This window comes from Streptomyces sp. NPDC006259, from assembly GCF_042870975.1.
Lineage (GTDB): Bacteria > Actinomycetota > Actinomycetes > Streptomycetales > Streptomycetaceae > Streptomyces.
Window position 1 is genome coordinate 171,226 of record NZ_JBIAHY010000003.1, and the last position, 113,882, is coordinate 285,107.

Annotated in this window: 100 protein-coding genes and 1 pseudogene (2 of these 101 only partly in view); 62 read left to right on the forward strand and 39 right to left on the reverse strand. The window is 72.7% G+C overall.

The window, feature by feature from the left end:
• From ACFYO5_RS12205 to ACFYO5_RS12220, 4 genes are all read left to right on the forward strand, one after another.
• Positions 1-1,202, forward strand: the 3' portion of a protein-coding gene (locus ACFYO5_RS12205; RefSeq protein WP_388707506.1) for a ketosynthase chain-length factor. The gene continues 22 nt to the left of window position 1, outside the view; only the last 1,202 of its 1,224 coding nucleotides appear in the window; the start codon falls outside the window, past its left edge; the stop codon is at positions 1,200-1,202.
• A 104-nt stretch (positions 1,203-1,306) separates the two neighbouring features.
• Positions 1,307-1,582 (forward strand): acyl carrier protein, encoded by a 276-nt coding sequence (locus ACFYO5_RS12210; protein ID WP_356562637.1) that lies wholly within the window; start codon positions 1,307-1,309, stop codon positions 1,580-1,582.
• Positions 1,579-2,688 (forward strand): ketoacyl-ACP synthase III family protein, encoded by a 1,110-nt coding sequence (locus ACFYO5_RS12215; RefSeq protein ID WP_388707508.1) that lies wholly within the window; start codon positions 1,579-1,581, stop codon positions 2,686-2,688. Before ACFYO5_RS12210 ends, ACFYO5_RS12215 begins: the two co-directional genes overlap by 4 nt.
• Complete coding sequence (locus ACFYO5_RS12220) at positions 2,685-3,740, forward strand: acyltransferase domain-containing protein (protein WP_388707511.1); 1,056 nt, start codon at positions 2,685-2,687, stop codon at positions 3,738-3,740. The genes ACFYO5_RS12215 and ACFYO5_RS12220 overlap by 4 nt, the downstream gene beginning before the upstream one ends.
• Before the next feature lie 46 nt (positions 3,741-3,786).
• Here ACFYO5_RS12220 and ACFYO5_RS12225 read toward each other — a convergent pair whose 3' ends face one another.
• Positions 3,787-4,647 (reverse strand): class I SAM-dependent methyltransferase, encoded by an 861-nt coding sequence (locus ACFYO5_RS12225; protein ID WP_388707514.1) that lies wholly within the window; start codon positions 4,645-4,647, stop codon positions 3,787-3,789.
• A gap of 201 nt (positions 4,648-4,848) precedes the next feature.
• Between ACFYO5_RS12225 and ACFYO5_RS12230 the strand changes: the two genes are divergently transcribed.
• From ACFYO5_RS12230 to ACFYO5_RS12245, 4 genes are all read left to right on the forward strand, one after another.
• A complete protein-coding gene (locus ACFYO5_RS12230; protein WP_388707516.1) occupies positions 4,849-5,283 on the forward strand; it encodes a SnoaL/DnrD family polyketide biosynthesis methyl ester cyclase in 435 nt (144 codons plus the stop codon).
• A 54-nt stretch (positions 5,284-5,337) separates the two neighbouring features.
• Positions 5,338-6,180, forward strand: coding sequence for an AfsR/SARP family transcriptional regulator (locus ACFYO5_RS12235; RefSeq protein ID WP_356562646.1), 843 nt, complete (start codon positions 5,338-5,340; stop codon positions 6,178-6,180).
• A gap of 85 nt (positions 6,181-6,265) precedes the next feature.
• A complete protein-coding gene (locus tag ACFYO5_RS12240) occupies positions 6,266-6,736 on the forward strand; it encodes a nitroreductase family deazaflavin-dependent oxidoreductase (protein ID WP_388707520.1) in 471 nt (156 codons plus the stop codon).
• A 75-nt stretch (positions 6,737-6,811) separates the two neighbouring features.
• Positions 6,812-8,440, forward strand: coding sequence for an FAD-binding protein (locus ACFYO5_RS12245; protein WP_356562650.1), 1,629 nt, complete (start codon positions 6,812-6,814; stop codon positions 8,438-8,440).
• 310 nt (positions 8,441-8,750) lie between these two features.
• On the opposite strand, the gene ACFYO5_RS12250 is transcribed toward ACFYO5_RS12245, so the two are convergent.
• Both ACFYO5_RS12250 and ACFYO5_RS12255 read right to left on the reverse strand, forming a co-directional pair.
• On the reverse strand, positions 8,751-9,482 hold the full coding sequence (locus tag ACFYO5_RS12250) for a class I SAM-dependent DNA methyltransferase (RefSeq protein WP_388707523.1): 732 nt from the start codon (positions 9,480-9,482) through the stop codon (positions 8,751-8,753).
• 15 nt (positions 9,483-9,497) lie between these two features.
• Positions 9,498-10,343, reverse strand: a complete 846-nt coding sequence (locus ACFYO5_RS12255) for an NAD(P)H-binding protein (protein WP_388707526.1) — start codon at positions 10,341-10,343, stop codon at positions 9,498-9,500.
• A 196-nt stretch (positions 10,344-10,539) separates the two neighbouring features.
• On the opposite strand from ACFYO5_RS12255, the gene ACFYO5_RS12260 reads away from it, so the two are divergent.
• The 5 genes from ACFYO5_RS12260 to ACFYO5_RS12280 all read left to right on the forward strand — a co-directional run bounded on the left by ACFYO5_RS12260 (position 10,540) and on the right by ACFYO5_RS12280 (position 15,037).
• A complete protein-coding gene (locus ACFYO5_RS12260; protein WP_356562655.1) occupies positions 10,540-10,977 on the forward strand; it encodes an ester cyclase in 438 nt (145 codons plus the stop codon).
• A gap of 174 nt (positions 10,978-11,151) precedes the next feature.
• On the forward strand, positions 11,152-11,784 hold the full coding sequence (locus ACFYO5_RS12265; protein ID WP_388707529.1) for a PadR family transcriptional regulator: 633 nt from the start codon (positions 11,152-11,154) through the stop codon (positions 11,782-11,784).
• 168 nt (positions 11,785-11,952) lie between these two features.
• Complete coding sequence (locus tag ACFYO5_RS12270) at positions 11,953-12,933, forward strand: ATP-binding cassette domain-containing protein (RefSeq protein ID WP_356561221.1); 981 nt, start codon at positions 11,953-11,955, stop codon at positions 12,931-12,933.
• A complete protein-coding gene (locus ACFYO5_RS12275) occupies positions 12,930-13,784 on the forward strand; it encodes an ABC transporter permease (protein WP_356561223.1) in 855 nt (284 codons plus the stop codon). The genes ACFYO5_RS12270 and ACFYO5_RS12275 overlap by 4 nt, the downstream gene beginning before the upstream one ends.
• A gap of 140 nt (positions 13,785-13,924) precedes the next feature.
• On the forward strand, positions 13,925-15,037 hold the full coding sequence (locus ACFYO5_RS12280; RefSeq protein WP_388707533.1) for a winged helix DNA-binding domain-containing protein: 1,113 nt from the start codon (positions 13,925-13,927) through the stop codon (positions 15,035-15,037).
• A 125-nt stretch (positions 15,038-15,162) separates the two neighbouring features.
• On the opposite strand, the gene ACFYO5_RS12285 is transcribed toward ACFYO5_RS12280, so the two are convergent.
• From ACFYO5_RS12285 to ACFYO5_RS12295, 3 genes are all read right to left on the reverse strand, one after another.
• Complete coding sequence (locus ACFYO5_RS12285; protein ID WP_388707536.1) at positions 15,163-15,954, reverse strand: S1 family peptidase; 792 nt, start codon at positions 15,952-15,954, stop codon at positions 15,163-15,165.
• Positions 15,955-16,947: 993 nt separating this feature from the next.
• On the reverse strand, positions 16,948-19,767 hold the full coding sequence (locus ACFYO5_RS12290) for an AAA family ATPase (protein WP_388707539.1): 2,820 nt from the start codon (positions 19,765-19,767) through the stop codon (positions 16,948-16,950).
• Between the two features lie 482 nt (positions 19,768-20,249).
• Positions 20,250-21,053, reverse strand: coding sequence for a response regulator transcription factor (locus tag ACFYO5_RS12295; protein ID WP_388709193.1), 804 nt, complete (start codon positions 21,051-21,053; stop codon positions 20,250-20,252).
• Between the two features lie 150 nt (positions 21,054-21,203).
• Here ACFYO5_RS12295 and ACFYO5_RS12300 point away from each other — a divergent pair, with 150 nt between their 5' ends.
• Positions 21,204-22,874, forward strand: a complete 1,671-nt coding sequence (locus ACFYO5_RS12300) for an AMP-binding protein (RefSeq protein ID WP_388707542.1) — start codon at positions 21,204-21,206, stop codon at positions 22,872-22,874.
• On the forward strand, positions 22,871-24,493 hold the full coding sequence (locus ACFYO5_RS12305) for an AMP-binding protein (protein ID WP_388707544.1): 1,623 nt from the start codon (positions 22,871-22,873) through the stop codon (positions 24,491-24,493). Before ACFYO5_RS12300 ends, ACFYO5_RS12305 begins: the two co-directional genes overlap by 4 nt.
• Positions 24,494-24,522: 29 nt before the next feature.
• Here ACFYO5_RS12305 and ACFYO5_RS12310 read toward each other — a convergent pair whose 3' ends face one another.
• Positions 24,523-25,521 (reverse strand): hypothetical protein, encoded by a 999-nt coding sequence (locus ACFYO5_RS12310; RefSeq protein WP_388707546.1) that lies wholly within the window; start codon positions 25,519-25,521, stop codon positions 24,523-24,525.
• Positions 25,522-25,731: 210 nt separating this feature from the next.
• Between ACFYO5_RS12310 and gcl the strand changes: the two genes are divergently transcribed.
• Positions 25,732-27,516 (forward strand): glyoxylate carboligase, encoded by a 1,785-nt coding sequence (gcl, locus tag ACFYO5_RS12315; protein ID WP_388707549.1) that lies wholly within the window; start codon positions 25,732-25,734, stop codon positions 27,514-27,516.
• A gap of 1,787 nt (positions 27,517-29,303) precedes the next feature.
• Here gcl and ACFYO5_RS12320 read toward each other — a convergent pair.
• Together ACFYO5_RS12320 and ACFYO5_RS12325 are read right to left on the reverse strand one after the other, a co-directional pair.
• Entirely contained in the window at positions 29,304-30,194 is an 891-nt protein-coding gene (locus ACFYO5_RS12320; protein WP_388707551.1) for a 2-hydroxy-3-oxopropionate reductase, read from the reverse strand.
• Between the two features lie 29 nt (positions 30,195-30,223).
• A complete protein-coding gene (locus ACFYO5_RS12325) occupies positions 30,224-31,072 on the reverse strand; it encodes a TIM barrel protein (RefSeq protein ID WP_388707554.1) in 849 nt (282 codons plus the stop codon).
• A 284-nt stretch (positions 31,073-31,356) separates the two neighbouring features.
• On the opposite strand from ACFYO5_RS12325, the gene ACFYO5_RS12330 reads away from it, so the two are divergent.
• From ACFYO5_RS12330 to ACFYO5_RS12360, 7 genes are all read left to right on the forward strand, one after another.
• Positions 31,357-31,605, forward strand: a complete 249-nt coding sequence (locus ACFYO5_RS12330; protein WP_356561238.1) for a hypothetical protein — start codon at positions 31,357-31,359, stop codon at positions 31,603-31,605.
• On the forward strand, positions 31,602-31,970 hold the full coding sequence (locus ACFYO5_RS12335; protein WP_356561240.1) for a helix-turn-helix domain-containing protein: 369 nt from the start codon (positions 31,602-31,604) through the stop codon (positions 31,968-31,970). Before ACFYO5_RS12330 ends, ACFYO5_RS12335 begins: the two co-directional genes overlap by 4 nt.
• A gap of 141 nt (positions 31,971-32,111) precedes the next feature.
• Positions 32,112-32,669 (forward strand): 2-oxo-4-hydroxy-4-carboxy-5-ureidoimidazoline decarboxylase, encoded by a 558-nt coding sequence (gene uraD, locus ACFYO5_RS12340; RefSeq protein WP_388707557.1) that lies wholly within the window; start codon positions 32,112-32,114, stop codon positions 32,667-32,669.
• Positions 32,666-33,100 (forward strand): hydroxyisourate hydrolase, encoded by a 435-nt coding sequence (gene uraH / locus ACFYO5_RS12345; protein WP_388707559.1) that lies wholly within the window; start codon positions 32,666-32,668, stop codon positions 33,098-33,100. The genes uraD and uraH overlap by 4 nt, the downstream gene beginning before the upstream one ends.
• Before the next feature lie 4 nt (positions 33,101-33,104).
• The gene (gene pucL / locus ACFYO5_RS12350) at positions 33,105-34,007 is read left to right on the forward strand and encodes a factor-independent urate hydroxylase (RefSeq protein WP_388707562.1); all 903 of its coding nucleotides are present in this window, start codon (positions 33,105-33,107) and stop codon (positions 34,005-34,007) included.
• A gap of 150 nt (positions 34,008-34,157) precedes the next feature.
• Positions 34,158-35,537 carry an 8-oxoguanine deaminase gene (locus ACFYO5_RS12355; protein WP_388707565.1) on the forward strand — a complete coding sequence of 460 codons (1,380 nt, stop codon included), beginning with the start codon at positions 34,158-34,160 and terminating at the stop codon, positions 35,535-35,537.
• 166 nt (positions 35,538-35,703) lie between these two features.
• Positions 35,704-37,167 (forward strand): nucleobase:cation symporter-2 family protein, encoded by a 1,464-nt coding sequence (locus tag ACFYO5_RS12360; protein WP_388707567.1) that lies wholly within the window; start codon positions 35,704-35,706, stop codon positions 37,165-37,167.
• Here ACFYO5_RS12360 and ACFYO5_RS12365 read toward each other — a convergent pair.
• From ACFYO5_RS12365 to ACFYO5_RS12375, 3 genes are all read right to left on the reverse strand, one after another.
• Positions 37,133-37,408: a hypothetical protein gene (locus ACFYO5_RS12365; protein WP_388707570.1), complete on the reverse strand. Its 276-nt coding sequence runs from the start codon at positions 37,406-37,408 to the stop codon at positions 37,133-37,135. The genes ACFYO5_RS12360 and ACFYO5_RS12365 overlap by 35 nt on opposite strands.
• Positions 37,360-37,692, reverse strand: a complete 333-nt coding sequence (locus tag ACFYO5_RS12370) for a hypothetical protein (protein WP_388707573.1) — start codon at positions 37,690-37,692, stop codon at positions 37,360-37,362. Before ACFYO5_RS12370 ends, ACFYO5_RS12365 begins: the two co-directional genes overlap by 49 nt.
• 217 nt (positions 37,693-37,909) lie before the next feature.
• Positions 37,910-38,701, reverse strand: a complete 792-nt coding sequence (locus ACFYO5_RS12375) for a helix-turn-helix domain-containing protein (protein WP_388707575.1) — start codon at positions 38,699-38,701, stop codon at positions 37,910-37,912.
• A 96-nt stretch (positions 38,702-38,797) separates the two neighbouring features.
• Here ACFYO5_RS12375 and ACFYO5_RS12380 point away from each other — a divergent pair, with 96 nt between their 5' ends.
• Positions 38,798-39,670: an NAD(P)H-binding protein gene (locus ACFYO5_RS12380; RefSeq protein WP_388707578.1), complete on the forward strand. Its 873-nt coding sequence runs from the start codon at positions 38,798-38,800 to the stop codon at positions 39,668-39,670.
• A 270-nt stretch (positions 39,671-39,940) separates the two neighbouring features.
• On the opposite strand, the gene ACFYO5_RS12385 is transcribed toward ACFYO5_RS12380, so the two are convergent.
• The 5 genes from ACFYO5_RS12385 to ACFYO5_RS12405 all read right to left on the reverse strand — a co-directional run bounded on the left by ACFYO5_RS12385 (position 39,941) and on the right by ACFYO5_RS12405 (position 42,910).
• Entirely contained in the window at positions 39,941-40,363 is a 423-nt protein-coding gene (locus ACFYO5_RS12385; RefSeq protein ID WP_388707581.1) for an acyl-CoA thioesterase, read from the reverse strand.
• 61 nt (positions 40,364-40,424) lie between these two features.
• Entirely contained in the window at positions 40,425-41,075 is a 651-nt protein-coding gene (locus tag ACFYO5_RS12390) for a hypothetical protein (RefSeq protein ID WP_388707583.1), read from the reverse strand.
• A 111-nt stretch (positions 41,076-41,186) separates the two neighbouring features.
• A complete protein-coding gene (locus ACFYO5_RS12395) occupies positions 41,187-41,786 on the reverse strand; it encodes a histidine phosphatase family protein (RefSeq protein WP_388707586.1) in 600 nt (199 codons plus the stop codon).
• A gap of 63 nt (positions 41,787-41,849) precedes the next feature.
• Entirely contained in the window at positions 41,850-42,047 is a 198-nt protein-coding gene (locus tag ACFYO5_RS12400; RefSeq protein ID WP_388707589.1) for a DUF397 domain-containing protein, read from the reverse strand.
• Complete coding sequence (locus tag ACFYO5_RS12405) at positions 42,044-42,910, reverse strand: helix-turn-helix transcriptional regulator (protein WP_388707593.1); 867 nt, start codon at positions 42,908-42,910, stop codon at positions 42,044-42,046. Before ACFYO5_RS12405 ends, ACFYO5_RS12400 begins: the two co-directional genes overlap by 4 nt.
• 157 nt (positions 42,911-43,067) lie before the next feature.
• On the opposite strand from ACFYO5_RS12405, the gene ACFYO5_RS12410 reads away from it, so the two are divergent.
• Complete coding sequence (locus ACFYO5_RS12410; protein ID WP_388707595.1) at positions 43,068-43,568, forward strand: ATP-binding protein; 501 nt, start codon at positions 43,068-43,070, stop codon at positions 43,566-43,568.
• Between the two features lie 21 nt (positions 43,569-43,589).
• Here ACFYO5_RS12410 and ACFYO5_RS12415 read toward each other — a convergent pair whose 3' ends face one another.
• Positions 43,590-44,798: a pyridoxal phosphate-dependent aminotransferase gene (locus tag ACFYO5_RS12415; protein ID WP_388707598.1), complete on the reverse strand. Its 1,209-nt coding sequence runs from the start codon at positions 44,796-44,798 to the stop codon at positions 43,590-43,592.
• 81 nt (positions 44,799-44,879) lie between these two features.
• On the opposite strand from ACFYO5_RS12415, the gene ACFYO5_RS12420 reads away from it, so the two are divergent.
• Positions 44,880-45,506, forward strand: coding sequence for a winged helix-turn-helix transcriptional regulator (locus ACFYO5_RS12420; RefSeq protein WP_388707601.1), 627 nt, complete (start codon positions 44,880-44,882; stop codon positions 45,504-45,506).
• A 42-nt stretch (positions 45,507-45,548) separates the two neighbouring features.
• Here ACFYO5_RS12420 and ACFYO5_RS12425 read toward each other — a convergent pair whose 3' ends face one another.
• From ACFYO5_RS12425 to ACFYO5_RS12435, 3 genes are read right to left on the reverse strand one after another with little or no spacing between them, the layout of a single operon-like run.
• On the reverse strand, positions 45,549-46,355 hold the full coding sequence (locus tag ACFYO5_RS12425; RefSeq protein ID WP_388707604.1) for a hypothetical protein: 807 nt from the start codon (positions 46,353-46,355) through the stop codon (positions 45,549-45,551).
• Positions 46,355-47,614 carry a VWA domain-containing protein gene (locus ACFYO5_RS12430; protein ID WP_388707607.1) on the reverse strand — a complete coding sequence of 420 codons (1,260 nt, stop codon included), beginning with the start codon at positions 47,612-47,614 and terminating at the stop codon, positions 46,355-46,357. The genes ACFYO5_RS12425 and ACFYO5_RS12430 overlap by 1 nt, the downstream gene beginning before the upstream one ends.
• A gap of 43 nt (positions 47,615-47,657) precedes the next feature.
• Positions 47,658-49,187, reverse strand: coding sequence for an IucA/IucC family protein (locus ACFYO5_RS12435; RefSeq protein ID WP_388707609.1), 1,530 nt, complete (start codon positions 49,185-49,187; stop codon positions 47,658-47,660).
• 338 nt (positions 49,188-49,525) lie between these two features.
• Here ACFYO5_RS12435 and ACFYO5_RS12440 point away from each other — a divergent pair, with 338 nt between their 5' ends.
• The 3 genes from ACFYO5_RS12440 to ACFYO5_RS12450 all read left to right on the forward strand — a co-directional run bounded on the left by ACFYO5_RS12440 (position 49,526) and on the right by ACFYO5_RS12450 (position 52,543).
• A complete protein-coding gene (locus tag ACFYO5_RS12440) occupies positions 49,526-50,974 on the forward strand; it encodes an IucA/IucC family protein (RefSeq protein ID WP_388709195.1) in 1,449 nt (482 codons plus the stop codon).
• A 352-nt stretch (positions 50,975-51,326) separates the two neighbouring features.
• On the forward strand, positions 51,327-52,241 hold the full coding sequence (locus ACFYO5_RS12445; protein WP_388707612.1) for a HipA family kinase: 915 nt from the start codon (positions 51,327-51,329) through the stop codon (positions 52,239-52,241).
• Complete coding sequence (locus tag ACFYO5_RS12450; RefSeq protein WP_388707614.1) at positions 52,238-52,543, forward strand: SelT/SelW/SelH family protein; 306 nt, start codon at positions 52,238-52,240, stop codon at positions 52,541-52,543. Before ACFYO5_RS12445 ends, ACFYO5_RS12450 begins: the two co-directional genes overlap by 4 nt.
• 147 nt (positions 52,544-52,690) lie before the next feature.
• Here the strand turns inward: ACFYO5_RS12450 and aceB are convergent, their stop codons facing one another.
• Positions 52,691-54,322 (reverse strand): malate synthase A, encoded by a 1,632-nt coding sequence (gene aceB, locus ACFYO5_RS12455; protein ID WP_388707617.1) that lies wholly within the window; start codon positions 54,320-54,322, stop codon positions 52,691-52,693.
• Between the two features lie 110 nt (positions 54,323-54,432).
• On the reverse strand, positions 54,433-55,125 hold the full coding sequence (locus ACFYO5_RS12460; protein WP_388707619.1) for an NTP transferase domain-containing protein: 693 nt from the start codon (positions 55,123-55,125) through the stop codon (positions 54,433-54,435).
• 178 nt (positions 55,126-55,303) lie between these two features.
• Here ACFYO5_RS12460 and ACFYO5_RS12465 point away from each other — a divergent pair, with 178 nt between their 5' ends.
• Positions 55,304-55,618 carry a DUF5955 family protein gene (locus tag ACFYO5_RS12465; protein ID WP_356561278.1) on the forward strand — a complete coding sequence of 105 codons (315 nt, stop codon included), beginning with the start codon at positions 55,304-55,306 and terminating at the stop codon, positions 55,616-55,618.
• Positions 55,619-55,661: 43 nt separating this feature from the next.
• Here the strand turns inward: ACFYO5_RS12465 and ACFYO5_RS12470 are convergent, their stop codons facing one another.
• Positions 55,662-56,462, reverse strand: a complete 801-nt coding sequence (locus tag ACFYO5_RS12470; RefSeq protein ID WP_388707620.1) for an IclR family transcriptional regulator — start codon at positions 56,460-56,462, stop codon at positions 55,662-55,664.
• Positions 56,463-56,773: 311 nt separating this feature from the next.
• On the opposite strand from ACFYO5_RS12470, the gene allB reads away from it, so the two are divergent.
• The gene (allB, locus tag ACFYO5_RS12475; protein WP_388707622.1) at positions 56,774-58,156 is read left to right on the forward strand and encodes an allantoinase AllB; all 1,383 of its coding nucleotides are present in this window, start codon (positions 56,774-56,776) and stop codon (positions 58,154-58,156) included.
• Positions 58,153-59,319, forward strand: coding sequence for an allantoicase (gene alc / locus ACFYO5_RS12480; RefSeq protein ID WP_388709197.1), 1,167 nt, complete (start codon positions 58,153-58,155; stop codon positions 59,317-59,319). The genes allB and alc overlap by 4 nt, the downstream gene beginning before the upstream one ends.
• Before the next feature lie 316 nt (positions 59,320-59,635).
• Here alc and ACFYO5_RS12485 read toward each other — a convergent pair whose 3' ends face one another.
• The gene (locus tag ACFYO5_RS12485) at positions 59,636-60,382 is read right to left on the reverse strand and encodes an SDR family oxidoreductase (protein ID WP_388707626.1); all 747 of its coding nucleotides are present in this window, start codon (positions 60,380-60,382) and stop codon (positions 59,636-59,638) included.
• Positions 60,383-60,547: 165 nt separating this feature from the next.
• On the opposite strand from ACFYO5_RS12485, the gene ACFYO5_RS12490 reads away from it, so the two are divergent.
• A complete protein-coding gene (locus ACFYO5_RS12490) occupies positions 60,548-61,177 on the forward strand; it encodes a dihydrofolate reductase family protein (protein WP_388707629.1) in 630 nt (209 codons plus the stop codon).
• Between the two features lie 128 nt (positions 61,178-61,305).
• Here ACFYO5_RS12490 and ACFYO5_RS12495 read toward each other — a convergent pair whose 3' ends face one another.
• Positions 61,306-61,506 carry a hypothetical protein gene (locus ACFYO5_RS12495; protein WP_388707631.1) on the reverse strand — a complete coding sequence of 67 codons (201 nt, stop codon included), beginning with the start codon at positions 61,504-61,506 and terminating at the stop codon, positions 61,306-61,308.
• 199 nt (positions 61,507-61,705) lie between these two features.
• On the opposite strand from ACFYO5_RS12495, the gene ACFYO5_RS12500 reads away from it, so the two are divergent.
• From ACFYO5_RS12500 to ACFYO5_RS12510, 3 genes are all read left to right on the forward strand, one after another.
• On the forward strand, positions 61,706-62,989 hold the full coding sequence (locus ACFYO5_RS12500) for a histidine kinase (protein WP_388707633.1): 1,284 nt from the start codon (positions 61,706-61,708) through the stop codon (positions 62,987-62,989).
• 89 nt (positions 62,990-63,078) lie between these two features.
• A complete protein-coding gene (locus tag ACFYO5_RS12505) occupies positions 63,079-63,747 on the forward strand; it encodes a response regulator transcription factor (RefSeq protein WP_356561294.1) in 669 nt (222 codons plus the stop codon).
• A 74-nt stretch (positions 63,748-63,821) separates the two neighbouring features.
• Positions 63,822-65,009, forward strand: coding sequence for a cytochrome P450 (locus tag ACFYO5_RS12510; RefSeq protein WP_388707635.1), 1,188 nt, complete (start codon positions 63,822-63,824; stop codon positions 65,007-65,009).
• Between the two features lie 328 nt (positions 65,010-65,337).
• Here ACFYO5_RS12510 and ACFYO5_RS12515 read toward each other — a convergent pair whose 3' ends face one another.
• Positions 65,338-66,420 (reverse strand): Gfo/Idh/MocA family oxidoreductase, encoded by a 1,083-nt coding sequence (locus ACFYO5_RS12515; protein WP_388707638.1) that lies wholly within the window; start codon positions 66,418-66,420, stop codon positions 65,338-65,340.
• Positions 66,421-66,550: 130 nt separating this feature from the next.
• Between ACFYO5_RS12515 and ACFYO5_RS12520 the strand changes: the two genes are divergently transcribed.
• The 6 genes from ACFYO5_RS12520 to ACFYO5_RS12545 all read left to right on the forward strand — a co-directional run bounded on the left by ACFYO5_RS12520 (position 66,551) and on the right by ACFYO5_RS12545 (position 72,540).
• The gene (locus ACFYO5_RS12520) at positions 66,551-67,288 is read left to right on the forward strand and encodes a GntR family transcriptional regulator (protein ID WP_388709199.1); all 738 of its coding nucleotides are present in this window, start codon (positions 66,551-66,553) and stop codon (positions 67,286-67,288) included.
• A 195-nt stretch (positions 67,289-67,483) separates the two neighbouring features.
• Entirely contained in the window at positions 67,484-68,488 is a 1,005-nt protein-coding gene (locus tag ACFYO5_RS12525; RefSeq protein ID WP_388707640.1) for a sugar ABC transporter substrate-binding protein, read from the forward strand.
• The gene (locus tag ACFYO5_RS12530) at positions 68,485-69,516 is read left to right on the forward strand and encodes an ABC transporter permease (RefSeq protein ID WP_388707642.1); all 1,032 of its coding nucleotides are present in this window, start codon (positions 68,485-68,487) and stop codon (positions 69,514-69,516) included. Before ACFYO5_RS12525 ends, ACFYO5_RS12530 begins: the two co-directional genes overlap by 4 nt.
• An 8-nt stretch (positions 69,517-69,524) precedes the next feature.
• Positions 69,525-70,316 carry an ATP-binding cassette domain-containing protein gene (locus ACFYO5_RS12535; protein WP_388707645.1) on the forward strand — a complete coding sequence of 264 codons (792 nt, stop codon included), beginning with the start codon at positions 69,525-69,527 and terminating at the stop codon, positions 70,314-70,316.
• A 482-nt stretch (positions 70,317-70,798) separates the two neighbouring features.
• The gene (locus ACFYO5_RS12540; RefSeq protein WP_356561305.1) at positions 70,799-71,950 is read left to right on the forward strand and encodes an ROK family glucokinase; all 1,152 of its coding nucleotides are present in this window, start codon (positions 70,799-70,801) and stop codon (positions 71,948-71,950) included.
• Complete coding sequence (locus tag ACFYO5_RS12545) at positions 71,947-72,540, forward strand: sugar kinase (RefSeq protein ID WP_356561307.1); 594 nt, start codon at positions 71,947-71,949, stop codon at positions 72,538-72,540. The genes ACFYO5_RS12540 and ACFYO5_RS12545 overlap by 4 nt, the downstream gene beginning before the upstream one ends.
• A gap of 235 nt (positions 72,541-72,775) precedes the next feature.
• Here the strand turns inward: ACFYO5_RS12545 and ACFYO5_RS12550 are convergent, their stop codons facing one another.
• Positions 72,776-74,002, reverse strand: a complete 1,227-nt coding sequence (locus tag ACFYO5_RS12550; RefSeq protein ID WP_388707649.1) for an amidohydrolase family protein — start codon at positions 74,000-74,002, stop codon at positions 72,776-72,778.
• Positions 74,003-74,105: 103 nt separating this feature from the next.
• Here ACFYO5_RS12550 and ACFYO5_RS12555 point away from each other — a divergent pair, with 103 nt between their 5' ends.
• From ACFYO5_RS12555 to ACFYO5_RS12575, 5 genes are all read left to right on the forward strand, one after another.
• Complete coding sequence (locus tag ACFYO5_RS12555; RefSeq protein ID WP_388707652.1) at positions 74,106-74,594, forward strand: MarR family winged helix-turn-helix transcriptional regulator; 489 nt, start codon at positions 74,106-74,108, stop codon at positions 74,592-74,594.
• A 389-nt stretch (positions 74,595-74,983) separates the two neighbouring features.
• Positions 74,984-77,815, forward strand: a complete 2,832-nt coding sequence (locus ACFYO5_RS12560; protein ID WP_388707654.1) for a DEAD/DEAH box helicase — start codon at positions 74,984-74,986, stop codon at positions 77,813-77,815.
• Positions 77,815-80,058, forward strand: coding sequence for an SWIM zinc finger family protein (locus ACFYO5_RS12565; RefSeq protein WP_388707657.1), 2,244 nt, complete (start codon positions 77,815-77,817; stop codon positions 80,056-80,058). The genes ACFYO5_RS12560 and ACFYO5_RS12565 overlap by 1 nt, the downstream gene beginning before the upstream one ends.
• Positions 80,059-81,303: 1,245 nt before the next feature.
• Positions 81,304-82,038, forward strand: a complete 735-nt coding sequence (locus tag ACFYO5_RS12570; RefSeq protein ID WP_388707660.1) for a hypothetical protein — start codon at positions 81,304-81,306, stop codon at positions 82,036-82,038.
• Between the two features lie 179 nt (positions 82,039-82,217).
• Positions 82,218-82,823 carry a sigma-70 family RNA polymerase sigma factor gene (locus tag ACFYO5_RS12575; RefSeq protein ID WP_388707663.1) on the forward strand — a complete coding sequence of 202 codons (606 nt, stop codon included), beginning with the start codon at positions 82,218-82,220 and terminating at the stop codon, positions 82,821-82,823.
• A gap of 137 nt (positions 82,824-82,960) precedes the next feature.
• On the opposite strand, the gene ACFYO5_RS12580 is transcribed toward ACFYO5_RS12575, so the two are convergent.
• The 6 genes from ACFYO5_RS12580 to ACFYO5_RS12605 all read right to left on the reverse strand — a co-directional run bounded on the left by ACFYO5_RS12580 (position 82,961) and on the right by ACFYO5_RS12605 (position 88,921).
• Positions 82,961-83,635: an ATP-binding cassette domain-containing protein gene (locus tag ACFYO5_RS12580; protein WP_356561321.1), complete on the reverse strand. Its 675-nt coding sequence runs from the start codon at positions 83,633-83,635 to the stop codon at positions 82,961-82,963.
• Entirely contained in the window at positions 83,628-84,611 is a 984-nt protein-coding gene (locus tag ACFYO5_RS12585) for an ABC transporter ATP-binding protein (RefSeq protein ID WP_388707666.1), read from the reverse strand. The genes ACFYO5_RS12580 and ACFYO5_RS12585 overlap by 8 nt, the downstream gene beginning before the upstream one ends.
• Positions 84,608-85,504: an ABC transporter permease gene (locus ACFYO5_RS12590; RefSeq protein WP_388707669.1), complete on the reverse strand. Its 897-nt coding sequence runs from the start codon at positions 85,502-85,504 to the stop codon at positions 84,608-84,610. Before ACFYO5_RS12590 ends, ACFYO5_RS12585 begins: the two co-directional genes overlap by 4 nt.
• Before the next feature lie 5 nt (positions 85,505-85,509).
• Entirely contained in the window at positions 85,510-86,478 is a 969-nt protein-coding gene (locus ACFYO5_RS12595; RefSeq protein WP_388709201.1) for an ABC transporter permease, read from the reverse strand.
• Between the two features lie 26 nt (positions 86,479-86,504).
• The gene (locus tag ACFYO5_RS12600; protein ID WP_388707671.1) at positions 86,505-88,094 is read right to left on the reverse strand and encodes an ABC transporter substrate-binding protein; all 1,590 of its coding nucleotides are present in this window, start codon (positions 88,092-88,094) and stop codon (positions 86,505-86,507) included.
• Positions 88,095-88,351: 257 nt separating this feature from the next.
• Complete coding sequence (locus ACFYO5_RS12605) at positions 88,352-88,921, reverse strand: GNAT family N-acetyltransferase (RefSeq protein WP_388707674.1); 570 nt, start codon at positions 88,919-88,921, stop codon at positions 88,352-88,354.
• Positions 88,922-89,626: 705 nt separating this feature from the next.
• Here ACFYO5_RS12605 and ACFYO5_RS12610 point away from each other — a divergent pair.
• From ACFYO5_RS12610 to ACFYO5_RS12635, 6 genes are all read left to right on the forward strand, one after another.
• The gene (locus tag ACFYO5_RS12610) at positions 89,627-90,268 is read left to right on the forward strand and encodes a superoxide dismutase (protein ID WP_334556124.1); all 642 of its coding nucleotides are present in this window, start codon (positions 89,627-89,629) and stop codon (positions 90,266-90,268) included.
• Between the two features lie 596 nt (positions 90,269-90,864).
• Positions 90,865-92,166 carry a 4-carboxymuconolactone decarboxylase gene (gene pcaC / locus ACFYO5_RS12615; RefSeq protein ID WP_356561416.1) on the forward strand — a complete coding sequence of 434 codons (1,302 nt, stop codon included), beginning with the start codon at positions 90,865-90,867 and terminating at the stop codon, positions 92,164-92,166.
• Between the two features lie 67 nt (positions 92,167-92,233).
• Entirely contained in the window at positions 92,234-92,869 is a 636-nt protein-coding gene (locus ACFYO5_RS12620; protein ID WP_388709203.1) for an MBL fold metallo-hydrolase, read from the forward strand.
• 38 nt (positions 92,870-92,907) lie between these two features.
• Entirely contained in the window at positions 92,908-93,687 is a 780-nt protein-coding gene (locus ACFYO5_RS12625; RefSeq protein WP_356561418.1) for an exodeoxyribonuclease III, read from the forward strand.
• Positions 93,688-93,878: 191 nt separating this feature from the next.
• Positions 93,879-94,301, forward strand: a complete 423-nt coding sequence (locus ACFYO5_RS12630; protein ID WP_388707679.1) for a DUF6278 family protein — start codon at positions 93,879-93,881, stop codon at positions 94,299-94,301.
• Positions 94,302-94,436: 135 nt separating this feature from the next.
• Positions 94,437-95,180 (forward strand): amino acid ABC transporter ATP-binding protein, encoded by a 744-nt coding sequence (locus tag ACFYO5_RS12635; protein ID WP_388707683.1) that lies wholly within the window; start codon positions 94,437-94,439, stop codon positions 95,178-95,180.
• Positions 95,181-95,294: 114 nt separating this feature from the next.
• Here ACFYO5_RS12635 and ACFYO5_RS12640 read toward each other — a convergent pair.
• Positions 95,295-95,549 (reverse strand): annotated as a pseudogene (locus ACFYO5_RS12640) (hypothetical protein); the annotation flags it as partial.
• Positions 95,550-95,589: 40 nt separating this feature from the next.
• On the reverse strand, positions 95,590-96,351 hold the full coding sequence (locus tag ACFYO5_RS12645) for a hypothetical protein (RefSeq protein WP_356561423.1): 762 nt from the start codon (positions 96,349-96,351) through the stop codon (positions 95,590-95,592).
• 143 nt (positions 96,352-96,494) lie between these two features.
• Here ACFYO5_RS12645 and ggt point away from each other — a divergent pair, with 143 nt between their 5' ends.
• A complete protein-coding gene (ggt, locus tag ACFYO5_RS12650) occupies positions 96,495-98,297 on the forward strand; it encodes a gamma-glutamyltransferase (protein ID WP_388707686.1) in 1,803 nt (600 codons plus the stop codon).
• Positions 98,298-98,320: 23 nt separating this feature from the next.
• Here ggt and ACFYO5_RS12655 read toward each other — a convergent pair whose 3' ends face one another.
• Positions 98,321-100,867 carry an ATP-dependent Clp protease ATP-binding subunit gene (locus ACFYO5_RS12655; RefSeq protein WP_388707689.1) on the reverse strand — a complete coding sequence of 849 codons (2,547 nt, stop codon included), beginning with the start codon at positions 100,865-100,867 and terminating at the stop codon, positions 98,321-98,323.
• 910 nt (positions 100,868-101,777) lie between these two features.
• On the opposite strand from ACFYO5_RS12655, the gene ACFYO5_RS12660 reads away from it, so the two are divergent.
• The 8 genes from ACFYO5_RS12660 (at position 101,778) to ACFYO5_RS12695 (ending at position 112,759) form a co-directional block, all read left to right on the forward strand.
• Complete coding sequence (locus ACFYO5_RS12660) at positions 101,778-103,322, forward strand: hypothetical protein (RefSeq protein WP_388707691.1); 1,545 nt, start codon at positions 101,778-101,780, stop codon at positions 103,320-103,322.
• A gap of 174 nt (positions 103,323-103,496) precedes the next feature.
• Positions 103,497-104,339, forward strand: coding sequence for a nitrilase-related carbon-nitrogen hydrolase (locus ACFYO5_RS12665; protein WP_356561429.1), 843 nt, complete (start codon positions 103,497-103,499; stop codon positions 104,337-104,339).
• A complete protein-coding gene (locus tag ACFYO5_RS12670; protein WP_388707695.1) occupies positions 104,336-105,619 on the forward strand; it encodes an aspartate aminotransferase family protein in 1,284 nt (427 codons plus the stop codon). The genes ACFYO5_RS12665 and ACFYO5_RS12670 overlap by 4 nt, the downstream gene beginning before the upstream one ends.
• A 151-nt stretch (positions 105,620-105,770) precedes the next feature.
• A complete protein-coding gene (locus ACFYO5_RS12675) occupies positions 105,771-107,357 on the forward strand; it encodes a PucR family transcriptional regulator (protein ID WP_388707698.1) in 1,587 nt (528 codons plus the stop codon).
• Between the two features lie 259 nt (positions 107,358-107,616).
• Entirely contained in the window at positions 107,617-108,459 is an 843-nt protein-coding gene (locus ACFYO5_RS12680; protein WP_388707700.1) for a nitrilase-related carbon-nitrogen hydrolase, read from the forward strand.
• A 145-nt stretch (positions 108,460-108,604) separates the two neighbouring features.
• Positions 108,605-110,044 (forward strand): dihydropyrimidinase, encoded by a 1,440-nt coding sequence (hydA, locus tag ACFYO5_RS12685; protein ID WP_388707703.1) that lies wholly within the window; start codon positions 108,605-108,607, stop codon positions 110,042-110,044.
• 10 nt (positions 110,045-110,054) lie between these two features.
• Positions 110,055-111,074, forward strand: a complete 1,020-nt coding sequence (locus ACFYO5_RS12690) for a TIGR03842 family LLM class F420-dependent oxidoreductase (RefSeq protein WP_388707706.1) — start codon at positions 110,055-110,057, stop codon at positions 111,072-111,074.
• Between the two features lie 158 nt (positions 111,075-111,232).
• Entirely contained in the window at positions 111,233-112,759 is a 1,527-nt protein-coding gene (locus tag ACFYO5_RS12695; protein WP_388707709.1) for an NCS1 family nucleobase:cation symporter-1, read from the forward strand.
• Between the two features lie 115 nt (positions 112,760-112,874).
• Here ACFYO5_RS12695 and ACFYO5_RS12700 read toward each other — a convergent pair whose 3' ends face one another.
• Entirely contained in the window at positions 112,875-113,540 is a 666-nt protein-coding gene (locus tag ACFYO5_RS12700) for a hypothetical protein (RefSeq protein ID WP_388707711.1), read from the reverse strand.
• A 200-nt stretch (positions 113,541-113,740) separates the two neighbouring features.
• Positions 113,741-113,882: the end of an SRPBCC family protein gene (locus tag ACFYO5_RS12705; RefSeq protein WP_388707713.1), read on the reverse strand. 272 nt of this gene lie beyond the right edge of the window; 142 of the gene's 414 nt are visible here — the last part of the coding sequence; the start codon falls outside the window, past its right edge; the stop codon is at positions 113,741-113,743.

A 113,882-nucleotide genomic window follows, 5' to 3' on the forward strand; every position in this document is an offset into this window, starting at 1 on the left:
CCGGAATCGGCGTGCTCGCGCCCAACGGGATCGGGGCGCGGGAGTTCTGGGCGGCGACCCTGCGCGCCGAGAGCGGCATCGGCCGCATCACCCGCTTCGACCCCTCCTCGTACCCCTCCCGACTGGCCGGCGAGGTCACCGGATTCGAGGTGCGCGACCACGTTCCCAGCCGTCTCGTCCCGCAGACCGACCGCACCACGCAGTTCGCCCTGGCGGGCTCCGACTGGGCGCTCGAGGACTCCGGACTGTCCGCCGACAGCCTGCCGGCGGACGGGCGCGGGGTAGTCACCGCCAGCGCCTCCGGCGGATTCGAGTTCGGCCAGCGCGAGCTGGGCCACCTGTGGGGCGAGGGCCCCCGGCACGTGAGCGCGTACATGTCGTTCGCCTGGTTCTACGCGGTCAACTCCGGTCAGGTCTCCATCCGGCACGATCTGCGCGGCCCCACCGGAGTCCTCGTCGCCGACCAGGCGGGCGGTCTGGACGCGGTGGCACAGGCCCGGCGCCGGATCCGCGGGGGCACCCCGGTCATGCTGACCGGCGGCATGGACGCCTCGCTGTGTCCCTACGGGCTCGCCGCGCAGATCTCCGCCGGAATGCTCAGCGACAGCGACGACCCCACCCGCGCCTACCTGCCGTTCGACCCGGCCGCCGACGGCCACGTGCCGGGGGAGGGCGGGGCGATCCTCACCCTGGAGGACGGGGAACGGGCGCGGGCGCGCGGGGCCCGCAGCCACGGCGAGATCAGCGGGTACGCCGCCACCTTCGATCCCCGCCCCGGCTCCGGCCGCCCCTCCAACCTGGACCGGGCGATCCGCGGCGCACTGGCCGACGCCCGGCTGAGCCCGCGCTCCATCGCCTTCGTCCTCGCGGACGGCGCGGGCGAACCGGAGTCCGACCGGGCCGAGGCGCAGGCGCTGGCCGAGGTCTTCGGCCCCCGCGGCGTGCCCGTCACGGTCCCCAAGAGCATGACGGGGCGCCTCTACGCGGGCGCCGCCCCGCTCGATCTCGTCACCGCCCTGTTCGCGCTGCGCGACGGCGTCGTGCCGCCGACGGTCCACGTCGACGGACCGGCCCCCGGTTACGACATCGACCTCGTGACCGGCTCCCCCCGGCCCGTCGACGGGGACGCGGCGCTGGTCCTGGCCCGGGGCCGCGGCGGATTCAACAGCGCCATGGTCGTCCGCCGTCCGTCGGCGGTCTGAGCCCCCACCCCTGGCGGCCCGGGGCCGCCCGCCATCCGTTCACCCGGCCGGCCCGTATCCGGCCGGCCCGACCCGCGGCCCGAGCGGCCGCTCCTGGAGACGTCATGTCGGCATTCACCGTGGAAGAACTGTTCCAGATCATGCGCGAGTGCGCGGGCGAGGAGGAGACCGTCGAGCTGTCCGACGCCGCCGAGCAGGAGTTCGCCCTGCTCGGCTACGACTCGCTGGCGCTGATGGAGGCGATCAGCAGGGTGGAGCGCGGCCTCGGCATCGACCTGCCCGAGGAGGCGATGGGCGAGGCGCTGACCCCCGCCGCGTTCGTCGAGGCCGTCAACGCCGAACTCGCCCGCAGCGCGCCCGTGGCGGAGGCCGCCGGATGAGTGGGGCGTACCTCGACGACGCGGTGCCCGCTCCCACCGCGGAGGGAGCGGGCGACGACATCCGGATCGCGGGGTGCGGCGCGTGGCTGCCGCCCCGGACGCCGGTCGCGGACGCGGTGGCGGCCGGGCTGTGCGACGAGGCCCTGGCCGCGACCACCGCCATGCTGTCGGTGGCCGTGGCGTGGGACGAGCCGGCACCGGAGATGGCGGCGCGGGCGGCCCGGACCGCCCTCGGGCGCTGCGGCGCCGACGACGTGTCGCTGATCCTGCACGCCAGCTTCTTCTACCAAGGGCACGACCTGTGGGCGCCCGCCTCCTACGTCCAGCGCGTCGCCGTCGGCAACCAGTGCCCCGCGATCGAGGTGGGCCAGGTCTCCAACGGCGGGATGGCCGCGCTCGGGCTCGCGGTCGACCACCTGAGCGTGGCACCGCGGGCCGGGGAGGCGCGCAGGCGCGTCCTGGTGACGACCGGTGACGCCTTCCGCCCGCCCGGCTTCGACCGCTGGCGCAGCGATCCCGGCACCTTCTACGGCGACGGGGGCACCGCGTTGGTGCTGTCCTCGGGAGAGGGCTTCGCCCGGATCCGCGGACTGGCCACCGTCTCCGCTCCCGACCTGGAGGGGATGCACCGCGGTGACGACCCCTTCGGGAACGCCCCGTTCGGTCACCGCCCGGTCGTCGACCTGGAGGCCTGCAAGAAGGACTTCCTCGCCACCCGCCGGGTGACCCAGGTGATCGCCACCAGCGCGGCGGCGCGGGACGCCGCCGTCGAGCGGGCCCTCGCGGCGGCCGGGGCCGACCTCGCCGACATCGACCGATTCGTCCTGCCCCACATGGGCCGCAAGCGGTTGCGGGCGGGATTCCTCAAGCGCTTCGGGATCGCGGAGGACCGCACCACCTGGGAGTGGAGCCGCGCGGTCGGGCACCTCGGCGCCGGTGACCAGATCGCCGGTTTCGACCACCTGGTCGGCTCCGGCGCCGTCGGCGCGGGGGACCTGGTCCTGTGGGTGAGCGTGGGCGCCGGGTTCACCTACTCCTGCGCGGTCGTCGAGATGCTGGAACGGCCCGGCTGGGCCGGAACCCCGCGCACGGGAGGCGCCGAATGACCGGCACGGGGGCCCTGCCGGTCGCCCTGCTGCTGCCGGGCCAGGGCTCCCAGCACCAGCGGATGGCCGCGGGGCTCTACGGGCACGAGCCGGTGTTCACGGCCGCGATGGACGAGTTCTTCGACGCGGCCGGCCCCGAGGGCGCTCCGCTGCGCGAGGACTGGCTGGCCGAACGGCCCGCCACGGAGATCGACCACGTCACCCGCTCGCAGCCGCTGCTCTTCGCCGTGGACCACGCGCTGGGGCGGCTGGTGCTCAGCTGGGGAGTGCGGCCGGCGGCCCTCCTGGGGCACAGCATCGGGGAGTTGGCCGCGGCGGCGTTGGCCGGGGTGTTCAGCCCGCGGGACGCCGCCGCTCTGGTCCTCGACCGGATACGGCGGCTGGCCGGGGCTCCGCCGGGCGGCATGCTCGCGGTGGCCGCGTCCACGGCGGAGGTGGCACCGTACCTGAGCGGTGACGTCGTGGTGGGCGCGGTCAACGCCCCCCGTCAGACCGTGCTGGCCGGGCCGGACGGCCCGCTGGAGGAGATCGGCCGCGCCTTGCGGGAAGCCGGGTTCGTCTGCCGTCCGGTGCCGTCGCTGAGTGCCTTCCACAGCCCGGTCCTCGAACCCGCCTGCCGGGGGGCCGCCGCACGTTTCGCCGCGGTGCGCAAGCACCCGCCGGCGATGCCGGTCCACTCCGCCTACACCGCCGCCCCGTTGACCGGGTCCGACATCCAGGACCCCGCCTTCTGGGCGCGGCAGCCGGTGGCGCCGGTGCTGTTCTGGCCCGCCCTGGAGGGGCTGCTGGCCACCGGGGACCACCTGCTGGTGGAGGTGGGGCCGGGCCAGGGGCTGTCCCAGCTGGCCCGCCGCCACCCGGCCGTCCGCCGGGGCAGCAGCGTCGTGGTGTCACTGCTCCCGGCCCGGCCGGGGCCCCCGGAGGCGGACCGGACCGCGGTGGCCGCCGCCGCGGCGCTCATCACGGCGGCGGGGACCGCGACGGCGGGCCGTCCGGCCGACCCCGCAAGCGAGGACCGCGGCACACCGTCACGGCCGGCCGCGGCCCGCTGACCGTACGACCCGGCGCCCCGTCCCGCGAACCGGCCGGGGCGGGGCGTCAGTCGCGTACGGTCGCGGTGACGTAGCGCACCGGGGTGTCGATGGTGAGCGGGCCGTTGCCGTCCCGCATCGCGTCGAGCGAGGTGATCAGCCGCTCCCGCAGTTGCCGGCGCTTGTCCTCCGCGAGGTGGTTCCAGAGCAGGCGCATGCCCTGGGTGTGCGACCAGTCCACCCACGCCAGGCCCGACTCGGCCACCAGCCGGACGGGTTCGTCGACCACCGTCACGTCCTGGAAGCCGCACCGCTCCAGCGTGCGGGTGAGGTCGTCGGGGTCCGCGAGCCAGCTGTTGAAGCGCTGCTGGAGCTGGTCGGGCTGCCACTGCGGCGGCAGGTCGAGCAGCAGCTCGCGCGGGATGAGTTCGGTGAACACCGGGGGCAGGAAGGGGAAGGTGTCCTCGCTGAACACCGGGCTGGTGAAGGCGAGTCGTCCCCCGGGGGAGAGCAGCGGCGCGTAACGGGCCAGCGCCGCGGGCGCGTCGGGCAGGAAGATGACGCTGTAGCTGCCCATGACCACGTCGAAGGAGCGCGGTGCGAAGTCGGGGTGCTCCCCGTCCATCACCCGCAGCTCCACCGTGGTGGCGTTCCGCAGCGCGGCCTCCTTCGAGGCCTCCTCGATCATCGCCTCGGCGACATCGATGCCCACGACCCGGCCGGCCGGCCCCACCCGTTCGGCCGCCGGGAAGACGCACGCGCCCCGCCCGCAGCCGACGTCGAGGACCCGGGCGCCGGCGGCGGGCGCCGCGCGTTCGACGAGCCGCCGGCCCATCGGGGTGAAGAACTCCACGCCGAGCCGGTCGTAGGTCGCCGCGGCGCTGTTGAAGGCGGCCGCCACTTCGGATTTGTAGGTGGACGTGTCCACTGGCTCTCCCGGTCTCTCGAAGGATTTCCCACTTTTCTCCTCCGTTCTCGGGCACGGGTGGAGCGGTCTTGGAGTGCCACTGGAATGTGACTGGACAAACGTAAATAAGTCCGTCCGGAGTCTGTTGGCCCTTGTTAGCGGTGGCGTCGTCTCCTAAGAATTGAGTCCAGCACGTTCCGCACCGATTCAGGAGGAGAAAGCGTGAGTGAGCAGATAGCGGCAGCTCGGCGCATGGTCGAGGCGTACAACACCGGGAAAACCGACGATGTGGCCGACTACATCCATCCGGAATACATGAATCCGGGAACCCTGGAATTCACCTCGCTGCGCGGCCCCGAACTCTTCGCGATCAATGTCGCCTGGGTCAAGAAGACGTTCTCCGAGGAGGCGCGCCTGGAGGAGGTGGGCATCGAGGAGCGGGGCGACTGGGTGCGGGCCCGGCTGGTGCTCTACGGCCGGCACGTCGGTGAGATGGTCGGCATGGCGCCGACCGGACGGCTGTTCTCCGGCGAGCAGATCCATCTCCTCCACTTCGTCGACGGGAAGATCCACCACCACCGCGACTGGCCCGACTACCAGGGCACCTACCGCCAGCTCGGCGAGCCGTGGCCGGAGACGGAACACCGCCGGCCTTGAGGGTGACTTCTTCGACGGCACGGAAAACGGCGAAGTAAAAAAAGGGGGGGCACGATGGAGTTCGGTGTTCTGGGACCGCTGTACGTGCGGGTGAACGGCGAGACGACCGCGCCGAGCGCCCCGAAGCTGCGGAACGTGCTGGCGATGCTGCTCGTCCACGCGGGACAGGTGGTGCCCGTGCCCTCGCTGGTGCGGGACCTGTGGGACGAGGATCCGCCGACCAGCGGTCTGACCACCCTGCAGACGTACATCCTCAACCTGCGCAAGATGTTCTCCGCGGTCACCGGACTGACCACCGCCGAGGTGGCCCGCGACGTCCTGGTGACCCGGGCGGGCGGATACGCGCTGGCCGCCGAGGCGGGCGTGCTCGACGTCCACCGTTACCAGCGGCTGGTGACCTCCGGCCGGGAGGCCCTGGTGCGCGGCGACGACGCGGCCGGGGTGCGGGACCTGAACGAGGCGCTCCTGCTGTGGCGGGGTCCCGCGCTGGCGGACGTACCGGCCGGGCGGGTCCTGGAGAGCAGGCGCCGGCAGCTGGAGGAGTCCCGGCTCGCCGCCTTCGAGTACCTGGTCGACGTGGAACTGCGGCTCGGCATGTACCGCGAGGTGCTGGCCGAGCTGGCCGCCCTCACCGTGGAGAACCCGCTGCACGAGGGGCTGCACGGGCAGTACATGTGGGCCCTTCACCTCAGCGGGCGCCGGGCCCAGGCGCTCCAGGTCTTCCACCGGCTGCGGGGTGCGCTGGTGGCGGGGCTCGGCCTGGAACCGGGGCCGCAGGTGCAGCGGCTGCACCAGGCGGTCCTCAACGCGGACACCGCCTTCGAACCCCGCTTCACGGTGCGCCGGACCACCGTCGCCGCGCCGGCCACGGCCTTCGGCGGCGGCCGGTCGTACTGACCGGCCGTGACCACGGTCGATTGCGCTGCTCGATCCGGCGTGACTAGGGTGACCGCTAGACAAATTTGATTAGTTCGGAGGGGTCATGCCGGAGAAGGACCAGCCGGAGCCGACGGAACAGCGGGACGAGACGCCCGTGGACAGCCCCACGGGATGGGTCGCGGCGCACATCCGCCGCTACGACCGCAGCGGCGGGAAGGAGGGGCAGAAGTGGTACGGGCTCGACACGCTGCTCCTCACCACCCGCGGCCGGGTGTCGGGCCGGCTCCGCCGTACCGCGGTGATCTACGGCCGGGACGGCGAGAACATCATCGTGGTCGGCTCGAACGGGGGAAAGCCCGACCACCCGTTGTGGTATCTCAACCTGGTCGCCACGCCCGAGGCCCATGTCCAGATCGGCGAGGAACACCTCGATGTGCGGGCCCGCACGGCGACCGCCGAGGAGAAACCGGCTCTTTGGAAGCTGATGACCGGGATTTTCCCCCAGTACAAGAGTTACCAGAAGAAGACCGACCGGGAAATTCCGGTGGTCATCCTGGAGCCCGTCCGGTCGTGACCGCGGACGGCCCGGAAGTGATCCGTTCCCGAAGGCACGGAAGAACATGACGCAGGTGAAGGAAGGGTGTTTGTGTTGAACGAATTCACGCGCCGCGGATTCCTCGGCAGTGCGGCAGCGGTCGGCGGAGCCACCGTGGTGACCACGGCCCTGGCCGGAACCCCGGCCGCCGAGGCGGCCGTCCCGGAACTGACGGAAGGCGGCGCGTGCGGCCCGCGAACCGGGCTCGTCAAGGTGGACCGGGCCGACCGGCGCTACCAGGACCTGGTCACCCGGGGCTTCAACGGGCGGTTCCGCGGCCGGCCCGACGTCGTGTACGTCGTCCACACCGCGGACCAGGTCGTCGACGCGGTGAACAAAGCCTTGGACGCGGGCCAGCGGCTCGCCGTGCGCAGCGGAGGGCACTGCTTCGAAGGCTTCGTGGACGATCCCGCCGTCCGGGCCGTCATCGACATGTCCCAGATGAGACAGGTCTCCTACGACTCCGGGAGGCGGGCGTTCGCCGTCGAGCCCGGCGCCACGCTCGGCGAGACGTACCGCGCCCTCTACCTCGACTGGGGCGTGACCATCCCGGCCGGCGTCTGCCCCCAGGTCGGTGTCGGAGGCCATGTCCTGGGCGGGGGCTACGGGCCGCTGTCCCGCCGGGACGGCGTGGTGGCCGATCATCTCCACGCGGTCGAGGTCGTCTTCGTCGACGCCTCCGGCCGGGCCCGCAAGGTCGTGGCCACCAACGCCGCCGACGACCCCAACCGCGAGCTGTGGTGGGCCCACACCGGAGGGGGCGGAGGCAACTTCGGGATCGTCACCCGGTACTGGTTCCGCACCCCCGGAGCCACGGGCAACGACCCGTCGGCGCTGCTGCCCAAGGCCCCCCGATCGACCCTGCGGCACATCGTGACCTGGGACTGGTCCGCCCTCACCGAGACGGCATTCACCCGGATCATCGACAACCACGGGGCCTGGCACCAGCGCAACAGCGCCGCCGGCACCCCGTACGCCAGCCTGCACAGCGTCTTCTACCTCAACAGCCGCGCCGCCGGGCAGATCCTGCTCGACATCCAGACCGACGGCGGGCTGGACGGCGCCGAGGGGCTGCTGAACGACTTCGTGGCCGCGATCAACGAGGGAACGGGCGTCGAGCCCGTCGTCCAGCGGAGCACGGAACCCTGGCTCCGCGCCACGCTGGCCGACAAGTTCGACACCGGCGGCTTCGACCGGACCAAGTCGAAGGGCGCGTACCTGCGCAAGCCGTGGACCGCCGCCCAGACCGCCACGCTCTACCGGTATTTGAGCGCCGACTCCCAGGTGTGGGGAGAGGTCTCGCTCTACTCGTACGGCGGAAAGGTCAACTCCGTGCCGGAGACGGCCACGGCCACCGCCCAGCGCGACTCCATCATCAAGGTGTGGATGTCCGCCACCTGGATGGATCCCCTCCAGGACGACGCCAACCTCGCCTGGATCCGGGAGATCTACCGCGACGTGTTCGCCACCACCGGCGGGGTCCCGGTGCCCGACGACCGCACCGAGGGCACCTTCATCAACTACCCCGACATCGACCTGGCCGACCCGGAGTGGAACACCTCGGGCGTCCCCTGGCACACCCTCTACTACAAGGGCAACTACCCGCGTTTGCAGAGGGTCAAGGCCCGCTGGGACCCGCACGACGTCTTCCGGCACGCGCTGTCCGTACGGCTGCCCGGCTGACCGACCGGCCGAAGGGGCGGTGACCGCTTCCCGCGGCCACCGCCCCTTCGGCGTGGACTTCGCCGGGGCCGGGCCGGGTTCAGCCGCGCGCGGCCGGCTCCGGTCCGTAGGCGAGGAACAGCCGTCGGCAGGACCGATCCCGCCGGCAAGGCGACGCGCGGTTCAGCCGCGCCCGGCCGGCTCCGCTCCGCCCCTTCGGAGTGGACTTGGCCTGTGCCGGCCCGCTTTCAGCCGCGCGCGGTCGGCTCCCCTCCGACCGCGAGGAACAGCCGTCGGCAGGACCGATCCCGCCGGGAAGGCGACGCGCGGTTCAGCCGCGCCCGGCCGGCTCCGGTCCGTCCGCGAGGAACAGCCCCCGGCCCGACTGGATCCCGCCGACATAGGCGACACGCAGGCCCGCCCGCGCGAAGGCCTCCTCGTACTGGGCCCGCGTGAAGAGGGTGAGGCGGTGCCGCTCCGCGAAGTGCCGTACGCCGCTTCCCGGTTCCGCCACCACGTAGTGCACCGTCATGTGCGAGGTGCTGCCCTCGCGTTCCGTGTACGAGACGCGGGTCATCGTCCGTGATCCCACGGTCACCGTGTCCCCGGACACATGGTGTTCCAGGGAGGTCTCCAGGAACCACCAGGGGTCGACCGCCACGACGCCGCCGGGGGCGAGGTGCTCGGCGAAGGACCGCAGCGTCGAGGTCAGTTCGTCGACGTCCTTCAGATAGGCGATCGAGCCGAACATGCAGGTGATCGCGGTGTAGGAGCGCCCCAGAGCGAGGTCGCGCATGTCACCGCGGTGCAGGACGGCGGCGGGTACCGCGGAGCGTGCCATCGACAGCATGGCGTCGGACAGCTCCACGCCCTCGACCTTGTCGAACAGCTGGGCGAAGTGGCGCAGATGGGCGCCGGTGCCGCAGGCGACGTCCAGCAAGGAGTCCGCCTGCGGATTGCGGGCCCGGACGAGTCCGGCGACGGTGGCGGCCTCCGCCCGGTAGTCCTTTCCCCGTGACTCGTGGAGCAGTTCGTAGATCTCGGCCATTCCGGGTCCGTACATGCGCGTTCCCCTCCCTCAGCCGGCGGTGCCGAAGCTGTCCGCGTGGTCCGCCGCCCAGTGCGCGAAGGTGCGTGCCTCCCGGCCCGTGACCTGCCGCACCACATCGGTCACCGGACCGGGGGTGGTGACGGACTCCGCGAGGTAGTCGAGCACCATCTCGATGACCGGGGGCGGCATCGAGCCGCTCATCGCGGCCCGCCCCGCGTCGCGGCTCAGCTCCTCGAAGCGGATCTCCCGGCCGAGCACCTCCGCCAGCACGCCGACCTGTTCCACCTGGGTCAGAGCCCGGGGCCCGGTCACCTCGTACCGCGCGCCCGCGTGACCGTCCTCCAGCAGCGCGGCCACCGCCACCGCGGCGACGTCCGCCTCGTGGACGAGCGCGCGGGCGGCCCTTCCGTACGGTGCGCGCACCACGTTCTCCGTCCGGATCGAGTGACCCCACTTCCAGAGCACGTTGCCGGCGAACTCGTCGGGGCGGACGAAGGTCCACTCGACCCCGCTGTCCTCGACCGCCCGCTCGACCGTGCGGTGGTGCCGGGCGCTGTGGTTGGCCTCGTCGTCGCTGAGGACGGAGCTGGACGACAGGACGACGATGTGCCGCACCCCCGCCTTCCGGGCCAGCGTGGCGACCTCGTGGGCGGTCTCGGGGACCGGGAAGAGGTACATCCGCTCGATGCCCTCCAGAGCGGCGGCCAGGGTGTCCGGCCGTTCCAGGTCGCCCTGGACGACCTCGACACCGGCCGGCAGCGCGGCGGCCTCCGGCGACCGGGTGAGCGCCCGCACCCGGTGCCCCGAAGCCGCCAGACCTTCCGTCACATGGCGGCCGACTTGGCCCGTGGCGCCGGTCAACAGGATGTTCAAGGCCCCTCCTCGGCGAGTGGAACGGTGCTCGTTGCGACGCCAAGGCTGCCGCGCGGGCCTACAGGAACCCGTGAGCCCCGATGGACCCGGACCCGCTCCGGCGGCTCCAGGCGGAATGGACGGATCCTGTAGCCGTTCTCATGCGGGGGAGGGGCAGTCTGGCGTGACATCGTCCGCGAGACTGCGAGGAGTCGCCATGTCAATGGCCGAGCGCAAGGCGCTGTGTCTGGAGATGGTCGCCGCCTGGAACAGGTGGGACCTGAGCGGGATCATCAAGCACTGGTCGCCGGACATCGTGCACTACTCCGAGGACAACGAGGTGAGTTCCGCCGACATGATCAAACTCATGGAGGGCGGGCTGAAGGCGTTCCCCGATCTCCAGCTCGAAGTGAAGAGCATCATGGCCGAGGAGGACCGGGTCGCCCTGCGGATCACCGTGACCGCGACCCACCAGGGCGAGTTCATGGGCGTCCAGCCGACCGGACAGCGTGTCAGCTGGCACCTGGTGGAGGAACTGCGCTTCGCCGACGGCAAGGTCGTGGAGCACTGGGACGTCATCAACATGCGCCCCCTGCTGGTGCGGCTCGGCAAGCTGCCGGACATCCCGAAGGTCGCCCTGGAGGCGAGCGCCTGACCTGGCGCCCGCCCCACGGCCGGCCGCTCGTCCGCCGCTGTGTCGCGTGGGTCGCGGGGGTGCGGGGCGGGTCGCGCCCCGCACCCCCGCCGCCGCGTTCCGGCGGCTCACTATGCTGACGCCAGGCAGGCGGCCGGCAGGCGGAAGGCCGCACCGGACGGAACGGGAGTGACGATGTCGGCGACGCGTTTACTGGTCCTCGGGGTGGTGCGCGGCTTCGGCAGGACGCACGGCTACCGAGTCCGCGCCGAGCTGCTGTCCTGGGGGATCGACGAGTGGGCCAACGTCAAACCCGGCTCCATCTACCACGCCCTGCGGCAGCTGGCGAAGGACGGCCTGCTGGCGGCCAGTGAGATCACGGACTGGCCGGGACGGGTGGACTACAGCGTGACGCCCGCCGGGGAGGAGGAGTTCTTCCGGCTGCTCGTCGACGCCCTGGAGCGCCCGGAGCGCCGGGACGACACGCTCAGCGCCGGCCTCGCGCTGATGCCCGCCCTCTCCCGTGACCGTGCCGTCGCCGCCCTCTCGACGCGCCTGGGCGTTCTGGAGGCACAGCGCGCGGTGCTGCGGCAGGAATCCGAGACGGCTCGCGCCGAAGGGCTCCCTCCGCATCTGGCGGAGCTGTGGAGGATGCGCACACGGTACGCCGACCTGGGCGTCGAGTGGACCCGTGACCTGCTGGAACGGGTGAGTTCGGGGGCGTACGAGCTGGCGGGGGAAGCCCCGGGCCAGCTCCGGGACGCCGGGGTCGCGGCCTGCTCCCCGAGCGCCGTCGGCGAACTGGCGGCGCTTCGCGGGCCTCACTAATCAAACTTGCATAGTGAGTCTCCCGTGCTCTAGCTTGGGGGAGTGGTCAAATTTGATTACTGACCCTGAGTGCCGTTCCTTCCCGCTCTACCACCCTCAGGGGTCCTTTCTGCGCGTCAGCCGTGGCGCGGGGGCCCTCGTGGCGCATCAGGACCGAGGAGTCACAGATTGAGTTCGCAATCCACCCTTGCCATCGAGACGTCGGGCCTCGTCAAGAGCTTCGGTGAGACCCGTGCCGTCGACGGCGTCGACCTCGCCATCCCCCAGGGCGTCGTGTACGGCGTGCTGGGACCCAACGGCGCGGGCAAGACGACGACGATCCGGATGCTGGCCACCCTGCTCACCCCCGACGGCGGAACCGCCAGGGTGCTCGGACACGACGTCGTCAAGGAGGCCGAGGCGGTACGCAGCCGGGTCAGCCTCACCGGCCAGTTCGCCTCGATCGACGAGGATCTCACGGCCACCGAGAACCTGACGCTGCTGGCCCGGCTGCTGGGCTTCTCACGGGCGCAGGCCGCGGAGCGCTCCGAGGAACTGCTGGCGGCGTTCGACCTGACGAAGGCGGCCGGACGGCAGTCCAAGACCTTCTCCGGAGGCATGCGCCGTCGGCTCGACATCGCCGCCAGCCTCGTCATCACCCCGGACCTGCTCTTCCTGGACGAGCCGACCACCGGACTCGACCCGCGCAGCCGCAACCAGGTGTGGGACAGCGTGCGGGCCATGGTGGCCCTGGGCACCACGATCCTGCTCACCACGCAGTATCTGGACGAGGCCGACCAACTGGCCGACCGGATCGCCGTCATCGACCACGGCCGGGTCATCGCCGAGGGCACCACCGGCGAGTTGAAGTCGTCGGTCGGCACGGGAGCCCTCCACGTGCGGCTCGTGAAGGCCGAAAGCCGGCCCGAGGCCTCCCAGTTGCTCACCCGGGCACTCGCGGCGCCGGTCTTCCAGGAGTCCGATCCGTTCGCGCTGTCCGTCCGGACGGACGAGCCCGAGAGGGTCGCGAAGGCCCTCGCCGACCTCGCCCACGCACAGATCGCCGTCGCGGACTTCGCGTTCGGCCGGCCCAGTCTCGACGAGGTCTTCCTGGCCCTGACCGGGCGCCCCGCGGAAGACAGCACCGACACCCAGGAGGACGCCGCATGACCCTCACCTCCGAGACGGCCGCGACCCCCGGCGTCCCCGCCGACGCCCTGCGCAAGGCCCTCACCAGCCAGATCCGCCCCTCCCGCCCCAACCCGCTGACCGCCGTACGGGTATCGGCCTGGCGGACGATGCGGAAGATGAAGCACTACGGCGTGGCCGTGCTGTTCGACGTCACGCTGATGCCGATCATCTTCCTGCTGACCTTCACCTACCTCTTCGGCGGCGCGTTCGCCGGCTCGACCAAGGAGTACCTCCAGTACTTCCTCCCCGGCGTCCTCGTCCAGACCGTCATCATGCCGACGGTCTACACCGGCACCGCCCTCAACATGGACATCACCAAGGGCATCTACGACCGCTTCCGCACGCTGCCGTTCTGGCAGCCGGCCACCATCGTGGGCAGTCTCCTCGGTGACGTGGTCCGCTACGTACTGGCCCTCACCACGACGATGGGCGTCGGCCTCGCGCTGGGCTTCCGCCCCGACGGCGGGGTGGGCGGCGTGCTGGCCGCGATGCTCCTGCTGCTGGTCTTCGCCCTGAGCGTCAGCTGGATCTTCGCCGCCCTCGGCGTGGTGGCCAAGGCGCCCGAGACGGTGTCCGGCACCAGCATGCTGGTGATGTTCCCCCTGGTCTTCACGAGCAACATCTTCGTGGAGCCCGACACCATGCCCGGCTGGATGGAGGCGATCGTCGAGGCCAACCCGGTCAGTGACGCCGCCACCGCCGTACGCGGACTGGTCCACGGCAACGCGAGCGGCGCCGACATCGGCTGGGTCCTGCTCGCCTGCGCGGTCATCACCGCGATCTTCGCCCCGCTGACCATGTACCTGTACCGCGCCAAGAGCCGCGGCTAGCCGCGGCACCCCCTGAACGGGCCACGGCAGTTCGGACCGGTCGTCATCCCCCGCCGACCGTCCCCGGACTGCCGTGGCTCCCGGCGTCACGGACGCCATATAGGCCAGAACCTGACCTCGATCGCCGCTATCGTCCCCTCATGAGGAAGACGACGTCCACCGCCCCCGCCCCGCTGCTCGGCCCCCGCGCCCTCAACCGGGCGACCCTGGCGCGCCAGCTCCTCCTGCGCCGGTCCGAGCTGTCGGTGACGGCCGCGGTGGAGCACCTCGTCGGTCTCCAGGCGCAGAACGTCAAACCGCCGTACTTCGCCCTCGCCGCCCGCCTCGACGGGTTCACGCCGGAGCGGCTGTCGGCGCTCATGGCCGACCGTGCGGTCGTCCGCATCGTGACCATGCGCTCGACGATCCACACGCACACCGCCCAGGACTGCCTCACCCTGCGGCCGCTGGTGCAGCCCGCCCGCGACCGGGAGCTGACGATCTTCCGCAAGGGACTGCCGGGAGTCGACCTCGACCGGCTGGCCGCCCTCGCCCGTGACCTCGTGGAGGCCGAGCCGCGCACCATGAAGCAGTTGCGGGAGGCGCTCGCCGTCGAGTGGCCGGACGCCGATCCGCAGGCCCTCGCCATCGCCGCCCGCTGCAAACTCCCGCTGGTCCAGGTCACCCCGCGCGGGCTGTGGGGCAGAAGCGGACAGGTCGCGCTGACCACCGCCGAGCACTGGCTGGGCCGCCCCGCCGAGCCCGCCCCGACGCTCGACGCCACCGTCCTGCGCTACCTCGCCGCCTTCGGGCCGGCCTCCGTCAAGGACATGCAGATCTGGGCCGGACTGACCCGGCTGCGGGACACCTTCGAACGGCTCCGCCCGCGGCTGGTCACCTTCCGCGACGACAACGGCGTCGAACTCTTCGACCTGCCCGACGCCCCGCGCCCGGACCCGGACACCCCGGCCCCGCCCCGTTTCCTGCCCGAGTTCGACAACCTGCTGCTCTCCCACGCCGACCGCGGCCGGGTCGTGCCGCCCGAGCACCGGGGCCGTGCCTGGCAGGGCAACCAGGCCTACGCCACCCTCCTCGTCGACGGCTTCCTCGCCGGGGTGTGGAAGCTGGAGGCGGACGCCCTCGTCGTCGAGCCTTTCGGCCCCCTCGACGGGGAGCGGCGGCAGGAGGTGACGGCCGAGGCGGAACGGCTGCTGACGGCCATGTACGGGGAGTCGTCGTCGTACGACGTCCGCTTCGGCACGGTGCTCCGGTAGCGGGCGGGCTCCGCCAGGACGTGGAGAGGGGGCGCTGCGGGCCGCTCGTGGAGGCTCGCAGCGCCCCCCGGTCTTTCACCTGAGGGGTCCTCAGGGGTTCTTCGGGGTCGCGCGGTGACCGACGACTACGAGTTCACCTGCGCGGTCACGAGGTTCGAGAAGGTGGTCAGCCGGGTGTAGACACCCGGATAACCGGCTGCCGCGCAGCCCTCGCCCCATGAAGTGATGCCTGCCAGGACGCCCCCGATGAGCAGGGGACCGCCGCTGTCGCCCTGGCAGGTGTCTACGCCACCGGACGTGTATCCGGCGCACACCATGTCGCTCGCGACGAAGTCGGAGCCGTAGCTGCTCGCGCAGCTGGAGTTGGACACGATCGGCACGGTCGCGGTGCGCAGCTGGTTGGAGGAGCTGCCGCTCGCGGAGGTCGTGCCCCAGCCGAGCACCCGGGCGGTGGTGCCGGCCGCGTACAGGCTGGTCTGGGAGGAAGTGACGTACGACGCCTTGGTGTACGGCATCGACGTCGACAGGGTCAGGACGGCCACGTCGTCGCCGTTGGTGGCGTCGGTGTAGTCCGGGTTGATCCAGATCTTGCTGACCCGGCTGACCGTACCGTTCGTGCCGTTGAGGTACGTGCGGCCGCCGACGACCCGGACGCTGCTGGTCGTCTCGCCGACCATGCAGTGGGCGGCGGTGACCACCTTGGTCGCCGACACCAGGGTGCCGCCGCAGAACTGGTTCTGCGAGGCGTCCGTGATCTGCATCATGAACGGGTACGCGGTCGTCGTCGTGGTGGTGCCGCCGACGATCGGCTGGGGTGCTGCCACAGCGGTGGGGGCGCTGAGCAGGGCGGTCGCGAACGCGGCGGCCGACGCCGCCGCGAGAGCCGCGGCCTTCTTGGCACGGGGGAGCCCGAACATCGATCTCCTTGCTGAGGGAGTTGCCGGTGGGGGGTCGCGCGGGTGTGGGGGATTGCACGGGAGTCGCGGGACCGACCCCCGTGTGCCCGGCGAGCGGCACGTCCCTTACGCTAGAACCGGGTGCCCAGCGCCCCCAATGAGGGACTCCCCTAAGGGAGTTGGGGAGGGAAAACCCTCGGTCGCCCCGAGTGCAGGCACTCCACGGGGCCCACGTTCCACGATCCCGCGACCCACGAGGCCGGCGCTCCAGGGCCCCGCCTACCGGCAACCCGCGCCCCCGAAGCCACGTCCGGCGAACGTGGGCGTGCCGGCTCCGTGCTCCCGGAGCCGGGACTCCACAGGACCCCACGCTCCGGGATCCCGCGACCCACGAGGCCGCCGTTCCAGGGCCCTGCTTACCGACAACCCGCGCCCCCGAAGCCACGTCCGGCGAACGTGGGCGTGCCGGACCCGCGCTCCCGGAGCCGGGACTCCACAGGACCCCACGCTCCGCGATCCCGCGACCCGCGAGGCCGCCGTTCCAGGGCCCCGCCTACCGGCGACCCGCGCTCACCGGAGCCACGTTCGGCGAACCCAGGCGCCCCGGACCCGCGCTCTGGAGCCGGGACTTCAGGAACCGGTGTTCCGGCGACCGTGCTTGCAGGAGCCGCGTCGAAGAAGCCACGGCGTGCCGGACCCGCGCAGGCGGTAGACCGCCTCCGACAACCGGCAGCCCGAGAACTCGCCAACGGGACTCGCGTTCCGGACAACCCGGCTCCACGACCCGTCGTGCCCGAGCCCTGTGCTCCAGGAGCCAGCACTCCAGCCCCCGGGTCCGAGAGGCCCCGGCGTGCCGGACCCGGCTCCGGGAACCCCGCTGGAGGGCCCGCGTTCGGGAAATCCGGCGGGCCGGGACCGCGCCTGGAGCCCTCGTGCTCCAAGGCCCTCGCGCAGCACCGCTTCCCGCGACCCCCGGCGTGCCGGACCCGTGCGGGCGGGGAGCCCGCGGGGGTCTCACTTCGCGTGGCGTCCCGCCGCCAGGCGGACGATGTCCACCCGTGAGCGGATGCCCAGTTTGCGGTAGACCCGGGTCAGGGTCGCCTCCACCGTCTTCACGCTGATGAACAGCCGCGCGGCGATCTCCCGGTTGGTGGCGCCCTCCATCACGAGAGCGGCCACCTGACGCTCCATCGACGCCAGCCCCTCCAGCGCGTCGAAGGCGGGAACCGGCGCGGTCGGCACGGGCGGAGCGGCCGGCTCCTCGGCGGCGGCCGCCTCGACCTGCCGCAGCCACGGCAGCGCCCGGCACCGCCGGAACAGCCGCGCCGCCTCGTCGTACGACGTCGGCCCCGGCCGCCGGGTGCGCAGCCGGGCCATGGCGAACGCCGCCCGCGCCTCCTCCAGCCCGTAGCCCAGCTTGGCGAACCGGTCCTGGACGGACGTCAGACGGACCAGCGCGCCCTCCTGGTCGCCCCGCGCGGCCCGCACCAGCGCCTCCGCCCGGTCCAGCACCGCCAGGATGCTCTCCCGGCCCAGCCGGAGGGCGTGCTCGCGCGTGACGTCGATGAGTTCCTGCGCCTCACCCGTCTCGCCGACCAGGACGAGCGCCTCGGCGAGATCACCCTGCCAGCGGCCGCGGGCCGGGTCGTTGATGCCGAGGCCCGCCTCCAGCTCCCGTACCCGGCGCAGCGAGGCCACCGCGCCCGCCGCGTCCCCCGCGACCGACTGGGCATGGCCCAGGGCGGCCAGGGCCCGCGACAGATACATCTGGTCGCCGTCCTCCTCGGCACGCTCGGCGGCCTCCCGGGCCAGCTCCAGCGCCCGGCCGACCTCACCGCCGGACGCCTCGGCGAGGGAGGTGAGCATCGCGGACGCGCCCAGGCCGATCCCCGAGTCGCGGGCCAGCCGCAGACTCTCGCGCGCCAGGTCCAGCGCGCGCCCGCAGTGTCCGGAACGCAGTTCGGTCTCGGCGAGGAAACGCTGGAAGTGCACCTCGCTCTCGACCATGCCGCGCCGCCGCGCCTCGCGCAGCAACGCCGTGATCGTCGAACGTGCCTCGGGCAGCTGATCGCTCATCAGCAGCCAGCGGAACCTGGCCATGCCCGCCCCGTTGTGATGGCACGCCACGTACGGGTCCTGGGGCTCCTTCAGCGCCCGCTTGATCGTCGCCGGCGCGTCCGGGTGGCCCATGAGCGTCTCCGTCGAGGCCTGGAAGGCCAGCGCCATCAGCTCGTTGCGCCGGTCCCCGCCGCGCGCGGCCAGCTCCGCGGCGTGCGCGGCCTGCTCGCGGGCCTCCGCGAAGTCGCCCTGCACGACCAGCCCGCGCCAGGCCAGCTGGTAGTGGACCTGCGCGAGCAGGACGGGGTCGTCGCCCGCGTCGGCGAGCACCTGCGGATAGACGGCGTCGACGTCACCGAGCGCCTGCCCGGCCGCCTCGATCACCACCATCCAGGCCCGCACCCGCTCCGCGGGCGCCGTCGCCCGGGTCAGCACCTCGCGGGCGATGTCCCGGGCGAGGTCCACCTCGCCGGCGATGATCGCGTCCTCGGCGGCCTCCAGTCGCCGCTCGTCCGGGGCCGGCCCGCCGCCTTCCGTGGGGGTGTGCCGGGCCGCGAGCAGCCCGAGCGAGGCCGCCACCGAGGGCGCCCCCCGGTCTCGGGCCAGCGCGGCGGCCTCGGCGAGCCGGGCGGCCACCACCGGATCGGTGCCGGTGGTCGACAGCGCGAGGTGCCGGGCCCGTTCGATCGGGTCGGAGGCGGCCGTGGACAGCGCCGTGTGAGCGGCCCGCCGCTCCTGGGCGGGTGCCTCCGCGTACAGCGCCGCCGAGATCAGCGGATGCGCGAACCGTACGGCCGGTCCCTCGGGCTCCGTCGCCAGCAGCCCGAGCGCGGCGGCCTGGGCGGTCTCGGCCTCGGCGTTCTCCCGCCCGGCCGCGTGCAGCAGCGCCAGCGTGGGACGGGCGCCCGCGCTGGCCACCAGCAGGGTGCGGCGCGCGTCGTCGGAGAGCATGTCGAGACGGCTGAGCACCAGGGCGCGCAGCGAGGTCGGCACGGGCAGCGGCTCGCCGGGCCGCGGCGGGGTCGGGTTCTCGCCCAGGGCGCGGCCCAGCTCCAGGGCGAACAGGGGGTTGCCGCCGCTGGTGCGGTGGATCTCGCGGACCGTCGAGCGGGGCAGGTCGGTGTAGCCGCGGTGGTCGAGCAGCGTGGACACCTGGGCGGGGGAGAGCGGGTTCAGGCGGACGGCGAGGGTGTCGGGCGGGGACGCGCGTAGATGGCGGTCGTACTCCTGTCCCTCGGTGCGGACCGCGCACAGCAGCTGCACCGGGGTGTCGCCGAGGCGGCGGGCGGCGAAGCCGAGCAGTTCGGCGCTGGCCGAGTCGAGCCACTGCATGTCGTCGGCGACGAGCAGCACGGGCCGGTCGGCGGCGAGGGCGCGCAGCGCCGAGAGCACGGCCAGGCGCAGGGCGAGGCCGTCGCGTTGCAGAGTCGATTCGCCACGGCCGGTCAGCGCCGATTCCAGGGCGGTGCGCTGGGCGGAGGGCAGCTTGTCGGCCACCTCGTCCAGAACCAGACCGAAGAGATCGGCCAGGGCCAGGAAGGGCAGATGGCTTTCGGACTCGGTGGCCGAACAGCGCAGCACGGTGCGGGCCGCGTCGCCGTAATCCGCGGCCAATGCGCGCAGCACGGTCGACTTTCCAATTCCGGCCGGGCCGTGCAGCAGGACACTGCCGCCGCGGGTGAGCTGCTCACGGGCGGACGTGAACAGCTCGTCCCTGCCGATGACCAGGTCGGAGCGGCATCTGGCAGACTCCTTGAAGTCCCGTCGCACGGTCACCGCTCCCTCCGAGTGTCGTGTCCGGACCAAATTCTAGGCAACGTCTCTGGGAAATCCGGAAGTACGGCGTGGTGAGGGAGATAACAACGGGCGCATACGGATATTCATCGAGGTGACGTTTGAATGGACGTTCATCGTCCCCGATCCTCCCTGGCTTGATCCGTACGCTCCCTCGCGGCCGGTGCCGCAGCTCGTGTCCCGCCTGTTTCCCGCCACCGGCACGGAGCCGTGGCGACAACCGTTTCCTACCGCATCAACCTAGTCGTCCGATACCGGCGCCGTGCCCCAAGCGAGCAGCCTGCCCTACGGCAGCACCTTTTTCCTACGGCGGGACCGCCGCCGTACAGCAGGACCGCCGCCGTCCAGCAGGACCGCCGCCCTCTGGCAGCGAGCCCGCCTCCCCGCCACGACCCCCGCAGCCTGCCTCCCCGCCACGCCCCCCCCTACGCCGCAACCCCCGCCCTCCCCGCACGACCCCCGCCCTACGGCAGCAACCCCGCCCTCCGTGCCGCGACCACCGCCTCCCCGCGGGTGTGGGCGCCCAGCTTCCGCATCGCCGATCTGAGGTAGCCCTTCACCGTCTCCGGGCGCAGCCCCAGCCGCTCGGCCGTCGTCGCGTTGGTCGCGCCCGCCGCCACGCACGCCATCACGTCCAGCTCGCGGGGCGCCAGGGCGACCGCCGGCAACGGCGTGCCCCGGGTGAGCAGCCCGCAGGCCTGGAGGAGTTCCGCGCGCAGCTCCGGGTCGGCGATGCGCGGGGCGAGGGCGCGCAGGGCCGTGTGGGCCTCCCGGACCTGCTCCCAGCCGGCCGCGGACCCGGCCGGCGGCTCCGGGCGGGTCGCCGCCAGCAGCTCGCGGGCCTCGTCGCCGACGGCCAGGGCCTGCTCCACGTCCCGCGCCACGTCGACGGCGGCGTTCAGCGTCCGGTCGCCCAGCGGCTGGGCCGTGCGCAGGGCGCCGTACAGGACACCGCGCACCCGACGGCGTACCACCACCGGGACCGCGAGGACCGAGCGCAGGCCCTCCTCGGCGACCGCCGTGTCGTACTCGTGGCTGATCCGGCGGGAGAGGGAGTAGTCGGTCACGGCGCACGGACGGCCCAGGGCGACCGCCTTCCCGCCGAGGCCGTTGCCCGAGGTCACCGCGAGCCCGCGCAGCGCGGGGGTGGCCGCGCCGCTCAGCTCGCTGATGCGCAGGCGCCGGCGCCCCGGCTCGACCAGTCCGCCGAAGGCGACCGGAAGCCCCGTCGCCCGCCGCAGCCGCGCCAGCGCACCGCGCATCTCCATCGCTCCGGCCGTGTCCGCCGCCGTCACCCGCCCGCCCTTCTTCGCGGCGGTTCGCCGCGGTGACCCCCGTTCGGGGGTGGTGAGACCTGCATCACGGATTACACGATGGCAGAGAGCCGCCCGGCAATGGCCCGGCAACCAGGAGGACAGATGACGACGGCGACGGAGCAGTTCCGCAGGGCACGGGACTTCCTGCTGGCACACCGAGAGGATCACAGGACCGCGTACGAGGGCTTCGACTGGCCCCGGCCCGCGCACTTCAACTGGGCCCTCGACTGGTTCGACGTCATCGCGGACGGCAACGACCGCGTCGCGCTGCACATCGTCGAGGAGGACGGCTCCGAGGTCCGCCTCTCCTTCGCCCAGCTGTCCGAGCGGTCCGACCGGGTCGCCAACCTGCTGCGCGAGCGTGGGGTCGGTGCCGAGGACCGGATCCTCGTCATGCTCGGCAACCAGGCCGAACTGTGGGAGACGGCGCTCGCCGCGATCAAGCTGCGCGCGGTCGTCATCCCGGCGACCCCGCTGCTCGGCCCCGCCGACCTGCGCGACCGCGTCGAGCGGGGCCGGGTCGGCCATGTCGTGGTGCGCGCCGAGGACACCGGCAAGTTCGACGACGTGCCGGGCGGCTACACGCGCATCGCCGTCGGCGGCGTCCCCGAGGGCTGGCAGCGGTACGAGGACGCCTACACCGCCTCCGCGGAGTTCCTCCCCGACGGGCCGACCCTCGCCGACGACCCGCTGATGCTGTACTTCACCTCCGGTACGACCGCCCGCCCCAAGCTGGTCGAGCACACGCACGTGTCGTATCCGATCGGGCACCTGGCGACCATGTACTGGATCGGCCTCCAGCCCGGTGACGTGCATCTGAACATCTCCTCGCCCGGCTGGGCCAAGCACGCCTGGTCCAACCTGTTCGCGCCGTGGAACGCCGAGGCGACCGTCTTCATCCACAACTACACGCGCTTCGACCCGGCCCGGCTGCTGGCGGAGATGGACCGTGCAGGCGTGACGACCTTCTGCGCCCCGCCGACCGTGTGGCGCATGCTCATCCAGGCCGACCTCACCCAGCTGCGCACCCCGCCGCGCGAGGCCGTGGCCGCGGGGGAGCCACTGAACCCCGAGGTCATCGAACAGGTCCGGCGGGCCTGGGGGGTGACCGTCCGGGACGGCTTCGGCCAGACGGAGACGGCCGTGCAGATCGCCAACAGCCCCGGCCAGCCGCTGAAGGCCGGCTCGATGGGCCGCCCGAGCCCCGGCTACCGCGTCGAACTGCTCGACCCGGTGTCCGGCGCGCCCGGCGTCAGGGAGGGCGAGATCGCGCTCGACCTGTCGGCCCGGCCGGTCGGTCTGATGACCGGCTACCACGGCGACGCCGACCGGACGGCGGAGGCGATGGCGGGCGGCTACTACCGCACCGGCGACATCGGGGAACGCGACGAGAACGGCTACATCACCTACATCGGGCGCAGCGACGACGTCTTCAAGGCCTCGGACTACAAGATCAGCCCGTTCGAGCTGGAGAGCGCCCTGCTGGAGCACGAGGCCGTGGCCGAGGCGGCCGTGGTCCCCGCGCCGGACGAGCTGCGGCTGGCCGTGCCCAAGGCGTACGTCGTCCTGGCCGAGGGCTGGGAGCCCGGTCCGGACACCGCGAAGGCGCTGTTCGCGCACTCCCGCGCGACCCTGGCGCCCTACAAGCGCGTCCGGCGCCTGGAGTTCGCGCCGCTGCCCAAGACCGTCTCCGGCAAGATCCGCCGCGTCGAGCTGCGCGAGGCGACGGCCGCCGGGTCGGCGGACGAGTACCGCGAGGAGGACTTCCGGTGACCGAAGCCTCGTACGGCGAACCGTCGTACAGCCATGGCACGAGCGGCACGGCGCTGCTCGGCTCCACGATCGGCGCCGGTCTGGACCGGACCGTCGCCGCCTGGCCGGAGCGTGAGGCACTCGTCGACGTGCCCTCCGGCCGGCGCTGGACCTACGCGGAGTTCGCCGCAGACGTCGACCGGCTGGCGTGCGCGCTGCTGGCCTGCGGGGTCGCCAAGGGCGACCGGGTGGGCGTCTGGGCGGTCAACTGTCCCGAGTGGGTGCTCGTCCAGTACGCCACCGCCCGCATCGGCGCGATCATGGTGAACATCAACCCGGCGTACCGCACGCACGAGGTGCAGTACGTCCTCGAACAGGCCGGCGTCTCCCTGCTGTTCGCCTCGGCCGGCCACCGGACGAGCGACTACCGGGCGATGGTCGGGCAAGTACGCGGCAGGTGCCCGCAGCTGAGGGAGGCGGTGTTCTTCGGGGATCCGGGCTGGGACGCGCTGCTGGACCGCGCGGCGGCCGTGGGACCCGAGGAACTCCTCGCCCGGGCGGGTGAGCTGTCCTGCGACGACCCCATCAACATCCAGTACACCTCGGGCACCACGGGCTTCCCCAAGGGGGCCACCCTCTCCCACCACAACATCCTCAACAACGGTTACTTCGTCGGGGAGTTGATCTCCTACAGCGAGCAGGACCGGGTCTGCGTCCCGGTGCCCTTCTACCACTGCTTCGGCATGGTCATGGGAAACCTCGCGGCGACCTCGCACGGCGCCTGCATGGTGATCCCGGCGCCGTCCTTCGACCCACGGGCGACCCTGGACGCCGTCCAGCGGGAGCGGTGCACCTCCCTCTACGGCGTCCCGACCATGTTCATCGCGGAGCTGAACCTGCCCGACTTCGCGGCCTACGACCTGTCGTCGCTGCGCACCGGCATCATGGCGGGCTCGCCCTGTCCGGTCGAGGTGATGAAACGGGTGGTCGCCGAGATGCACATGGCGGAGGTCTCCATCTGCTACGGCATGACCGAGACGTCCCCGGTCTCCCTCCAGACCCGTCGCGACGACGACCTGGAGCACCGCACCGGCACGGTCGGCCGGGTGCTTCCGCACATCGAGGTGAAGGTCGTCGATCCGGTCACCGGCGTGACCCGGCCGCGCGGCACCGCCGGTGAGCTGTGCACCCGTGGGTACAGCGTGATGCTCGGTTACTGGAACGAGCCCGAGAGGACCGCGGAGGCAATCGACCCCGGCCGCTGGATGCACACCGGCGACCTCGCGCGGATGCGGGAGGACGGATACGTCGAGATCGTCGGCCGCATCAAGGACATGATCATCCGCGGCGGCGAGAACATCTACCCGCGCGAGATCGAGGAGTTCCTGCACGGCCACCCGAAGATCAGGGACGTCCAGGTCGTCGGCGTACCGCACGAGAAGTACGGCGAGGAGGTCCTGGCCTGTGTGATCCCGCACGACGACGCCGCGCCGCCGACCCTGGAGGAGGTGCGCGCCTACTGCGAGGGCAGGCTGGCGCACTACAAGATCCCCAGCCTGCTCCAGGTGCTGGACGCCTTCCCGATGACGGTCTCGGGCAAGGTCCGCAAGGTGGAACTGCGACAGAGGTACGGCAGGTAGGTCAGCGGTCTCCCGGCGCGGCGGTCGGCTCAGGCGTCGTCGGTGCCGAGCCGTTCGGCCGCCGCGTTGACCGGCTGGGGAGTGCCCGTGAGGTCCAGGACGAAGAGGGGGACGGCGAGGGAGTCGGCGCGGGCGCGGGCGTCGGCGGTGTAGCCGGCGAGGGAGAAGTAGACGCAGTCCGCCGAGTCCGTCATCGCCGTCAGCCACAGGCACTCCACGTCCCTCAGCGTGGCCGGGTGCACGCTCGGATCGACGTGTGCCAACAGCCCCCGGGCGGCGAGCCCGACACCGGAGGCGGGCCGCTGGTCGGCCCGCCGGATGTCACGGTGCCCGAGCCACCGCAGATACAGCGCGGTGGCCGTGACGGCGTCACGGGCGGTGCGGATGGCGATGGGGCGGAACGGGGGGCGGGCGGGCCGGGATGCGTCGGGAACGGGCCCGCAGCCCGCGCGCGCCGTTTCGGCGTCGTCGGCCCGCGGTCCCGCCCCCGCGGTTCGCGGTCCCGCCCCCGCGGTCCCGGTTCCGGCGTCCTCGGTAGCCGTTTCCACGGCTTCCGCACCGGTTTCCTCGGCTCCGGCGCCCGATTCCCGGGCTCCGGCACCGGCTTCCTGGGCTCCGGCGCCCGTTTCCTCGGCCTCGGCACCGGTTTCGGCCGCTCCGGCCGCCGGTTCCGTATCCCCGGCCGGTTGCCCCGCTCCCTTCGCCTCCGTCCCCGCTCCCTCCGCCTCGGTCCCCGCTTCCGTGGTCCTGGTCGCCGGCCCCTGCGCCGCGTCGGTCACCGGGATGCGCAGCACCGCCCCGCAGGCGCAGCCCAGTTCGGGGCGGGGCCACTGGTCGCGGCGGCCGCAGGACGGACAGCGGACGGTGATCCACTCCTCCTGCCACGCCCGGTGCTCGACGGCCGCGGGGGCCGCGCCGGGGTCCAGGCGGGGCACCACCGGGGTGCCGCACGGGCAGGGGTAGGAGGGTGCGGTGTAGAGGCGCTCGCGCCGGCAGGCCGGGCAGCGCAACGGCACGCTCTCGGGCATGGCGCCCATCGTCCTCCAGACGACCCCCTTCTGTCCGTCCCTTGACGGTGTTCTCCCACCCCCTTAGATTGCTTCCAGATAGTAGAAAACAGTTTCCGCAATACGGAATTCAGTGTGGCGGAGGCGATGTCGACGTGCTCGCCGCGGGGCGCGACGGGAGTACGCATCCGACAGCTCAAGCAGCTGAAGCAGTCGAAGCAGGAGTACTCGATGGCTCGAATGACCGCTGCCCGCGCGGCAGTTGAGATTCTCAGGCGCGAAGGCGTCACCGCCGCGTTCGGTGTCCCCGGCGCGGCGATCAACCCCTTCTACGCGGCCCTCAGGGCCTCCGGTGGCATCGCCCACACGCTGGCCCGGCACGTGGAGGGCGCCTCCCACATGGCCGAGGGCTACACCCGCACCCGGCCGGGCAACATCGGCGTCTGCATCGGCACCTCGGGCCCGGCCGGCACGGACATGATCACCGGCCTGTACTCCGCGACGGGCGACTCGATCCCGATCCTGTGCATCACGGGCCAGGCGCCGACCGCCGTGATCCACAAGGAGGACTTCCAGGCCGTCGACATCGCCTCGATCGCCAAGCCGGTCACCAAGATGGCGGTCACCGTCCTGGAGGCCGCCCAGGTCCCCGGCGTGTTCCAGCAGGCGTTCCACCTCATGCGCTCCGGCCGGCCGGGTCCGGTGCTGATCGACCTGCCGATCGACGTGCAGCTCACCGAGATCGAGTTCGACCCGGACACGTACGAGCCGCTGCCCGTCTACCGGCCGACGGCGAGCCGTGCCCAGGTCGAGAAGGCGATCGGCATGCTCAACGCCTCCGAGCGCCCGCTGATCGTCGCGGGCGGCGGCGTCATCAACGCCGACGCCTGCGAACTCCTCGTCGAGTTCGCCGAGTTGACCGGAACCCCGGTCGTGCCGACCCTCATGGGCTGGGGCGCGCTGCCCGACGACCACGAGCTGAACGCCGGTATGGTCGGCCTGCAGACCTCGCACCGCTACGGCAACGCGACCTTCCTGGAGTCCGACTTCGTCCTCGGCATCGGCAACCGCTGGGCCAACCGCCACACCGGCAAGCTCGACGTCTACACGGCGGGACGGACGTTCGTCCACGTCGACATCGAGCCCACCCAGATCGGCAGGATCTTCGCCCCGGACTACGGCATCGCCTCCGACGCCGGGGTCGCCCTGGAGCTGTTCGTCGAGGTGGCACGGGAGATGAAGGCGGCCGGCACCCTGCCCGACCGTTCCGCGTGGGCGGCCGCCGCACAGGAGAAGAAGGCCACGCTCCAGCGCCGTACGCACTTCGACGACATCCCGATCAAGCCGCAGCGCGTCTACGAGGAGATGAACAAGGCCTTCGGCCCGGAGACGCGTTACGTCACCACCATCGGGCTCTCCCAGATCGCCGGCGCCCAGATGCTGCACGTCCACCGGCCGCGCCACTGGATCAACTGCGGCCAGGCCGGCCCCCTCGGCTGGACCGTCCCGGCCGCACTCGGCGTGGCCAGGGCGGACCCGGAGGCGTCCGTCGTCGCCCTCTCCGGCGACTACGACTTCCAGTTCATGATCGAGGAACTGGCGGTCGGCGCCCAGCACAAGATCCCGTACGTCCATGTCCTGGTCAACAACTCCTACCTCGGCCTGATCCGCCAGGCACAGCGCGGGTTCGACATGGACTTCCAGGTCAACCTGGAGTTCGAGAACATCAACTCGCCCGAGCTGGGCGTCTACGGCGTCGACCACGTCAAGGTCGTCGAGGGCCTGGGCTGCAAGGCGATCCGGGTCACCGACCCCGGCGAGCTGGGCGCGGCCTTCGAGCAGGCCAAGAAGCTGGCCGCCGAGTTCCAGGTCCCGGTCGTCGTCGAGGCGATCCTGGAACGCGTCACCAACATCTCCATGAGCGGCACCAACGACATCGGCAACGTCGTGGAGTTCGAGGAGATCGCGACGGAGGAGTGGCACGCACCGACGGCGGTCAGAACCCTGAAGTCCTGACACCGCCGGACGCGGCACGGACCGCCGGGGCGGGCCGCAGCACGGACGCGCCGGAAGACGGCCTGAGCGCCGGGAGCGACGGGACGCGCCAGGACGGGCTTGACGCCGCCGGGGCGCGTCCGGCGTGTTCGACGCGTCCGGCGTGTTCGACGCCGACGGGACGGGCGGACGCGCCGGGTGCCGCCGGGGTGGGCCGAGACCCGCCGAGACCCACTGAGATGCACAGCACGCGCCTGCTGCCGCCGCCCGTGCCGAGGCGCCTCGCAAGGGGGAGGGGCGGTCTGCCCGATGGGCGGGCCGCCCCGTCGGCGTGCCCGGTCCAGGGTTCCCCCGACGCCCCGGCAGGAGTGCGCGGTCCCACCCGAGCCGTCCTGCCCGTGCCGCCGCGCCGTGGGGAAGGCGAGCGGAGGCCCCACCCGGCCGGGCCGGAGCCCTGCGGCCGCGCCCCGACGTTCTGGCTCTCCGCCGCGTCGGCCCGCGCGATCGGTCGCACTCGCGGGGCGGCCCGCGCGCTCGGTCCCGCGTGCGGGCGCACCGCGGGTCGGACGTGCGGGGGCGGTGCCGGTACGGGAGGGACCACCGCCAACGGGGTGTCCCTCAGGGGACCTTGGGGCGGGGGCCCGGCGCACAGGGCGTCGAGCGCCCGGCAGGGGATCCGGGGGCGGGGGATCCGGGTGCGGTGGGACCGGACGGGACGGTTCGCGGCGGACGCGCGGGGCAGCGGATGGACCAGGCCGGGCTCCGGGCGGTCCCCGCCCGACTCCGTGACGCGTGTCGGGCGGTGCGGCGGGCCCGGCGAGCGGCGGGAGAGGGGAGGGAGGCGGACCCGCCCGGCAGCCTCGGAGGACGCTTCCGAGGTCCGCAGTCCACCGGGCCGGCCCGTCTCGACGGCGCCCGGGGAGGCGGGAGCCGCGGCCACCGGTGTCGGTGGCGTGGGGTCCGCCCCGCAGCAGTGCCACCTCGTGCGGCCGGAGCCGCATCGACGTGCCCGCACGCGTGGCAGACCCCTGGGGCGGGACCCGCCGCCCCCGTGCCGGCGGGCCCCGCGTGACCACAATGTGCCCGACCCGGGCCCCGATTGAAGCCTGTTGAACCAGGTTCAGAGGTTGATTTGAGGTTGGCGTACCCGGTCTACGCCTCGTGCTGTCCTTGGTGCTCCGCCGGTCCGGGCCGCCAGTCGTCGGGGCCGCCACCCTGCCGTGCGACGGGATCGCCACGACGTGCGGGTGCCGCACCCGATGGCCCATGCGCTCGGATCGCTGCGGGCGCGGTCCCCGCGCACGCCGGGGGACGGGCAGGGCCGGGCCGGGTCCGCCCGTGCCCGGCCCCCGTGGACGCGCGACGCGGCGCGCTCCCCCTCGGGACCGGGGCACGGCCTCGAAGGGGAGCGCGGGGAAGGTGGGAAGGGGTGTCCGGGATCGGACAGGGACCGCGGCGGATGCGACGGAGCCGGGGCGTCCTCCCTCAGGTCGGGAGGAGCGCCACGTTCCTTCACCACCGCACTGGCTCGCACGCCGCCGCGGTCCTCGCCCCACCCGTGCCGCACCGCGATGACCCCTCATCCGGATCGTCGGTGCGGACGGGTCGCGCCCTGGACCACGACGTCAGGTCGGATCGGGGGCGCGAGCAGGAAGGCCGGTCCTCGCACGGAGGCGGACCGACTCCTCCACGCGCCTGCCCCGCTCGGGGCCGGCGGCGTGGAAGGGGAGGGTTTCCGGGCGGCGCCGTCGCCTGGGCGCGACAGGACAGATGTCAGCGGCGGCGCCGCCCGGAAGTCTGGGGAAGGGTTACCGCTGGGCTCCGGAAAGCCGTTCCACGGCCCGCAGCAGCGCCGAGTGGTCGAGGCCGCCGTCGCCCTGCGCGCGCAGGCTCGCGACGAGTTGCGCGACCACGGCGCCGACCGGCAGGGCGGCGCCGACGGAGCGGGCGGCGTCCGTGACGATCCCCATGTCCTTGTGGTGCAGGTCGATGCGGAAGCCCGGCGTGAAGTCGCGGTGCAGGAAGTTGTCCTTCTTGCGCGTCAGCACGGTCGACCCGGCCAGTCCGCCGTTGAGGACCTCCAGCGCGGCCTTCAGATTCACGCCCGACTTCTCCAGGAAGACCACGGCCTCCGCGCACGCCTGGATGTTCACGGCGACGATCAGCTGGTTCGCCGCCTTCACCGTCTGGCCCGAGCCGTGCGGCCCGCACAGCACGATCGTCCTGCCGAGCGCCTCGAAGATCGGCTCGGCCTGGTCGAAGTCGGCCTGCTCGCCGCCGACCATGATGGACAGCACCGCCTCGACGGCCCCGGCCTCACCGCCGGACACCGGCGCGTCCAGGACACGGATGCCCTTGTCCTTCGCCGCCCTCGCCAGGTCGACCGAGGTCTGCGGGGTGATGGAGGACATGTCGATCAGCAGGGTGCCGGCACGCGCGTTCTCCAGGATGCCGTCGGGACCGTACGCGACGGCCTCGACCTGCGGGGAGGCCGGCACCATGGTGATCACCACGTCGGCGTCGCGGACGGCCTCGGCGATCGAGCCGGCCGCCCGTCCGCCGGCGGCGGTCAGCCGGTCCAGCTTCTCCCGCTCCAGGGTGTGACCGGTGACCTCGTAACCCGCCTTGATCAGGTTCTCGGACATGGGGGAGCCCATGATGCCGAGGCCGATCCAGGCGATCTTGGGGAGGTTGCTCATGACGGGGTGCCTCTCGGTACGGGGGATGTTCAGCGGGCGGCGCGGGCGGCGCGGTTCTCGCGGGGCAGCCAGTCGAAGGCCCGCGCACTCGGGCGGTCGCCGGGCTTGTACTCCAGGCCCACCCAGCCCTGGTAACCGGCCTCGCGGAGCCGGTCCAGTAGGTTCTCCAGGGGCAGTGAGCCGGTGCCCGGCGCGCCGCGGCCGGGGTTGTCGGCGATCTGGACGTGGCCGGTCCGGGACGCGTACCGATCGATCACCGACGGGAGGTCCTCGCCGTTCATCGACAGGTGGTAGAGATCCATCAGGAATCGGGCGTTCCCGAGGCCGGTCGCCGCGTTGACCTTGTCGACGATGCCGACGGCGGCCGGGGCCGACACCAGCGGGTACCGCGGTGACTCCGGCTCGTTCAGCGCCTCGACCAGCAGGATCGCGCCGATCCGGTCGGCGGCCCGCGCCGCGAGCGTCAGGTTCTCCAACGCGAGCGCGTCCTGTTCGGCCGGGTCCACGCCGTCCACGCGGTTGCCGTAGAGGGCGTTGAGCGCCGTACAGCCGAGGGACTGCGCGAAGGCGGCGGCCACGTCGATGTTGGCGCGGAACCTCTCCGACTCCTCGCCCGGGATCGACAGGGCGCCGCGGTCGGGGCCGGGCAGTTGTCCGGCGTAGAGATTGAGGCCCGTGAGCCGGACCCCCGCGTCCTCGATCGCGGCCTTCAGCGCGTCGAGTGCGGACTGCTCGGGGGTGGGGGAGTCGACCCAGGGCCACCACAGCTCGACCGCGGTGAAGCCGGCCGCGGCGGCGGCCGCGGGGCGCTCCAGGAGCGGGAGTTCCGTGAAGAGGATCGACAGGTTGACGTTGAAGCGCTGCTCTGCGAATCCCATGGGGTCCGGCGCTCCCTTCCGTGGGCGACCTTCAGATGTTTTCCGTAATGCGGAAGTTTCTTTCTGCTTATTGGAAGATTGCCGTCACGGGTCGCGGCTTGTCAAGAGGTGCGCCGGTGAGTGGGCTCTCGCGCCCCCTGGCCGATCCGCCGGTCGGTTAAGGTCGGGGTCCGGGGGCCGCCCCGACGGTTCGTTCGTGCGCGGGCGGGTCGCGCCCGGACCGCCCTTCTCGCCAGGGTCGGTATGAACGTGCAGGTCAGGCAGGTCGGAGAGGTAGGGGCGCGATGCGACTGAGGGTTGAGTTCACCACCGAGCCCTTCGATCTCGACGAGGCACCCGCGCACGCGCTGGTCGCCCGCGAGGTCGTCGAGGCCGCCGACCTGGACGCCGTGGACGTGGGGCCCTTCGGCAACACCGTGGAGGGCGGGTCCGACGCCGTGCTGGGCGCGGTCGACGCCCTGCTCCGCAGGACCCTGCGGGCCGGCGCCACCCGCATCTCCCTCCAGGTCAACGTCCTCGGGGAGGGCGAGTGACCGGCTCGGGCCAGGAGTCCTTCATCGCCGCCGTGAAACCGCTGGTCGACGCCATGGGCGGGGAACTCGTCCCGCCCGACGAGGCCGGCCCCGACGACGTTGTGCTGTCCTGGGCGGGCGCCGACGCCGTCGCCGTACGGCTGCCGCAGCTCGCCGACTCCCTCGACCACATCCTGGCCGCGATGGAGCGCAGGAAGGGCAGACCCCTCGCCGATCTGGACCGCAAGGACAAGCAGGAGGTCGTGCGGACGCTGGAGGCGCGTGGCGCGTTCTCCGTGCGGCACGGCGTGGAGACCGTGGCGAGCGCGCTCGGCGTCAGCCGCTTCACCGTCTACAACTACCTCAACCGCGAGAAGCAGGGCTGAGCGGGCACGGGCGGCCCCGTGGGGGACTCCGGGTTTCGTTACCCGGAATTTTCAACAAAGTGTTGACGGGTTGTCGGGGGTAGGCGTTAGCTAGCCGCAGTCCGATCAGCACGAAGGCCGTTCACGGCCACGGAGGCTCCCGTGACGTCGACTTCCCCGCCCCCGGGGCTGGCCCGGTTCAACGCCCTGGAGGAGTCCGCGGCCCTCGCCGCGCTCCACGAGGCCTGCGCCTCCACCACCTGGGTCGCACACCTGCTGGCGGCACGCCCTTACGCCACCGCCGACGACCTGTACGCCGCCGCCGACGCCGCCATGGCCGAGCTGACCGCCGCGGACCTGGACGAGGCGATGGCCGGGCACCCGCCCATCGGCCGCCCCGAGCCCGGCGACCCGACCTCCGCCCGCGAGCAGCGCGGCATGGCCGGCGCCTCCGAGGAACTCCGGACGCGGATGCTGGAACTGAACCTGGCCTACCAGGAGCAGTTCGGCCATGTCTTCCTGATCTGCGCCACCGGCCGCACCGGTGAACAGATGCGCGACGCCCTCCTGGAACGCCTCGGCAACACGCCGGACCGGGAACGGGAGATCGTCCGCGCCGAGCTGCGCGCGATCAACCGCATCCGTCTGGCCCGGCTCGTCGAAGACGACCGAGACGACCGAGACGACCGAGACGACCGGAGAGGACGCCCGAGACCATGAGCACCAGCACCAGCACCGGCACAGGCGCCGGCACCAGTACCACCGCCTCCGTGTCCACGCACATTTTGGACACCAGCGTCGGCCGTCCCGCGGAGGGCGTCGCCGTCCACCTCTCGGCCCGCTCGGGCCGGGACGCGGACTGGCGGGCGCTCGGCGGTTCCGCCACCGACGCGGACGGCCGGTGCAAGGACCTCCCGGCCCTGCCGGAGGGAACCACCCAGGTACGGCTCGACTTCGCGGTGGAGCCGTACCTGGAGAGAACCACGAAGAGACAAGCCGATGCGCAGCAGGACGCCCCCGCGAATCGGGACAGCGGGCCGGGCGTGTTCTTCCCGGAGGTGGCGATCACGTTCGCCGTCGTGCCGGGCGAGCACTACCACGTACCGCTGCTGCTCAACCCGTTCGGCTACTCCGTTTACCGAGGGAGCTAGCTAGATGCCCACCTATCTGGGACAGAACCAGTACGGCAAGGCCGAGAACCGAGTCGTCAAGATCACGCGGGACGGCGCCACCCACCACATCAAGGACCTCAACGTATCGGTGTCGCTGAGCGGCGACATGGACGAGGTCCACTACTCCGGCTCGAACGCCAACGTCCTGCCGACCGACACCACCAAGAACACGGTGTACGCGTTCGCCAAGGAACACGGCATCGAGTCCGCCGAGCAGTTCGGCATCCACCTCGCCCGCCACTTCGTCACCTCCCAGGAGCCCATCCACCGGGCCCGCATCCGCGTCGAGCAGTACGGCTGGGAGCGGATCGAGACCCCCGCGAGCAAGCACTCCTTCGTCCGCCAGGGCCAGGAGACCCGCCTCACCCAGATAACCTTCGACGGTTCGTCGTGGGAGGTCGTCTCGGGGCTGAAGGACCTGGTGGTCATGAACTCCACCGACTCCGAGTTCTGGGGATACGTCAAGGACAAGTACACGACGCTCCCCGAGACCTACGACCGCATCCTCGCCACCCAGGTGTCCGCCCGCTGGCGGTTCAACTGGAGCGACGACGAGCGGGCGGCGCCGGACTGGGAGGAGTCCTACGAACAGACGAAGAAGCACCTGCTCCAGGCCTTCGCCGAGACGTACTCCCTCTCGCTCCAGCAGACGCTGTACCAGATGGGCGCGCGGATCATCGATCACCGCGACGAGATCGACGAGGTCCGCTTCTCCCTCCCGAACAAACACCACTTCCTCGTCGACCTGGAGCCCTTCGGGCTGAAGAACGACACCGCCGACGGGGCGGTGTACCTCGCCGCCGACCGGCCCTACGGCCTGATCGAGGGAACCGTCCTGCGGGACGGCTGTGAGGCCCGCATCCCCGTGGACCTCAGCACCCTCTGACGGATCCGTCCCACCGCGGCACCCGTGACCGGCGCACGGGAACGGACGGGGAAGCGGTCAGCACCGCCCCTCCGTTCCCGCCCCGGTCACGGCACTCAAATCTCCCGGGGTCCTGCCGTGCCCTCTCCCTCTCAGCGCAAAGGACGAACCATGGCAGCAGACCGGCGCATCGTCATCGACAACTGTGCGATCGCGACCGTCGACGGCCACGACACCGAGCACGCGAGCGGTCACGTCGTCATCGCCGGCAACCGCATCGAGGCGGTCGGCGCGGGCCCGGCCCCGGCAGGTCTGGAGAACGTCGCCCGCCGCATCGACGCCACCGGCCACCTGGTCACCCCCGGTCTGGTCAACACCCACCACCACTTCTACCAGTGGATCACCCGCGGCCTGGCCACGGACCACAACCTGTTCGACTGGCTGGTCGCGCTCTACCCCACCTGGGCCCGCATCGACGAGCCGATGGTCCGCGCCGCCGCGCAGGGCTCCCTCGCGATGATGGCCCGCGGCGGCGTCACCACCGCCATGGACCACCACTACGTCTTCCCGCACGGCTCCGGCGACCTGTCCGGCGCGATCATCGGGGCCGCCCGCGACATGGGGGTGCGCTTCACCCTCGCCCGCGGCTCCATGGACCGCAGCGAGAAGGACGGCGGCCTGCCCCCGGACTTCGCCGTCGAGACGCTGGAGGGCGCCCTCGCCGCCACCGAGGAGACCGTACGGCAGCACCACGACGCCTCCTTCGACGCGATGACCCAGATCGCCGTCGCGCCCTGCTCACCCTTCTCCGTCTCCACCGAACTGCTCCGCCAGGGAGCCGAGTTGGCCCGCCGGCTCGGCGTGCGGCTGCACACGCACGGCTCGGAGACGGTCGAGGAGGAGAAGTTCTGCCACGAACTCTTCGGCATGGGCCCGACCGACTACTTCGAGTCCACGGGCTGGCTCGGCGAGGACGTGTGGATGGCGCACTGCGTCCACATGAACGACTCCGACATCGACGCCTTCGCCCGCACCAGGACCGGTGTCGCCCACTGCCCGTCCTCCAACGCCCGGCTCGCGGCGGGGATCGCCCGGGTGCCGGACATGCTCGCGGCCGGTGTCCCGGTCGGGCTCGGCGTCGACGGTACGGCGTCCAACGAGTCCGGCGAACTCCACACCGAGTTGCGCAACGCCCTCCTCATCAACCGCCTCGGCGCCCACCGCGAAGCCGCGCTCAACGCCCGCCAGGCGCTGCGCCTCGCCACCTTCGGCGGCGCGCAGGTCCTCGGCAGGGCGAACCAGATCGGCTCGCTGGAGCCGGGCAAGCTCGCCGACCTGGTGCTGTGGCGGATGGACACCCTCGCCCACGCCTCCATCGCCGACCCGGTGACCGCGCTGGTCCTCGGCGCCGCGGCCCCGGTCACCGCCTCCTTCGTGGACGGCCGTCAGATCGTCGAGGACGGCCGGCTGCTCACCGCCGACGAGGACGCCATCGCCCGCGCCACGCGCGCAGAGGCCCGGCGCCTGGCGCGGACCGCCGCCCGGGGCTGACCCGTCGAGACTCCGGCCGGGAGGGACGGCTCCCGGCCGGTGGCCCTGGACCCGCGAGGGTCCACGGCGGCCGTGACCGGGGCGCGCACGCGCGCGCCCCGGAGCGGTCGCCACCGTCCCACCCCCGGTCCCGCACGACCGTGCACCACCTCCCTGAAACCCACGCATGCGCTGCCGTGTAACCGACCGGAGGAGAGCCGACGTGTCCGCCCAACCACCTTCCGCGACAGCCCCGCCGCCCCGTGCGTCCACGCACCCCGTGGACGAGAGACTCCCCGCCCTGAAGATGGCGACCAGCGGCCTCCAGCACGTTGCCGCCATGTACGCCGGAGTCGTCGCCCCGCCGCTCATCGTCGGCGCGGCCATCGGCCTCACCGGCACCGAACTCACCTTCCTCACCGGCGCCTGCCTGTTCACCGCGGGCCTCGCCACCTTCCTCCAGACGCTGGGCATCGGGAAGATCGGCGCCCGTCTGCCCTTCGTGAACGGCGTCACCTTCGCCGGCGTCGCACCCATGACGGCGATCGTCGCCTCCACCGAGGACAAGTCCGACGCGCTGCCGGTCATCTTCGGCGCGGTGATCGTGGCGGGAGTGCTGGGCTTCCTGGCGGCCCCCGTCTTCTGCAAGGCGGTCCGCTTCTTCCCGCCGGTCGTCACCGGCACCGTCATCACCCTCATCGGCGTCTCCCTGCTGCCGGTCGCCTTCGGCTGGGCGCAGGGCCCGGACCCGGCGGGCGACGACTACGGCTCGGCCACGAACCTCACCCTGGCCGGCCTGACCCTGCTGCTGGTCCTGCTCCTGCGCCGCTTCACGCGGGGATTCGTCAAGCAGATCGCCGTGCTGCTCGGCCTGGTCGCCGGGACGCTGGTCGCGATCCCGTTCGGTGTCACGGACTTCGGCCCGGTCGCCGCCGCGGACGTGATCGGCTTCCCCACCCCCTTCCACTTCGGCGCCCCGCGGTTCCAGCTCGCGGCGATCCTGTCGATGTGCGTGGTGATGGTGGTGTCGATGACCGAATCGACCGCCGACATGCTGGCGCTCGGCGAGATCGTCGACCGGCCGGCGGACGAGAGGACGATCGCGGCGGGCCTGCGCGCCGACACCCTCGGCTCCGCGCTCAGTCCCCTCTTCAACGGCTTCATGTGCAGTGCCTTCGCCCAGAACATCGGCCTGGTCGCGATGACCCGGATCCGCAGCCGGTACGTCGTCGCCACCGGCGGCGCCTTCCTGGTCCTCATGGGCCTGTGTCCGACGGCCGCCTCCCTCATCGCCGTCGTGCCGCGCCCGGTCCTCGGCGGGGCGGGCGTGGTCCTGTTCGGCTCCGTGGCGGCAAGCGGTATCCAGACCCTGGTCCGGGCCGGCCTGGACAAGGACAACAACGTACTGATCGTCGCCGTCTCCCTCGCCGTGGGGATCATCCCGATCACCGCGCCGGGTTTCTACCACGCCTTCCCGGAGACGGCGCGGATCGTCCTGGACTCGGGCATCTCCACGGGCTGCGTGGCGGCCGTCCTCCTCAACCTCGTCTTCAACCATCTCGGCAGGGCCGTCGACGCCCAGGACGTGACGCACCCGATGGAGGCGGGCGAGGAGATCACCGGGGCGAGCCGGGCCCCGGCCGCGCCATGAGGTGAGCGAAGAGTTCGGCCTGCTCGACGGCGTCGTCCAGCGCGTGATGAGTGTGACGGCGCCTCGGCAGCAGTTTCGTCGGCATGGGCCGTTTGGCCACCGTCCGCAAGGGCACCCCGGCCTTCGTGGCGTACAGCGTCTTCATGTCCAGGCACCCCGAGTGGCCGAGAGGGCTCTCGCCGGTGAAGCGGATCAGGTGCCAGTAGAGGAACGTCCAGTCGTACGACGCCGGTAGCCGCACATCACCGGCTGCGCGCCCTCGCTCACCTCGCGCACCCAGTGGGTCAACCGGCCGAGGGCCAGGGCGGGATCGAGTCCCTCGGTGCGCAGGCGCTCGCGGCCGAGGCCGCTCAGGGCGAGCGCGGGGACGAAGTCGTCGCTGATGGGAAGCGGTTCGCGGGAGAAGGTCCGCGCCTCGGGGTCGGCCGCGGTGAACCCCTCGGCGTCCTGCACCCCGGCGGTCGCGGCGCCCAGGCCCAGCATCGAGTACGGGCCGGGGATCGGGCCGTCGGCCCCGATGCCCACGGAGATGCAGAGGCTGGGTCCGCTGCGTCGAACGGCCAGGGGACGGGAGCGTCGCAGGCCGGGTGCGGTCGGCGCATCCGCATTCCGGCCGAGGCGGCCCGCGCATCCGTTCCCGGGTCCGCCATCCGGACCGAACCCGGACCGGCGGCAGCCTCCCCGCCCACCTCCCCCCCAGCGCCCTCCCGCCCCTCCCGTCTCCGCCCTGCCTCGGCAAGCTTCAGCGCGATGCGGGCGCCTCGCACGGCGTCGCCCTCGGGAGCCGTCCCGTGAAGTACGCCCTGGGCGGCACGCCCATCAGGGTGCGGAAGTCGGCGGTCATGTGTGACTGGTCGTAGTAACCGGTTGCGGCGGCGAGTTCGGCCCACGGGGCGTCGGCCGCGTGGGTCAGGACGTGCCGTACGCGGTCGATGCGGGCGAAGTGCTTGGGGGAGAGACCCACTCCTTCCGTGAACAGGTTGCGCAACTGGCGTTCGCTGACCGAGAGTTCGCGAGCGACGTCCTGCACGGCAGCGGGTGCGCGGTCGCGGTGGGTCGACAGGGCTGCCATGGCGGATCGCAGCAAACGGGTGCGGGTGGTGTCGGCCGGAGGCGGGAGCAGCTCCGTGAGGCGGGCCGTGAACTCCTCCTCGTCCAGCGCCGCCAGCTCACGTGCCAGACGACGAGCCGTACCCGAGGGCAGCTCGCGCAACGGCACCGCCCGCCCTACCAGTTCGACCGCGGCGACGCCCAGCAGCGGGCGCGCCGCTCCCGGTCCCAGCCGCAGACGCGTGCAGGACGTCACCCGCCGGTCGGCATCCGTGTGGTACGTGGCACGGGTGCGCGGCCCGACGACCAGGGTGTCGCGCCGCCCGTCGGCCTCGACGCGCACCACCACCCGGGTCGCCGTGTCCGGGGCATGGGTGAAGGAGCCGGGCAGCGGGCCGGTGACACGCGTCGACTCGATGTCGGAGATCCACGGGCGCGCCCGGTCGGGGACGGTCAGCGCCTGCTCGGCGAGGGCGTTGGTCACCCCTCCACGGTAGGCGCACCGGCAGCCCCGCAGGGCTGCCGGACCGTGCCGGAAATTCCTAGCAACCGGGCGCCGCCGCCCGCCAACGTGAGAGCCATGATCCTTGTGACCGGTGCCACGGGCACCATCGGCAGTGAACTCGTACGGCGGCTGGCGGCGCGCGGGGAGAAGGTGCGCGCCCTCGTCCGCGAGCCGGCGAAGGCCAGGGCCATGGCGCTGCCCGCGGGCGTGGAGGTGGCGCGGGGTGACTACGGCGAAACCGCCTCCCTGGAGGCGGCGATGACCGGCGTGACCGCCGTGTTCCTGGTGGGAGTTCCCGGTCCCGGTCCCGGTCCCGGCATCCGGTCCGACGAGGACCTGGTCGCGGCGGCCGTGGCGGCCGGTGTGGGACGGCTGGTGAAGCTCTCCGCGATCGCGACCGGCGATCCTGCTGTCGGCCCCTCCGGTACCTGGCACCTCCCGGGGGAGCGGGCCGTGCGTGCCAGCGGCGCTGAGTGGGCCGTCCTGAGGCCCTCGGCCTTCGCCTCCAACACGCTGAGTTGGGCGGAGGCCGTCCGGTCGGGCCTGCCGGTGCCGAACATGACCGGCGACGGCGCGCAGGGGGTGATCGACCCGCGTGACGTGGCCGAGGTGGCGGCACGGATCCTGCTGGACGGGGGACTCGCCGGGCGGACGTACACCCTCACCGGGCCGGAGACGATCAGTGCACCCGGACAGGCCGCCGTGCTCGCGGACGTTCTCGGCCGCCCGGTCACGACCCGCGACCTCACGCCCGACGGGACACGCGAACTGCTGCTGGCCTGGGGTCTGGAGGAGGCGCAGGCTGACGGGATGCTGGCCGGTACCGCCTTCGTGCGTGCGGGCGGCAATGCCGTCGTCACCGAGGACGTGCCCGAGTTGCTGGGGCGCGCGGCAGGAACGTACCGGGAGTGGGCCGTGGCGCATCGAAGGGCGTTCGAGGTCGAGTGACGGGACGGTCGGCCCGTCGGCGTACGAAGGCGTACGTAGCCCGGTGCCCGACCACGCATGGTCGGGCACCGGGCGTCACGCTGCCGGGTCAGCCGGGCCGGCTGAGGCCGGACGGATCAGCTCGCGTCCCGCACCCGTGGCGTCCGTAGCACCGCCGCCGCCAGGGCCAGGGCCGCCGCGGCGATCAGCGTCGCCGAGTCCCGCGCGGCCTACGACTCCGAGCACGACCGGGAGTCGGTCGACGCGTAGGCCCGCCGGGGGATGCTCCGGTCAGAGTCCGAACAGGCTCGGATCGGTCGCCAGTTCCTTGAAGTGGTCCTGCGGGTCGGCGACCATCCGGCGTGTCTTCAGGTTCAGCAGGCCGCCGACCGCGGACAGTTCGGCCGCTACCGTGCCATCCGTCTTGCGGATGACCTGCTCGATGCGGAACGTCTTGCCGCCGCCCCACTCGAAGACGCACGTCACGTCGACCTCGTCGCCCGCGAGCAGCTCGCGCTTGTAACGGATGGTCGTCTCCAGGGCGACCGGTCCGATGCCCCGACCGATCAGCCCGGCCTGGGTGATGCCCGCGGCCTGGAGCAGCGACCAGCGCGCGTGTTCCGCGTAGTTGATGTACACGCTCTGGTTGAGATGGCCCTGCACGTCGGTCTCGTATCCGCGCACGGTCACCCGCACGGAAAACGGCTCGCTCACGGTTTCCCCTTCTCGTCGACGAGCACGGTCGATGCCCTGTCCACCGATCCTGGCATGCCCCTCACACCCGCCGGGGGGAAGCCAGCAGATAGCGCGTCCTGCTCCGGGGGTCGGTGTGCTCGCTCGCCTGCCAGCCCGCCTTCTCCAGCGTCGCCGAGCAGGCCCGCAGTGTCCCCTCGTCCGGTCCGCGCACGGCGACGGCGTCCGGCTGCGGGCTGGCCCGCACCCGGTATCCGTCGGCGGCCGGTCCCTCGGCGCCGGGTCCGGCGGGCCGGTGTCCGGCCGCCTCCAGGGCGAGCGCGGCGGCCTGCACCAGATGCGTACGCTCCCACCCGCACGGCCGGTCCACCGCCCCGTCCCGATTGGTCATCCGGCGCAGCTCCAGCAGCCCCTGCCAGGCGCTGTGCACCTCCCGCACCCGCGCGGGCCCGCCGGGCGGCGGCTCCTCCTCGCCACCGACCCGCGCGGTGAACACGCCGGTCTCCGCGCGCGGGGCGTCGGGCACGGCGGCGGTCCCGGACTCCGGCTCGGCCTCCCGTATCCGGTGCCCGGCCGGAGTGAGGAAGTGGTCGTGCGGCGCACGCGGGTGCCGGAAGGCGAGCCCGCGCCTGACCAGGGCGGCGAGCTGGGTCTCCGTCCCCCGCAGGCGCCCGGTGACGGGATCGGCGGCGTCGATGACACGCCGCTGGGCGGCGGTCGGCGGTCGTGTCACGGCCTGCTCCCTCCGGGACGGCGGTACGGCTGTCCCACCGCTACGAAGGCTACGGCCAGGGACTGACAGCCGCCCCGCCCGCCGGTGCCCCGCTCCTCGGGCTCCCGCCCCTCAGGCTCCCGGCTTGATGTTCCAGCCCGCGATCACATGCCGACCGTGCTCCGTGCCGAGCCGGCCCAGCGTCCCGGTCGCCAGCTGGAACAGGGCCCCGGCCGACGGCGGCAGGCCGAGCCGGCGGGCCGTGAGCACCCGCAGGAAGTGCCCGTGCGCCACCAGCACCACGCACCCCTCCGTGTCGGCGAGCGCCGCGTCCACCTTCGCCAGCACGCGGTCGGCCCGCTCCCCGACCTGCTCCGGTGTCTCCCCGGGGTGCTCGGGCGGGCCCGGCGCCACACCGTCCGTGAACAGGAACCAGCCCGGACGCTCCCGCTGGATATCGACGGTCGTGATGCCCTCGTACGCGCCGTAGTCCCACTCCTGGAGGTCCGCGTCGAGCCGCACCTCGTGCAGCCCGATCAGCTCCGCCGTCTCCCGCGCCCGCTGGAGCGGACTCGAGAACGCGGCGCCGATCCGGTGCGACCGGATGAGCGGCACCAGCCGCCGTGCCTCCTCCCGGCCGTGCTCGGTGAGCGGGACGTCCGTCAGTCCGGTGTGCCGGCCGGAGCGCGACCACGCGGTCTCGCCGTGCCGGACCAGGAAGAGATCACCCATGCCGCAAGACTCGCACAGGCGTACTCCGGCGCCCCGCAGCACGGGGCGCCGGTCTGTCGTACGTCAGTGGTCGGCGGCGTACGAGACGAACGCTGCCCACTCCGACGGGGCGAAGGCGAGGTGGGGGCTGCGGTGGTTCTTGGAGTCCCGTATGCGGACGGTGTCGGGGGTGAGGGCCACCTCGACGCACTCCGGGCCGTCGTTGCTGCTGTAGCTGCTCTTGAACCAGTGCAACGGCGATGCTGGCGGCGTGGGCCTCATGTTTCCTCTCCCAGGACTTTCTCGATGAAGGTCAGTGACTCACGTGGCGTGAGCGCCTGCGCCCGGATCATTCCATAGCGCATTTCCAGGACTTGTACGTCTCGGGTTCCGCTGATCAGGTAGCTGTGCAACTGGGCTTCCGAGTGCCCCACCGTCTTGCCGTCCATGAGTTTCAGCAGCTGCAACGAGCCGCCCATGCCTGCGTGGTCCTCGCGATCCGTGGGCATCACCTGGATCTCGACGTGCCTCAGCGTGCCGATCTCCAACAGGTGTTCCAGCTGTCGGCGCAGCACCATTCTGCTCCCGAGGGCCCTCCGCAGAGTCACCTCTTCCTGGACGAAACTCAGGAGCGGTGTCGGCACGCGCTCGAAGACCGACTTCCGTGCCATCCGTGCGGCGACGTACCGGTTGATCTCTTCCTCGGTGTACGTCGGTCGCCGCATCGCGTACAACGCCTCCGCGTACGCCGGGGTCTGCAACAGGCCGTGAATGTGATGGTTGGCGTAGGCGCAGATCTCCACAGCCTCCGCCTCCAACTTCTTGAGGTCCCGCACCTTCTTCGGGTACCGGGCCTCCTCCACGTCCTTGCGCAGTCCGGCGATCAGCCCGCCCACTCCCAGGACCTCGTCCGCCGCCTCCAGGAACTGTGGCTTCGGGGCCCGCCGTCCCCGCTCCACGGAGGACACCTGCTCCTCGCTGTACCGGATCGCCGCGCCCAGCTCGGCCTGGGTCATCCCACCGCGTTCCCGGCACATCTTGATGACCTTGCCGACGGTCCGCAGGACCGCCGCCGACTCCTCGTCGTCGCTCTGCGGCTCCTCACCGTCGTCGGCCTGCCGCTGTCCCTGTTCCGTCGCGCCCACCGTCGGACACCTCCTCGTACCGTCCGTCCCCAACTCCGCACCGGGGCGGCACGTAACGCGGCGGCGCCCGGACATCCCCGGATGGCGACCGGACAGTGACGAGGCGTACCGCCCACGGTGCTGCTCAGACTGGATTCATTCGGCCACGCTGAGTGACATGAACTACGAGATCGCCCACCCGACCACGACGGGCGCCGAACCCGCCGCCCCCACCCGCCACTTCAGCATCCGTCTCTCGGCCACCCCGAGAGGCGCCCGCCTCGCCCGTCATCTGGCGGCCGAGCAACTCGACACGTGGGGCTGGCCGTACGCGACCGACGCCAACGGCACGGCCGCGCTGCTCGTCGCCGAACTCGCGGCGAACGCGGTACGGCACGGCCGGCAGCGGGGGCGCGACTTCCGGCTCCGTCTGACGCTGTACCCGGCGGACGCCGCGCACCGTCCGGACACGCACCGCTTGGACACGCTCCGCATCGAGGTGACGGACGCCCGCCCCGGCGACCGCCCACCGGCCGCGGGAACCCTCCGGGCGCCCGCGCCCGACGCGGAGTCCGGCCGGGGCCTCCTCCTCGTCGAGGCGCTGGCCGGCCACTGGGGGACGACGGGCGGCGACCCGTACACCAAGACGGTGTGGTGCGAGGTCGCGCTCGGCCGATGACCCCGACGGAGAGGTTGTTTCCTACTGTCGGTAACCGCTGAGGAAACGCCCGATCCGGCCGATCGCCGCCTCCAGGTCCTCCGCGTGCGGGAGGGTGAGGATGCGGAAGTGGTCCGGGGTCGGCCAGTTGAAACCGGTTCCCTGGACGACCTGGATCTTCTCGCGCAGCAGCAGGTCCAGGACGAACTTCTCGTCGTCGTGGATGGCGTGCACCTTGGGGTCGATGCGCGGGAACGCGTACAGCGCGCCCTTGGGCTTCACGCAGGAGACGCCGGGGATCTCGTTGAGCTTCTCCCAGGCGATGTCGCGCTGGTCGCGGAGCCTGCCGCCCGGTGCGGTCAGTTCGCGGATGGACTGGCGGCCGCCGAGCGCGGCCTGGATGGCGTACTGGGCGGGCGCGTTGGCGCACAGGCGCATGGAGGCCAGCATGGTGAGGCCCTCCAGGTAGTCACGCGCGTGCTGCCTGGGTCCGGTCACCACGAGCCAGCCCGAGCGGAAACCGGCCACCCGGTACGTCTTGGAGAGGCCGCAGAAGGTGAGGACGACCAGGTCGGGGGCGAGCGCCGCGGCCGAGTGGTGCACGGCGTCGTCGTAGAGGATCTGGTCGTAGATCTCGTCGGCGAAGACCATCAGGCCGTGTCGGCGGGCCAGGTCGAGGATGCCTTCGATGATCTCCTGGGGGTAGACCGCGCCGGTGGGGTTGTTGGGGTTGATGATGACGACGGCCTTGGTGCGGTCGGTGATCTTGGACGCCATGTCGTCCAGGTCCGGGTACCAGTCGGCCTGCTCGTCGCAGAGGTAGTGGACCGCCTTGCCGCCCGCGAGCGTGGTGACGGCCGTCCACAGCGGGAAGTCGGGGGCCGGGATGAGGATCTCGTCGCCGTCCTCGACCAGTGCCTGTACGGCCATGGAGACCAGCTCCGAGACGCCGTTGCCGAGCCACACGTCGTCGACGTCGACCTCCAGGCCCCGCTCCTGGTACCGCTGGGCGACCGCCCGGCGGGCCGAGAGGACGCCGCGCGAGTCCGTGTAGCCGTGGGCCTGCGGGAGCATCCGGATCATATCCTGGAGGATCTCCTCCGGCGCCTCGAAACCGAAGACCGCCGGATTGCCGGTGTTGAGGCGCAGCACGCTGTGCCCCGCCGCCTCCAGCGCGTTGGCGTGCTCGATCACCGGGCCCCGGATCTCGTAACAGACCTCGCTGAGCTTGTTGGACTGCCGGAACTCCATGCGCCCCTCCGGTATCTGGTGTTACTTGGTTTTACCAAGTTCGAGCTTGGAAAGTCCAACGACATGTCTAGACTGCGTCGCATGCCACCTCGCCGAAGCTACGACCAGTACTGTTCCGCCGCCCGCGCCCTCGACTCCGTCGGCGACCGCTGGACCCTGCTGATCGTCCGGGAGCTGCTCGCCGGCCCGCGCCGCTACACGGACCTGCACGCCGACCTGCCGGGCGTGAGCACGGACGTACTGGCCTCCCGGCTCAAGGACATGGAACGCGACGGCCTGGCCACCCGGCGCCGGCTGCCGCCGCCCGGAGCGGCCTACGTGTACGAACTCACCCGGCGCGGCCGTGAGTTGCTGCCGGTGCTCCAGGCGCTCGGCGCGTGGGGGCAGGCGGAACTGGGGGAGCGCGGGCCCACCGACGCCATCCGCGCGCACTGGTTCGCCCTGCCCCTGCTGCGCGCCCTGACAGGCGAGGGACTCGTGGAGGTCCGGCTGGAGGAAGGCCGCTTCCACCTCTTCGCCGGTGCGGAGGAAGGGCCCGTCTACGGCCATGGGCCGGCCCCCGGCGAACCCGACGCCCTGCTCGTCATGGACACCGGAACCTGTACGGCGGTGGCCCGGGGTGAGCTGAGTCTGGCCGAAGCCGTGCGCGCCGGGCGCGTCGGGGTGAGCGGCGAGGGCGCCCTCGCCAAGGGACTGCGGGAGGCCTGAGGACCCGGAGGGCCCGCACGGGGCGGGCCCTCCGAGTGGGCGTCAGGCGCCGGGCGGCACCTGCCCGGGCCGCCGCGGGCCGCGGGTCAGGGCGTACCCGCCGATCCCGGCGAGCGCGGCCAGCACCCCGCCGATCCCGGTCCACACCCAGCGGTCCGTCCACCAGCCGGACGACCAGCCGTCGTCCGGCTCGATGCTCGACAGCACGGCGGAGGCCGACGAGTCGTCCTCCTCCTCCGCCGACGACTTCACGGCGATGCCCGGCACCAGGGGCTCGGCCAGCGAGCCGTCCACCGCCGCCGCGCCGCCGATGTCCTTGGAGTCGACCCGCAGTTCGGCGCCGACCGGCAGACCGAGGTCGGCCGTCTTCAGGCCGACGACCGTCAGACGGACGTAGTACGTGCCGGGCAGCGGGTCGTTCGCCCACGGCTCCGACCAGGCGCGCACCGTGCGCAGGACGCAGGCCAGCTCCACCGAGGCGGTGCCGGGGGCGGCGGTCCGGGTCTGCGCGCCGTACTGGCACGACTGGCGGCGCCGCAGACCGTCGTACACGTCGACCTGCCAGGTCTGGCCGGCGTGCTCCGCGGGCAGCTTCACCTTCGCCCGGACGGTGGGCCGTTGGCCCGTGTCGGCCGGGAACGACCAGTACAGGTAGTCGCCCGCGGATCCGCTCGCGGTGGCCGTCCGCCCCTGGTCGACCTCCGTCGCCGTACGGAACGACGTGCCGGCCGTCGTGGGGGCGGAACCCTCCTCGGAGGGGCTCGCGGACGGGGTCGAGTCGGCGGCGGCCGGGGCGGCCGCGAGGCCGAGCGCCAGCAGGGTCGTGCTCAGTACACGGGTGATCCGCATCAGTTGGTCCTCCAGACCGCGACACGCCAGCGCGACAGCCAGCCCCACAGGACGCCCGCGAGGAAGCCGACCAGCACCAGGGCGCCGAGCAGCCACCAGCCGCGGCCGAGACCGAACGAGGCGACGTCGCTCGCCGGCGACGGCCCGTCGACCACGTCCACGGTCAGTTCCAGCGGCATGCCCGGCGTGGTCTTCACACCGGCGGCCGCCGAGTACGAGTTCGTCACCTGCACGCACACCGTCTCGGCGGGCGCGTCGTCGTCGCTCTCCGCCTTGGGGTAGCGCAGACCGGTCGAGACGACGTCGGTACGGCCGTTGCCCGCCGCCTCGCCGCGCACGATCTCCCGGCCGTGCACCGTGACGGCCCGCAGCAGCACCCCGTAGTCGGGGTTCATCGCCCGGTCCGCCGACACGCTCACCGAGGCCCGCAGCTCCTTGCCCGGGTCCAGGTCCACGCGGTACCAGCGCTGCCGGCCGAACTCCTCGCGGTCGGTGTACAGGCCCGACTTCAGGGTGGGCGCCTTCGCGCAGGACTCCGCGCCCTGGACGGCGACCGGCGTCACCACGGGGTCGGCCGCGCGGTCCACCAACTGGTTCACTTTGTCGGTGAGTTCGTCGGTGTGCTCCACCGAGGTGTAGGTGCCGCCGGTGGCCTCGGCGATGCAGCTGAGCTGCTGGCGCATCTTCACGTTCGGCACCAGGCCGAGGGTGTCGATGGTCAGGCCGATGCCCTTGGCCGCTATCTCACGGGCCACCTCGCACGGGTCGAGCGGGGCGCAGGTGTCCTCGCCGTCGCTGATCAGCACGATCCGCTTGGAGCCGGTGCCCCCGTCGAGGTCCCCGGCCGCCTTCAGCAGCGCCGGGCCGATCGGAGTCCATCCGGTGGGCGTCAGGGTCGCCACCGCGGCCTTGGCCTCGGTGCGGTCCAGCGGACCCACCGGGTAGAGCTGCGCGGTGTCCTTGCAGCCGGTCTTCTGGTCGTCGCCGGGGTAGTTGGCCCCGAGGGTGCGGATGCCGAGCCGGACCTCCTCGGGGGTCGCGTCCAGCACCTCGTTGAACGCCTGCTTGGCCGCGGCCATCCGCGACCTGCCGTCGATGTCCTTCGCCCGCATGGAACCGCTGACGTCGAGGACCAGGTCGACCTTGGGCGCATGGGCTGTGGTCTCGTCGGCGGCCGCCCCGGCCGGGAACGCGAGCCCGGCCGCGAGCGCGGCGAGCAGGGCGCAGACGCCCGCCGCCAGCCGTTGTGTTCTGATCATCGGCGGATCCTATTGATCAGAGGTGTCCCGCTTCAAAACGTGATCAGAAACCCACGTCCACCAAAGGATTGGGCAGCCGCGCCCACCGGTCGCCGGACACCCCCGGCGACAGCCGCATCAGCGTCAGCGCCTTCACCGGCACCGGCTCCTCGCGCAGCGCCCGCAGGTCCCCGGTGGTGCCCGTGTCCGGCACGTCCGCCACGGCCGCCGCCAGCGCCGTGCCCAGCGCCTGGCCGCTGCCCGCGGTGGCCGCGAGCGCGCCCGCCACCAGCGAGCCGAACAGTTTGCGGCGCAGCGCCGTCACGTCGTCCGTGAGGACGCGGGCCGGCAACTCCGGCGCGGCCACGCCGTGCCGGGCCAGACGCGCCGGGCTGACCCGGATGTCGGCGAGGTCGCGGTAGACCAGTCGCACCGGCGCCCCCGACGCCGCCAGCACGACCAGCAGGTTCTGCCCGTGCGCCTCCAGTGCCACGCCCTGTTCCAGCAGCCGCAGCCCCACGGTGAGCGCCAGCCGGGCGAAGTCCGCCAACCAGGCCGGTGAGGAGGGCAGACCGGTGGTCGTGAGGGCGGCCACCGGGACGACGCACTCGCCCGGCCCCGCGTACACGGCGGGCGGCTCCCGCAGCACGGCCGCCAGGTCCGGTGAGTCGGCCGTGACCGCGCCCAGGGAGCGGGTCGTGTGCAGCAGGCCGTCCGTGCGTTCCGCCAGGGTCTCGCCGAAGGCCGACAGGGCGGCGGACGAGGCGATCGAGCCCACCGAGATGTCCCGCACCGACGACGTCAGCCGGGCGCTCAACGCCGTCTTCACATGCGGTCCGCCGGGCACGGCGAGCGTGCGCAGCGACATCAGCGGATGCGCGGCGAGCCCCGCCACGCACGACCGCTTCAGCACATGAGCCGCCTGCCACGGATGCACCGGGATCATCAGCCGTCCGCCGTCCCGCAGGTCGGCGGGCCACTCGCCGGAGACCAGACACTCGCCCGCCGGCACCGGCAGCAGGCCCAGCCGCACCGGCGGCGGCCGGTGCTCGGGCCCGTACGCCAGCTGCTCGGCCACCGAGAAGCCGGGCCGGGAACGGCAGTTGGGGTGGTACGGGTGCCCGTCGACCACCCGCTGCTCCCACTCCCAGTCGTGCGCGGGCCACTCCTTGGGGTGATGCCCCGCCGGCTGCTCCTGTCCGGCCCGTGACAGGGCCAACGACGCGGTGCTGTGCGCCAGCTCGGCGGCGAGATGCTCGCCATGCGGAACGGCGAGGGCGGTCGTCAGCCGGGCGGCGTCTTCGTACGCCGTGCCGTCCAGGACGACGGCCGTCACCTGGGCGGCGGTCGCGTACGGGTCGGCGTGCGGACCGTGCAGGCGGCGGCCGTCCGCGAGGTGCAGCGTGAGGCCGTCCCGGGTCGGCGCCCGGCGTACGACCCACGGCAGTGGCTCGTGCGCGAGCGCCCGCCACAGGCGGGTCAGCACGGCCGCGCGGGCGCCGGGCAGCTCGGCCGCGAACCGCGCGCCGAGCGCGGGGCGCACGGCGGCGAGATCGGCGGCCAGCTCCGCCTCGGCGGTGGGAGGACGGTGCACGGGTGAACTCCTCGGGTACGGGTCCGGTGGGGGGTCGGGTACGAACCGGACGTCACGGGCGGGTCGTGACGACAGCGATACTGATCGTCTCCACCCGCAAGAACCGTAGGGAACCAGTGGAACGCGTGGACCTCATCCCCCCGCCCTCCGAGTCGGCGTCGCCCGCCGGCCCCGATCAGGCCACCGACGCCACCGGGCGTGGCGCCGACGGATCAGGGCGCGCTGCCGGCGTGTCCGGGCGCGGCGCCGGCGTCAGTGGATCAGACGCCGCCGCCGGACGAGGTGCCGAGACCGCCGCCGGGCGGGCTGCCGAGGCCGTCGCCGGGCGGGCCGACGCCCTGGCGGCCGCGCCGCTGCTGAACTGCCTTCTGCGGGAGCTGGCCGAACCGCGGTCCCGGTCCGGCGCACGGGAGGTGCACCGGCTGCCCTCCGGCCGCCTGCTGCGGGTGCGCGGCACCCGGCGGCCCGCCGAACCCGAGACCCAGGTGGAGGGTGCCTGGCACCGCCTCGACCACCGCGGCCTCGTCGACCTGGCCGCCACCGAACTGCGCCACCGCACCGGCCTCGCCAACACCGAACTGCCCGCCGAGATGCTCGACAGCCGGGACGCCGTCGCCGCGCTCCTGGCGGCACGCGCGCGTGCCACCCCGCCCGAGGACGCCTACCTGCGCTCCGAGCAGTCCCTCCTCACCGGCCACCCCCACCACCCCGCCCCCAAGACGCGCGGCGGCGGACCGCCCGGCGGCTGGCTGCCGTACGCGCCCGAGGCGCACGCCCGCTTCCCGCTGGTCCTGCTCGGACTGCGCGAGGACACGGTGGTGGAGGACGGCGACACCGCGGCGCTGGACGCCCTCGGCGAGGCGCCGCCCGGCTACCGGCTGCTGCCGGCCCACCCCTGGCAGCTCGACCTGGCCCGCACGGCGCTCGCCCCCGCCTTCGCCGACGGCCGTCTGATCCGGCTCGGCGGCACGCCGTTCGACGCCTGGCCCACCGCCGCCGTGCGCACCCTGTACGCGCCCGAGCGCGACCTGTTCCTGAAGTTCAGCCTCGACGTGCGCATCACCAACGACATCCGCCGCCTCTGGCGTCACGACCTGCTGCAACTCCGCCGGACCGACACGGCCGTCACCGAGGCCTTCGAGGCGGCGGACGGCCCCGCGGCCTGGCTGAGCGACCGCGGATACCGCACCGCCGGCTTCGCCTTCGAGGAACTCGCCGTCCTGGTCCGCGACGGGCTGGGCGCGCACCTGACGGCCGGCGCGACCCCGCTGCTCGCCGCGGGCCTCGTGGAGGGCTTCGAGGGCAGTCCGCTGGCCGCCACGGCCGACCCGGCGGGCTGGTGGGAGGCGTACCTGGCCGCCGTCGTCCCCCCGGTGCTGGCCGCCTTCGGCGATCACGGCGTCGTCCTGGAGGCACACCTGCAGAACACGCTCGTCGCCGTCGACGCCGCCGGACTGCCCGTACAGGCACTGTTCCGGGACGCCGAGGGCGTCAAGCTGCTGCCCGGGGTGGAGCGGGCCGCCGGCTGGCAGCGGCTCGTGTACTGCCTGGTCGTCAACCACCTCACCGAGGTCGCCGCGGCCCTGGCCGAACGGCACCCCGGCCTCGACCCCTGGCCCGCCGCCCGCCGCGAGCTGGCCCGCCACGACCTCCCTGAGGTACACGCCCTCCTCACGGCACCCACCCTGCCTGGCAAGACCAACCTCCTGCTGCGCTGGACGGGCGCGGACGGCGCCGACGCCCGCTACCTTCCGCTGCCCAACCCGCTGTCCGCCATCGGCCCGTAGCCCCGCGGGGAGCGGACGCCGGCGGGCGGGAGCGGTTCATGGCGACCGCCCTTTCGTCTTCTGGCGAGCGCTCTTTCGTCTTCTGGCGAGCAGGCGGCCTGGGGTCCGGGGTTCGTGGAAGATCCCCCCGGCTGTCACACGCGGTTACTATGCTGACTTCGTGCCCGGAGTCCGGAGGCGAGGGTCGCACCGCCATCGACGGACCGCTGAGAAGGAGGGAGACACCCGTGCCAGTCGGAACTCCCCAGACTCTCCCCACTCTCCCCGGGGCGATCGTGGGCCTTTCGCCGTGTCGCGGCGCCTCGGAGGTGGCCGTGGAAGGCGGGGCGGAAACGCGACGGGATCTGCGCCCATGTTGAGAGAGGTCACCGCGACCCGCTACGTCATGCCGCTGCGCTCGGGCGGCTCCGTGCCCGCCGTCGTCGAGGCCGACGACCTCGGCACCTACGTCGTCAAGTTCACCGGCTCCGCGCAGGGCCGCAAGGCGCTGGTCGCCGAGGTGATCGTGGGGGAGCTGGCGCGGTCCCTCGGGCTGCGCTTCCCCGAGCTGGTCCTGGTCGACTTCGACCCGGCGATCGCCGACGACGAGCCCCACCAGGAGGTGCGCGACCTGCACGCCGCCAGCCCGGGCGTCAACCTGGGCATGGACCACCTGCCGGGCGCGCGGGACTTCACCCCGGACGTCGCCGAGGTGTTCCCCGTGGACCCCCTGGAGGCCGGCCGGATCGTCTGGCTCGACGCCCTCACCGTCAACGTCGACCGGACCGTGCACAGCTCCAACCTCATGGTGTGGCCCACGCTCGGCACCGTGCCCCCGCGCCTGTGGCTGATCGACCACGGCGCCGCCCTCGTCTTCCACCACCGCTGGGACGGCTCCGACCCCGCGAAGAGGTACGACTTCCGCCATCACGCTCTGGGCCGCCACGCGCCCGACGTACGGGCCGCCGACGCCGAACTGGCCCCCAGGGTCACCGAGGCGCTGCTGCGCCGGATCGTCGACGAGGTCCCGGACGCCTGGCTCCTGGACGAGCCCGCCTTCGCGACCGCCGACCAGGCCAGGACGGCGTACGTGGAGTACCTCCACGCGCGCGTGCGGGCCTCCGCGGCCTGGCTGCCCACGGACTTCCCCACCCGCGACGAACTCGCCGCCGAGGAGGCCCGGCGGGCGGCGACGACCCGGCAAGGACGGCCGGAATGGCTCAAGCGGGTCCCCGACCTGCACGGCAAGCCGGCCGCGGAACAGGATTGGTCGGTGCATCTCGGATGACGGACGCACAGCCGGAGACGCGGCGGAACGGGCGTCGGGTCGAGATCGAGTACTGCACCCAGTGCCGATGGCTGCCCCGCGCCGCGTGGCTGGCGCAGGAACTGCTCACCACCTTCGAGGCGGAGCTGACCGAACTGGCCCTCAAGCCGGGCAGGGGCGGCGTCTTCGTGGTCCGGGTGGACGACGAGGTCGTCTGGGACCGCCGCGAACAGGGCTTTCCGGAGCCGACCGCGGTCAAGCGGCTCGTCCGCGACCTGGTGGCCCCGGGAAAGTCCCTGGGCCACTCGGACAAGCCGGAATGAGTCTTCGAGCGGGCCGGCCCCGCAAGACCGGCCCGCTCCAGGCCGGCCCGCTCCAGGCCGGCCCGCTCCAGGCCGGCCCGCTCCAGGCTGGCCTGCGCAAGACCGGCCCGCTCCAGGCCGGCCTGCGCAGGGCCGGCCCTCGGCGGGTCAGCCTTCGAGCTGCTGGTAGGCCGGCAGGGTGAGGAAGTCCGCGTAGTCCTCGTCGAGGGCGACGGTCAGCAGCAGGTCGTGGGCCTGCTGCCAGTGGCCGGCCGCGAAGGCCGCCTCGCCGATCTCCGTACGGACCGCGGCCAGTTCGGCGGCGGCGACCTCGCGGGCCAGCTCCGGCGTCACCCTCACCGTCGTACCGTCGCGTTCGACCTCGACGCCCGCGTTGATCCACTGCCAGATCTGCGAGCGCGAGATCTCGGCCGTGGCCGCGTCCTCCATCAGGTTGAAGATGGCGACCGCGCCCATCCCGCGCAGCCACGCCTCGATGTAACGGATGCCCACCTGCACGGCGTTGACGAGACCGGCGTACGTCGGGCGCGCCTCCAGCGAGTCGACGGCGATCAGGTCGGCCGCCTTGACGTCGACGTCCTCGCGCAGCCGGTCCTTCTGGTTCGGCCTGTCGCCGAGCACCCGGTCGAAGGACTCCATGGCGATCGGCACCAGGTCGGGGTGGGCGACCCAGGAGCCGTCGAAACCGTCGTCCGCCTCCCGGTCCTTGTCCGCGCGGACCTTCTCGAAGGCGACCTTGTTGACCTCCGCGTCGCGCCGCGAGGGGATGAAGGCCGCCATGCCGCCGATGGCGTGGGCGCCGCGCTTGTGGCAGGTGCGCACGAGGAGTTCGGTGTACGCCCGCATGAACGGGGCGGTCATCGTCACGGCGTTGCGGTCCGGCAGCACGAACCTGGCGCCGCCGTCGCGGAAGTTCTTCACGATGGAGAACAGGTAGTCCCAGCGGCCGGCGTTCAGCCCCGAGGCGTGGTCGCGGAGTTCGTACAGGATCTCCTCCATCTCGTACGCGGCGGTGATCGTCTCGATGAGGACGGTCGCGCGCACGGTGCCCCGCGGGATGCCGACATGATCCTGCGCGAACACGAACACGTCGTTCCACAGGCGGGCTTCCAGGTGCGACTCGGTCTTCGGGAGGTAGAAGTACGGTCCCTTGCCGAGGTCCAGGAGCCGCTGGGCGTTGTGGAAGAAGTACAGGCCGAAGTCGACGAGGGCGCCGGGCACCGCCCGGCCGTCGACCTGGAGGTGCCGCTCGTCCAGGTGCCAGCCGCGCGGGCGCATGACGACGGTCGCCAGTTCCTCGTCGGGGCGCAGGGCGTAGGACTTGCCCGACCGCGGATCGGTGAAGTCGATGTTCCGGCCGTACGCGTCGATCAGGTTGAGCTGGCCGGTGACGACGTTCTCCCAGGTGGGCGCGGAGGCGTCCTCGAAGTCCGCGAGCCAGACCTTCGCGCCCGAGTTGAGGGCGTTGATGGTCATCTTGCGGTCGGTGGGGCCGGTGATCTCCACTCGGCGGTCGTCCAGCGCGGCGGGTGCGGGGGCGACCCTCCAGGAGTCGTCCGCGCGGATCGCGGCGGTCTCGGGGAGGAAGTCGAGCGTGCAGGTGCGGGCGATCTCGGCGCGGCGCTCCGCACGGCGGGCGAGGAGTTCGTCACGGCGCGGCGTGAACCGGCGGTGCAGCTCGGCCACGAAGGCGAGGGCCGCGTCGGTGAGGACCTCCTGCTGCCGGGGCAGGGGCTCGGCGTCGACGACGGCCGCCGGGGACGGCGCTGGTGCGGACATGAGCGGTCACTTCCTTCAGCGAGCGTGGCACCGGGTGCCGGACGACCCGGGTCGGGCGGGGAGCGCTCGGGGAGCGACCGAACGCTTCTGAGCAGTGGATACTAGTTTCCTCATCGTGGAAGTTCAATGGTTTGTTGATATCGAGATTCTCCGGATCGAGGAAGCGTGGCTCTCCGTGCCACCCCGTTCACCCAAGGTGGACCGGGCTCCAGGTGGGCCAGATCGTCCACGGTGTCGATGTCGTACGGGCGGGCCACGTCCCCGCACTCCACCGGACGGATCTCCTCCGCACGCGCCTTCAGATAGTCGCGTGCCCCCCGGTCGCCGGTCGCGGTCGCCGCGACGCCGGCCCAGTGCGCGGCCCCGAGCAGGACGGGATGCCCGCGCCTCCCGTCGTAGGCGGCGGACGCCAGCGACGTGTCGTCCTCGTACGCGGCGAGCACCCGCGCCAGCGCCCGGTCCCCGATGCCCGGCTGGTCGACCAGCGACACCAGCGCGGCCCGCGCGCCCGTCCCGGCCAGCGAGTGCAGACCGGCCCGCAGCGAGCCGCCCATGCCCCGCTCCCACTCCGGGTTCACCACCAGTACGCAGCCGTCGAGCCGCGCCCGCTCCCGCACGGCGTCGGCGGCCGCCCCGAGGACCACGTGCACGCGCGTGCAGCCGGCCGCGCGCAACGCCTCCACCGCGTGTTCGACGAGCGGGCGCCCCCGGTGCGTCAACAGCGCCTTCGGTCGTCCGCCGAGGCGCCGCCCGCCGCCCGCGGCGAGGAGCAACCCGGCGACCTGGTCTTCCGTGTGCGTCATGGGTCCTGCATACCCGAAGGGGAGACGGCCGGGCGGTGTCGGAGGGCTGAATTTCGGCCCTCGGTGTGGCGGACCGGGCGCCGGGTGGCGTTTACTGGCCCGCGTCCTCAGCGCGGCTGACCACCGTCACGGGAGCGCTACGTACGTACGCACGAAGACGTGCGCAGGGGGGAGAGCTGTGTTGCGAAGCTTGGGGCAGAGGCCGGTGACCGGCAGCGACGAGGATCCGAGGGTGGCGGAACTGCGGACCGCGGTGTCCCGGCTGCGCCGCGAACTCGCCGCGCTCCCGGCCGAGTTCCCGGACCGGGCGATCGCCGAGGACGAACTCGCGGCGCTCGCCGCGATGGCGGCCCACGGCGTCCCTGAGGCCCCCCGGCTGCGCCGCTCCCTGCTGCTGATCGCGGGCGCGGTCGGCTCGGTGAGCGCGCTGGCACGGGCGTTGTCGGACGTGCGCGGCGCGGTGGAGCTGTTCGGGGAGCCGCGGCGGGGGTGAACACGCGTCGGCCGGGCGCGGCGCCCGGTGTCGCGCCCGCCGCTCAGACGGCCGTACCGCCCGGGTTCGACAGGGCCTCGGACAGTTCCACGGCCACCTGCCGGAGCATCGGCACGATCTTCTCGGTGGCGGTCTCGGTGACGCGGCCCGCCGGGCCGGAGATCGAGATGGCCGCCGCGGTGGGGGAGTCGGGCACCGGGACCGCCAGGCAGCGCACGCCGATCTCCTGCTCGCTGTCGTCCACCGCGTAACCGGCGTTCCGTACCTCCGCGAGGGCCGCCAGGAAGCCCTCCGGGGTGGTGATCGTCCTGTCTGTCGCGGCCGGCATGCCGGTACGGGCCAGCAGCGCGCGCACCTCGGTGTCCGGGAATCCGGCGAGCAGCGCCTTGCCGACGCCCGTGGAGTGCGGCAGGACACGACGGCCGACCTCGGTGAACATCCGCATCGAGTGCTTCGACGGCACCTGCGCCACATACACGATCTCGTCGCCGTCCAGCAGCGCCATGTTCGCCGTCTCGCCGGTCTCCTCGACCAGCCGGGCCAGGTAGGGGCGGGCCCAGGTGCCGAGCAGGCGGGCGGAGGACTCGCCGAGACGGATCAGCCGCGGGCCGAGCGCGTAGCGGCGGTTCGACTGCTGGCGGACGTACCCGCAGGCGACCAGGGTGCGCATCAGGCGGTGGATCGTCGGCAGCGGCAGCCCGCTGCTGCCGGACAGTTCGCTCAGGCCGACCTCCCCGCCCGCGTCCGCCATCCGCTCCAGCAGGTCGAAGGCGCGCTCGAGGGACTGGACCCCGCCGCTGCTGGACTTGGCGGAGTCGGTGGTGCTGGCGCTGGACGTCGGCACGGCGCGTTCCTTTCGGGCTGGCGGAAGGGCTGAAGCCTACCCGGCGGTCGGTCGGCTCCTCACTGGTGCGTCGTCACGTTCTGCTTGTCGGAATACTAATTTCACTTTGTGGAAACGTCCAGAGTGATGGCGACGGGTGCACTGTGGAGGGGCGGGCCCTTGACGGCGCGGTGGCGGGAGTGAAGACTCCTTCAACAGAACGTTGAAATCCGTGGCGCGGAGGTGGCGCGGAGGTGGCGCGGGGTGCTCCCCGAAAGCACCCCGGCCTCCTTCCGTGTCCCGGAAGTGAACGGCGGCAGAGAGGGGTCCGGGTGTCCGACGCTGAACTGGTGCTGCGCTCGACGCGCGTCATCACTCCGGAAGGGACACGCGCCGCCTCCGTCGCGGTGTCCGCCGGCACGATCACGGCCGTACTCCCGTACGACGCCGGCGTACCGTCCGGCGCCCGCCTGGAGGACTTCGGCGACGACGTCCTGCTGCCCGGCCTCGTCGACACGCACGTGCACGTCAACGACCCGGGCCGCACCGAGTGGGAGGGGTTCTGGACCGCCACCCGCGCGGCGGCGGCCGGCGGCATCACCACCCTCGTCGACATGCCCCTCAACTCCCTCCCGCCGACCACGACGGTCGACCACCTGCGCACCAAGCAGCGGGTGGCCGCGGACAAGGCGCACATCGACGTCGGCTTCTGGGGCGGCGCCCTGCCCGACAACGTCAAGGATCTGCGCCCGCTCCACGAAGCCGGGGTCTTCGGCTTCAAGGCCTTCCTGTCCCCGTCCGGCGTGGAGGAGTTCCCCCACCTCGACCAGGACCGGCTGGCCCGGTCGCTGGCCGAGATCGCCGGGTTCGACGGTCTGCTCATCGTGCACGCCGAGGACCCCCACCACCTCGAAGCAGCCCCCCGGCAGGGCGGTCCCAGGTACGCCGACTTCCTCGCCAGCCGTCCGCGCGACGCCGAGGACACCGCCATCGCCGGGCTCGTCGCCCACGCGAAACGCCTCCACGCGCGCGTGCACGTCCTGCACCTGTCCTCGAGCGACGCGCTCCCCCTGATCGCCGCCGCCAAGGCCGAGGGCGTGCGCGTCACGGTCGAGACCTGCCCGCACTACCTCACCCTGACCGCCGAGGAAGTACCCGACGGCGCCAGTGAGTTCAAGTGCTGCCCGCCCATCCGCGAGGCCGCCAACCAGGACCTTCTGTGGCAGGCGCTGGCCGACGGCACCATCGACTGCGTGGTCACCGACCACTCCCCGTCCACCGCCGACCTCAAGACCGGCGACTTCGCCACCGCCTGGGGCGGCATCTCCGGCCTGCAACTCAGCCTCGCCGCCGTCTGGACGGAGGCCCGCCGACGCGGCCACGGCCTGGAGGACGTGGTCCGCTGGATGTCGACGCGCACGGCGGCACTCGTCGGCCTCGACCGCAAGGGCGCCATCGAGGCGGGCCGCGACGCCGACTTCGCCGTCCTCGCCCCCGACGAGACCTTCACCGTCGACCCGACGGCCCTCCAGCACCGCAACCGGGTCACCGCCTACGCCGGCAAGACCCTGCACGGCGTCGTGAGATCCACCTGGCTGCGCGGCGAACGCATCGTCGCCGACGGCGAGTTCACCACCCCCAAGGGCCGGCTCCTCACCCGTCCCCACCGACCCGCACCCGCCCGCACGCGGCCGACTCCCGAAAGGAAACCCTGATCACCGTGACGGCGCACCATCCCCCTCTGCCGGCCGGCTTCACCGGCGACGCGAACCCCTACGCCGGCGGCGACCCGTACGCCGACTTCCGCACCGCCGACTTCCCCTTCACCTCCTACCCCAACCTCGCCGACCGGCAGCTCGGCGCCGCCGTCGTCGCCGCCAACGACGAGTTCTTCGCCCAGCGGGAGAACCTGCTGCTGCCCGGACCCGCCGAGTTCGACCCGGAGCACTTCGGGCACAAGGGCAAGATCATGGACGGCTGGGAGACCCGCCGGCGCCGGGGCGCCGGCGCCGAGCACCCGTGGCCGACGGCCGACGACCACGACTGGGCGCTGGTCCGGCTCGGCGCGCCCGGCGTGATCCGCGGGATCGTCGTCGACACCGCCCACTTCCGCGGCAACTACCCGCAGGCGGTGTCGGTCGAGGGCGCCTCGGTCGCCGGCTCCCCGTCGCCCGAGGCCCTTCTCGGGGACGACGTGAAGTGGACGACGCTCGTCCCGCGCACCCCGGTCGGCGGCCACGCGGCGAACGGCTTCACCGTGTCGGTCGAACAGCGCTTCACCCACCTGCGGATCAACCAGCACCCCGACGGCGGCATCGCCCGGCTCCGCGTGCACGGCGAAGTCGTCCCCGACCCCGAATGGCTGGGCGTGCTCGGCACCTTCGACGTGGTCGCCCTGGAGAACGGCGGGCAGGTCGAGGACGCCTCCGACCTCTTCTACTCACCGGCCACCAACACCATCCAGCCCGGTCGCTCCCGCAAGATGGACGACGGCTGGGAGACGCGCCGGCGCCGGGACCAGGGCAACGACTGGATCCGGTACCGGCTGGCGGCGCGCGCCGAGATCCGGGCGCTGGAGATCGACACGGCGTATCTGAAGGGCAACAGCGCCGGGTGGGCGGCGGTGTCCGTGCGGGACGGCGAGCCCTCAGAGGACGCGGCGGACGCGGCGGACGGCGGCTGGCGGGAGGTCCTCCCGCGCACGCGCCTCCAGCCGGACACCAACCATCGCTTCGCGCTGCCGGCCCCGGTGGTGGGCACCCACGCGCGCGTGGACATCTACCCCGACGGGGGCATCTCGCGGCTGCGGCTCATCGGCTCCCTGACGGAGTCGGGCGCGGCCGCCCTCCGGGCGAGGCACCAGGAACTGGGCGGCTGAACCAGGGGCCGCTCCCGGAGGGCGGCCCCCTGGAGGCTCCGCCCTCCGATCCGTCGACCCCCGATCCCTCGACCCTCGTCCCCTCGTCCCCCGAACCTCCGGCCTCCGCCCACCCACCGCCGGACGCGGTGGGACAAAGCGCGACGGCCGGGCATCCCGGTCCGTCCAGGGGGCGTGGCCGCCGGGGGAGTCCGAGGGTCTGCCGCGGCGGACCGACCTCGCCCGCGAGCATCGCGGCCGACCGAGGGCGGCGGTCCCGGTCGCGGGACGGGAAGGGCGGCGGGGGCGGGCTCCCCGGCGGGGGATCCCGCCGGGCTCAGGCCGCGTGGCCGCCGTCCACCGCGAACTCCGCTCCCGTCACATAGGTCGCGCCCGCCAGATACGCCACCGTCGACGCCACCTCGGCCCCCGTCCCGAACCGTCCCAGCGCCGTCAACGCCGCCTGACCACCCGCATACGGCCCGTCGGCCGGATTCATGTCCGTGTCGATCGGCCCGGGATGGACCAGGTTCGCCGTGATGCCCCGCGGTCCCAGCTCCCTGGCGAGCCCCTTCGTCAGGCCGATCAACGCCGACTTGCTCAACGCGTACAGCGTCCCGCCGGGCCCCGGCACCCGCTGCGCGATGCAGCTCCCGATGGTGATGATCCGTCCCCCGGCGCCCATCAGTGCGGCGGCCGCCCGAGAGGCCAGGAAGACACCCCGCACGTTCACCGCGAGCACCCGGTCCACATCGGCCAGGGACAGGGTCTCCAGCGGACCGAGCACCCCGATCCCCGCGTTGTTCACCAGCACGTCGAGCCCGCCCAGCGCCTCGGCCGCCGCGCCCACCGCGCCCGCCGCCTCGGCGGCGTCCGCGGAGTCCGCCCGCAGCGCGACCGCACGGCGTCCCAGGGCCTCGACGGCCCGTACGACGTCGTCCGCCGCCTCCTTGCCGTTCACGTACGTCAGGGCCACGTCCGCGCCCTCCCGCGCCAGCCGTACCGCCGTCGCCGCACCGATGCCGCGGCTGCCGCCGGTCACGAGGGCCATCTTGCCGTTCAGGGTCTTCTCCGAAGTCGTCATGGGTCCATTCCAGCCCCCGGCCCCCGGCCGTGCTGGCGGCGAACGGACGCCGTCCTCGGCCCGGCCCGCGACCGCCGCCCGCCGCGATGAGTTGCGGGGCGGCACGGGGTCTGACCTGATGACAGTGGACCCCACTCCGAGCACCAGCAAAGGAGAGCACCCGCCATGGGCAAGCTCGTCCTCACCAGTTTCGTCACCCTCGACGGCGTCCACCAGGCTCCCGGCGGCCCCCGCGAGGACACCCGCGACGGCTTCGAGCAGGGCGGCTGGAGCGTGCCGTACGGCGACGAGGACTTCGGCCGGTTCGTCACCGAGGTCTTCGACCGCGCCGGCGCCTTCCTGCTGGGCCGGCGCACCTACGACATCTTCGCCTCCTACTGGCCGAAGGTGACCGACCCGGCCGACCCGGTCGCGGGCCGGCTGAACGCGCTGCCGAAGTACGTGGCCACCTCCGCGCCGCTCGCCGACCCGGTCTGGCCGGGCGCCACCGCCGTCCACGGCGACCTCGTCAAGGAGGTGATCGCCCTCAAGGAGCGCACCGAGGGGGAACTCCAGGTGCACGGCAGCGCCGCCCTGGCCGGCAGCCTCCTCGCCCTCGACCTGGTCGACACGCTGCACCTGCTGACCTTCCCGGTGGTGCTCGGCGCCGGCCGCCGCCTCTTCACCGAGGGGGCCCGGCCGACCGCGTTCCGGTACACGGGCGGGCGGATGACCGCGGCGGGGGTCTCGGTCCGGACGTACGACCTCGACGGACGGCCGGGCTACGGGACGTACGAACTGCCGGACGGCGCCTGAGACCCGGCCTGTCCGACGGCCGCCCTGCCCGGGGCCTGCCGGTCGGAGTGAGCACGGGCTCCGGGCTCCACCGCCGGTACTGGCGATACCGGCGATACATGCCGACACCGTCCGCGCGACGCCCACGCTCAGCCGGGCTTCCGGCTCTCCGCGGCGGCGAACAGCGCGAACGCGAGCACCAGGAGCGCGACGCTCGCGTAGACCTCGTAGCCGTCGAGGAAGCCGAGCCGCTGCACGAGCCCCCAGTGCAGGTCGGTGAACTCGTGCAGCAGGCCGGCGACGCCCTGCACCAGGGCGATGAAACCGATGGCCTCCAGTAGTTGCCTCATGCCCCAGACCCTCGCCCCGCGGTCCCTCCGCGCACATCGGCCGAGGGGCGGGACACCTGCGACGGAAGGCTCCCGTCGGCGGCGCCGGGTACACCCTTGGTCGGCGCCGGTGCGACTTTCGTCGGCGTCCCCCCGGCGCAGGTCGTCCGTTCCGGCCGGGGAGAGGTGGCGGGGTCCCGCCCTGCGTAGATTCGTCGGCATGAGAGGTGACGACCGGCCGACGCCGGCACCGGCGGCGGCGACCTTCCCGGAAGGGACCTTCCCGACGCGACGATGGCTGCTGCCGTCCGCCGTCGCCGCGGAACCGGACCCGGACGCCGGACCGCGCGGCCGGCGGCCCCGCCGTACCGCGCGCGACTGGCTCGTCGACTTCACCTGCTTCGTGCTGGCGGTCGTCTTCGGCCTGGTGGTGGCGGACACGCTCGGCGAGCAGGAGCACCTCCCCGAGTCCCTCCTCGTCGCCGATCAACTGCTCGGCGCGCTGGCCTGCGCCGTGGTCTGGCTGCGCCGCCGTTGGCCCGTCGGCCTCGCCGCCGCGACGATCCCCCTCGCCTTCCTCTCCACGACCTCGGCCGGTGCCTGCACGATCGCCCTCTTCACCCTCGCCGTGCACCGGCCCTTCCGGTACGTCGCCTGGGTCGGCGGCCTCCAGCTCGCCGTGATCCCGCTCCTGCTGTGGGCCCGCCCGGACCCCGACCTGGAGTACTGGCCGGCCGTGGTGCTGACGGTGCTGATCACCCTCGCGGCCATCGGCTGGGGCATGCTCGTGCGGTCCAGGCGACAGCTCATGCTGAGCCTGCGCGACCGGGCGCGGCGCGCGGAGACGGAGGCCGGGCTGCGGGCCGAGCAGGCACAGCGGCTGGCCCGCGAGGCCATCGCCCGCGAGATGCACGACGTGCTCGCGCACCGGCTGACCCTGCTCAGCGTGCACGCGGGCGCACTGGAGTTCCGGCCGGACGCGCCCCGCGAGGAGATCGTGCGCGCGGCCGGGGTCATCCGGGAGAGCGCCCACGAGGCCCTCCAGGACCTGCGGGAGATCATCGGCGTCCTGCGGGCGGGCGAACCCGACGACGCCGGTCGCCCCCAGCCGACGCTGGCCGCCCTGGACGCGCTGGTCGCCGAGTCCCGCGAGGCGGGCATGAAGGTCACCCTCGACCAGCGCGTCACCGACCCGGCAGCCGTGCCCGCCTCCGTCGGCCGCACCGCCTACCGCATCACCCAGGAGTGCCTGACCAACGCCCGCAAGCACGCGCCGGGCGCGGAGGCCGCGGTCGCGGTCGCCGGTGCCCCGGGAGAGGGCCTCACGGTGACGGTCCGCAACCCCGCCCCGGAGGGCGACGTCCCGGCCGTCCCCGGCTCCGGCCAGGGCCTGATCGGCCTCACCGAACGCGCCCTGCTCGCCGGCGGCCGCCTGGACCACGGGCCACGGGAGGACGGCGGCTTCGAGGTGCGGGCCTGGCTGCCGTGGCCACAGCACCCGTGACGGACGCCGACCAGTGCCGTCCGGCAGCGGCCGGCCGGCCCCTGCCGGACGGCCAACTCTCGGGCCGGGAGCGTGATTACGTAGGGCCCATGACTGCGATCAGACTCCTCCTCGTCGACGACGACCCCCTGGTGCGGGCCGGTCTGTCCCTCATGATGGGCGGCGCCGAGGACATCGAGATCGTCGGCGAGGCAGCCGACGGCGGCGAGGTCGAGGCGCTCGTCGACCGCACCCGCCCCGACGTCGTCCTGATGGACATCCGGATGCCGTCGGTGGACGGCCTGACCGCCACCCAGCGGCTGCGCGCCCGTGAGGACGCCCCGCAGGTCGTCGTCCTCACCACCTTCCACGCCGACGAGCACGTGCTGCGCGCCCTGCGCGCGGGCGCCGCCGGCTTCGTCCTCAAGGACACCCCGCCCGCCCAGATCGTCGACGCGGTACGCCGGGTCGCGGCCGGCGACCCCGTGCTGTCGCCCACCGTCACCCGCAGGCTGATGGCCCACGCGGCCGGCACCGCCGCCGACACCCGGCGCTCCCGCGCGCGTGAGCGCGTCGCCGCCCTGGGCGAGCGGGAACGCGAGGTCGCCGTCGCCGTCGGGCGCGGCCTGTCCAACGCCGAGATCGCCGCCGCCCTGTTCATGAGCGTCGCCACCGTCAAGACCCATGTCTCACGTGTCCTGGCCAAGCTCGACCTCAACAACCGTGTGCAGATCGCCCTGTTGACGTACGACGCGGGACTGCTGGAGGACGGCGACTGACGGCGGATCCGTCGGGCGGGGCGGGCACGCGCGGACCGCCTCGTCCGTTGGAGCGGTGACGGAGGGGGAGCACGATGACCGATCACGTGATCGACCTGGGGACGTTCGGCGAGGAGTTCCGGCGCGACCCGCATCCGGTGTACGCGCGCCTCAGGGAGCGCGGCCCCATCCATCGGGTGCGGCTGCCCGGCCCCGACGCCCACCACGAGACGTGGCTGGTCGTGGGGCACGAGGAGGCGCGCGCCGCGCTCGCCGATCCGCGGCTGGCCAAGGACGGCAGCCGGATCGGCGTGACCTTCCTGGACGAGGAGCTGATCGGCAAGTACCTCCTCACCGCCGATCCGCCCCAGCACACGCGTCTGCGCGCGCTGGTCTCGCGCGCCTTCACCATGCGCCGCGTGGCGGAACTGCGCCCGAGGATCCAGCAGATCACCGACGACCTGCTCGACTCGATGCTCCCGCACGGCCGCGCCGACCTGGTGGACTCGCTCGCCTACCCGCTGCCGATCACCGTCATCTGCGAGCTGCTCGGCATCCCCGAGATCGACCGCACCGAGTTCCGCAAGCTGTCCAACGATGCCGTCGCCCCCACCAGCGGGGCCGACGAGTACGACGCCTTCGTCCGGCTGGCGGAGTACCTCACCGAGCTGATCGAGGACAAGCGCGCCGCCGAGCCCGGCGGCGACCTGCTCAGCGACCTCATCCGCACCACCGCGGAGGACGGCGACCGTCTCTCGTCCGGCGAACTGCGCGGGATGGCGTTCATCCTCCTCATCGCCGGTCACGAGACCACGGTCAACCTCATCACCAACGCCGTTCACGCCCTCCTCACCCACCCCGACCAACTCGCCGCCCTCCGCGCCGACCCGACCCTCCTCGACGGGGCGGTCGAGGAGACCCTGCGATACGAGGGCCCGGTGGAGAACGCCACCTTCCGCTTCGCCGCGGAACCGCTGGAGATCGCCGGCACGGCCGTCGCCCCGGGCGAGGGCGTGATGATCGGCCTCACCGCCGCCGACCGCGACGGCACCCGCTATCCGGCCCCCGACCGCTTCGACATACGCCGCGACACCCGCGGCCACCTCGCCTTCGGCCATGGCCTCCACTACTGTCTGGGCGCCCCACTGGCCCGGCTGGAGGCCCGCACGGCCCTGCGCTCCCTCCTCGACCGAGCCCCCGGTCTCGCCCTGGACGGCCCGCCCGGCGAGTGGCTGCCGGGCATGCTGATGCGAGGGGTGCGGAGCCTGCCGGTGCGCTGGTAGGCGGAACGGGCGGAACCGCGGCGCTCGCCCGGACGTGGTCCCGTCGGAGAACCCCGTCGAGTGGGGGAGAGCCCGCCGGACCCGGTCCCGTCGGGGAACCTCGCTGAGTGGGGGAGAGCCCGCCGGACCCGGTCCACTCGGCGAACCCCGTCGAGTGGGGGAGAGCCATGGCGCAGTCACCGGCAGACCGCCGCTTCGCCCTCGCCGTGGTCCGTGCCGGGTCGTCCGGGCGGGCTGTCACCGGGCCGTCGTACAAGGGGCCGGACGCGCGGCGCGGGCTCTCGCCACCCACTGCCCCCACTGCCCCTCGCCCTTGAGCCTCAGCCTCCTAAGCCTCCGCCCCCGCCGACCCAGCCGTTCCGGTCGACCCTGCCGTTCCGGTCGACTCAGCCGTTCCGGTCGCTTCCGTCGCTCCCGGGATCTCCGCCAGCGAAACCGCCCGGCGCTCCCGTCGCGACACCTCGCAGGCCTCGGCGACGCGCAGGGCCTGGAGGGCCTCGCGGCCGTCGCACGGGTTGGACCTCCCACCCCGCACGACGTCGACGAAGGCGATCAGCTCCGCCTCGTAGGCGGGCCCGAAGCGCTCCAGGAACCCCGTCCACGGTTTGTCCGCGGCGGGCGGTCCGGTCGGCTCGGTGGAGGCGATCGGCGTGCGGTCGTCGAGTCCGACCACGACCTGGTCCAGTTCGCCGGCCAGCTCCATGCGGACGTCGTACCCCGCGCCGTTCAGCCGCGTCGCCGTGGCCGTGGCGAGGGTGCCGTCGTCCAGGGTGAGGACGACGGCCGCGGTGTCCACGTCCCCCGCGGCGCGGAACATCGCGGGCCCGGCGTCCAACCCGGTGGCGTACACGTCGGCCACCTCCCGCCCGGTCACCCAGCGCAGTACGTCGAAGTCGTGGATCAGCGCGTCCCGGAACAGGCCGCCGGACACCGGCAGCCACGCGGCGGGCGGCGGCGACTGGTCGGAGGTCACCGCGCGCACGGTGTGCAGCCGCCCGAGCCGCCCCGAGCGCACCGCCTCGCGGGCACCCGTGTACCCGGCGTCGAAGCGGCGCTGGAATCCCATCTGGAGGATGGTCCCGGCGGCCTCGACCTCGGCGATCGCCGCCAGGGTCCCCGGCAGGTCCAGGGCTATGGGCTTCTCGCAGAACACCGGAAGTCCGGAGCGCGCCGCCCGGCCGATCAGCTCGGCGTGGGCCGAGGTGGCGGTGGTGATCACCACCGCGTCCACGCCCCACCGGAAGATCTCCTCGACCCCGGGCGCGGCCGTCTCGCCCAGCCGCACCGCCAGCTCCGCGGCCCGCGCGGGTTCCGCGTCCGTCAGGATGAGGGATCCGACCTCGCGGTGACGGCTGAGTGTGTTCGCATGAATGGTGCCGATGCGGCCCGTCCCGATGACCCCGATGCGCATGGAATCAAGGTGACCTCGGAGGCCGCGCCCTGTCAATGCGTTTGTCCGGACAATCGGACTACACGACTTCCCGTCAACCGGCCACGGAGCTACGCTCGGGCCCGTGCCGAAACCAGAGGTGGACCCGACCGTGCAGCTCGAACTCCGTGTGGACCGAAGCTCTCCGGTGCCGTTGTACTTCCAGCTGTCCCAGCAACTGGAGGCGGCGATCGAGCACGGCGCGCTCACCCCGGGCAGCCTGCTGGGCAACGAGATCGAACTGGCCGCACGGCTCGGCCTGTCCCGCCCGACCGTCCGCCAGGCGATCCAGTCCCTCGTCGACAAGGGCCTGCTGGTCCGCCGCCGGGGCGTCGGCACCCAGGTCGTGCACAGCCAGGTCAAGCGCCCCCTGGAACTGAGCAGCCTCTACGACGACCTGGAGGCGGCGGGCCAGCGCCCCGCGACGACGGTGCTGGTCAACACCGTCGTCCCCGCGTCCGCCGAGGTCGCCGCCGCGCTCGCGGTGGCCGAGGGGAGCGAGGTGCACCGGGTGGAGCGGCTGCGGCTCGCGCACGGGGAGCCGATGGCGTACCTCTCCAACCACATCCCGTCCGGTCTGCTGGACCTGGACACCGCCCAGCTGGAGGCCACCGGTCTGTACCGGATGATGCGGGCGACCGGGATCACCCTGCACAGCGCCCGTCAGTCCATCGGCGCCCGTGCCGCCACCGCCGCCGAGGCCGAGCGCCTCGCCGAGTCGGAGGGCGCCCCCCTGCTCACCATGCGGCGCACCACCTTCGACGACACCGGTCGCGCGGTCGAGTTCGGTGACCACATCTACCGCCCGGCCCGCTACTCCTTCGAGTTCCAACTGCTCGTACGGCCGTAGCGCGCACTGCTCGTACGGCCGTAGCGCGCCCCCTGCCGGGAGGCGTCCCTGGTCGCAATGTCCGGACAATGCGACCGACTCGCGGTGCCCGGCCATGCGACGCATGATCCCCGTGTTCGATACTGGGGCGTTTGTGTCCGGTGCGAGAGCCGGACTCGCGCGTACGTCGGAACACGGCAAGAAGGGCACGGCCTCGTGGCACGGTTTGGGACCTGGACAGGGATCGCGTTGGCGGGGGTGCTCTGCGTATCCCTCGCGGGGTGCAGCAGTACCGGGGGAAAGCGCGCCGAGGACGCCCGTGAGGCCGCGGCCGCCCAGGGGAGGGCGGCGGTGAACACCCCCCGCTGGACCTTCGCGATGATCACCCATTCGGGCGATGGCGACACCTTCTGGGACATCGTCCAGAGCGGCGCGAAGCAGGCCGCCGTCAAGGACAACATCAAGTTCCTCTACTCCCACGACGACGAGGCGCAGCAGCAGGCGCAACTCGTCGACGCGGCGATCGACAAGAAGGTCGACGGCATCATCGTCACCCTCGCCAAGCCCGACGCGATGAAGGCCGCACTCGCCCGCGCCCGCAAGGCCGGCATCCCGGTGATCACGGTGAACTCCGGCTCCGCCGAGTCGAAGGCGTTCGGCGCGCTCGCCCACATCGGCCAGGACGAGACGATCGCCGGCGAGGCCGTCGGCGAGGAACTCAACAGGCGCGGGAAGAAGAAGGCGATCTGCGTCCTGCACGAGCAGGGCAACGTCGGCCACGAGCAGCGCTGCGAGGGCGTAGCCAAGACCTTCAGCGGCTCGGTCGCCGACCTCTACGTCACCGGCACCAACATGCCCGACGTGCAGTCCGCGATCGAGGCCAGGCTCCAGGCCGACCCGTCGGTCGACGCCGTCGTCACCCTCGGCGCGCCGTACGCCGACACCGCCGTGAAGGCCGGGCGGGGCGCCGGCAGCAAGGCCGAGATCGACACCTTCGACCTCAACGCCAAGGTGGCCGCCGGTCTGGCCGAGGGCACCCTCGGCTTCGCCGTCGACCAGCAGCCATACCTCCAGGGCTACCAGGCCGTCGACCTGCTCTGGCTGTACAGGTACAACGGCGACGTGCTCGGCGGCGGCAAGCCGGTGCTGACCGGTCCGCAGATCATCACCGAGGACCAGGCGGACGAGCTGGCCCGGTACACCGAGCGGGGCACCCGGTGAGCGCCCTCCCGTCGGACGAGAGGCTTCTCCAGGTCTCTCCGCTGCGCAAGCTCCTCGGCCGCCCCGAACTGGGCTCGGTCGTCGGCGCCCTCGCGGTGTTCGTCTTCTTCGCCTTCGCCGCCGACAGCTTCCTGCGCGCGAGCAGCCTCAGCACGGTCCTGTACGCGTCCTCGACGATCGGCATCATGGCCGTCCCCGTCGCGTTGCTGATGATCGGAGGCGAGTTCGACCTCTCCGCCGGTGTGATGGTCACGTCCTCGGCGCTGGTGTCGTCGATGTTCAGCTACCAGATGACGGCGAACGTCTGGGTCGGCGTCGGGGTCTCGCTCCTGGTGACCCTCGCCATCGGCGCCTTCAACGGCTTCATGCTCACCCGCACCGGCCTCCCCAGCTTCATCATCACGCTCGGCACCTTCCTGATGCTGACCGGCATGAACCTCGGGTTCACCAAGCTGATCGACGACACCGTCTCGACGAAGTCCATCGCCGACATGGAGGGCTTCCCCACCGCCCAGGACGTCTTCGCGTCCACGCTGACCGTCGGCGACGTCAACTTCAAGATCACCATCCTGTGGTGGTTCGCCCTGGTCGCGGTGGCCTCCTGGATCCTGCTGCGCACCCGCGCCGGCAACTGGATCCTCGCCGTGGGCGGCAACCAGGACGCGGCCCGCGCGGTCGGCGTCCCCGTCCACAAGACCAAGATCGGCCTCTACATGGGTGTCGCCTTCGGCGCCTGGATCTCGGGCCAGCACCTGCTGTTCTCCTACGACGTCGTCCAGTCCGGCGAGGGCGTCGGCAACGAGCTGATCTACATCATCGCCGCCGTCATCGGCGGCTGCCTGATCACCGGCGGCTACGGCAGCGCGGCCGGATCGGCGGTCGGCGCGTTCATCTTCGGCATGACGAGCAAGGGCATCGTCTTCGCCGAGTGGAACCCCGACTGGTTCAAGTTCTTCCTCGGAGCGATGCTGCTCCTCGCGACCCTGCTCAACGCCTGGGTCCGCAAGCGCGCGGAGGCCGCCAAGTGACGCCGGCAGTGACAGGGACCGACAGCCGTACGCCGCTCGTGGAGCTGTCGGACGTCAGCAAGCACTACGGCAACGTCCGCGCCCTCGAGGGGGTGTCCCTGCGTGTCCACGCGGGCGAGATCACCTGCGTCCTCGGCGACAACGGCGCGGGCAAGTCCACCCTCATCAAGATCATCTCGGGCCTGCACGGACACGACGCCGGCACCCTGCGCCTCGACGGCGAGGAGACCCGGCTGTCCTCCCCGCGCGATGCCCTGGACCGCGGCATCGCCACCGTCTACCAGGACCTGGCCGTCGTCCCGCTGATGCCGGTCTGGCGCAACTTCTTCCTCGGTTCGGAACCCCGCAAGGGCGTCGGCCCCTTCAAGCGCATGGACGTCGACCTCATGCGCCGCACCACCCATGCCGAACTCCTGCGCATGGGTATCGACCTGCGCGACGTGGACCAGCCCATCGGCACCCTCTCCGGCGGCGAACGCCAGTGCGTGGCCATCGCCCGCGCGGTGCACTTCGGCGCGAAGGTCCTGGTGCTCGACGAGCCGACGGCCGCCCTGGGCGTCAAGCAGTCCGGCGTGGTCCTCAAGTACGTGGCCGCCGCCCGCGACCGGGGCCTGGGTGTCGTGCTGATCACCCACAACCCGCACCACGCCCACCTGGTCGGCGACAGGTTCGTCCTCCTGAAGAGGGGGGCGATGGTGGGCGACCACGCACGCGACGAGACGACCCTGGACGACCTCACCCGGCAGATGGCGGGCGGCAGCGACCTGGACGATCTCCGCCACGAGCTGCGGCGCACCTAGGGCGCGGGGCGGTGTCCCGCGCGACTCCGTGGCGTGGGTGCGCCGGGCCACGTCGTGCGCGTGGCGGGGTGTTCCCGTGTGACTCCGTGGCGTGGACGAGTCCGGCCATGAGGTGCGCGTGGCCGGGTGTTTCCGTGTGACTCCGCTGGGTGGGTGCGCCGGGCCACGCCGTTCGGGTGGCGGGGTGTTCTCGTGTGGCTCCGTGGCGTGGATGAGTCCGGCCATGAGGTGCGCGCGGCCGGGTGTTTCCGTGTGACTCCGCTGGGTGGGTGCGCCGGGCCACGTCGTGCGCGTGGCGGGGTGTTCCCGTGTGGCTCCGTCGCGTGGGTGGGCCCGGCCAGGTCGTGCCCGTGGCCGGGTGTTCCCGTGTCGCTCCGCTGCCTCGGTGGGTGCGGCCATGAGGTGCCCGTGGCCGGCGACGTGCGCACACCCCGCCTCCCAGGTTCGGCACCGCGGGTACTCGTGCGGCAGAATCGGCCCCGATGAGCACCTACCGCGACCTCACCGCCCCCATAGGCTCCCGCCGAGCCACCGCGCTGCGCACGGTCGGCACCCGCGAGCGCCGCTCCCACCTGACCGCGCCCCGGGTGCCGACGGTCGGGATCGACATCGGCGGCACCAAGGTGATGGCGGGCGTCGTCGACGCGGACGGCAACATCCTGGAGAAGGTCCGCACGGAGACCCCGGACAAGTCCAAGAGCCCCAAGGTCGTCGAGGACACCATCGTCGAACTGGTCCTGGACCTGTCCGACCGGCACGACGTGCACGCGGTGGGCATCGGCGCGGCCGGCTGGGTCGACGCCGACCGCAACCGGGTCCTGTTCGCCCCCCACCTGTCCTGGCGCAACGAGCCGCTGCGCGACCGCATCGCCGGCCGCCTGGCGGTGCCCGTCCTCGTCGACAACGACGCGAACACCGCCGCCTGGGCGGAGTGGCGCTTCGGCGCGGGCCGCGGCGAGGACCACCTCGTCATGATCACCCTCGGGACCGGCATCGGCGGCGCCATCCTGGAGGACGGCCAGGTCAAGCGCGGCAAGTACGGCGTCGCGGGGGAGTTCGGCCACATGCAGGTCGTGCCCGGCGGCCACCGCTGCCCGTGCGGCAACCGCGGCTGCTGGGAGCAGTACAGCTCCGGGAACGCGCTGGTCAGAGAGGCCAAGGAACTGGCCGCCGCCGACTCCCCGGTGGCGTACGGGATCATCGAGCACGTCAAGGGGCAGATCGGTGACATCACCGGCCCGATGATCACCGAGCTGGCCCGCGAGGGCGACGCGATGTGCATCGAGCTGCTCCAGGACATCGGCCAGTGGCTCGGCGTCGGCATCGCCAACCTGGCCGCCGCCCTCGACCCGTCCTGCTTCGTGATCGGCGGCGGGGTCTCCGCCGCCGACGACCTGCTCATCGGCCCCGCGCGCGACGCCTTCAAGCGGCAGCTCACCGGACGCGGCTACCGCCCCGAGGCCCGGATCGTCCGCGCCCGGCTCGGCCCCGAGGCCGGCATGGTCGGCGCCGCCGACCTGGCCCGGCTGGTCGCCCGCCGCTTCCGGCGCGCCAATCGGCGCCGCGTCGAGCGCTACGAACGCTTCGAGCGGTTCACGGAGGCCGCCCGCCGGGTCACGGGGGACAGTGCGTGACGGCCGCCCTGACGCACCGCTCCGCGTCCTCCGACGAGCCGCCGCGCCCGCCCGAGACCCGCGCGCATGTGGTCCGCCGCCGGGCGATCACCCTGCTGATCATCGGCCTGCTCATCGGCGTCCCGGCCGGCTACCTGGTGATCTCCGCCAACCAGAGCCGCGACAGCGGCAAGGACAAAGAAGCGAAGTACTCGGCGACCGGCCTCACCGAGGGCTGGCCGTCCAAGGTCCAGCAGCGTCTCTACCAGGTGCCGGTCCCGCACCCGTCCAACAAGGTCGCCTATTACGAGACGAACAACTGGCGCACCAGCCGTCTCTACGTCCAGTTCCAGACCACCCACGAGGGCCTGGACGCCTTCCTCGCCGAACTCGGCTACAGCCGGTCCGACCTGAAGAAGGACGACATCACGATCAGCGAGCGCGACCGCTCCATCACCGGCTGGAAGTTCTCCGGCCCCGGCTCCCGGCCCGGCGACTACTACGGGTTCGTCCGCAAGCAGAAGGACCCGCAGCCCACCCAGGACGTGGTGGTGAACACCGGGAACACGATCTTCCCGATGGTGTACGTCGTCTCGCGCACCGTGCCCTAGCCGTATCGATCCGCAGGGGTGCCGACGCGGCTGACGGGTGGCTCACCGCCGTACGCGGTCCGGGTCCGGCCCCGGTGGTCGGCCGGGCGTCGAGGTGGGACACGAAGACCTCCGCTGTGGTGCGGCATGCGACCAGCCCCGGATCCGGGCGTGGAGCGTGACGACGCGCGAGACCGCCGACCATCGGGCCGGCGGCCCGTGGTGGGGTGCGAGTCCTCTGTGCCAGGCGGCGGGATCAGGCCGCGAGGCGGGTCCCGCGGCGCCAGACGGCTCGGGTGTTGAGGGTGTCGGAGATGGTGGTGGTGGGATCGCCGTCGACGAGGAGGAGGTCGGCGCGCAGGCCCTCGGCGATGCGACCGCGATCATCGAGGCCGAAGCGGCGGGCGGTGGTGGCGGTGGCCGCGCGCAGGGCCTGGACAGGGGTGAGGCCGGCCCGGGTCAGGTACTGCAGTTCGTGGTGGACGCTGGCGCCGTGGGCGAGCCCGCCCAGGAAGGGCAGGGGAAGGGAGGCGTCGGTGCCGGCCAGCAGGTCCACTCCGGCGTCCCCGAGCGACTTGACGGTGGCCAGGACATCCTCGATCTTGCCCTGGGGGTAGTGACCGAAGCTGGAGCGCAGGGCGTTGTCCCCTTCCGCGTCCAGGCGGGAGGCGACGCGCGGGTCGTCGGCGAGGTCGCTGCCGGTGATGCCCATCATGGAGGCGTTCAGGACGACGCAAGGGACGACGAACACCCCGGAATCCTTCACCAGGTCGATGATCTCGTCGGTGTGAGGCTGGTCCATGAACAAGTGGGCCAGGCCATCGATGCCCGCCTCGATGGCCATGCGGGTGGCGTCCACGGTCAGGGCGTGGGCGACGGTGAGCATGCCGTGCCTCTTGGCCTCGGTCACGCCCGCGCGCAAGGTCGCTCGGTCGAGCATGGGCAGGCCGGGGTGCCCTTCGACGCTGCCGTCGTCGACCATGAATTTGATGTAGTCCGAGCCGCGTTCGATCAGCTGTGGGATGAACGCGACGGCTTCTTCGGGGGTGCTGGAGAACGGCATCAGCGGTGGCCGGCCCGCGGGCCTGGCGCCGGGGGGCGGGCCGGGACGGAAGCCTTCGGGGAACAGCTCGCTGGGGTGGCCGCCCGGCGGGGTGATGCCGAAACCGGAGGAGCGCACGTCGGCGACGGCGTCGTCCTCGCTGATGTGCGCCCGGTTGTCCCGGGTATGGGTGCCCTGCATCTCCAGCTCGGTCGTCACACCGAATCGCAGCGCCAGGGCCAGTGCGTCCCTGCCGGTGTGGACGTGGGCGTCGATCAGGCCCGGCAGCAGCGTGGCGCCACTGCCGTCGACGACTTCGGCCCCGTCGGGGACGTCGCCGCCGATGCGGGCGATCCGCCCGCCGTCGACAAGCACGGTGGTCACGCCCAGCGTCTTCTCGCCGTCGAAGACCCGGGCACCGGTGATAGCGGTTAGGGACATGGCTTACCTCGTTCCTGGAGTGCGACCCAATATATAGCCAAAGCTATCGACATGCCTAACAGCATGGGTATGCGTCTCGACTGAAACTCCCTAGGATGGCGGCATGAGCAGCTCGTCAACGCCCCCGGGAACCGGCAAGGCCCTCTTCGACCAGGTCGGACCCGCCCTGTCACGACTGCGGCGGCGGACCTCGCGCGGGCGCGGGGACCTGACCCGCAACCTTGTCCTCAACGTGGTCGCGGACGCGCGCGGCGAGATGACGGTCGGCGGCGTCGCCGCCGAGATGGGTGTCACCCAGCCGGTCGCCAGCCGGACCATCGCCGCCTGCATCGCCGACGGGCTGCTGCGGCGAGCCGCGTCCCAGGCGGACGGCCGGCGCACCGTCCTCGAACTCACGGACACCGGCGAGGCCGAGCGACGGCGCTTCGCCTCCGAACAGCGCGAGACCTTCGAGCACATCACTGCCGCCTGGGAGCCGGCCGAACGCACCCGGTTCGCCGAGTTCCTCATCCGCTACAGCCACGACGCCAGTGCCTGGTCCGCTCGCCAACTCCGCGGCGAGGACGACGCGAGTACCCCCGCACAGGACTGAACACCCCGCGGCGCGACGGTGCGGACCGCGCGCGGGACGTGCCCCGGTCGCGACATCACCCTCGGGCAGGACCAGACCCGGCGAAGAGGGCGAAACCCGTCCCTGCTCGCTGTCGACAACGCTCGCGTTCCTTAACGCTCGCGTTCCTTGCGCCTGGCGCATCCGTCCCGGCCCGTCTCGCGCCGTACCTCGACCTTGTCCGGGCCGCCCCTCGGCAGACCGCCCTCAAAGAGTCCGGGCCGCCCCTCGGCACATCGCCCCACCGCGTCCGGGCCCGCCCCGGACCCTCCCGTCCACCCCTGGACGCCGGCCCGGGGCCGATTGTCAGACCCCGCCCGTAGAGTCGAAGACGACTGATCCGACACACGGGAGGGAGGTGGACATCGCGCATGAGCGCCACGACCGCGATCGCCGGGCATCCGGCGGAACCGATCGGCGCGCGCCTGGCCGCCGTCTTCCTGCCCGCGCCGCTGCCGCGCGAGGGCCGGATCGCCTTCTGGGACCCGGACGACGGCCCGCTGCCCGAACCGGCGCACGGCGACCGTACCGAGCTGACCGTGGTCCGCCGCCACGGGGCCTCGGTGCGGCGCCGGCAGGCCCCCGCGCTCTCCCTGACCGTCGAGGCGGCCCTGCCGCTGCTGGTGCGCGCCCGCCGCGACCCCGCCGCCCACCCCGCGACCGCCTGCTGGGGCGCCGCCGCCCTGCACGCGCTGCGGCTCGCCGCCCGCGGCCGGCTGCTGCCCGGCCTCACCCCGTCCGGCCACGACGCCTGGCGGGCCGGCCCGCTCGAACCGGAGGACATCGCCCACCTGCGCGCCGTCGCCGCCGCCCTGCCGTACGAGGGCCACGCCGTCCCGCTGCCCGGCCCCGGCCCGCTCCGGCTGCCGCAGCCGGAGTCGCTGATGCGCTCCTTCCTGGACGCCGTCGCCGACACCCTGCCCCGCACCCCCGCCGCGCCGCACGCGTCCGGGAGGCCCTTCGCCGACCGCAGGCCGCAGCGCCTGCCCGGCGCCCAGGACTGGGCCGCCGAGGTCGCCGCGGGCATGGACGCGGGCGTGCGGATCTCGCTGCGCCTCGACCTGTCGGCGTACGACCTGTTCGATGACGGCGAGGGAGCCCGCCGCGCCGGAGCCGCCGTCGTCCAGGTGCACAGCCTCGCCGACCCGACCCTCGTCACCGACGCGGCTGCCCTGTGGGCGGGCCGGGCCGACGCCGCCTTCGGCGCACGCGCGCGCGTGGACGCCGCCCTCGCGGTCCGGCGCGCCGCCCGTGTCTGGGCGCCCCTCGCCCGCCTCGCCGACCAGGACGCCCCCGACGTCCTGGCCCTGTCCGAGGACGAGCTGAGCGACCTCCTCGGCGTGGCCGCGACCCGCCTCGCGGCGGCCGGGGTCGCCGTGCACTGGCCGCGCGACCTCGCCCAGGATCTCAGCGCGGCCGCGGTGGTACGGCCCGCGCCGGGCTCCGCCACCGACGGCACCGGCTTCTTCGAGAGCGAGGACCTCCTCCAGTTCCGCTGGCAGCTGGCGCTCGGCGGCGACCCCCTCAGCGAGGCCGAGATGGACACCCTCGCCGAGGCCCACCGCCCCGTGGTCCGGCTCCGCGACCAGTGGGTCCTCGTCGACCCCGCCCTCGTCCGCAAGGCGCGCAAACGCGAACTGGGCCTGCTGGACCCGGTGGACGCCCTGTCCGTCGCCCTCACCGGCACCGCCGAGGTCGACGGCGAGAGCGTCGAAGCGGTACCCGTCGGCGCGCTCGCCACCCTGCGCGACCGCCTCACCGCCGGCATCGGCCCCGCCGAGCCGCCCGCCGGCCTCGACGCCACCCTCCGCGACTACCAGCTGCGCGGTCTGGCCTGGCTCGACCTCATGACCTCCCTCGGCCTCGGCGGCTGTCTCGCCGACGACATGGGGCTCGGCAAGACGGTCACCCTCATCGCCCTCCACCTGCGCCGGGCCCGCCCCGAACCGACCCTGGTGGTGTGCCCCGCCTCCCTCCTCGGCAACTGGCAGCGGGAGATCACCCGTTTCGCCCCCGGCGTCCCCGTCCGCCGCTTCCACGGCGCCGACCGCACCCTGGACGACCTCACCGGCGGCTTCGTCCTCACCACCTACGGCACCATGCGCTCGGCCGCCACCACCCTGGCCCAGCAGCCGTGGGGCATGGTCGTCGCCGACGAGGCCCAGCACGTCAAGAACCCCTTCTCGGCCACCGCGAAGGCCCTGCGCACCATCCCCGCCCCCGCGCGCGTGGCCCTCACCGGCACCCCCGTCGAGAACAACCTCTCCGAGCTGTGGGCCCTCCTGGACTGGACGACACCGGGCCTGCTCGGCCCCCTGAAGGCCTTCCGGGCCCGCCACGCGCGCGCGGTGGAGAACGGCGAGGACGAGGAGGCCGTCGAGCGCCTCGCCCGCCTGGTCCGCCCCTTCCTGCTGCGGCGCAAGAAGTCCGACCCCGGCATCGTCCCCGAACTGCCGCCCAAGACGGAGACCGACCACCCCGTCCCGCTCACCCGCGAACAGGCCTCGCTGTACGAGGCGGTGGTGCGCGAGTCCCTGCACGTCATCGAAACGGCGAACGGCATCGCCCGCCGAGGCCTGGTCCTCAAGCTACTCGGCGCGCTCAAGCAGATCTGCGACCACCCGGCGCTGTACCTCAAGGAGCAGGCCCCCGCCACGGGCGACGCCCTGGCCGCCCGGTCCGGCAAACTCGCCCTGCTGGACGAGCTGTTGGACACCCTGCTGGCCGAGGACCGCTCGGCCCTCGTCTTCACCCAGTACGTCGGCATGGCCCGGCTGATCACCGCCCACCTGGCCGGCCGCGCGATCCCGGTGGAGCTCCTCCACGGCGGCACACCGGTGCCCGAGCGCGAGCGAATGGTGGACCGCTTCCAGGACGGCGCCACCCCGGTCCTGGTGCTGTCCCTGAAGGCGGCCGGGACCGGCCTGAACCTCACCCGCGCGGGTCACGTCGTCCACTTCGACCGCTGGTGGAACCCGGCCGTGGAGGAACAGGCCACCGACCGCGCCTACCGCATCGGCCAGACCCAGCCCGTCCAGGTCCACCGCCTCGTCACCGAGGGCACGATCGAGGACCGCATCGCCGAGATGCTCCAGGTCAAGCGTGCCCTCGCCGACGCGATCCTCGGCTCCGGCGAGTCCGCCCTCACCGAGTTGACGGACCGTGAACTGTCCGACCTCGTCAGGCTGCGGAGGGAGGCGTGATGGGTGCGGAGGAGCAGGGGAGCAGCCCGGCCGAGGCGGTCCGCCGCGCCCTGCGGGCCGCACGGGAGCGGTCGGAGGAGGCGGCACCGGCACCCACCGAATCTTCGGAGAGTCCCGCCGACCAGTCTCGCGAGGAGACTCCGAAGCCGGGGGCGCGGCAGCCCGAAGGCAGCTCCGCCCGCCCGGGTGACGCGGTCCGCGCGGCCCTGCGGCGTGCCGCCGAGGCGCCTCGGACCCATGAGGACACCCCGCGGACCGACGTACCTCCGCACGCCGACGTGGTGCCGCGCACCGACGCGTCCACGGACGCCGAGGTACCCCAGGAGAGGGACGTACCTCCGGTACGGCGCGAGCCACTGGGGAATTCGGGCGCGCGGCCCGGTGACAGGGCCCGTGAGGCCCTGCGCGCCGCCCGCGCACAGGCGCGGCAGGCCCCGCCGGAGACGGCGGCGTCGACGGATGGGGCGAGCGCGCGTCGGACACCGCGCCCCGCCGCGTCCGGCGGCGTCGGCCGGCCGGGCGACCGTGGAGCCGACGCGCGCGTGCGTGAGGTCCGTACCTTCCTCGCGGGCGCCTTCCGGATGCCACCGGAGATCGACACCGCGGACCCTGCGAACACCGCGGGCCTTGCGAACACCGCGGACCCTGCGAACACCGCGGGCCTTGCGAACACCGCGGGCCTTGCGAACACCGCGGCGGACGTCAGTGCCGTCGACCCGGCCGACCCGGAGGCGAGTGCGCCCTCCCTGACACCCGAACCTGAATCGGACCCTTCACCCGACTCCGACCCTTCACCCGGATCCGGCCCCCAACCCGACCCCGCACCCGGACTCCGCTCGCAACCCGAACCCGAACCCGAACCCGAACCCGAACCCGAACCCGAACCCGAACCCGAACCCGAACCCGAACCCGAACCCGCGCCCGCCCTCCGCCCCGCACCCGAACCCGCACCCACCTCGCGCTCCATGGCCGCCCCCACCCGAGACGGCGATCACCGGCGTACCTTCCCCGCCTTCCCCGCCTCCCCGGCCGGGCCCGCCGACGAGGTCGGCGGCTTCGCCGCGACCTGGTGGGGCAACGCCTGGATCACCGCGCTGGAGGAGGGCGCTCTGGACGCCAAGCGGCTCGCGCGCGGCCGGGGCTACGCCGAGCGGGGGCACGTGGACGCCATCACGGTCACGCCCGGCCTGGTCCTGGCGTACGTGAAGGGCAGCCGAGCCCGTCCCTACCGCGTCCAGGTGCGTCTGCGCACCCTCGGTGACGAGGACTGGGAGCGGTTCCTGGACGCGGCCGTCGAGCGGCCGGCGCACATCGCCGCGCTGCTCGACAAGGAGATGCCGGAGTCCCTCGCCGACTGCGGCGTGCCGCTGCTGCCCGGCCCAGGCGACCTCGCCCCCCAGTGCAGCTGCCCCGACCACGGGCATCCCTGCAAGCACGCCGCCGCCCTCTGCTACCAGACGGCGCGGCTTCTCGACGCCGACCCGTTCGTCCTGCTCCTGCTGCGCGGCCGGGGCGAACGCGAACTCCTCGACGCGCTGTCCCGCCGCAACGCCGCACGGGCGGCCCGCGCCGCCCAGGAGCAGGAACCGGATCCCGTACCCGGCGTCCGGGCCACCGACGCCCTCACGCCCCGCCGACTCCCGCCGCTGCCCGCGCCCCTGCCCCCGCCGCCGCACCCCGAACAGCCGCCCGCCTACCCCGCCGTGCCGAACGGCCCGGACTCCTTCGCCCTCGACCAGCTCGCCACCGACGCGGCCGCCCGCGCCCACGCCCTGCTCACCACGGGCCACGACGAGATCGGCGCGCTGACCCTCTGGCAGGACGCCGTACGGCTCGCCGCGGCCCGCCCCGGCTCCGGGCTGACGGCCACCAGCCGCTCCCTGTACGCCTCTCTGGCCGCCGCCGTCGGCCGTACGCCGGCCGAGCTGGCCCGCGCGGTCGCCGCCTGGCGGCAGGGCGGCCCGGACGGACTCGCCGTGCTGGAGGACCTCTGGGACCCGCCCGCCGGCCGCTTCGACCGGGCCCGCCCCCTGCTGCGCGCCGCCGACCTCCCCGCCTTCCGTCCCTGGCGCAACCACCTCACGCACCCCCGCGGGCACGTGCAGCTCCGCTACGGCCGTGACGGCTTGTGGTATCCGTACGAATCGGAGCCCGGCCAGGACGACTGGTGGCCGCGCGGCACCCCCGACATCGACCCGGTGGGCGCCCTGACGGGCCTGGGCGGCTCAGCCGACGACCTGTGAGCCACCGCCCCGACAGGTGGCCGCCGACGGCGCGTTGGGTTGTCGGGTCGTCCCTGTCCCGGGTGGTGACGCTGACGCCGGCGACATCGGACCGCCCGGCACCGGCTCACGGGTGACGGGTGACGGGTGGCGACAGGGTCACACCCCGGTGAGCACAACGCGGCCGCGCCGCTGCGGGACCTCGGGGAGGGGCCGGCCCGGGCGCCGACACCGAGGCGGGGCCGTGATCTCGTCCGGTACCGCCGGTCCAAGCGTCCGACGGGCGGCGATCGCCGACTCGCAGCTTCTGCCGCGTGGCCGACGGGGCGCTCGACACGTGAGGGAGACGCCCCGGTTTCGCGGACCCTCCCGGACTGTCCCACGCCAAGCGTCTATGACTGCGTGGTTCCCACTCCGCAGACGGACGACTGTTACTTCCCGCCTCTCCCGCGGCGCCGCAGAGTGACGATCGCGAAGAGGAGGAGCCCGATGACGATGATGGCCACGGTGACTCCGACGCCGCCCCCGACCGCGGCGCCGGAACGAGCAAGCGGTAGCGACATCTGCTTCTCCTCAGCCGGTCACAAGGCGGTCGCATGACGCCGTCTCCGGCGGCGAGGCGCAAAGGTCGCCCACGTGCCGGAGAGGTCGGGCCGGGCGTCGACGAGGCCGATGACGCTGCCCTGGACGTCGGTGAGGCAGTGCCGGCCCGCCCCGCCTGATGCCATGGCTGTCCGCGTGCCCGAGGGTTCGCCGACGAAACCGGCGGTGTGCTCCCGTGTCCTACCGTTCGCCGCGTCGGCGAGGCCGAACCGCCGTGCCCGAGACGGTGGTTGTGGCCGAGTCCGCCACGAGCGCCACCTCGAACCGCGCCTACGCCGTCGCCCCGCGCACCGAGGACCAGGACGAGGGCCGGACCAGGGAGCGTAAGTCCCTGAGTGGAAAGGTCAGTTGCGTCGAGCGCCATACGGCTCGTGAGGTCTTCCGCCTGGTCGGGCAATTACCGTCAGTCCCGTCCTCGTGCCCGTCCCCGACGCCGTCCCCGTCCCAGGCGCCGCCGACGCCGTCCCCGGCCCCGCCGCCGCACGGGACGGGCACAGGCCCGGCGTTCAGCGGTGACGCAGGAGCCTCATATGCACGGCACGGACGTGCGCGCGTGTCCCGCACATCTGGACGCGTGCGGCCTTGGACGGCGCAAGCACCGCGAACGGGCGTTTCCGTACCCTCCCGTGACGCGTGAGACCCGCACTGCGAAGATGAGGCGCCATGACTGCTGGGTGGTGTTCTCGCACGCTTAGGGCCGCGGTGTTCGCGGCCGTCTGCGTGCTGCTCACCTCCCTGGGCCACGTCATGATGTCCGGGACCCCGGTGCCCTGGTGGGCCATGGCCTTGGGGGCGGTGGTGACCGGCGGCACGGCCTGGCGGCTGGCCGGCAGGGAGCGCGGGCCGGTCCTGGTCGGCTCCGTCACGGTCGGCGCACAGGCCGTCCTCCACTCGTCGTTCGCGCTCGCCCAGGCGGCCGTGCACCCGCGGTCGCCCGGCGGCAGGCCGCTCGTCCAGCAGTGGCTGGGCTACCTGCTGTGCGGTTCGCCCTCGGGACCGGTCGCGCGGCATGACGCCATGTCGACGTCCATGGCCTCCATGGACCACGGGACGGGTGCCATGCACTCCATGGGGTCGATGGACCACACGGGGACGGCGCACTCCCTGGACCACGCCATGGGCGGCATGTCCTCGACCGGCATGCTCGCCGCTCACCTGCTCGCCGCCCTGGTGTGCGGGCTGTGGCTCGCGTACGGAGAACGTGCCGCCTTCCGCATCCTGCGGGCTCTTGCCGGCTGGCTCGTCGCACCGCTGCGGCTGCCGCTGCGGCTGCCCGCGCCGCCGCACCGCCCGCGCGCAGGCGCCCGCCGGGGCCGGTCGCAACGCGCGCTGCGGCAGATCCTCCTCACCCACGCGATCACTTCTCGGGGACCGCCCGCGGGGACCGCTGTCGCCTGACGACAGCCGGTCTCCCCAGGCACGGAGCCGTCGGCTCCCCGCCTCGGGCATCGGCCGCGCCCCTGCGCGCACGGCCGTTCACCTCCACCCCTTCACCCCTTCACCGGTTCCCGCCGTACCGCTCGCTCGTCCGCGCGCGCCGGCCCGGCTACCGGATCCCCGAGAAGGAGAGCCACCAGGTGCTCACTCCTGTCCTGTCCTCGACGCGCGACACATCGAAGGACGAGTCGATCACGGCCTGGGCACTCGCCGCCCGCAGCGGCGACCCCCACGCCGTCGATCTCTTCGTCCGCGCCCTGCACCGAGACGTCCGCCGCTACGTGACCTTCCTCGGCGCCGACCCCCAGAGCGCCGAGGACCTGACCCAGGACACGTTCCTGCGGGCCCTGGGCAGCCTGCACCGGTTCGAAGGCCGTTCCTCGGCCCGCACCTGGCTGCTGTCCATCGCCCGCCGCGCGGTGATCGACAGCATCCGCTACAGCTCCTCCCGGCCCCGTCTGTCGGACACCGACGACTGGCAGGGCGCCGCCGAACGCACCCAGTCGCGCGACCTGCCCGGCTTCGACGACGGCGTCGCCCTCGCCGAGCTGCTGGACGCGCTCCCGGACGACCGCCGCCAAGCCTTCGTCCTCACCCAGTTGGTCGGACTTCCCTACGCCGAGGCGGCCGGTGTCAGCGACTGCCCGGTGGGCACGGTGCGCTCACGGGTCGCCCGCGCCCGCACCTCGCTGATCGAGTGGCTGGACGAGGCCGAGCGCCGCACCGCGGCGCCCGTCGCGGCCTGACCGGCCGCACCCGTGCTGCCGCCCGGTTCGCCGTCCGGGCGGCAGCGACCTGGTCCGCTCCACCTCCTCACGGACGGAACGGACCCGCACGACCGCCTCGGCCCCCACCTCGAGCACACCGGTGGGCAGTGACTCGTTCACCGTTCCGCGACTCGTCCACCATTGCGCGACTCCCAGTGGACCGTGCGGTCGCACCAGCGGCGCAGGAGTACGTGGTCGTGGCCGACGGCGAGCAGGCCGGCCCCGGTGGTACCGCGATACTCCTCGACGACCGCGACCAGCGCGGCGGTGGTCGAGGCGTCGAGCATCGCGGTCATCTCGTCACAGATCAGCCAGCGCGGGCGGAGCACGAGGGCGCGGGCGAGGCAGGCGCGTTGGAGTTGTCCGTCGCTGACCTCGTGGGGGCGTCGGCCCAACAGCTCGGGGGTCAGGCCGACGGCCGCGGCCAGCTCGGGGACTCGTACGGGTATCTCCTCGCGGCGGCCGGTGGCGCGCAGCGGTTCGGCGATCAGGTCGGTGAGTCGCAGCCGGGGGTCCGCGGAGAGCCGGGGTTGCTGGAAGACCACACCGAAGGCGGTACGCAGTTCGCGCGGGGCGCGGTGGCGCCAGCGGCGTACGGGTTCGCCGTCGAGGAACAGGGTTCCGGAGTCGGGGCGGTGCAGCAGGGCGGCGACCCGGGCGAGGGTGGACTTGCCGCAGCCGCTGGGGCCGAGCAGGCCCACGGCTTCGCCCTGGTCGACGGTCAGCGAGAAGTCGCGTACGACGGGGGCGTTCCTGTCGTAGCCGGCGGTGATGCCGCGCAGGTCAAACACGGATGTCCTCCGGGACGTGCGGGTGGTGGCAGGCGACCGTACCGGTCACCGGCGGCAGTGCGGCGCACGCGTGGGTGGCCAGGTCGCAGCGGGCGGCGAAGGCGCAGCCGTCCGGGAGGTCGCCGAGTTCCGGGGGCAGGCCGGGGATGGGGGCGAAGGCGCGCTCGGGCAGCGCCCGCAGGAGACCGCGGCTGTAGGGGTGGCGGGGGCCGGGGGCGCCGAAGAACGGGGTGGCTTCGGCCAGTTCGACGATGCGGCCCGCGTACATGACGGCGACCCGGTCGGCGATGCGCTCGGCCGCGGCCAGGTCGTGGGTGATCACCAGGAGGGCCCGGCCGGTTCCGCCGTCGGCGTCGGGGCCGTCGACATGGCGGCGTAGTTCGTCGACCGTGCGGTCCACCAGATCCCGGTCGAGCCCGGTGGTCGGCTCGTCGGCGAGGAGCAGGGGTGCGTCGCCGACGAGGGCCAGGGCGGTGGCGGCGCGCTGGGCGAGGCCGCCGGAGAGCTGGTGCGGGTGGCGGTCGAGATGGTCCACGGGGAAGGCGGCGCGCTCGGCGGCGGCCTGTGCGGCGGCGCGGACGGCGGCGCGCCCCCGGACGCCGGCCAACTGGGCGACCGTCTCCTCCAGTTGGGAGCGGATGGTGCGGACGGGGGTGAGATGGGCCGCCGGGCTCTGCGGTATGAGCCCGATCCGGCGGCCCCGGACCGTGCGGGCGAGGGTCCGTTCGTCGGCGGAGAGCAGGTCGAGGTCGCCGAGGTGGGCGTGGCCGGCGGTCTGCGCGTTGGCGGGGAGCAGGCCGAGGAGGGCGGAGGCGAGGACGGACTTGCCGCAGCCGCTCTCGCCGATCAGGGCCAGGCATTCGCCGGCCGCCACGTCGAAGTGCGCGTCGGTGACGGCGGCGATGCGGCGCCCGTCGGCCATGAGGAAGCGCACCGACAGCCCGCGTACCGACAGAACGGGACGTTGCTCGGTCACAGCATCAGCTCCGATCGGCGGCGGGGGTTGAGCCGCTCGCGCCAGGCTCCGGCGAGGCCGGCGATGGCGAGGGTGGGGACGATGATGAAGAGGCCGGGGAAGAGGGTCGGCCACCACTGCCCGGCGAGCAGCGAACCGCGTGCGCTCTGGATGAGGGTGCCGAGGCTCGCCGTGTGGGTGGGCAGCCCGAGTCCGAGGAAGGACAGGGCCGACTCGTGCCACATGGCGTGCGGCACCATCAGCACGGCGGCGAGCGCGGCCTGGGGCAGCACGCCGGGCAGCAGGTGCCGTACCGCCACCCGCCACCGGGAGGCGCCTCCGGAGACGGCCGCGTCGATGTAGGGGCGCGAGCGCAGGGACAGGACCTCGGCCCGGACGATCCGCGCGGTCGAGAGCCAGTGGGTGAGCGCGACCGAAATCACCACCGGCCAGACGCCCGGCCGGAACATGGCGACGACGAAGATGCCGAGCAGCAGGTGGGGGACGGACGAGACCGTGTCGACCAGCCGCATGATGCCGCGGTCGGCCCAGCCGCCCAGGGCACCGGCGGTGGCCCCGACCGCGGTGCCGATCACGGTCGCGGTCAGCGCCGCCGCCGCACCCACCAGCAGGGAGACCCGCAGGCCGTACACGCAGCGCAGCAGCAGGTCCCGGCCGACGTCGTCGGTGCCGAACGGGTGGGCCCAGGAGGGCGGTCGCAGCTTGGCGGCCAGGTCGATCGCCTGCTGGTCGAGTTGGACCAGCGGCGGTACGAGGAGCACGGCGAGGACGGTCGCGGTCATCAGTACGGCGGAGGTGCGTACGCGCAGGGTGCGGGAGGAGCGGCGGCCCGTACCCGGTGACCGCCATCGCGTCTCGGGACGCGGCTCGGTCTCCACCGCGGCCTCAGTCATCGGAGTCACATGTCACTGTGTTTCACCCTCGGGTCGAACAGTCCGTAGAGCAGGTCCGCGAGCAGGTTGCCGGCGAGGACGGCGGCGGTGGCGAAGGTGGTCAGGGCGGCGAGCAGGGGGAAGTCGACGGCGGTGGCCGCTTCGACGGTGGCCGCGGCGATGCCCGGCCAGCTGAACACGCTTTCCACGAGCAGGGCGCCGGTGATGAGTTCGGGGACGCGGGAGCCGATCAGGGTCAGGACCGGCAGCAGTCCGGAGCGCAGGGCGTGTCCGAGCAGGACGGTGCGTTCGCCCAGGCCCCGGGCGCGGGCACCGCGCACCGGGTCCTCCGCCAGCGCGTCGCCGACTCCCTGCCGTACGTACAGGGTGAACCAGGGGAGTTGGGAGACGGCGAGCACACCGGCAGGCAGCACGAGGTGGCCGGCGACCTGCCCGAACGTGACCTGTTCGCTGGCCGTGTCCGTCAGACCCCCTGCCGGGAGCACGCCCAGTCGGAGGGCGAACAGCCATACGGCGAGCAGCGCTACCCAGAACACCGGTGCCGCTTCCAGGGAGTAGGCGAGCGAGGTGACGATCCGGTCGAGCCACGATCCGGGGCGGCGTGCCGCGAGCACCCCCAGCAGCGTGCCCGTCAGCACGGCGACGGCGAACGCGACGGCACACAGCAGCGAGGACCACACCAGGCGTTCGCCGATGACCTGGGCCACCGGCTGCCGCATGACGCTGGACTGGCCGAGGTCCCCGGAGAGTGCGGAGGTCAGCCATCGCCACCACCGCACGGCGAAGGACTGGTCCACGCCGAGGTTCTCCCGCAGCCGGTCGAGGGTCTCCTGGTCGGCGCCGAGCGCGGCCGTGCCGGCGTATGCCTTGACCGGGTCGAAGGGGGAGGCGGCGGCGATCGCGAAGACACCGAACGTGACGACGAGGAGGACGGGGACGGCGAACAGGGCCCGCCGCCCCGCCAGGCGTGCCATCGCCCCCCAGGGCAGGGACGGAATGGTCATCTCCTCGGCTGCCAGTCCTCGATGTTCCACCAGGGCCCGCTGGCGAAGCCGTGCTCGTGCGGTTCGCGCTGCGTGGTCAGCCCGTCCCAGCGGTCGGCGAGCACGTAGAGGTGGTCGATGTGGGTGAGGAAGGTGTATCCGGGGTTCTTCACGAGTTCGTGCTGGAGCGTGTCGTAGGCGGCCTCGCGTACGGCGGGGTCCTGGCTGCGGCGGCCGGTGTCGAGCGCCTGGTCCACCGCCGGGTTGTCGTAGCGGCCCATGTTGTTGAAGCCGTCGCCGGCGAGGGAGGAGTGCAGCAGGGTGTAGAGGCCGAAGTCGGGGTCGCCGGTGCTGCCGAAGCCGGCGAGGACCGCGTCGTTCTTCATCCGGGGCTCGATGACCTCCCAGGTGGCGCTCTCCACGGTCACGTCGATGCCGGCCTTCTTGGCGTCGGAGGCGTAGGCGAGGGCGTGGTCCTGGCGGACCTTGTCGCCGGAGGGGTAGAGCAGGGTGAACGCGGCGCGTCGGCCGTTCTTGGCGCGGATGCCGCCCTCGCCCGGCTTCCAGCCCGCCTCGTCCAGGATTCGCTCGGCCTTGGCAAGGTCCTGGGAGCGCTCGATGTCCGGGGCGAACCAGGGGTCGTCGGTGGGCAGCGGCCCGTAGGCCGGCCGGCCCGCGCCGTCGAGGATCCTGTCGACCATGGCCTCGCGGTCCATGGCGGCGTCCAGCGCCTGCCGCACCGCGCGATCGCCGGTGACCTCGTTCTCCGTGGGGAGGGTGACGGTCCGGAAGTCGTTGGACTTCGCTTCGTACGTCCGCCTGCCGTCCTCGTTCTCGAAGGTGGCGGCGAGGTTGGGCGGGAGGACCGCGCCGTCGAGGTCGCCGGAGCGCAGCCGGGTGGCGCGCACGTTGTCGTCCGCGATGACCGCCATGGTGAACGCCTTCACCTTGGGCGCGCCGCCCCAGTAGTCGGGGTTGGCCTTGAAGGTGAGCTTCTCGCCCTTGCGCCAGTCGGCGAGGACGTACGGGCCGGTGCCGACCGGCTCGGTGTTGAAGGAGCCGGTGTTGGGGTCCTGCTTGCCGGCTATGTGCTCGGGGACGATGGGCAGCACGGTGCGCCCGGCGAAGGGCGCGTACGGGTACTTCAGTGTGAAGACGACCTTGTCGTCACCGCTCGCCTTGACGTCCTTGACCGCGTCCAGCTCGCTTCTCGCGGTGTTGTTGGTCTTCGCGTCGAGGACGGTCCGGTAGGTGAAGACCACGTCGGCGGCCGTCAGCGGTTCGCCGTCGCTGAACTTCACCCCGTCGCGCAGGGTGTACGTGTAGGTGAGTCCGTCGGCGCCGACCTCGGGCAGTGCCTTGGCGAGGGCGGGTCCGAGTTTCAGATCGGCGTCCCGGGCGAGCAGGCCGTCGAAGATCTTGGAGTTGCCGTCCTTGCCGTAGCCGAGCAACGGGCTGAGGGTGTCCGGCTCGGAGGCGACCCCGATCACGACGGAGTCGGCGGCCCTGCCGTCGCTCCCACCGTTGCCGGGCGCGGAGCAGGCGGCGATCCCGGTCACCGCGACCGCCGCCGCGACCGCGGCACTTCGTGTTCGACGGGTCGTCATGATCCTCACACTCTTGTTGCCGGTGATTCGTTGTTGCATGTTCTTGCGAGGGGAGGGCTGCTCGGGCCCACCCCGGGTCGGTCCGTCGCCTATCGGCGGCCCTGCCGTGCGACTGCGGCACATCGGTACGGCGTTCGCGGATCGGGAGGCCGAGCCGTGCGGCTCGTTCCGCGTTCGGGCGACGGTGTCGCGGCACTCGGCCAAGCATCCGGCGGGGGCGGTTCCCGCCGGTGTGCGGGGGAGCGCCCGGACGGTCATCAGGGCGGGGCGACGGTCGTACGGGCCGGATGACGCGGGCCGAGGAAGACGGCTATGCCGTTGCTCTCCGGGGAGGGGTGGGTGACCTGAGTCCAGCCCTGGCGGCGGTAGAAGGTGACGGCCCGGGGCGCCCGGACCGAGGTGAGCAGCCAACTGCGGCCTTCGGGGGCGTCGGCGGAGACGGCCTGAAGGAGTGCGGCGGCGAGGCCGGTGCCCTTGGCGGCGGGGCGGACGGCCAGTTCGTCGATCTCGCGGGCGCCGCACAGCCACCGCAGCGTGCGCTCGGCGCCGAGACCCGCGGCGGCCTGCGGGTAGCAGCGGTCCGTGGGGAAGGGGGTGGAGGTGGTCCAGGCCGTGGTGAAGCCGGCCACTTCCGAGCCCGCCAGGGCGAGCGCGGCGGTGAAGCCCGGCCGGTGCACGTGCTCGGCGAGGTGTCCGAGGAACTCGTCCGCCTGCTTCTCGTCCTCGTTCCAGGGCGGGGCGCAGAAGGCGTCGGCGTACACGGAGCGCAGCGCGGCGGCGTGCGTCAGCAGGTCCTCGCCTGTGAAGAGGCGGATGTCCGTGGGCATCAGGCCGCCGCCCGGACCGTGGGTGCCGACGCTGGGTGCGGGGCGGCGTCCTCCAGGGGCGGCGACGGGTCGATCGGCAAGGTCGGTGGCGCTGGTTCGGCCCCGGCCCGGACGTCGGGAGCGTCCCCGACGGCCGCGATCAACGCGCCGTACTCCGCACACGGCCGCAGCCCCGTCTCGTCCGATGCGCGCCGGATCACCGGCTGTACGGGGTGGACGTGCACGCGGGCGGAGATCCCCGGAACCACGCCACCGCGACGGGAGTGCTCGTCGACGCCCGACGCCCTCGCGGGGCCCGGCAGCCGTTCGCCCGCCCTCGCCCCCGCGCCGCTCTCATGGCAGGACGACCAGATGTCCAGCACGACCGGAGACCCCACGCGACCGCCCCTCTCTGCATGCATCTAGCTATTGCAATAAGTATGCAATAAGAAGTGGGGTGTTGTGCACCCGGGACTGCGTACGGGTTGTCCGGTGCGACGCCCTCCCCTCGCGACGGGCGCCCGGCGTCGCGACCGGACCTGACGGTGAGAAAGGGGGAAACCGGTGAATACCGCGACGAGTGGACGCGCCACCGCCCGCGACGCGGAGCGCCCGACGGTGCGACGCGACCGCGGTCCTAGGATCAACGATTGATCGGCGACCGACCTCTCTTGCTGTTAGCGTGCAACTGCACATCAGTGGCAATTATGTCGGAGGACGTTGGACATGGCGGTTTACACGCTCCCGGAGCTTCCCTACGACTACGCGGCGCTCGAACCGGTCATCAACCCGCAGATCGTCGAGCTGCACCACGACAAGCACCACGCCGCGTACGTGAAGGGCGCGAACGACACGCTGGAGCAGCTCGCGGAGGCCCGCGACAAGGAGCAGTGGGGCTCGATCAACGGCCTGGAGAAGAACCTGGCCTTCCACCTCTCCGGGCACATCCTGCACTCGATCTACTGGCACAACATGACCGGTGACGGCGGCGGCGAACCGCTGGCCGCGGACGGTGTGGGCGACCTCGCGGACGCGATCACCGAGTCCTTCGGCTCGTTCGCCGGTTTCAAGGCGCAGCTGACCAAGGCCGCCGCGACCACCCAGGGTTCGGGCTGGGGCGTCCTCGCCTACGAGCCGCTCAGCGGCCGGCTGATCGTCGAGCAGGTCTACGACCACCAGGGCAACGTCGGCCAGGGCTCGACCCCCATCCTGGTCTTCGACGCCTGGGAGCACGCCTTCTACCTGCAGTACAAGAACCAGAAGGTCGACTTCATCGACGCCATGTGGGCCGTCGTCAACTGGCAGGACGTGGCCAGGCGTTACGCCGCCGCCAAGGAGCGCGGCGACAGCCTGCTGCTCGCGCCGTGACGCCGTCACCCTGTGACGCTGTGACTCCGTGACCGCGTCCGCACAGACGTCCTGCTCGTGATCGTCTTCTCAACCTTCACTCGCAGGCGGCACCACGAAGGGCTCCCGCAAGGACGTGACGCGCGGGAGCCCTTCGCCGTCCCCTCGACGCAGGGGGCGTCGGACAGCCGGTGCCACCAGCAGGTGATCGCCCGCCCTCCGGTCCTTGTGCGGAGGGAGCGGACGACGGCGCCCCGGATCCGGCAGTCCGCCACGCCAGGGCACTCGAACTCCCGCCGGCGTAAAGGCACTCGCAGGTGACGGCGTTGGGGTCGCCGTCCCCGCCCAGGAGCCGCCCGGTGAGGACGTCGTCGGTGCGGCGGAGGTAGCACCTGCCCTTGTTGACGATCGTCCTCACACGCGAGATGAGGCCCGAGACCGTCCGTGTGAGGGTCGAGGAAGGGCAACCCGCAGCGGGCCGCTCGGCTGTCCGTCATCGGCGTGAGACCATCCGATGCCTCAACCGGTATGCCGCCCGCGAGGTCTCCAACCTGGTCAGGGCGGTGTCCACGACCCCCGTTAGAGGGGCGACGGTGACGGATGAGAGGCTCAGGCGGGTGAGTGAGACACCGATGAACACCCTGCAATACCGCTTCGACGGGCCAGAAGACGCACCTGTCCTGATCCTCGGTCCCTCACTGGGCACCACCTGGCACATGTGGGACCGGCAGGTTCCCGAACTGGCCCAGCAGTGGCGGATCTTCCGGTTCGACCTGCCCGGTCACGGTGGGGCCCCGGCCCATCCGGCCGGCTCCGTCGGCGACCTCGCCGAGCGGCTGCTCGCCACGCTCGACGCGCTCGGTGTGCAGCGCTTCGGCTACGCGGGCTGTGCGCTCGGCGGCGCGGTCGGTGTGGAGCTGGCGCTCCGTCACCCGGAGCGGGTCGCCTCCCTCGCGCTGATCGCGGCCTCGCCGCGGTTCGGCACGGCGGACGAGTTCCGGCAGAGAGGCGTCATCGTCCGCACGAACGGCCTCGACCCCATCGCCCGCACCTCGCCCGACCGCTGGTTCACCAGCGGCTTCGCCGCCGCCCAGCCCGCGATCACCGAGTGGGCCGTGCAGATGGTCCGCACCACCGACCCCGGCTGCTACATCGCGGCCTGTGAGGCGCTCGCCTCGTTCGACGTGCGGCCCGAACTCGGCATGGTCGGCGTGCCGACGCTCGTCCTCGTCGGCTCCGACGACCAGGTCACCGGACCGGCCGAGGCCCGCACGCTGGTCGCGGGCATCCCGGACGCCCGCCTCGCCGTCGTCCCCGGCGCCTCCCACCTGGTGCCGGTCGAGCAGCCCGCCGCCGTCACCGACCTCCTGGTGCGGCACTTCTCCACCGCCTGGCAGCCCGCCCACGAGCACAGCACGGGCCAGACCGCCGTCCCCGGCGTCTCCCTCAGGCAGCTGCCGACCGGGCCCCCGCAGACGGCCCCGGTCGCCGAGATCGCGCCCGCCCCGGTGGCGGTGCCCCCGCAGGGCGTGGGCCGCCCCGACCCGTACGACGCCGGGCTGAAGGTGCGCCGCGAGGTCCTCGGGGACGCCCATGTGGACCGGGCGCTGGCCCAGGCCGACGACTTCTCGGGCGACTTCCAGGAACTGGTCACCCGGTACGCCTGGGGCGAGATCTGGGACCGTCCCGGCCTCGACCGGCGCTCGCGTTCCTGCGTCACGCTCACCGCGCTGGTGGCCGGCGGCCACCTCGACGAACTGGCCTTCCACACCCGCGCCGCCCTGCGCAACGGCCTCACCCCGGACGAGATCAAGGAAGTGCTGCTCCAGGCGGCGGTCTACTGCGGCGTGCCGGCCGCGAACAGCGCGTTCCGGGTGGCGCAGCAGGTCATCCGGGAGGAGACCACGCCCCCGGAGTGAGTCGCGTGCCCGGCGGGGGCACGATGGACGGATGACACCCACGACCCCCGAGACACCCACGACCCCCATGAGGCTCACGAAGAAGTCGCACGCCTGTGTCCGCCTGGAGAAGGACGGCCGCACCCTCGTCCTCGACCCGGGCGCGTTCACCGAGGCGGACGCCGCGCTCGGCGCGGACGCCGTCCTCGTCACGCACGAGCACCCCGACCACTTCAGCGAGGAACGGCTGCGGGCCGCCCTGGAGGCCGACCCGGCCACCGAGATCTTCACTCTCGCCTCGGTCGCGGAGAAGATCGCGAGCGCCTTCCCCGGCCGCGTCCACACCGTCGGACACGGGGACGCGTTCACCGTGGCGGGCTTCGACGTCCAGGTCCACGGCGAACTGCACGCCGTGATCCACCCGGACCTGCCGCGCGTCACCAACGTCGGCTTCCTCGTCGACGGCGGCCGCGTCTTCCACCCCGGTGACGCCCTCACCGTCCCCGACCACCCGGTGGAGACCCTCCTCGCCCCGGTCCAGGCCCCGTGGAACAAGATCGCCGAGGTCATCGAGTACGTCAGGGAGGTGAAGCCGCGGCGGGTCTACGACATCCACGATGCCCTCCTCACCGACCTCGCCCGCCCGATCTACGACACCCACCTGGGCAATCTGGGCGGCGCGGACCACCAGCGGCTGGCCCCGGGGGCGTCCGCCCACATCTGAGCGGGGTGTTGTCGGACCCTCCGGGTAGGTTGTCGGTCATGCGCATCGCGACCTGGAACGTGAACTCGATCACCGCCCGCCTGCCGAGGCTCCTCGCCTGGCTGGAGAGCAGCGGCACCGACGTGCTCTGCCTCCAGGAGGCCAAGGTCGCCGAGGCGCAGTTCCCGTTCGACCAGCTGCGCGAGCTGGGCTACGAGGCGGCGGTCCACGCCACCGGACGGTGGAACGGCGTGGCGGTGATCTCCCGAGTCGGCATCGAGGACGTGGTCAAGGGGCTGCCCGGCGATCCCGGGTACGACGGCGCCCTCGAGCCCCGCGCGATCTCCGCGACCTGTGGCCCGGTCCGCGTCTGGTCGGTGTACGTGCCGAACGGCCGCGAGGTGGGCCACCCGCACTACGCCTACAAGCTCCAGTGGTTCGAGGCGCTCAGGGCCGCCGTCGCCGGTGACGCCGGGGGCAGCCGCCCCTTCGCCGTCCTGGGCGACTACAACGTGGCGCCGACCGACGACGACGTGCACGACGTGGCCGCCTTCGAGGGCTCCACGCATGTCACCGCCGCCGAGCGCGCCGCCCTCGCCTCCCTGCGCGCGGCCGGCCTCTCCGACGTCGTCCCGCGCCCCCTGAAGTACGAGCACCCCTTCACGTACTGGGACTACCGTCAGCTCTGCTTCCCCAAGAACCGCGGCATGCGCATCGACCTAGTCTACGGGAACGCGCCCTTCGCCAAGGCCGTGAAGGACTCCTACGTCGACCGGGAGGAGCGCAAGGGCAAGGGCGCCTCGGACCACGCCCCGGTCGTCGTCGACCTCGACGTGTAGCCCTTGAGGACCCCTCCCGTGCACCTGGTCGCTCCGCCGGAGACCGTGACGGCCCGGCCGGACACCGCGACGGCGGCGAAACCCCCGCGTACCGGTCGTATCGCCGGCAGGGCGGGGGAGGCCCGTCCGGCCGGTCGCGGCCGCCCGCGCGCCTGTGGTGCGCACGCCGGTGTGAATGTCACGCTGGACGTATGAACATCCCTTTCCTGGGCAGCAGGCGCAAGAAGCACGCCGAGGCGACGCTGACCGCCGCGGACCCCGAAGGGGTCGCCGAACTCCTCTCCGAGTGCGAACTGCTGCGCACCCTGGCGGAGCGGGAGGGCATTCGGCTCGACGACACCCCCGCCTCGCTGGAGGCGCTCGACCAGTTGCTGCCGCGCTGGCGCGACGACGAGGAGATCCTGCCGTGGCTGGGCAATGACGCCGGCCTCTACCTCGGCACGGTCATCGTGCGCACCGTCCCCGGCGCCGCCTGGGAGGTGTGGCCCGGCGGCCAGCCCGTCGTACGGCTCGCGTCGGGCCGGAAGTTCGACGTGGTGACGGCCGGGCAGGAGTGGGCGGTGAACGGCGTCCCGGAGCTGTCGCAGCGCTACGGCGAGGTGGCGGTGGTCTGAGCCGCGGTCCGGGCCGGGTCCGGCGCGGGGCGTAAATACGGCTATTGCGCGAAGGGTGCGTGTCGTGTCCTGGGGCCGGTCCTTCCTGGATAGTTTGCGGCAGCACGGGTCAGCCGAGAGTGAGTAGGGCTGCGCATGGCCGTCGATCCGTTGATCGAGCTGCGTGACGTCAACAAGTATTTCGGGGAGCTCCATGTCCTCCAGGACATCGACCTCACGGTCGGCAAGGGGGAGGTGGTCGTGGTCATCGGCCCTTCGGGGTCGGGCAAGTCGACGCTCTGCCGGACGATCAACCGGCTGGAGCCGATCCGCTCCGGCACGATCCTGCTGGACGGCAGACCGCTGCCGGAGGAGGGCAGGGAACTGGCCCGGCTGCGGGCCGACGTCGGCATGGTCTTCCAGTCCTTCAACCTCTTCGCGCACAAGACCGTCCTCCAGAACGTGACGCTGGGCCAGATCAAGGTCCGCGGGACCGACAAGGCGAAGGCCGAGGAGAAGGCGCGTGCCCTGCTCGACCGGGTCGGCGTGGCCGGTCAGGCCGACAAGTACCCCGCACAGCTCTCCGGTGGCCAGCAGCAGCGCGTGGCCATCGCCCGGGCCCTCGCCATGGAGCCCAAGGCGCTGCTGTTCGACGAGCCGACCTCCGCGCTGGACCCGGAGATGATCAACGAGGTGCTGGAGGTCATGCTTCAGCTCGCCCGGGAGGGCATGACGATGGTCGTCGTCACCCACGAGATGGGGTTCGCGCGCTCGGCCGCCAACCGCGTGGTGTTCATGGCCGACGGCCGTATCGTGGAGGACCGTTCTCCGGACGAGTTCTTCACCGATCCGCGCAGCGACCGGGCCAAGGACTTCCTCTCCAAGATCCTCAAGCACTAGTCCGGTGCATGCCAGCCATTGCCCTCCGGCGGACCTCGTCTAGGATGGGCCGTTCATCTGGGCCACAGGGGCAGCAGTTCACAGGAGCCATACCCGCCCGGCGCCGGCCGGAGATCACTGTTCGCGCAGCGGGATCGACACGTACGACGGGTCGTTCGCCGGCGAGGAGAAGGTCAGCCGCGCGCCGGACGGGTTGTGCTCGTTGTGGAGCGGGTCACCGAGTCGACGGCCACAGACGGCCGATGCCCGGCCGCAGACGGCCACAGACCGGCCGCAGACCGGCCGATGCCCGGCCGGGACGTCGTGGGCCGCGGAGAACAGCTCCCGGCCGACGCCGAACGGCCTTCCGGGGGCGCGCCCGTGGAAGGTGAGACCGTCCGGCCGCGAGCGGTCCGCGGGGTGCCCGGACTCAGGAAGCGCGGTGCGAGGTGCGGGTGGAGACGGCCTGCGCGGGCAGCGGCGTCTGGGCGGCCCGCGTCACGTCGGCGACCAGTTCGACCACGTCCGGGCCGTACGCCTGGGAGTTGACGACCTTCAGCAACAGGACGAAGGAGTTGTTCCCGTGCTTGCGGTGGAGGCGCTCGTGGTTGCGGGCCAGATAGCGGGTGGCGGCCTGGTTGGTGATCGCGCGCTGCCCGCAGAACAGGAACACCGGCCGGGCCTCCCTGCGTTGGGCGGCGGTGAGCCGGGCGAGCAGCACGTACTCGGTGACGCCCGCCTCCATGCGGTGGCGTTCGGTGCCGATCTGGAACGCGCCCCGGTCCGGGCCCGGTTCGGCGTCGACGTTGACCCGGACGCCGGGCAGCATGGCCGACATGTGCGCCATCATGCGCCGGTTGGAGACGGGACCGCCGACACAGAACTCGGTGCGTTCGCCGAAGCCCTGCTGGGCCGTGTCCTGCGTGACCACCTGGATGTTGGCGCCGCAGTCCTTGATCAGCGCGGACAGCTCCAGGAGCGCGAAGACGTCGAAGCGGTGGACCGCCGGTTCCGAGGTCGCCGGATCGCGGTTGACGACGAGCAGGCACTCCGAGTTGTCCGGCAGCCCGAAGAACGCCTGCTTGCGCCGGAGCCTGCGTCGCCAGAGGTAGGTGCGGGCCACCCAGCCCAGCGCGGCGCTGATGCCGGCCGCGACCACACCCAGCACGATGTTGCGCACGTCGTCGTTCATGGGCGCGCATAGTAGTGGGGTCCCATGGCCGGAACGTACCCGTGTTCGATGTGTGGCAGTCGTGCGACACCGCCCCGAAGGGGGCTGTCGGGAGCCCGGTGTTCTGGTTACGCTGCGCGGACGTTCCCGGACTGGAGGTATGGATGCGTCGCTCTGTCGCGCGGAAACTGTCGGTCCTCGCGGTGTCCGCCGCCGTGGTCTCGGTGGGAGCGGCGGCGCCACCCGCCGCCGCGGGGAGAACGGCCGCCGAAAAGGTGCCCGTCGCCGTCGGCTACGGGGGCGCCGTCGCCAGCGTCGACGCGGACGCCTCCGCGGCCGGTATCGAGGTCCTGCGCAAGGGCGGCAACGCGGTCGACGCGGCCGTCGCCACCGCCGCCGCCCTCGGCGTCACCGAGCCGTACTCCTCCGGTATCGGTGGTGGCGGCTACTTCGTCTACTACGACGCCAAGTCCCGTACGGTGCGGACGATCGACGGCCGCGAGACCGCGCCCCTGACCGCCGACGCCGGCCTCTTCGTCGAGAACGGCAAGCCTCTGGCCTTCGCCGACGCCGTCAGCAGCGGCCTCGGCGTCGGCACCCCGGGCACGCCCGCCACCTGGGCGACGGCCCTGGACCGGTGGGGCAGCAGGAAGCTCGGCACGGTGCTGAAGCCCGCCGAACGCCTGGCTCGCGACGGCTTCACCGTCGACGCCACCTTCCGCAGCCAGACCGCGGCCAACGAGACCCGCTTCCGCTACTTCCCCGACACCGCCGAGCTGTTCCTGCCCGGCGGGCGGCTCCCGGCCGTCGGCTCCACCTTCAAGAACCCCGACCTGGCCCGCACCTACGCCGAGTTGGGCCGCAAGGGGGCGGGCGCGCTCTATCGGGGCGACATCGCCGAGGACATCGTCGACACCGTCAACAAGCCGCCCGTGGACCCGGCTTCGGGCTGGAACGCCCGACCGGGCGAGCTGTCCGCGAAGGACCTCGCCGTCTACCGCGCCAAACTCCAGGCGCCCACCCGCACCTCCTACCGCGGCCTCGGCGTGTACTCCATCGCGCCGTCCTCCTCCGGCGGCACGACCGTCGGGGAGGCCCTCAACATCCTGGAGCGCACCGACCTGTCCAAGGCGAGCCGGGTCCAGTACCTGCACCGGTACATCGAGGCCAGCCGCATCGCCTTCGCCGACCGCGGGCGCTGGGTCGGCGACCCCGCCTTCGAGGACGTACCGGCGAAGGAACTGCTGTCGCAGCGGTACGCCGACTCGCGGGAGTGCCTGATCAAGGACGACGCGGTGCTGACCAGCCCGGTCGCGCCCGGCGATCCGCGCCGTCCGGCGGCCTGCGCCACCGGGGGCACCGCGGCGCCGACGACGTACGAGGGCGAGAACACCACGCATCTGACCGTCGCCGACAAATGGGGCAACGTCGTCTCCTACACGCTCACCATCGAGCAGACCGGCGGCAGCGGCATCACCGTCCCCGGCCGCGGCTTCCTCCTCAACAACGAGCTGACCGACTTCTCCTTCGCCCCGGCCTCCCCGGCCGTGCACGACCCGAACCTGCCCGGTCCGGGCAAGCGGCCGCGCTCCTCGATCTCGCCGACCATCGTCCTGGACCGGCACAACCAGCCGGTGGTCGCCCTCGGTTCACCCGGCGGCGCCACCATCATCACCACCGTGCTCCAGACCCTGACCGGGTTCCTCGACCGCGGGCTGCCCCTCGTGGACGCCATCGCCGCGCCCCGCGCCAGCCAGCGCAACGCCGCCCAGACGGAACTCGAACCCGGCCTGTACGGCAGTGACCTGGCCGGGCAACTGGAGGCCATCGGGCACTCGTTCCGGCTGAACCCGGAGATCGGCGCCACGACCGGCGTGCAGCGGCTGCCGAACGGCAAGTGGCTCGCCGCGGCCGAGACCGTGCGGCGGGGCGGAGGCTCGGCGCAGGTGGTGCTGCCGGCGCCGTAGGACACCGACGGACACCGAGGGCCTCACAGCCCGGGGGCGGGTGGCTCGTCCCGGCTCGTGCGGAACGCGAGCCGCCCGTCCTCCACGTCGACCGTCACCCGGGCGCCCTTGTGGACCCGCCCGTCGAGCAGCAGCCGCGACAGCTGGTTGTCGACCTCCCGCTGGATGGTGCGGCGCAGCGGGCGGGCGCCGTACTCGGGCTGGTACCCGCGTTCGGCCAGCCAGTCGACGGCGGCGTCCGTGAACCGCACGGTGATGCCCCGCGCGTGCACGAGCCGACGGGTCTCCTCCAGCAACAGGTCGGTGATCCGCCGCAGTTGGTCGCCGCTGAGCTGACGGAAGACCACGATCTCGTCGATGCGGTTGAGGAACTCCGGCCGGAAGTGCTCGCGCAGCGGCCGCAGGATCTGCTCCCGGCGCGCCTCCTCGTCGGCCTCGGTGCCGCCCGCCCCGAAACCGATTCCCGCGCCGCGCCGCGTGATCGCCTCCGAGCCCAGGTTGCTGGTCATCACGATCACCGTGTTCGTGAAGTCGACCGTACGGCCCTGCGCGTCGGTCAGCCGCCCGTCGTCGAGGACCTGGAGCAGCACGTTGAAGACGTCCGGGTGCGCCTTCTCCACCTCGTCGAGCAGCAGCAGCGAGTACGGGTGCCGGCGCACCACCTCGGTGAGCTGACCGGCCTCCTCGTGGCCGACGTAGCCGGGCGGGGCGCCCACCAGACGGCTGACGGTGTGCCGCTCCTGGTACTCGCTCATGTCCAGGCGGACCATGCGGTCCTCGCTGCCGAACAGCGCCTCGGCGAGCGCGCGGGCCAGTTCGGTCTTGCCGACACCGGTCGGGCCGAGGAAGAGGAAGCTGCCGATCGGCCGGTCCGGGCTGGACAGTCCGGCACGGGAGCGCAGCACCGCGTCCGAGACGACCCGCACGGCCTCGTCCTGGCCGACGACCCGCTCGTGCAGATGCTGCTCCAGCGCCAGCAGCCGGTCCTTCTCCTCCTGGGTGAGGCTCGCGACGGGGATGCCGGTCTGCCGGGAGACGACCTCGGCGATCGCCTCGGCGGTGACCTCCAGATGCTGGCCCTCGTCGGCCCCGCCGTCCCCGGCCGCGTCCGCGATCCGCTGCTTCAACTCCACGATACGGTCCCGCAGTTGGGTCGCCTGCTCGTACTGTTCGTCGGCCACCGCCTGGTCCTTGTCGCGCGTGAGCTGCTCGACCTCGCGCTCCATGGCGCGCACGTCCGTGCCCTTCGTGCGGGCACCCAGCCGCACCCGGGCGCCGGCCTGGTCGATCAGGTCGATGGCCTTGTCGGGCAGCCGCCGGTCGGTGAGGTACCGGTCGGACAGCTCCACGGCCGCCACCAGCGCCTCGTCGGTGTAGCGGACCTGGTGGTGGGCCTCGTACCGGTCGCGCAGACCGCGCAGGATCTCGATCGCGTCCGCGGCCGACGGCTCCGGCACCAGGATCGGCTGGAACCGGCGGGCCAGCGCCGCGTCCTTCTCGATCCGCCGGTACTCCTCCAGCGTCGTCGCGCCCACGACGTGCAGTTCGCCGCGGGCCAGCGCCGGCTTGAGGATGTTGCCCGCGTCCATCGAGCCGCCCTCACCGCCGCCGCCCGCGCCGACGACCGTGTGCAACTCGTCGATGAAGACGATGAGCTGGTCGGAGTGGTCGCGGATCTCGTTCACGATGGCGTTGAGGCGCTCCTCGAAGTCACCCCGGTAACGGGTGCCGGCGACCACCCCGGCCAGGTCCAGGGCGACGACCCGGCGGCCGGTCAGCACGTCCGGCACGTCACCGTCCGCGATGCGCTGCGCGAGCCCCTCCACGATGGCGGTCTTGCCGACGCCCGCGTCACCGATCAGCACGGGGTTGTTCTTGCCGCGCCGGGACAGCACCTCGATCGTCTGCTCGATCTCGTCGTCCCGGCCGATCACCGGGTCGATACGGCCCTGGCGAGCGAGGTCGGTGAGATCGCGGCCGTACTTGTCGAGCGTGGGCGTGGAGGCGGGCCGCTGCCGCTCCTGGCGGGACTGCGGGGGCATGGTGTCGGCGGGCTCGGAGGGGCCGGCGGGCGGCGCGTAGCGGGCCGCGTTGAGGATGTGCCCGGCGGCCGAGTCCGGGTTCGCCGCGAGGGCGCTCAGTACGTGCTCCGGGCCGATGTAGCCGGTGCCGCGCGAGCGCGCCAGTTCGTGGGCGTCCAGCAGGGCCCGCTTGGCGGCGGGCGTCAGCGACAGCGAGGTGGGCGGCGGCACCTCGCCCGGTGGGTGCTGGACGGGGCCCGAGCGTTCGTCGATCTCCGTCGCCAGGGAGTCGGGGTCGGCGCCGGCGCGGCTGAGCAGGGTGCGGGTCGGCTCCGCCGCGAGGGCGGCGCGCAGCAGGTGCTCGGTGTCCAGATCGCGGCTGCCGTGCTCGGCCGCGTACTGGGCCGCGCCCCGGACCAGTTCCCTGGCCGGCTGGCTGAGGAGCTGGCCGATGTTGATCTGGCGCGGGCCGGGGCGCGGGCCGCCGAAGAAGCGGGCCAGGAATTCACCGAAGGGGTCGCCCTCAGGGCCGAGGTAGCCGCTGGTCATGGCATTCCGTTCCATCGACTGCGTTGCCGGTGCGGACGAGTTTCCTGTCCGGGTCGGGCTACACCACGATGACACGTTCCTTTTGGGGTGGCATGTCCTGAGGGGTCCGGCGGCGTTCGAGACATTCGCGGCGGGGTGGATCCGCCTGCGCCCTGTCGTCACCTTCCCGCCTGCCGGGCGGACGGGCGACGGGAAGGTGACGACAGGGCCCACGGCCGGACCCTCGCGTCGGGTGAGGGCGCGCGGACCTGATTCGGTGATCGCCACCGTGTGTCCGTGTGTTCCGTGTGTTCCGTGTGGGCCGCCCCGGAGCCGTCGGTGGTGGTGTGCAGGGTCCGGCCGTCGGCATCGGTGAAGTGGCCGCCCCCGGCCCCCGCCCCGGTGGGCAGCATCGGTTCGATGGCCGGACCATGCCGTGGCGCGGGGGCGGACCGCGGCCCGGCCGGCCCCCTCGGCGGGCGCCCCGGTCCTCGTGCATCCGGTGTCCCAGCCCGTGGCAGGCCGTCGAGGATGCCGAACCCGGCCGACCGGCGGACCGTGCCGATCGCGTGGGCGATGCCCCCGATGCGGTTGCCGACGACCGCCGCCCGACGACCGCCGCCCCGACCCCGAACGACTGCCGCCCCGACGACCGCCGCCCCGACCCCGAACGACTGCCGCCCCGATGCCCGCCGCGAGGGCGCGCTCCGCGGCCCCGGTCGGGCGGACGTCCGCCGGGCGCGGGGTGCCCATCGCTCAGCGGCGGCCGTACTCCGGCAACCGGTTCCGCCCGCCCGCCCGACCGCCTCGGGAGGGCGTCGCGACCGCCTCGGGAGGGTGTCGCGTCCGCATCGAAAACTCCCCGTATCCGTCCCGTAACACGCATGGTGTTCGCTACGGACCGGAGTGTCCGGTCGGCGGGAGTTGGGCGATGGCTTTGGAGCAACTCCCCGGGCGGATGCGGGAGTTCGCGAGCTACCTGGAGGGGCTGCTGGCGCGCCTGGATCAGGGCTCCGGCTGGTGCGCGGTCTTCTGGCAGCGGGACCCGGACGGTATGCGGGCCTGCCTCGACGGCCATGAGGTGCCGCCCTGGGACGTGGTGGAGGCCCTCCTCCAGGACCTCGCCGCGCACCACGGCACGCCCGTCGCCGCCCGGGAGGCCGACCGGGCCCGGCCTCTGCACCTCGCCGCCCTGGCCGCCCACGACGCCCGTCCCGGCGCCCGCGACGCCCTCGCGGACCGGCTCGACGTGATGCTCCGCGAGCAGCGCCACGCCGTCGACCGGCAGGCCGAACTGGGCCGTCTCCTCGCCGCCGCCACCAGCCTGGAGGAGGCCGAGGCCATCCGCCTCGACCTCGCCTGGGCCCGCGACGACCTCGGACGGGCCACCGCCCGCTGCGCCGAACTCCGGCACCGCATGGCGGAGTTGGACCGGCGTGGCGGTGCCGGTGGCGACGCCCGTGCCGAAGCCGACCCGCCGGCCCGACGCGGGCAGGCCGACGCCTACGGGTCCGCCCGGCCGTCCTCCGCTCCCGCCGACCCGAGCGCCTCCCGGACCCCGTACGGCGCCCCCCGTACGGCCGCGGCGGCCCCGTACTCCGAGTCGGCGCCGGCCGCGTGGAACCCGGGGGACGCCGGCACCCCCTCCCGCGAGACGGCGCTCACCCGCGACGAGGGGCCGCTCACCGGGCCCGCCGCCCGTGAGCCGGCCCCCGACGCCACCGCACCCGCCCCCGTGCCCAGGCAGCGCAAGCGCCGCCGGGGCGGTGCGCGGTTCGCCGGGATGGCCGACGAGGAGGCCGCCCCCGTAGCCGTACCACCCGTCGCCCGGGCCGCGCTGCCGGCGCCCGCCGCGAGCACGCGCCGTACCCCGCGCGGCGCCCGGTTCGCGGGCGCCGCCGAGGAGCCGCGGCGGCGGCCGCAGCCGTCGGCCGGGCCGGTGGACGCGGCGGCCCGGCACGAGACCGCCGAGGCGGTGGAGCGCCTGGTCCGGCTCCGCGCCGAGGGCCGCAGCGGGGAGGCGCACGCGCTGCTCGTCGAGTTCGCGTACTGGCCCGCCGCCCGCGTCCCGCTGCTCGCCGCCGGCCTGGAGCGCGCGGGGCTCACCGCCGACTGGACGACCCTGCTGTGGGAGGCCGCCTCGCTGCCCGCCGACCGGCTCGTCGCCGCGGCGGACGCCCTGGCCGAGGCGGGCCGCACGGCCGACGGTGAGCAGATCCTGCGGCAGGGCGTCGCCCGCCCGGCCGAAGAGGTCGGGGAGGCCGTCCGCGCCCTGGCGGCCGACGGCCGCCGCCGCGAGGTGCGCGCGCTGCTCGACGCCTACGTCCGGGTGCGCACCCCCGAGGAGGCGGCCCGCAGCGTCGTCCCCGACCCGCGGCTCCTCGTCCCGCTGCTGCTGGAGGCCGCCCGCGGCGTCTCGGACGAGCGGCACTGGGACGTGGTGCACGCCCTGCGGGTCGCCGGCTTCACGGCCTGACCCGCGGCCCCGCCGAACGCGCGCGACTCACCCACCGGAGTGTGAAACGCGATCGACTCCGCGGGTTAACGACGATGGTCTTGGCAAGCCCGTCCCGGAGGCTTACGTTCGTCCCTCTACGCCCCTTTCTACGGGCGTAGAGGGCTCTGACGTTTTCCGTCGAAGGAGCAGCTCATGGCCAACGTCGTACGTGCCGCCCTGGTCCAGGCCACCTGGACCGGCGACACCGAGTCCATGGTGGCGAAACACGAGGAGCACGCCCGCGAGGCGGCACGGCAGGGCGCGCGGATCATCGGATTCCAGGAGGTCTTCAACGCCCCCTACTTCTGCCAGGTCCAGGAACCGGAGCACTACCGCTGGGCCGAACCGGTCCCCGACGGGCCGACCGTGCGTCGTATGCAGGAGCTGGCCCGCGAGACCGGCATGGTGATCGTCGTCCCGGTCTTCGAGATCGAGCAGTCCGGCTTCTACTACAACACCGCGGCCGTGATCGACGCCGACGGCACCTACCTGGGCAAGTACCGCAAGCACCACATCCCCCAGGTGAGGGGCTTCTGGGAGAAGTACTACTTCAAGCCGGGCAACCTCGGCTGGCCGGTCTTCGACACCGCCGTGGGCAAGGTCGGCGTCTACATCTGCTACGACCGCCACTTCCCCGAGGGCTGGCGCCAGCTCGGCCTCAACGGTGCCCAGTTGGTGTACAACCCGTCCGCCACCCACCGTGGGCTCTCCGCCCACCTCTGGCAGCTCGAACAGCCCGCGGCCGCCGTCGCCAACGAGTACTTCGTCGCCGCCATCAACCGGGTCGGCGTCGAGGAGTACGGCGACAACGACTTCTACGGCACGTCCTACTTCGTCGATCCCCGCGGGCAGTTCGTCGGCGAGGCCGCCGGCGACAAGGACGAGGAACTCCTCGTCCGCGACCTCGACTTCGACCTGGTCGAGCAGGTGCGGCAGACGTGGGCCTTCTACCGCGACCGACGCCCCGACGCCTACGAAGGGCTGGTGCAGCCGTGAACGACCTCCACGCCCGCCACCGCCGGGTCCTGCCGGACTGGCTCGCCCTCTACTACGACGAGCCGCTGGAGATCACCCACGGCGAGGGCCGCCACGTGTGGGACGCCGAGGGGAACAGGTACCTCGACTTCTTCGGCGGCATCCTCACGACCATGACGGCGCACGCGCTGCCCGAGGTCACGAAGGCGGTGAGCGAACAGGCCGGACGGATCGTCCACTCCTCCACGCTCTACCTCAACCGCCCCATGGTCGAACTCGCCGAGCGCATCGCCCACCTGAGCGCCGTCCCGGACGCCCGCGTCTTCTTCACCACCTCCGGGACCGAGGCCAACGACACCGCCCTGCTGCTCGCCACCGCCTACCGGCGCAGCAACACGATCCTGGCGATGCGCAACAGCTACCACGGCCGTTCCTTCAGCGCCGTCGGCATCACCGGAAACCAGGGCTGGTCGCCCACCTCGCTGTCCCCGCTCCAGACGCTGTACGTCCACGGAGGCGTGCGCACCCGCGGCCCGTACGCCTCGCTCGACGACTCCGCCTTCATCGCGGCCTGCGTCGAGGACCTGAAGGACCTGCTCGGCCACACCCGGCCGCCAGCCGCCCTGATCGCCGAGCCGGTCCAGGGTGTCGGCGGCTTCACCTCCCCGCCGGACGGACTGTACGCGGCGTTCCGCGAGGTGCTGAACGCACACGGGATCCTGTGGATCGCCGACGAGGTGCAGACCGGCTGGGGCCGCACCGGCGACCACTTCTGGGGCTGGCAGGCACACGACCGCAACGGCCCGCCCGACATCGTGACCTTCGCGAAGGGCATCGGCAACGGCATGTCCGTCGGCGGCGTCGTCGCCCGCGCCGAGATCATGAACTGCCTCGACGCCAACAGCATCTCCACCTTCGGCGGCACCCAGGTCACCATGGCCGCGGGCCTCGCCAACCTCGCCCACCTGCTGGAGCACGACCTCCAGGGCAACGCCCGGCGTGTCGGCGGCCTGCTCATCGAACGGCTGCGGGCCGCCGCCGCCCAGGATCCCGGCGTACGGGAGGTCCGCGGACGCGGGCTGATGATCGGGATCGAGCTGACCAGGCCCGGCACCGACCGGGCGGACCCCGACCGGGCCGCCGCCGTCCTGGAGGCCGCCCGCGCCGAGGGCCTGCTGATCGGCAAGGGCGGCGGCCACAGCACGAGCGCCCTGCGCATCGCGCCGCCCCTGTCCCTGACCGTCGCGGAGGCCGAGGAGGGCGCCGCGATCCTCGAAGAAGCGCTGAGAAGAACGCGGTAGCGCCGGGGCGCATCGCGGTGCCCGACGCATCGCGGCGCCTGAGCGCGCCGAAGTGCCGCAGCGCCTGAGCGCCACAGCGCCACAGTGCCTGAGCGCCTGCGCGCACCGCAGTGCCCGAGCGCCGCGGCGCCTGAGCCAAGGGAACCACGCCATGACCACCACCACCCGGGAGTACCGGGGGCCCGTCGAGCCCCTGGAGCCCGCCCTGTCGGTCCGTCAGGTCCTCGCGCTGGAGCGCGTGCTGGCCGGGGAGCCCGAGGTGGTGGCCGGCGCGGCCCAGCTCGACCGGCCCGTGCGCTGGGTGCACGTCGCCGAGGCCGCCGACGTCGGCGTGATGCTCAGCGGCGGCGAGATGGTCCTCACCACCGGAGTGCTGCTGGCCGGCGACGAGAGCGCGCAGACCGAGTACGTCCGCTCGCTGCACCGCGCGGAGGCCGCCGCCGTCGTCCTGGGCCTCGGCCGGGCCTTCCCGGCGCCGCCGGACACGATGCGGCGCGCCGCCGAACGGTGCGGACTGCCCATGGTCGTCCTGCACCGGCCCTCCCCCTTCGCGGAACTCACCGAGGAGGTGCAGTCCCGGCTGGTGCGGCGCAAGTTCGCCGCCGTCAGCCTCTCGGAGGCCGTACGGACCGCGCTCACCGGACTCATCACCGCGCAGGCGCCGCTGCAACACCTGCTCGACGAGATCGCCCACCACACCGGCTGTCCCGTCGTCGTCACCAACCTCGCCCACCGGGTCCTCGGCACCGCGGGGGAACGGTCCGCGGTCGACGACGTGCTGCGCGACTGGGAACGCATCGCCCGCCAGGCCGGCGGCAGCGAGGGGGACGGCTGGATCCGCGCCGAACTGGGCGGCCGCGGCGAACGCTGGGGCCAGATCATGCTCTGCGGCTACCGCGGCGACACCGCCGGCGGGCGGCTGCTCGCCGACCGGGCCGCCGAGGCCCTCGTCCTGCACCGCATGCTGGGCGGCACGTCCGCCCACTCCTGGGAGGAGCAGTCCGCGCAGGGCCTGCTCACCGACCTGGTCTCCGGCGTCGTGGCGGCCCGCCACCTGCTGCCCCGAGCGCGGGCCGCCGGACTGCCGGTCAACCGGCGCACCTTCGTCCCCCTGGTCGTCCGCGACGGCGACTGCGCCCAACTGGAGCGGACACTGCGCCTGCTGGGCATGGCCGGGCTGGTCGCCGAACTCGCCGACGGGGCCACCGCCGTCCTGCTCAGCCTCGCCCGGGACCAGGAAGCCGAGGCGCTCACGGCGCACTTCGCGGCCCGGCTGCGCACCGAGTCCGGCGAGAGCGGCACCGTCGTGGCCGCCGCCGCACCCCGCACCGCCTGGGACGACGTACCCGCCGGGCTGCGCGAGGCCCGGCACGTCGCCGACGCCGTCGCCGACTCCTCCGCCGTCCTCGGCCTCCCGGCGGTCGTCCGCCTCAAGGACGTCCATCTGCGCGGTCTGATACGGCTGTTGCGCGACGACCCGCACGTCCAGGCCTTCGCCGAACGGGAACTGGACGGGCTGCTGTGCGCGGCCGGGGACGATCTGCTCGCCGTCCTGCGCACCTACCTGGCCACCGGCCGCAACAAGTCCCGCACCGCCCAGCTCCACCACGTCTCACGGCCCGCGCTGTACCGGCGGCTGGAGGCGGTCCAGGCCCGGCTGGGCGTGGATCTCGACGACTTCGAGCAGGCCGCGTCGGTGCACATCGCCCTCCTCGCGCACGACGCGCAACAAGCATGACGGGCGCCGCCGCGGCCGCCGCGCCGCGGACCGGTGACGGGCCGCGGCGCGCGGCGCGCGACAGGCGGCGAACGGCCGGCCCGTCCGGCGCGCAACAGGAGTGAAACATGCGACGACCTGCGAGAACGGTGGTGAAACATGCGTCGACGAAGTCGTGACACCGTGGCACGCCGGACGCCCCCGGACGTGACACGGTGCACCTCAACGCCCGCGGTAGGACTTCCTAGGCTCCTCGCACACCGAGCGACCGGAGGTCCCGATGAGCCAAGTGATCCGAGCCGCCGTCTTCCAGACCGCGTGGACCGGCGACAAGGAGTCGATGATCCAGGTGCACGAGCGGGCGGTGCGCGACGCGGCCGCCCAGGGCGCGCGCGTCCTCTGCTTCCAGGAACTGTTCTACGGACCGTACTTCTGCCAGGTCCAGGACCCGGCGTTCTACGAGTACGCCGAACGGATCCCCGACGGACCGATCGTCGAGCGGTTCCAGGCGCTCGCCAGGGAGCACGGCATCGTGCTGGTGCTGCCGATGTACGAGGAGGAGCAGCCCGGCGTCCTCTACAACACCGCCGCGGTGATCGACGCGGACGGCTCGTACCTCGGCAAGTACCGCAAGCACCACATCCCGCAGGTGAGGGGATTCTGGGAGAAGTTCTACTTCCGGCCCGGGAACGCGGGCTGGCCCGTCTTCGACACCGCCGTGGGGAGGATCGGCGTGTACATCTGCTACGACCGCCACTTCCCCGAGGGCTGGCGCGCCCTGGGCCTGGAGGGGGCCGAGATCGTCTTCAACCCTTCGGCCACCTCGCGCGGCCTGTCCGCCTACCTGTGGCAGCTGGAGCAGCCGGCGGCGGCCGTCGCCAACGAGTACTTCGTCGGCGCGATCAACCGGGTCGGCGTCGAGGAACTGGGCGACAACGACTTCTACGGAACCTCGTACTTCGTGGACCCGGAGGCCCAGTTCGTCGGCGAGGTGGCGAGCGACAAGGAGAGCGAACTCGTCGTCCGCGACCTGGACATGGCCAAGCTGCGCGAGGTCCGCGACCGCTGGCAGTTCTACCGGGACCGCCGTCCCGACGCCTACCCCCCGCTGACCGCGCCCTGACCGGCGTGGTTCCCCGCGCCCCGCGTGCGGGGCGAAGCCCTCGCCGCGGGGCGCGGGACGGCGTCCCCGCGCGGCCCGGCCGCGGTACCCGCCCAGCCTGCCAAGACCCGTATCTGCCGACCACGACCCAGCGGAGCGTCAACGCATGAGCCGAACCGTCATCCGGGGTGGCCTCGTCATCACCGCGTCCGACGAGATCCACGCCGACGTCCTGATCGAGGACGGCCGTATCGCCGCCCTCGCCGCCTCCGGCACGCCGGCCGCCGAGGCCTGGACCCCCGGGTGGAGCGAGCGGGGCGCACCCCCGGCCGAGGCGTGGGGGAGGGTCATCGACGCCACCGGGAAGTACGTCATCCCGGGCGGGGTCGACGTCCACACCCACATGGAGCTGCCGTTCGGCGGCACCTTCGCCTCCGACACCTTCGAGACCGGAACCCGCGCCGCCGCCTGGGGCGGCACCACGACGATCGTCGACTTCGCCGTGCAGAGCGTCGGACACACCCTGCGCGAGGGCCTGGACGCCTGGCACGCCAAGGCCGAGGGCAACTGCGCGATCGACTACGGCTTCCACATGATCGTCTCCGACGTGAACCAGGAGACGCTCAAGGAGATGGACCTGCTGGTACAGGAGGGCGTGACCTCCTTCAAGCAGTTCATGGCCTATCCGGGCGTGTTCTACAGCGACGACGGACAGATCCTGCGCGCCATGCAGCGCTCCGCCGACAACGGCGGCCTGATCATGATGCACGCGGAGAACGGCATCGCCATCGACGTCCTGGTGGAGCAGGCGCTGGCACGCGGCGAGACCGACCCCCGCTACCACGGCGAAGTGCGCAAGGCACTGCTGGAGGCCGAGGCCACCCACCGGGCGATCAAGCTCGCGCAGGTCGCGGGCGCGCCCCTCTACGTGGTGCACGTATCGGCGAGGGAAGCGGTCGCGGAACTGGCCAGGGCCCGCGACGAGGGGCTGAACGTCTTCGGCGAGACCTGCCCGCAGTACCTGTTCCTGTCCACCGACAACCTCGCCGAGCCCGGCTTCGAGGGCTCCAAGTACGTGTGCAGCACGCCCCTGCGGCCCAAGGAGCACCAGGCCAAGCTGTGGCAGGGCCTGCGGACCAACGACCTCCAGGTGGTGTCGACGGACCACTGCCCCTTCTGCTTCGTGGGCCAGAAGGAGCTGGGCCGCGGCGACTTCTCGAAGATCCCCAACGGTCTGCCGGGCGTCGAGAACCGCATGGACCTGCTGCACCAGGCCGTCGTCGACGGACACATCTCCCGCCGCCGCTGGATCGAGATCGCCTGCGCCACCCCGGCGCGCATGTTCGGCATGTACCCGAAGAAGGGCACCATCGCCCCGGGCGCCGACGCGGACGTGGTGATCTACGACCCGCACGCCGAGCAGACCGTCTCCGCCGCGACCCACCACATGAACGTCGACTACTCGGCGTACGAGGGCAGGCGGATCACCGGCCGGGTCGAGACGGTCCTCTCGCGCGGCGAACCCGTCATCACCGAGCGGGAGTACACCGGTCGCGCCGGTCACGGCGCCTACACCCCGCGCTCCACCTGTCAGTACCTCACCTAGGAGTGGCGCCATGGACTTCGGACTCGTCCTGCAGACCGACCCGCCGGCCTCGAAGGTCGTCAGCCTGATGAAGCGGGCCGAACGCAACGGCTTCACCTACGGATGGACCTTCGACTCCGCCGTGCTCTGGCAGGAGCCGTTCGTCATCTACAGCCAGATCCTGGCCAACACCAGCCGGTTGAAGGTCGGCCCGATGGTCACGAACCCGGGCACCCGCACCTGGGAGGTCACCGCCTCCACCTTCGCCACCCTCAACGACATGTTCGGCAACCGCACCGTGTGCGGCATCGGCCGCGGCGACTCCGCGATGCGCGTCGCGGGCCGCAAGCCCAACACCCTGGCCCGCATCAGCGAGGCCATGAAGGTCATCCGCGCCCTCGGCCGCGGCGACGAGGCCGACCTCGGCGGCACGGTGATCAGGTTCCCGTGGATCCGGCCGGGCGCCGAACTCCCCGTCTGGATGGCCGCGTACGGCCCCAAGGCCCTGAAGATGACCGGCGAGGAGGCCGACGGGTTCATCCTCCAGCTGGCCGACCTGTACCTCACCGAGTACATGGTCAAGGCGGTGAAGGACGCCGCCGTCGCCGCCGGCCGTGACCCCTCCGAGGTGAGGATCTGTGTCGCCGCCCCGGCGTACGTCACCGAGGACGACTCGCCCGAGGCGCTCGCCCACGCCCGTGACCAGTGCCGCTGGTTCGGCGGGATGGTCGGCAACCACGTGGCCGACCTGGTCGCCAAGTACGGCGAGCACTCCGCGGCCGTACCCGACGAACTCACCGACTACATCAAGGCCCGCGAGGGCTACGACTACTCCCACCACGGACGCGCCGACAACCCCGACACCGCCTTCGTGCCCGACGAGATCGTCGACCGGTTCTGCCTGATCGGCCCGGTCGAGAAGCACATCGAGAAGCTGAACGCGCTGCGCGAGCTGGGCGTCGACCAGTTCGCCGTCTACGACATGCACGACGCGCAGGAGGCCACCATCGACGCCTACGGCACCGAGGTCATCCCCGCCCTCAACGGCTGACCCGCCGCCCGGAGCCGCCGGCCCGCCGGCCGCCGGCCCCCTCAGTGCTCCCCCTCCCCGCCGTCCGGGGGGAGGGGGCCCAGGGCGCCCTCGCGCGCACCCCCCCCGGCACCGCCCGCACGGCCACTCCCGTCCCACCTCGTTCGATTGGCCAGCCCATGACCGACACCGCCCCCCCGGCCATACCACCGACCTCCCAAATCACCCTCGCCGACGGCCGGGTGGAGATCGCCCCCGGTTCGCCGCCGCCCAGCGGCCCCTACGCCAACGAGGACCTGCTGCCGGTCCCCGTCGAGAAGCGCACCTGGACCACGTACAACTTCTCCGCGCTGTGGATCGGCATGGCCCACAACACCGCCTCGTGGACCCTCGCCTCCGGGCTCATCGCCGTCGGCATGGACTGGAAGCAGGCGGTGTTCACCATCGCCCTGGCCAACCTCATCGTGCTGGTGCCGATGCTGCTCACCGGCCACGCGGGACCGAAGTACGGCATTCCCTTCCCGGTCTTCGCCCGCGCCTCGTTCGGTATCCGCGGCGCCAACCTCCCCGCTGTCGTACGGGCGTTGGTGGCGTGCGGCTGGTTCGGCATCCAGACCTGGATCGGCGGCGAGGCGATCTACTTCCTCGCCGGAAAACTGATCGGCAACGGCTGGAGCGAGGCCGGCGAGTTCGGCGGGCACCCCTGGACGATGTGGCTGTCGTTCGCGATCTTCTGGGCGCTCCAGGTCGCGATCATCTACCGGGGCATGGAGACGATCCGCCGCTTCGAGAACTGGGCGGCGCCCTTCGTCCTCGTCGGCGCGCTCGTGATGCTCATCTGGATGAGTAACAAGGCCGGCGGCTTCGGCCCGCTGCTCCACCAGCCCTCCAAGCTCGGCTGGGGCGCCGACTTCTGGAAGCTGTTCTGGCCGTCCCTCATGGGCATGATCGGCTTCTGGTCGACGCTGTCGTTGAACATCCCCGACTTCACGCGCTACGGGAAGTCGCAGAAGGCGCAGACCTGGGGACAGGCCCTCGGTCTGCCCACGACCATGACGCTGTTCGCGCTGCTGTCGGTGATGGTCACCTCCGGCTCGCAGGCCGTCTACGGCGAGACGATCTGGGACCCGGTACAGCTCGCCGCCAAGACGGACAACGTCGTGGGTCTGCTGTTCGCGCTGGTGACCGTGCTGGTGGCGACCCTGTCCGTGAACATCGCGGCCAACCTGGTCTCGCCGGCCTTCGACTTCTCCAACATCGCGCCCCGCAGGATCGGGTTCCGCACCGGCGCGCTCGTCACCTGTGTGCTCGGCGTGCTGATCCTCCCGTGGAAGCTGTACTCCGACCCGCAGGGCTACATCTTCACCTGGCTCGGGCTGGTCGGCGGTCTGCTCGGCACGGTCGCCGGCATCCTCATCGCCGACTACTGGATCCTGCGCCGCGGCGAACTCGACCTGGCCGACCTGTACCGCGCGGGAGGCCGCTACTGGTACGACGCCGGCTGGAACTGGCGGGCCGTCGTCGCCTTCGTGGTCGGCGGCGTCCTCGCCGTCGGCGGGGCGAGCTTCGAGCCGCTGATCGACGGGCGGCCCGTCCCGGCACTGGAGCCGCTGGCCGACTACGGATGGGCGGTGGGCCTGGGCACCTCGATGACGCTCTACCTGGTGCTGATGCTGCTGGGAGGACGGGAGAAGGCCACCGCGTGACACGGCACGAGGCGTGACACGGCACACGCCGCACGTGCCGCGTGACGCGGCGAGGACGAGGGGCGGGGCGGCCGGCCGCGAGAGCGGCCCGCCGCCCCACCCGGTCCTGATCGCCTCAGTTCAGCGCGGCGGCCCTGAGCGAGGCGACGGCCTCCTTCGCCGCCCTGATCGCGCCCTTGTTGATCTCATCGGTGCTCGGAGCCTTCTTCGACTCGAAGTCGCTGCCGTTGTAGGTGACGACGACGAGCGCGTTCGACACGCGTGCGATCACGGTGCCCTCGCGGGTCTGCTGCTTGTCCTCCGTGGTCAGGTTCACCACCGAGTAGCCCTCGTCGCCGAGCCCGGGAACGGCCCCGCCGCCGCTCTTCTCCGTGGTGCGTTCCTTGTACGACGTCGCGGCGGACTCGTCGGACTCCGTCAACTCGAAGGAGACGTCCAGCCAGCGGTACTCGTACCCCTTGAGCGCGTTCCAGGAGCAGGTGCGCCGCAGGGAGGTGTCCGTCGACGGGATCTCCCGGCCCGCCGTCTTCGCGGCCGGCACCAGCGAGGCGACCGTCTTCGCGGTCACACTCGTGCAGGGCGCGGGTGCGGCGCCGTAGGTCTTCGTCACCGCTGTCGAGGACGGCGCCGACGACTCGGAGCGGGGCGGTCGGGTGTCCTTGGCCGCGGTGTCCTTCTCGGCTTCCAGCGGGCCGGACGACAGCGCCCAGCCCGCGCAGGCGAGCACGATCACCGGGGTCAGTCGCGCGGTGAGGGCGAGCGGCAGGGGGAGAGAGCGCACGGCGCACTTTCGTGGGGGACGGTGCGGACCAGGTCCACGATGCGGACGGGGACGCCAGTTTCACACGACTCCCTGTGGGGTGGAAGGGCGAACTCGCTCCGTGGCGGTTCGGTGACAGCAGAGTGCCGACATCCCGCCAACGCGGCCGTACGCCCTTCCCCGGGCGGTGGCCGCCTCCGGGGAAGCCGCCCCGCCGCCGGTCAGCCGGCCGTGCGGCCCGTACGCTGCCGCACCTGTTCCTCCAGGCGCCGCAGGCTGGTGTCCAGGGCGTCGCCCACCGCCTGGTCACCCGGGTCATGCCCGGCGTCGAAGAACGACAGGTGCACCGTCACCTCGCTGGTG

Coding starts and splice junctions, on each gene's coding strand:
- ACFYO5_RS12515 (WP_388707638.1), bottom strand. CDS start 66,420: ATGCGCATCGGGGTCATCGGGACGGGCCGCATCGGCACCATTCATGCG.
- ACFYO5_RS12625 (WP_356561418.1), top strand. CDS start 92,908: ATGCGCATCGCGACCTGGAACGTGAACTCGATCACCGCCCGCCTGCCG.
- ACFYO5_RS12660 (WP_388707691.1), top strand. CDS start 101,778: ATGGCTTTGGAGCAACTCCCCGGGCGGATGCGGGAGTTCGCGAGCTAC.
- ACFYO5_RS12215 (WP_388707508.1), top strand. CDS start 1,579: ATGAGTGGGGCGTACCTCGACGACGCGGTGCCCGCTCCCACCGCGGAG.
- ACFYO5_RS12510 (WP_388707635.1), top strand. CDS start 63,822: ATGACCGATCACGTGATCGACCTGGGGACGTTCGGCGAGGAGTTCCGG.
- ACFYO5_RS12490 (WP_388707629.1), top strand. CDS start 60,548: ATGGGCAAGCTCGTCCTCACCAGTTTCGTCACCCTCGACGGCGTCCAC.
- ACFYO5_RS12295 (WP_388709193.1), bottom strand. CDS start 21,053: ATGGAGATGCGCGGTGCGCTGGCGCGGCTGCGGCGGGCGACGGGGCTT.
- ACFYO5_RS12300 (WP_388707542.1), top strand. CDS start 21,204: ATGACGACGGCGACGGAGCAGTTCCGCAGGGCACGGGACTTCCTGCTG.
- ACFYO5_RS12310 (WP_388707546.1), bottom strand. CDS start 25,521: ATGCCCGAGAGCGTGCCGTTGCGCTGCCCGGCCTGCCGGCGCGAGCGC.
- ACFYO5_RS12560 (WP_388707654.1), top strand. CDS start 74,984: ATGAGCGCCACGACCGCGATCGCCGGGCATCCGGCGGAACCGATCGGC.
- ggt (WP_388707686.1), top strand. CDS start 96,495: ATGCGTCGCTCTGTCGCGCGGAAACTGTCGGTCCTCGCGGTGTCCGCC.
- ACFYO5_RS12460 (WP_388707619.1), bottom strand. CDS start 55,125: ATGACGCACACGGAAGACCAGGTCGCCGGGTTGCTCCTCGCCGCGGGC.
- ACFYO5_RS12620 (WP_388709203.1), top strand. CDS start 92,234: ATGAGGCTCACGAAGAAGTCGCACGCCTGTGTCCGCCTGGAGAAGGAC.
- ACFYO5_RS12395 (WP_388707586.1), bottom strand. CDS start 41,786: ATGGGTGATCTCTTCCTGGTCCGGCACGGCGAGACCGCGTGGTCGCGC.
- ACFYO5_RS12610 (WP_334556124.1), top strand. CDS start 89,627: ATGGCGGTTTACACGCTCCCGGAGCTTCCCTACGACTACGCGGCGCTC.
- ACFYO5_RS12655 (WP_388707689.1), bottom strand. CDS start 100,867: ATGACCAGCGGCTACCTCGGCCCTGAGGGCGACCCCTTCGGTGAATTC.
- ACFYO5_RS12565 (WP_388707657.1), top strand. CDS start 77,815: ATGGGTGCGGAGGAGCAGGGGAGCAGCCCGGCCGAGGCGGTCCGCCGC.
- ACFYO5_RS12330 (WP_356561238.1), top strand. CDS start 31,357: ATGCGACTGAGGGTTGAGTTCACCACCGAGCCCTTCGATCTCGACGAG.
- ACFYO5_RS12505 (WP_356561294.1), top strand. CDS start 63,079: ATGACTGCGATCAGACTCCTCCTCGTCGACGACGACCCCCTGGTGCGG.
- ACFYO5_RS12280 (WP_388707533.1), top strand. CDS start 13,925: ATGAGGAAGACGACGTCCACCGCCCCCGCCCCGCTGCTCGGCCCCCGC.
- ACFYO5_RS12645 (WP_356561423.1), bottom strand. CDS start 96,351: ATGAACGACGACGTGCGCAACATCGTGCTGGGTGTGGTCGCGGCCGGC.
- ACFYO5_RS12555 (WP_388707652.1), top strand. CDS start 74,106: ATGAGCAGCTCGTCAACGCCCCCGGGAACCGGCAAGGCCCTCTTCGAC.
- ACFYO5_RS12275 (WP_356561223.1), top strand. CDS start 12,930: ATGACCCTCACCTCCGAGACGGCCGCGACCCCCGGCGTCCCCGCCGAC.
- ACFYO5_RS12445 (WP_388707612.1), top strand. CDS start 51,327: ATGTTGAGAGAGGTCACCGCGACCCGCTACGTCATGCCGCTGCGCTCG.
- ACFYO5_RS12260 (WP_356562655.1), top strand. CDS start 10,540: ATGTCAATGGCCGAGCGCAAGGCGCTGTGTCTGGAGATGGTCGCCGCC.
- ACFYO5_RS12325 (WP_388707554.1), bottom strand. CDS start 31,072: ATGGGATTCGCAGAGCAGCGCTTCAACGTCAACCTGTCGATCCTCTTC.
- ACFYO5_RS12360 (WP_388707567.1), top strand. CDS start 35,704: ATGCGCTGCCGTGTAACCGACCGGAGGAGAGCCGACGTGTCCGCCCAA.
- ACFYO5_RS12595 (WP_388709201.1), bottom strand. CDS start 86,478: ATGGCACGCCTGGCGGGGCGGCGGGCCCTGTTCGCCGTCCCCGTCCTC.
- ACFYO5_RS12675 (WP_388707698.1), top strand. CDS start 105,771: ATGACCACCACCACCCGGGAGTACCGGGGGCCCGTCGAGCCCCTGGAG.
- ACFYO5_RS12680 (WP_388707700.1), top strand. CDS start 107,617: ATGAGCCAAGTGATCCGAGCCGCCGTCTTCCAGACCGCGTGGACCGGC.
- ACFYO5_RS12450 (WP_388707614.1), top strand. CDS start 52,238: ATGACGGACGCACAGCCGGAGACGCGGCGGAACGGGCGTCGGGTCGAG.
- ACFYO5_RS12590 (WP_388707669.1), bottom strand. CDS start 85,504: ATGACTGAGGCCGCGGTGGAGACCGAGCCGCGTCCCGAGACGCGATGG.
- ACFYO5_RS12425 (WP_388707604.1), bottom strand. CDS start 46,355: ATGCGGATCACCCGTGTACTGAGCACGACCCTGCTGGCGCTCGGCCTC.
- ACFYO5_RS12355 (WP_388707565.1), top strand. CDS start 34,158: ATGGCAGCAGACCGGCGCATCGTCATCGACAACTGTGCGATCGCGACC.
- ACFYO5_RS12540 (WP_356561305.1), top strand. CDS start 70,799: ATGAGCACCTACCGCGACCTCACCGCCCCCATAGGCTCCCGCCGAGCC.
- ACFYO5_RS12635 (WP_388707683.1), top strand. CDS start 94,437: ATGGCCGTCGATCCGTTGATCGAGCTGCGTGACGTCAACAAGTATTTC.
- ACFYO5_RS12285 (WP_388707536.1), bottom strand. CDS start 15,954: ATGTTCGGGCTCCCCCGTGCCAAGAAGGCCGCGGCTCTCGCGGCGGCG.
- gcl (WP_388707549.1), top strand. CDS start 25,732: ATGGCTCGAATGACCGCTGCCCGCGCGGCAGTTGAGATTCTCAGGCGC.
- ACFYO5_RS12430 (WP_388707607.1), bottom strand. CDS start 47,614: ATGATCAGAACACAACGGCTGGCGGCGGGCGTCTGCGCCCTGCTCGCC.
- ACFYO5_RS12690 (WP_388707706.1), top strand. CDS start 110,055: ATGGACTTCGGACTCGTCCTGCAGACCGACCCGCCGGCCTCGAAGGTC.
- ACFYO5_RS12380 (WP_388707578.1), top strand. CDS start 38,798: ATGATCCTTGTGACCGGTGCCACGGGCACCATCGGCAGTGAACTCGTA.
- ACFYO5_RS12410 (WP_388707595.1), top strand. CDS start 43,068: ATGAACTACGAGATCGCCCACCCGACCACGACGGGCGCCGAACCCGCC.
- ACFYO5_RS12400 (WP_388707589.1), bottom strand. CDS start 42,047: ATGAGGCCCACGCCGCCAGCATCGCCGTTGCACTGGTTCAAGAGCAGC.
- ACFYO5_RS12415 (WP_388707598.1), bottom strand. CDS start 44,798: ATGGAGTTCCGGCAGTCCAACAAGCTCAGCGAGGTCTGTTACGAGATC.
- ACFYO5_RS12210 (WP_356562637.1), top strand. CDS start 1,307: ATGTCGGCATTCACCGTGGAAGAACTGTTCCAGATCATGCGCGAGTGC.
- ACFYO5_RS12600 (WP_388707671.1), bottom strand. CDS start 88,094: ATGACGACCCGTCGAACACGAAGTGCCGCGGTCGCGGCGGCGGTCGCG.
- ACFYO5_RS12240 (WP_388707520.1), top strand. CDS start 6,266: ATGCCGGAGAAGGACCAGCCGGAGCCGACGGAACAGCGGGACGAGACG.
- ACFYO5_RS12605 (WP_388707674.1), bottom strand. CDS start 88,921: ATGCCCACGGACATCCGCCTCTTCACAGGCGAGGACCTGCTGACGCAC.
- ACFYO5_RS12630 (WP_388707679.1), top strand. CDS start 93,879: ATGAACATCCCTTTCCTGGGCAGCAGGCGCAAGAAGCACGCCGAGGCG.
- ACFYO5_RS12265 (WP_388707529.1), top strand. CDS start 11,152: ATGTCGGCGACGCGTTTACTGGTCCTCGGGGTGGTGCGCGGCTTCGGC.
- ACFYO5_RS12250 (WP_388707523.1), bottom strand. CDS start 9,482: ATGTACGGACCCGGAATGGCCGAGATCTACGAACTGCTCCACGAGTCA.
- ACFYO5_RS12220 (WP_388707511.1), top strand. CDS start 2,685: ATGACCGGCACGGGGGCCCTGCCGGTCGCCCTGCTGCTGCCGGGCCAG.
- ACFYO5_RS12235 (WP_356562646.1), top strand. CDS start 5,338: ATGGAGTTCGGTGTTCTGGGACCGCTGTACGTGCGGGTGAACGGCGAG.
- pucL (WP_388707562.1), top strand. CDS start 33,105: ATGCCCACCTATCTGGGACAGAACCAGTACGGCAAGGCCGAGAACCGA.
- ACFYO5_RS12500 (WP_388707633.1), top strand. CDS start 61,706: ATGAGAGGTGACGACCGGCCGACGCCGGCACCGGCGGCGGCGACCTTC.
- ACFYO5_RS12495 (WP_388707631.1), bottom strand. CDS start 61,506: ATGAGGCAACTACTGGAGGCCATCGGTTTCATCGCCCTGGTGCAGGGC.
- ACFYO5_RS12570 (WP_388707660.1), top strand. CDS start 81,304: ATGACTGCTGGGTGGTGTTCTCGCACGCTTAGGGCCGCGGTGTTCGCG.
- uraH (WP_388707559.1), top strand. CDS start 32,666: ATGAGCACCAGCACCAGCACCGGCACAGGCGCCGGCACCAGTACCACC.
- ACFYO5_RS12485 (WP_388707626.1), bottom strand. CDS start 60,382: ATGACGACTTCGGAGAAGACCCTGAACGGCAAGATGGCCCTCGTGACC.
- ACFYO5_RS12320 (WP_388707551.1), bottom strand. CDS start 30,194: ATGAGCAACCTCCCCAAGATCGCCTGGATCGGCCTCGGCATCATGGGC.
- aceB (WP_388707617.1), bottom strand. CDS start 54,322: ATGTCCGCACCAGCGCCGTCCCCGGCGGCCGTCGTCGACGCCGAGCCC.
- ACFYO5_RS12665 (WP_356561429.1), top strand. CDS start 103,497: ATGGCCAACGTCGTACGTGCCGCCCTGGTCCAGGCCACCTGGACCGGC.
- hydA (WP_388707703.1), top strand. CDS start 108,605: ATGAGCCGAACCGTCATCCGGGGTGGCCTCGTCATCACCGCGTCCGAC.
- ACFYO5_RS12550 (WP_388707649.1), bottom strand. CDS start 74,002: ATGTCCCTAACCGCTATCACCGGTGCCCGGGTCTTCGACGGCGAGAAG.
- ACFYO5_RS12420 (WP_388707601.1), top strand. CDS start 44,880: ATGCCACCTCGCCGAAGCTACGACCAGTACTGTTCCGCCGCCCGCGCC.
- ACFYO5_RS12695 (WP_388707709.1), top strand. CDS start 111,233: ATGACCGACACCGCCCCCCCGGCCATACCACCGACCTCCCAAATCACC.